The following is a 91626-nucleotide window of genomic DNA, read 5'->3' as shown; positions in this document are numbered from 1 at the left end:
ATGAGTCATCCCTTGGACTTAGAGTCCACTAAAGGGTCGTTGGAGACCACAACGTTGATAGGTGAGGTGTGGAAGCGCGGTGACGTGTTAAGCTAACTCATACTAATTGCCCGAGAGGCTTAACCATACAACGCCCAAGATGTTTTGCGCGAGAAGTGCATAAAGAAAGAATACAGTGTGCGAACAATCAGCTTGCTAAGTAATGGCAACGGTTTTTATCAAATCCTATCCTGGATTTGACCCGCAAGCGGGCCGCACTAAAGTGCGTTAAAAACTGTTCCCGACAGTTTTTTGCCTGGTGGCAATAGCGCTGTGGAACCACCTGAACCCATTCCGAACTCAGAAGTGAAACGCAGCTGCGACGATGGTAGTGTGGCATTCGCCATGCGAGAGTAGTTCACCGCCAGGCTCCCAATTCAAGCAAAGCCCGACTCGAAAGAGCCGGGCTTTTTGCTTTTTATCTACCTAAAAAGCTGTCCCAATCTTTCCATACCGGCTGCAAGCCTTGCTGTGTTAAAGCTCGGGCAACCTGTTGTGGTGAGCGGTTGTCGTCAATGCTGAATTGTTCGAGGTTTTCTGGTTCAACGCTGTAACCGCCCGGCTGGGTTTTTGAGCCAGCGCTGACACTGGTGACAGCCAATGGTACTACGTGCTGGCGAAACTCAGCCGACTCGCGCGTTGACAGGCTGATCTCCAGCTCTGGCGCAAACAGCCGAAAGGCGCAAATCAACTGGATTAACTCTTTATCACTGATTGGATTGCTTACCTCGTTACCGCCACTGCAAGGGCGTATTCTGGGTACAGACAAGCTAAAGCGGCACTGCCAATACTGTTTTTGTAAGTATTGCAGATGCTGCGCCAGCAAGATGGCATCGGTACGCCAATCGCTAAGCCCCAGTAAAATGCCAAGGCCAATTTTATCAATACCGGCCTGACCAACTCTGTCGGGTGCATCCAGTCGCCAGTGAATATCGCTTTTTTTGCCCTTTAAATGATACTGTTGATAGGCGGCTGCATTATAGGTTTCCTGGTATAGCATTACCGCATCTACGCCAAGACTTTTCAGCCTGGCATATTCATCAGTTCTTAGTGGCTGCACTTCTAGTTGCACACTGCTGAAGTATCGCCGGATCAATGGCAGCACATCAAAAAAGTAGTCTATACCCACTTTACGCTCATGCTCACCGGTTACCAGCAGCACCTGATCTATACCCATGGCTTTAATAGCAAGGCACTCCTGTGCTATTTCGGTAGAGTTTAAGGTGCGTCGTTTTACTTTTTGGCTGAGCGAAAAACCGCAATAGGTGCATTCGTTGGCACAAAGGTTAGATAGATATAAAGGCGCATAAAACTGTACACTGTGGCCGAACCTTTGCCGGGTAAGCTGCTGAGCTTTGCCTGCCAGCACCGGCAATAGAGGTAAAGCGGCCGGAGATAGCAGCGCCTGTAAGTCACTTAGTGCTAAACGTGTTTTATGCAGTGCTGCTTGCACCTGAGCTGTTGAAAAGTTGCGGCTTTGCAGTTGCAGTGTTTGCCAGTCTTGTTGCTGCCATTGCGTATAAAAGCTCATAGCGTCGCCAGAAAATCAGTGAGTGGGCTTGAGGGGGCCGCGTGTGAATGTGCGGCCGCTAACCCGGCGTTGTAGGCCATGTGACCGGCATTTACTGCTTGTGCAAAGGCGCCGGCCATAGCAACCGGGTTCTGGCTGCTGGCAATGGCGGTATTAACCAGCACTGCCGCAGCGCCTAGCTCCATGGCTGCGGCTGCATGCGATGGTGCGCCAAGACCGGCGTCGATAATAACCGGCACCATTGCTTGTTCGATAATAATCTCCAGCATAGCGCGGGTTTGTAAGCCCTGATTAGAGCCAATGGCGGCGCCCAGTGGCATTACCGCGGCGCAGCCGGCTTGTTCCAGCCGTTTACATAAAACAGGATCGGCGCTGCAGTAGGGCAGTACCACAAAACCTAACTTAACCAGTTGCTCTGCTGCCATTAACGTTTCGATTGGGTCCGGCATTAAATAGCGTGGATCTGGGTGGATCTCTAGTTTCAGCCAGTTTGTCTGTAGAGCATCGCGTGCCAGTTCTGCAGCAAAAATAGCTTCTTTAGCTGTTTTAGCCCCCGAAGTATTAGGTAGCAGTTGGATATTCATCTGTTGCAGTGGGCTGAGTAAATCATCCTGCTGTTGTCCCAACTGCAGGCGTTTCAGTGCCAGAGTAACCAACTGACAACCGCTGGCTTGTATCGCTTGCTGCATAATGCCGGGATGAGCAAATTTACCGCTGCCCAGCAGTAAGCGGCTACTAAAGCTTTTGTTTGCTATATGAAGCACGGTTAACCTCCGGTAACGATATGGAATAGTTGTATCTGATCATGGTTTTGCAGTTGATACTCTTGCCACAGCCGTTTAGCGATAACGCTGTTATTAACCGCTATTGCCAGGCCCTCAGTTCTTAACTGTTGCTGCTGCAACAGTTGCGCTAACGTGCTGACAGTAGCAAGTTGCAGCGAGGTGTCGTTAAGCATGATGCGCATAGTATTGCTCCACTTGATGTTTAAGCCGCAAGAATGCCTGCTCCGGTTCAGTTTGTGCAGTAATGGCCGACACAACGGCAACGCCTGCTACACCGCATTGCAATACAGCGTCTAGTCGCTGTGGATTAATACCACCAATGGCGACAGTCGGGATATCGTCACAGAATGCAGCATAGTATTTCAGGCGAGTCAGACCTTGCGGCTGTGACGGCATCTGTTTGGTTTGTGTGGCAAAAATATGCCCCAGCGCAATGTAAGAGGGCCGTAATTGATGTGCCCGCAGCAGCTCTGTATAGCTGTGCGTTGAGATGCCAATACATAAACCTGCAGCTGCTATTGCATTAAGATCTGCCTGTGCTAAATCTTCCTGCCCGAGGTGGACACCATAAGCACCGTATTTAATGGCCAGTTGCCAGTGATCATTAATAAATAGCCGTAATTTATAGTCACGGCTAAGCAGCACTGCTTCTGCTATTTGCCGTTCAATCTCGTCCGGTGAACCTTGTTTTATCCGCAGTTGAATTACATCGGGCTCAAGCGGTAGCAAACGCTTTAACCACTGCAGGCTATCAATTACCGGATAAAAGCCGACAGGTGCGCTGATGCTGGTAAAACTTAGCGTTTTATAAAGAGTATCCTGCGGCAGAATTAACTGCGGGAAATAGCAGCGTTTGGTTGGCCAGCTATGATGTTGCAGACAACCGGCACCTTTGCCCGTGGCATAACTATGCTTTAAAGCCTGTTGCAAGTAAGCCCGGGCAACGATGACGCTATCAGCAAGTTCATAGCCATAAGCGTGCACAGCTGCGATAGCACTGGACAAAACACAACCGGTGCCATGGTTATGCAATGTATTAAGCCGGGGTTGTTGCAAGCCAAAGTGTTGTGCTGTGCTGCAGTAATGGTCGGTTACCATATCTGTATCAGCTCCGTGACCGCCTTTAACCAATACGGCTTTTACACCCCAATGCAGTAATTGATCCGCCTGTTCATTGCTGTCTGCGAGAGCCAGGTCACTGAGTAGTGCCAGCTCTGGCAGATTTGGCGTGATAAGGTCAAGCAGCGGCAGTAGTTGTTGCCGCCAGATGCTTAGCATGCTCTGGCTGATAAAGTTATAACCGCTACTGCTGCTTAACACCGGATCGGCGATAACCATAAACTGATGGTCGGCTTTATGTTGTAGCAGCCAGTTAACCAGCTGAGCCAGTAATTCTGCATCAGGGATAAGCCCGATTTTAATCACTTTAGGTGGCATATCCTGCAACAGGCAGTTTAGCTGAGTAATAAACAAGGTTGTACTTACTGGCTCATAACCAACGACTTCAGTGCTGTTTTGCGCAGTTACTGCGGCAATGACACTGCAGCCATGACATTCCAGTGCAGCAAAGGTGTGCAGATCAGCCTGAATGCCGGCACCGCCACCACTATCTGAACTGGCAATCGTCCAGACGATGGGTTTAGTTGCAGCTGTTGGCTTATGCATCAGTTACGGCCTCTTCCTGCTGAATTTGCTGATTAAGCCGCATTGAACAAAACTTAGGGCCGCACATAGAGCAAAATGGCTCGGCATCGGCACCTTCATGGCTTAGTGTTTCATCGTGATAGGCTTTAGCAGTAAATGGATCCAGTGCCAGGTTGTACTGATCCTGCCAGCGAAACTCGTAGCGGGCTTTAGACAACGCATTGTCTCTTCGCTGTGCTGCAGGATGGCCTTTAGCCAGATCTGCGGCATGAGCAGCAATTTTATAGGCAATAAGGCCTTGTTTTACATCTTCTTTGTTCGGCAGGCCTAAATGCTCTTTTGGTGTGACATAACACAACATGGCACAGCCAAACCAGCCAATCATAGCTGCACCGATGCCGGAGGTAATATGATCATACCCCGGTGCAATATCTGTGGTTAGCGGGCCAAGCGTATAAAAGGGGGCTTCGTGGCAGTGTTTTAGCTGCTCAGTCATATTCTGCTGAATAAGCTGCATTGGTACATGGCCCGGGCCTTCAATCATTACTTGCACATCATAGCGCCAGGCAATTTTAGTCAGCTCGCCTAAGGTGCGTAGTTCGGCAAATTGCGCCTCATCATTGGCATCGGCAATGCTGCCCGGGCGCAGGCCGTCACCCAGTGACAATGAGATATCGTAAGCGGCACAGAGCTGACAAATTTGCTCAAAATGCTGGTACAAAAAGTTTTCCTGATTATACAGCCTGGTCCACTGCGCCATAATGGCACCACCGCGCGACACTATGCCGGTAACCCGCTTAGCCGTTAAGGCAACATAGTCTTTTAACACGCCGGCATGGATAGTAAAGTAATCGACGCCTTGTTCTGCTTGTTCTATCAGGGTGTCGTAAAACACCTGCCAGTTAAGCTGGCTGACATCGCCCTTTACTTTTTCCAGCGCCTGATAAATCGGTACTGTGCCAATCGGTACCGGGCTGTTACGTAAGATCCAATCACGGGTTTGATGAATACGCCGGCCGGTTGATAAGTCCATTACCGTATCGGCGCCCCAGCGGGTGGCCCACACCAGTTTTTCTACTTCTTCTTCAATACTGGAGCTGACCGAGGAGTTGCCGATATTGGCATTAACTTTTACTTTAAAGTTGCGGCCAATAATCATTGGCTCTGCTTCCGGGTGATTAATATTGGCCGGAATAATAGCGCGGCCAGCCGCGACTTCCTGGCGTACAAACTCTGCTGTGATTTGTTTGGGTATCGCCGCACCAAAGCTTTCGCCCTGATGGCTTCTGACACCATCGCTGGTAGCCGCCATATTTTCTCTGAGTGCAATAAAATGCATCTCCGGCGTAATAATACCGGCCCGGGCATAATGTAATTGGGTTACCGTTTTACCGGCTTTGGCCCGCAGTGGTTGGTGCTCAAACTCGGTGATCTGCTCATCCAGGGTGATATCAGCAAAGGGCGGTAGAGGTGAGGGCGCAACATCGGCACGCGCGGTAATCCAGTTAAGGCGTAACTTAGGTAAGCCTTTGAGCACATCTAATTGCTGCGCCGGGTCACCATAAGGGCCTGAGGTGTCATACACCGGCAGGCTGTGGTTAGGCTGCTCGCTGCCATCGGCCAAGCGGCTGGGGCTAAGATGAATATCCCGCACTGGTACCTGCACGCCGCTGTGTTCGCACAACAGATAACGACGGCTGGAGCCTGGGAAAGTTTCGCCCTGCAGCGCCTGAATATAAGCGCGGGCATGGGCACGTAAATCACGTTTGGATAAGGTTGGTGCAGACATAGCAAACTCCGGTTAACAAGTTGAGGTTGCTTGTCCGGAGTGGGGGCAGGTAATAACAGGTAACAAAACCGCCAGGCGGATTACTACTGTGTTATGTGCTGTATTTCCCCTTGTTTCCCTTCGCAGGTATTAGCCTGATCAGGTTCAACGGATCCCGTTTTCACGGTCTCAGCCCGCTGTAAACAGCTGGGCACTCCGACAAGATGGGGCTAAGTATTCATGTATTTCTGATGGAATTCAATAGCGATGTTTAAAAGCTTGCGCCGATAACACCCGTTGTGCTCGCCACAGCAACTCGCCCTAATGCCTACGGCAGGGCTCAGACACTCTGTGGCTGCGCAAACGGGGTTATCGGCTTCGCTATGCGCAGCATAATGGTCAGAGTTATAAACTTTGCACATAGAGATACAGCGACTTTAGAATTTTCATTTTTTGCTCATCACTGGCATGTTCATGCGCCAGATTTTCCAGCGCCAGACTAAAATCTTCCATCGTCAGGTTAGGGTTATCCACGCCATGCATCAGCTTATCGGTGCGGTAGCGCTGCCACTTCTGCTGTTCGCTATCGGTCAGGCTGGCCGGATAATTACGGGCGCGGTATAAAAACAGCAGGCTGTTCAGGCGCTCATCACTAAACACCGGTGCACTAACGGCTAATTGCTCCGGTGCTAACTGATGCAGTTGCTGCATTTTCTGCTTATCACCATCGCTGATAAAACCATTGTACAGCTGATAATCCGGGTTGGTTTCTGCCGGAAATTCATTTAACTGCTGATACAGCTCTATTGCTTTGGCTTGCGTAGCACGATGTTGGCGCAAAAAATCTAAATGTTTAAGGCATTGAGCGCGGTCGATACCAAAAGCGGCTGCGCGCTCTTCAGTCAGCGTTTTTGCCGGTGCTAACACAGGGCATTTATTCAGGTGAATAAGCTTTAAACCCAGCCGCTGCTCACCGTCCGCCAGATCGGCGGTTTTGGTGTACAGCTTTTGCTGTAAAGTCGCAATATCGTCTGCAAACAACGGTGTTGGATCGGCCTGCAGGTTATAACAAATCACCGCATTTTTATTAGTAGGGTGGAATGCCAGCGGCACTATCCAGCTAACACAACCCTGAGTGGCGGGAAACTTAGACGATACATGCACCAGTGGTGTCATACCAGCAATATCAATCAGCTCGGCCACTTTGGCTTTTTTACGCAGTTCAAATAAATAACCAAACAGCTTGGGCTGCTTTTGTTTTATCAGTTTTGCCATAGCAATGGTGGCGTATACATCGGATAACGCATCGTGAGCGTTTTCATGCGCCAGGCCGTTAGCTTTCGTCAGCTCTTCCAGCTTAAAGCTGGGGCTGCCATCCTCGCGCACAGGCCAGTTTATGCCGTCTGGTCGCAGTGCATAGCAGGCGCGCACCATATCAATAAGATCCCAGCGGCTGTTGCCGTTTTGCCATTCACGGCCATAGGGTTCGTAAAAGTTACGGTACAGGCCGTAACGGGTGACTTCATCGTCAAAACGCAGGTTATTATAGCCCAGCACGCAGGTATTGGGTGTGCTGAAACGCTGCAGAATACGCTGCATAAACTCAGTTTCGGCCAGGCCTTTTTTATTGCACAGCTGCGGGATTAAGCCGGTAATCAGCGCGGCTTGCGGATGCGGCAGGTAGTCGTTCGCCAGTTGGCAATACCAGACATCAGGCTCGCCAATAATATTCAGCTCAAGATCGGTGCGAATGCCGGCAAACTGCGCCGGGCGGTCACGTTTGGGATCGGCCCCCCAGGTTTCGTAGTCGTGGAAATAAAAAGACAAAGGTTCGGGCATAGTTCAGTACTTTAAATTGGCTTGGGATGGCAATAAAAACACCGATCATAACATCAGTGTAGGCTTATCGCGCTACTTATCGTCATCCATCAGGCTCTCCAGTGCCGAACCCGGATCTTCTTCACCACAAACAGAGCCGTCGTCAGGGCAGGCGGCTTCAGCATCCCTGTGCGATAAGGGCTTGTGTTGTTTAGGCCGGGGAGCTGGTGAACGGCTGTCAGGTTCAGTATCCTTTGGAAGCGTCATGCGGTTATTTTACCTTAACTAAAACTTATTTAAGTATAGGCAACAGCCTCAGCTATGCAATGCTGGCTTACGCTGAGATGACCGGCTTATTAGTTTTAGCTGATAACGCTTTGGTAAAATCCTGTGCCGGCCGTGGTGGCGACACCAGATAACCCTGGCCTTTATCACAGCCTGCCTGCAGCAAAAAGTTCAGCTGTTGCTGATGCTCAATGCCTTCGGCAATAACATCCAGCCCTAAGGCTTTACCCATAGCAATAATGGCGCTGGCAATTTGGCAGGCACTGATATTGCCCGGCAGATCCTTCACAAAGCTTTGATCAATTTTTAATGTATCAATTGGCAGGCGGCGCAGGTATGACAGCGAAGAATAACCGGTGCCAAAGTCGTCTATGGATAATTTAAACCCCAGTGCTTTGAGTTGGGTCAGTTGATTCAGCGTTTGCTCTGCCTGCTCAGGGATCAGACAGCTTTCGGTCAGTTCAAGTTCAATCAGCTGTGGTGCTATCGCCGCCAGTTGTACTATCCGGTGTAGCCGGGTAACAAAGTCTGTATCTGCCAGTTGTAGTGCCGAAATATTCACCGACACGGGAATGGCAAAATCTTGCCATTGCTGCAGCTGCAGGCATACCCGTTGCAACACCTGCTCGCCCAGCGCGCTAATTAAACCAAGCTTTTCTGCCAGCGGAATAAACAACACCGGCGATACCGTACCAAGCTCAGTATGCTGCCAGCGTACTAAGGCTTCAAACCCCACCAGTTGTTTCGTTGCCAGTTCAAATTTGGGCTGATAATGCACATCCAGTTGTTGCAACCGCAGTGCTTCGCGCAATGCCTGCTCCAGCTTGAGTTCATCGGCATTTTGCTGCCCGGCGCTGGCCTGATAAAAACAATACTGATTACGCCCGCCGCTTTTCGCCTGATACATGGCTACGTCGGCATGTTTTACCAGTTGCTCTGCCGTGCTGCCATCTTGCGGGTATACTGCAATGCCAATGCTGGTGGTAAGAAAAAATTCCTGGCCAAGTAAACGCACTGGTTTTTCAATTTGTGAAATTATGCGTTTAGCCAGGTGCTCTAATGTTGAACCATCGGTTACCTCGGGCAGCAAAATAGTAAATTCATCACCGCCGAGTCTGGCAACAGATTCACCTTCGCGCACAGTCGCGCTGATCCGGCTGGCGACTTCTTTCAATGCCTGATCGCCGGCCTGATGGCCCAAAGTGTCATTAATACGTTTGAATAAATCCAAATCCAGAAACAGTACGGCGAGCTTATGCTTATGCCGGTGCGCATTAGCTAAACTCAACTGCAGCCTGTCAAGAAACATGCGCCGGTTAGCCAGACCGGTTAGCTCATCGATATAAGCCAACTGGTGGATTTTTTGCTCCTGCTGTTTGCGCTCAGTAATATCGCTGAAAATAGCGGCAAACTGGCTTATTTGCTGCTCTTCATTACGAATGGCAGTGATGGTAAGCCACTGCGGGTATTGCTCACCGTTTTTACGTTTGTTCCAGATCTCGCCTTGCCAGCGCCCTTGTTGTAATAACACCTGCCACATACTGCGGTAAAAGTCAGGCTGGTGCCTGCCAGAGCTTAACAAACGCGGGCTGTTGCCAACAACATCCTGCATGCTGTAGCCGGTGATATGACAAAAGCTTGGGTTTACCGACTGAATAATACCGTCTTTGTCGGTGATCATAATGCCATCTAACGAGGCATCGATCACTTTGTGCGCCAAGCGTAAATAATCGGCGGAGGTGCGCAGTGCTACGTCGCGCGCCAGCAGCGCGGTTCTGAGCTGGTCAACATAGGCGTATTCAACATTACGCAAAATGTCGTTAAATGATAACAAGCCAATCAGCAATGTGTCGTTGTGTACTGCAATATGCCGCAGCTGGTTATCTGTCAGCAGTTTTACCGCCTGTAATAGCGTAGCCGTAGAAGCGATGCTGAGCAGCGGTGTTGTTGCCAGCTCGCCGACAGTTATACAATTGCTTTGCTGCGCCAGAAAATGGATCAGATCCTGCTCTGTAACAATGCCATTGCGGCCATCATCAAACCGTACGATGGCGGCTTCGGTATTAAGCTGTTGCATATGCTGTACTGCTAGTGCCAGCGGCATGGCAGCGTTTAATTGTAAGGGTTCAGCGGTAATGCAGGAACTGACATCACGGAACTGCAGATAAAATTCAATTTTTTGCTGTCGGACGATATCGCTCTGGGTTAGCAGGCCAATGGCGTCGCCGTGTTTATTTACTACCAGCAAGCGGCGGATGCCATACTGCAGCATAGTGCTGGCGGCACTGCTAAGCCTGTTGCTATCAGTTATGCTGCGCACAGGCGAGCTCATTACTTGTGTCAGTGGCGTATCTGCTGCTTCCGGGCTGCTGAAATCAAGTTTTCTGGCATCGGCTGCTGTCCAGATGCCACACACTTTACCGCCGGGCGCAGCGGTGATCAGAATACAGCTGATAGCATGCTGGCGCATCAGCTTTGCTGCCTCCCGCACGGTTTGTGTACTGTCACAGCAAACAGGCTTTTTCAGCAGGACAGAAGCAATGATCGGATCGTTATCCTGATCTTTGGTGTGTGAAATAACAGACATAAAGCAACCTGCACAGTATGGCGGACAAAGACGGTACTTTATCGTAATTAGCACTAAGCGGTATTGCGTCAGATCAAGCGGGTGACTTTAAGGTTAATGGCTAAGAAACAGGCTGACACAGCTGGCGTAACACCGCAAGCGAGGCAGACGTCTGATTTTTTCCGTAGGCCAGCCCCAGTTGGCGCTCAAGTTTCAGCTGGGCGATAGGGCGTAGTACTATGTCCTGGCGCTGCAGCAAGGTGTCGAAGTTTGGCACCAAAGCACAGCCAACACCTGCAGAAACCAGGCCCAGGGCATACTCAATGGTTTGAATATCGGCGCGTACATCGGCTTTGATACCGCGGCGTACCAGCTCGGGGTACAGCGTATTCCAGGCATCGCACGGAGTACGTTTGATCAGCGGTAGTTGTTCAAAATCGGCCAAATGCACTTCAGTCTGCAAACTAAGTGGCGTACCGGGAGGCATTGCCAGTAAATAGCTGTCGTGCCAGAACGGCTGAAATGCTTCACCGGCTTTTAGCAGTTGCGGGGTAATGATACGGGCATCACAGTGTTCATCAGGCTCTACTAAATGTAACTCCAGCCCCTGCACATTATTGCTGAATTCGCGTAACAGCTGGCTCATGCGTTCTACACCTAAAGCACGAATTAAACCAAGGCGGAATTTTACCCGCGCCACCGGTTGGCTGAATGACGCTTTAAGCGACTGCAACTGACTTAGCAAACGTCCGGCATGGCCATAGAGTTTTTCGCCATCTTCTGTTGGTGTTACACCTTTAGGTAACCGGACAAACAGTGTAACCCCAAGCTCTTGTTCCAGCTGGCGCAACGCGGCAGAAAGCGATGGCTGGGCCACACAGCACTGGCGGGCTGCAGCGCTGACACTGCCTTGTTCGTACACAGCAACAAAGTAGCTGAGTTGGCGGATATCCATAGTTTTAAACTATACCTGATACAGAATTATTATATTTTAACTCTATACCAAAGCAGGCTAATCTGGCCATAACAAAAATTATTTCGCTGGTTTTATTGAGGAATTTGCTATGACACGTGCACATTTTGACTGGCAGGACCCCTTTGCATTTAGCAACATGTTGACAGAAGAAGAGCGGATGATCCGCGATACAGCTCACCAGTATTGTCAGGAAAAGCTGCAGACGCGTGTGTTAATGGCCAACCGGGAAGAGCATTTTCACCGTGAAATTATGACTGAACTTGGCGCACTGGGTTTGCTTGGCGCTACCTTGCCGGAAAAATACGGCTGCTCGGCAGTTAATTATGTCTGTTATGGCCTGGTGGCCCGTGAAGTAGAGCGGGTAGACAGTGGTTATCGCAGTGCAATGAGTGTGCAATCGTCTTTGGTAATGCACCCCATTCACGAGTATGGCAGCGAAGCGCAGCGGCAAAAATACCTGCCTAAATTAGCCAGTGGTGAGTGGGTTGGCTGTTTTGGTTTAACTGAACCGGACGCAGGTTCAGATCCGGCTGGTATGCGAACCACGGCGAAAAAATCCGCTGCTGGTTATGTGTTAAATGGCAGCAAGATGTGGATCACCAATTCACCCATTGCTGATGTGTTTGTGGTATGGGCCAGACTGGACGGTGATATTCGTGGTTTTGTGCTGGAAAAAGGTATGAAAGGGTTAACAGCGCCAAAAATTGAAGGCAAGTTCTCATTACGTGCCTCAGTTACCGGCGAAATTGTGATGGATAATGTCGAGGTGCCTGAAGATGCGCTGCTGCCTAATGTCAGCGGTTTAAAAGGGCCCTTTGGCTGCTTAAATAAAGCCCGTTACGGTATAGCCTGGGGCGCGTTGGGGGCGGCAGAGTTTTGCTGGCATGCAGCCAGGCAGTATACGCTGGACCGAAATCAGTTTGGCCGGCCGCTGGCAGTAAACCAGCTTATTCAGAAAAAGCTGGCTGATATGCAAACTGAGATCAGCATTGGTCTGTTGTCGTGCTTACAGGCCGGGCGGCTGATGGATCAGAATTTACTGGCACCGGAGACGATTTCACTGATTAAACGTAATTCTTGTGGTAAAGCGCTGGATATTGCCCGTGTAGCGCGTGATATGCACGGCGGTAATGGTATTGCCGACGAGTTCCATGTAATCCGCCATGTGATGAACCTTGAAGCGGTAAACACCTATGAAGGCACCCATGATGTACATGCACTGATTTTAGGCCGGGCGCAAACCGGCTTACAGGCGTTTAGCGGCTAATAAGCCTGACATTTTACTTAAGTGGAGTCAGCCTGATGTCAGAAGCCGTGCATCCCTGGGTTTATGAATACCGTCAAAGGTTAAGTAGTGGCAAATTGCCGGTACACAGCAGCCGCCACAGCATTGAATTTGCAACCCTGTATCAGCTGTGGCACAGCCAGCTTTGCAGCCGGTTGCTGGACTTACAATCACGCTTGTTACAAGCCAAAGGCCAGAGCTTTTATACCATTGGCAGTGCCGGGCACGAAGGTAACGCTGCGGTAGCCGCAGCGTTACGTGTTACCGATCCGGCATTTTTACATTACCGCAGCGGCGCCTTTTTTATCGAACGCAGTAAGCAATTACCGGGCAGTACGCCACTGTACGATATGCTGCTGTCATTTTGCGCCAGCAGCGAGGATCCGATCTCCGGAGGTAGGCATAAGGTACTGGGTAGCCTGGCGCTGAATATTCCACCGCAAACCAGCACCATAGCATCACAGCTACCTAAAGCCGTAGGGGCTGCTTTTGCCATAGACTTAAGCCGCCGGTTGGGGTTAAACGGCCAGTGGCCACAGGATGCTATAGCGCTGTGTAGTTTTGGTGATGCTTCGGCAAACCATTCCACGGCACAAGGCGCAATTAATTCAGCCTGCTGGGCTGCTTATCAGCAAGTGCCGTTGCCGGTGCTGTTTTTGTGCGAAGACAATGGCCTGGGTATTTCTACGCCGACACCCAGCGGCTGGATAGAGCAGGATTTAGCCGACAGGCCCGCATTAAAGTACTTTGCTGCCGACAGCCGCGATTTGGCACAAACCTATGCTGTGGCTAAACGTGCCGCCGACTATGTACGTACTAAACGTAAACCTGCGGTACTACATTTATCCACTGTACGCTTGTTTGGCCACGCCGGAGCGGATGCAGAAGCTGCCTATCGTACCAAAGCACAAATTGATGCCGGATTGGAACAGGATCCTTTACTAAGCAGCAGTGCTGCACTGCTTACCAGCGGTGATATTACCTCTGAGCAATTACTGAGACAGCTGGACAGCCTGGTTGCACAAATTGCCCGGGTAGCGGCTGTTGCCAGCAGCCGGCCTAAACTGACGACAGCTGCCCAGGTTATGGCATCCATTGCGCCAGTGCGGCAGGCTTTGCCTGTACCGCCGTTGCCAGCAGCTGAATCGCGCCAGCAATTATTCGCTTTTGATCAGCATAACACCGGTAAAAAGCAGCATCTGGCCAAAATATTAAACTGGGCGCTGCATGATGTGCTGGCACAGTACTCTAATACCGTAGTGTTTGGCGAAGATGTCGGCAAAAAAGGCGGAGTTTACGGCGTAACGCAGCATTTAGTGCATGCCTTTGGCAGTAACCGGGTCATTAATACATTGCTGGATGAGCAAAGTATTCTCGGGCTGGCAATCGGCCTGGCGCAACAGGGCTTTATTGCAATTCCGGAAATTCAGTTTTTAGCTTACGTGCACAATGCTGAAGATCAGATCCGCGGCGAAGCCGCCACCTTGCCGTTTTTCTCCAATGGCCAGTATCACAATGCCATGGTGATCAGGATAGCTGGTTTGGCTTATCAGCGTGGTTTTGGCGGCCATTTTCATAATGACAACTCTTTTGCTGTATTTCGTGATATTCCCGGCGTAGTTTTACTGTGTCCGTCTAACGGCCATGATGCCGCCTTGCTGCTGCGCCAGGCGGTACAACTGGCTCATCAACAAAAGCGTCTGGTAATACTGCTCGAACCTATAGCGCTGTATATGACACGCGATTTAATCGCTGCCGGTGATGGCTTGTGGCTTAGTGATTACCCGCCGCCTGATACGCCATTGCCTGAGTTAGGTGAGCCTGCCATCTTTGGTGATGGCGAACAACTGGCTATTATCAGTTATGGTAATGGCTATTATTTAAGCCGCCAGGCAGAGCAGGCATTAAATGCCCGTGGCGTACGGTTACGCGTACTTGATTTGCGCACTCTGGTGCCGCTGCATATTGAGTTAATTATCAAAGCATTAGCGGGTTGTCGCAAGGTGTTGATAGTAGATGAGTGCCGCCGTCGGGGTTCACTCAGTGAAGAGCTGTTTACTGCGCTGCATGAGGCCAGACCGGGGTATTTTCAGCTTAGCCGTTTATGTGCACAAGACAGCTTTATCCCATTGGGTGCGGCAGCTTATACGGTATTGCCATCGGCACAGCAAATTATTGATCAGGCACTTCAGTTATTGGGCGAAACCACAGCGGAGGGGGTGCAATGAAAAAAACAGCCATAGTGGTATGCCCCGGCCGCGGCACTTATAACAAAGCCGAGCTCGGTTATATCAGCCAAAACAATAAAGCAAAAGCTTTGCTGGCGCAGTTTGACCAGATCAGATCCGGGCTGGGTTTAGCAACGGTAAGCGGGTTAGATCAGCAAGCTGCTTTTAGCCGTAGCCTGCATTTAAAAGCTGACAATGCCGCTGCACTAATTTATGCGGCAGGTATTTGTGATTACCACAGTATTAACGCTAATCATTTTGATGTGGTAGCGGTTACCGGTAATTCTATGGGATGGTATACCGCACTGGGTTGTGCCGGTGTACTGACACCAGCAAGTGGCATGCAACTGGTAACCAATATGGCGCAATTAACCGCAGATGGTGCCGGTGCACAATTTATTTACCCGGTTATCGATGATAACTGGCAACCCGATATTAGCCGCATTGCGATGGTGCAACAGCAACTGGCCATACACAGCAATGCGTTATTTATGTCTATTGTGTATGGTGGTTATGCGGTAATAGCGGGAAGCGAACCGGCCGTAAAAGCGGCGATGGCGGCACTACCGCCTTGTGATGAGCGTTTTCCGTTGTTACTGACAGGTCATGCCGCTTTTCATACCGGCTTTATGCAGGCGGCTTCGGATAAGGCTTTGTCGCTGTGGCCAGCATCGCACTTTAACCAGCCACAACTGCCATTGATTGATGGCCGCGGCCAGATCTGGCCCAGTTTCGGCAGTGATTTAGCTGCACTGCAACGTTATACGCTGCAACATCAGGTTTGCCAGATGTATCATTTCAGTAAAGCATTGCAGGTAGCAGTAAAAGAGTTTGCGCCACAGCATATTATTCTGCTGGGCCCCGGTGCCAGCTTAGGTGGTGCCGTAGCACAAAGCCTGATCGAGATAAACTGGCAGGGGCTTAGCTCAAAGCAGGATTTTATAGCCGCCCAGCAAAGTGAACACCCTTATGTGTTAAGTATGGGAATGGCTGAGCAGCGCTTATTGCTTGGCTAGTTTGCTAATAAGCGCTGGTAAGCTGATTTAATACCTCCAGTTTATGCCGGTAGCGCTGCTGATCATAACCTGAAGGAGCATTACGTGTTGCTTTTAGCATATAACTGGCTGCTTGCTGGTTGTTTTGTATGGCGTAATAGCTACGCGCTAAACCAAAGTAGGCTTCATGGTTTTTACTATCCAACGCCACAGCTTTTTCATAATGGGTAATGGCGGTGTCGTAATTGTGGTTTTTATACGCTTCGTTACCCAGCATCAGGTGGTAATAAGGGTTAGTACGCCGTTTAAGTAAAACACGTTTTTCCAGTGGTTCGGCTTTGGCAATCTCACCACGTTGGCGGTACAAATAGGCCAGGTTAGCCAGCGTGTTGGTGGAGCCCGGATCCAGCATTAAACTTTGCTGGTAACTGCGCTCGGCCAGATCGTGCATGTCGTTGGTACGATACAACACCCCAAGGTTTGACCAGCTTGGCGCAAAATAAGCGTCTGCTTCTATGGCGGCCTGATAATAACGATAGGCCTGAGCATCATTACCTTCGGCATAAGCCACAGCGGCTTTATTATTGTAAAACATTGCAACAATGCGATTGACACTAATAGCATGCTCCGGAAATTGTTGCTTCAGGCTGTATGGATCAAAATCAACCACAATGTCTTTTGCCAGTAACACAAAACCCGGCGCTCCTCTGAGAGCTCTGCCGTGGTGCAATCGCAGGTTAACGTGGCCATTAAGCCAGGTCTGGCTGAGTTCGCTGGTCCAGTATTCGGGGATCTGCACGTCCTGAAATACCGCTGTCATGCCCAGCTCTTTTGCCATACTGTAGGTCAGTATCGACAAACTTAAGCAGTTAGCCCGCCCGGCGGCAATGGTTTCACTGGCGGTTTTAGTGGCGGCATTGTCATAAAGTAAGCCGTCATGAGCATAAGATAAAATCAATTTCAGCACGCTGGTTGTGCGCTCTTCCATCGACTGAGTGGAGTTAATCAGCCGCGATAGTTCAAAGCGGGTTTGCTGCGGCAAAGCAAATATTTGCTCAGCTGTTTCAGGTTCTGTTACTTCGCCTTTAAGTTGGGGCGCCACCAGCAGTTGTTCTGGCGGAAACAACATGACAGGCGCAGTTGACTGACAGCCACTTAGCAGCGCAGCTATTACAATTGGGTATATAAATAGCGGTAACTTCATAAACCACCCAGCCAGATTACCTCCTGGTAAATATAGTTCAGGCGGGAAAAAATACTGCAGATGCTTTGTAACAAAGTACGACGACAACAGGCATGAAAGCTTTACATATAGTTGCTCCGTTGCCGGATATACAGTACAAAGGTGCGATAACACACTCTGCGGGGAAAGTCCGAACAATGAAACAACTATTGCTTGTCTTACTAATGCTAGGTTCTGCCGGAGCCATGGCATCAAAAGCGCCTATAGGCATAGTGATCCATGGTGGTGCCGGTACCATAAACCGTGACAGCATGACGCCGGCACAGGAGCAAGCCTACCATGCCATGTTAACCCACGCGGTAAACCAGGGTTATGCTGTGCTGGAGCGGGGTGGTTCAAGTTTAGATGCGGTAACGGCAGCAGTAACGGTATTAGAAGATTCACCATTGTTTAATGCCGGTAAAGGTGCGGTTTATACCTTTGATGAAAACCACGAGTTAGATGCCTCTATTATGAATGGCCGGGATCGCAGCGCAGGGGCTGTTGCCGGTGTCACGAATGTGAAAAACCCGATATTGCTGGCGCGGGCGGTAATGGAAAAATCAAACCACGTCATGTTGTCTGGCAAAGGTGCCGAGCAATTTGCCAAACAGCAGAAACTGGAACTGGTAGATAACAGCTATTTTAATACACAATTTCGCTATGAGGCGTTAAAACGGGCAAAACAGGCTATAGCGCCACAGCCGCATCAGGCGGCAGTAGCTTATGATCCAGCCTGGAAAATGGGTACCGTAGGAGCGGTTGCAATAGACCGCAAAGGTAATTTAGCCGCAGCAACTTCAACCGGTGGTATGACTGCAAAGCGTTATGGCCGTATTGGTGATGCGCCTGTTATTGGGGCCGGTAACTTTGCCGACAATAAAAGCTGCGCTGTATCAGCCACCGGCCACGGCGAGTTTTTTATTCGCTACCAGGTTGCCAGTGATATTTGTGCCAGAGTGAAATACCAGAAAAAAACGGCCGCAGCGGCGGCAAAAGAAGTCATGGCTGAACTGAAAGCAGTTGGCGGAGATGGCGGCGTTATCGTAGTCGATAGCAAAGGGCAATTAAGCTGGACCTTTAATACTGAAGGGATGTACCGTGCACTTAAAGCTGAAGGCGGGCAGGTAATCAGCGAAATCTTCGCTGGTAAAAGCTGATTTTGCAGCAAAGCGGCTAAATTCGGCTAACCTTAACAAGAGCCTGATGCTCAGCAATACAGTGCAGGGGGAAGCATGGATTTACTAAAAGTGGCAGATTATATGAACCGGTACCCGGTTACGTTTACTGCTGATATGCCGGTAGAGATGGCCGTAGCCCGTTTAATTAAAGGCCGGCAAACCGGTGGTCCCGTTATTGATGAACAGCGTAAGATAGTCGGTTTTGTTTCAGAGCAGGATTGCCTGCAGCGCATGCTGATGTCTACTTATCATGATCAGCAGGCGTCAAGAGTGGCTGATGTGATGAACCCTGCTGTGTTAACGGTAAAAGGCTATGACGGGATTATTGATTTAGCGCAGATCATGTTAAAAGCTAAACCTAAGTTGTACCCGGTGGTAGACGATGATGGCTATTTACTTGGTATTATTACCCGCTCAGATGTACTGGGAGCCATCGATAAAGAACTGCATTCGCATTATGGTAATGTTGGATAGCGTTAAGCGCTGGATTTTTACCTGCGGCTCTTGGTAGCATGGCGCCCTCTGTTAACGAGGGCGTTGTTTTGTCTGAAGCTGTTATCTCTGTGTCTGAACTTATTTCCCGTATTCCCGCTTGTCTGCTAAAAGACCAGTTTCGTCTGCGCCGGCGTTTGCATAACTGCAAAAACCTGGCTGAAGAGGCAAAAATATCGCAGTTGCAGCGTATAGCCGCGGATATTACCCGTTCGCAAGTGCAGCGCGCAGCCAGGTTGGCTGCGTTGCCCAAGGTAAGTTACCCGCCACAACTGCCGGTATCGGAAAAAAAAGACGACATCAAAGCCGCTATTGCCGCTAATCAGGTCGTCATTATTGCCGGTGAAACCGGCTCGGGCAAAACCACGCAAATTCCGAAAATCTGCCTGGAATTAGGCCGTGGCGTAGCCGGTATGATAGGCCACACCCAGCCACGGCGTTTAGCTGCACGCAGTGTTTGTGATCGTATTGCTGAGGAGTTGCAGTGCCAGGTGGGTAGCCAGGTAGGTTATAAAATCCGTTTTGGCGATAACACCAGCGACAATACCTTTATTAAGCTGATGACCGACGGTATTTTACTGGCTGAAATCCAGCAAGACCGCTTTTTAAATCAGTACGACACCTTAATTATTGACGAAGCGCACGAGCGCAGTCTGAATATCGACTTTTTACTCGGCTATTTAAAACAACTGCTGCCGAAACGGCCGGACTTAAAGCTGATTATCACGTCAGCAACCATTGATCCACAGCGTTTTTCCAGGCACTTTTTTAATGCACCGGTCATTGAAGTGTCTGGCCGTACTTTTCCGGTAGAAACCCGCTACCGGCCGGTAACTGAACAGGACGACAAAGACGCCGACCAACTACAGGGCATTTTTGATGCCGTAGAAGAGCTATATCGTGAGCCGCCAGGCGATATTCTGATTTTTTTAAATGGTGAGCGTGAAATCCGCGATACTGCCGACGCGCTGGAAAAACTCAAACTGCCGCATACCGAAGTGCTGCCGCTGTATGCCAGATTAAGCGCGGCCGAGCAAAACCGTATTTTCCAAAGCCACGCCGGAAGACGCATCGTACTGGCTACTAATGTAGCTGAAACTTCACTGACAGTGCCAGGCATTCGCTATGTGATAGATCCCGGTACTGCACGCCTGTCGCGCTACAGCTATCGCTCCAAAGTACAACAATTGCCGATAGAAGCTATCAGCCAGGCCAGTGCCAACCAGCGTAAAGGCCGTTGTGGCCGGGTAGCCGCCGGTATTTGTATCCGGCTGTACAGTGAGGACGACTTTAACGGCCGCCCCGAGTTTACCGATCCGGAAATACTGCGCACTAATCTGGCATCCGTTATTATGCAAATGCTGGCGCTGGGCCTTGGCGATATTGAAGCCTTTCCGTTTTTGCAAAAACCGGACAGCCGCTTTGTTAACGACGGTATAAAACTGCTGGAAGAGCTGGGCGCCATTGCGTTAAATCGCAATAAGCAGGGCTTGCAACTAACAGAGCTGGGTAAAAAGTTATCACGTTTGCCAATAGATCCACGCCTGGCGCGCATGGTGTTGTTTGGCGCCGATAACGGCGCATTAACTGAGTTGCTGGTACTTTCAGCCGCGCTGTCTATTCAGGACCCGCGCGAGCGGCCATTGGACAAACAGCAAAAAGCCGATCAGTGCCATGCCCGTTTTGCCGATCCGGATTCCGACTTTGCCGCCTGGCTTAAGCTGTGGCAATACCTGCAGGAACAACAAGAGCAGTTAAGCAATAACCAGTTCCGCCGTCTGTGCCGGCAGGAGTTTTTAAATTACCTGCGGGTAAGGGAATGGCAGGATCTTACCGGGCAGCTTACCCAGCTTATGCAGGAGCAAGGCTATCAGTTAAACCAGCAAACTGCCGGTTATCAGGCTATTCACCAGGCGGTATTAAGTGGCTTGCTGGGGCAGGTTGGCTTTAAAGATTCAGAAGCCGATTACTTAGGCCCGCGGCAAACGCGGTTTTATGTGTTTCCGGGCAGCCATTTATTTAAACGCAAACCCAAATGGGTGGCAGCAGCTGAGTGGGTAGAAACCAGTAAGCTGTATGCCCGCACGCTGGCTAAAATTGAACCGGAATGGATAGAGCCGTTAGCGCAACATTTGGTGACGCGCAGTTACAGCGAACCACACTGGGAAAAGAAGCGCGGTGCGGTTATCGCTTACGAGCAAGTCAGTTTATACGGTTTGGTTATTGTGCCCAAACGCGCTGTGCTGTACAGCAAAATTGACCCGGCAGTGTGCCATACGCTGTTTGTACGCGAAGCGCTGGTGAACCAGGAACTGGGTACTAACGACAGTTTTTTACAGCACAACCAGCGCTTAATTGACGATGTGACTGCGCTGGAAGAGAAATCACGCCGGCGCGATATTCTGGTTGATGAAGACACCCTGGCAGCGTTTTATACCGAGCGTGTACCACAGTGGGCGAATAACCGGATAGATTTTACCAAATGGTGGAAGAAAAAGCGCAGTGAAGATGCCGCCTTTCTCAATTTTGATCCCGACAGCCTGCTTAACCGCGATGCCAGTGATATTACCGCCGATAAATTCCCCGAAACCTGGCGTCAGGGCAATTTAACCTTACCGCTGGAATACCACTTTGCCCCCGGCGAGCAGGACGACGGTGTCAGCGTTATTATTCCGTTGGCGCTGCTAAACCAGTTAGATGATAACGGCTTTGACTGGTTGATCCCGGCGCTGCGTCACGAGTTGCTGGTGGCATTAATTAAATCACTGCCCAAGCAATACCGGCGTAATTTTGTACCGGCGCCCAACTATGCCGATGCATTAATGCAAACGCTGAACCCGGATGAAGGCAAGTTACTTGACGTTATTACTTCGCGCTTAAAGCGGATGTCCGGCGTCACCATTCCGGAAGATGCCTGGGATTTAACCAGCCTGCCGCCGCATTTAAAAATGAATTTTAAAGTGGTAGATGAAAAAGGCACAACATTACGCCAGAGCCGCTCGCTGAGTCTGCTAAAGCAAGGCTTGCAGGGCGAAGTGCAGCAAAGCTTGAGCCAGGTTGCCGAGCAAGGGATAGAGCAGGAGCAATTAACACAGTGGAGCTTTGGCCAGCTGCCACGCGAATACGTTAAATTGCAGGCTGGCTATGAAATTAAAGCCTTTCCGGCCTTAGTGGACCAGCGTGATTCTGTGGCAATAAAGTTACTGGATAATCCGCAACAGGCTCTGGAAACAACTAAGCAGGGGTTGCGGCGCTTATTGCTGCTGAATATTCCGTCACCGGTAAAATACCTGCAGGAGTCGTTGCCAAATAAAGCTAAGCTGGGGTTGTACTTTAACCCGTTTGGGCGGGTATTAGAGCTGATAGATGATTGTATCGCTGCCGGTGTCGATGCTTTTATTGATAATGAGACATTGCCGCAAAATGAAGCGCAATTTATTGCATTAAAAGAAAAAGTGCGCGCAGAGCTGGGCGACAGCGTGGTGAGCATAGCACTTAAAGTAGAACAAATCTTAACCCTGTGCCATGACATACAAAAGCGTTTAAAAGGTAAAGTCGATTTAGCGCATGTACAGTCGCAGGGCGATATTAAGCAGCAACTGAATGAGCTGATTTTTAAAGGCTTTGTCAGTAGCCACGGCGCCGCGCGGTTGGATGATATAGTGCGTTACTTACAAGCTATGCAAAAACGGTTGGAAAAACTGCCGGTTGATCCACAGCGTGACCGTTTATTGATGCACGAGTATCAAAAAGCCTTTGATAGCTATAACAGTCTGTTAGGTAAATTTGCCGGTAGTAAAATATTACCCGGGCCGGTGCAGGCAATTTACTGGATGCTGCAAGAGCTGAAAGTGTCTTTACATGCGCAACAGTTGGGCACGCCTTATCCGGTATCGGTGAAAAGAGTACTGCATGCAGTGAACGAAGTTAAGCTGTAACAACGCCGATATGTTAACGCCTACTTTACACCGGCGATGGAAAGTTCTATAACTAACCCTGACGTAGTTAGGGGAGGTATTATGCTGACAAAAGGCGACAACCGGCATTATTTCAGGATGATGGTCAATGCTGACGTAAAACTGATGATTAATGACCCTGAAACCGGGCGGGTGATAGATGGCATTTGCCGTGATTTAAGTGCATCAGGCATGTCAATTGAAGTGGATGAGCCGCTGGAAATGGGTACTCTGATCCGGGTACGGCTTGATTCTGCCAATGCCAGCATACCGCCGCTGGATGCCAGTGCAAAAGTGATGCGTTGCAGCCAGGAAAGTGAAGATATTTATCAGTTAGGTTTAGCTTTTATGGAGCTAAATTAAACTAAGCCCTAATGCAAAAAAGCAGCTAAAGCTGCTTTTTTACTGGCCAAGTCAAACACAGTTTTTACTGTTGGTTAAAACGCACAGTAAAACTAACCGGTACTAAGGGGCTAATGCTTTGAAGCCCGGCTAACTGTTGTAGTTTGCCTACGCCGGCAGCTAATTTGAAACTGTGAGTGTTTAGCATCAGCGGTGCTTCTGTTACCGCTTGCAGGGTATTAGCACTGAGTCTGGTAATACGCAGATTGGCATTCAGCGCCGCTGTCTCTGTGGCTATGGTGACGTTAAGTGGCAGTTCCAGCAATATACTGTCGCGAACTGCCAGGTTGGCTAGCGCATCTTGTTTTAACTCTGCAGATACCGTGATGGCTGCAAATTGCTCAGCCTGCAGTACATATTGCCATATCCGCTCGTTGCGGATTGGGATCAGCGTCTCCAGGCTGTTCACCGGAATACTGATATTAACCATGCTGCCATCCCAGTTGCCGCTTAACTGCTTAAAATGATGAGTTTCAGCGACTATTTCATTTTTTACCGACACGAAATGCAGGCTGGATTGGCTGTTATCTAACTGCCAGTTAGCAGCAGAAACCAGGCTGCTGCTAAATACTAAGGCAAGGGTGAATAGTTTCACGTTGTTTCTCCAATGATGACAATTTTATGTCAGCATACCGCAAAGCTATGCTGTTGCCCAAGTGCTAATGTCAGTAGATTTTACACACTAAGCCTTTGAGGTAACTGCCTTCCGGGTAAAAGCTGGCTATTGGATGGTCGCTATCCTGGCTGAGCTTCTCAATAAACAAACAGTCTCGTTTGGCATCAAGTGCGGCATCGGCAACAATTTTCTGAAACAGGCTGTCTTCCATCAGGCCAGAGCAGGAGAATGTCAGCAACAAGCCGCCCGGTTTGACAATTTGCATCGCCACCATATTAATATCTTTATAACCGCGGCAGGCACCGATTAACTGCGCTTTGCTTTCGGCAAATTTGGGCGGGTCCAGGATCACCATATCAAACTGCTTACCTTGCTCACGGTACTGGCGCAGCAGCTTAAATACGTCAAATTTAACATTATCAATTTTTGCCAGATCAAGCTGATTCAGTTCCGCATTCTTTAATGCGGTATTAAGTGCCAGTTCGGATAAATCGGCATTAGTGACCGCCACAGCCCCCCCTTGCAACGCAGCTACACCAAAGGTGCCGGTATAGCTAAAACAGTTCAGTACGGTTTTATCTTTGGCATACCGTTTAGCTGCAGCACGGCTGGCACGTTGGTCCAGATAAAAGCCGGTTTTATGGCCCTGCATCACATCAACCAGCAGTGACATGCCGTGCTCTTTAATAATCACTTCGCCATGCTCACGTGGTAAATGCAGCCAGCCGGTAACCGGTTTTAAGCCTTCTTTTTTGCGTACATCGACATCTGAGCGCTCGTAAATACTATGCTCAGGAAACAGTGCTATTAAAGCCTGCACTATAGCATCGCGCCAGGCATCAGCACCGGCAGATAACAGCTGACACACCAGTATGGTGTCGTATTTATCGATGGTAATACCAGGCAAACCGTCGGATTCTGCTGCTACAACCCTTAAACCCGTGGTGCGGCTAAGATCAAACAGCTCTGTACGTAACTGCCAGGCCCGGGCAATACGGCGCTGAAAAAATGTGGCATCTATTTGCTCTTGCTGGTTAAAGCTCCACACCCGGGCCCGTATTTGTGACTCGGCAGAGTAAGCGGCATAGCCCAGCCATTCACCTTTGCTGCTGACAACCTCAATTGTCTGGCCATTGGCCGGAGCACCGCTGACACTTTTTACCGCTTTGGAGAATATCCACGGGTGTAGCCGTTTTAATGACTTCTCCCGGGTTTCCTGCAGAGTTAACCGGGGTAATACAGATGAGACTGAAGGCTTATTCATGGGCATTTACACACTGTGCTAGACTAAAGGCCGCATTGTAGAGAAGCGCTGCCCAAAGCTAAAGCACAATTTAAGCTAAAGCAGCCAATTTGCTAAGGAGTCAGTTTTGGTCAGCATCCCCGCCACTATGCAGGTTATTGCCGTAGAAAACGCCGGTAAAGACAGCACATTATGTATCGAACAGCGTGCAGTGCCACAACCGTCAGCAGAGCAACTGCTGGTTAAGGTGGCGGCTGCGGGGATCAACCGGGCAGACTTAATGCAGCGTCGTGGCCTGTATCCGCCACCAGAGGGCGAAAGCGACATTCTGGGGCTGGAAGTGGCCGGGGTGGTCGTTGCTGCCGGGCCACTGCATAAAAGCTGGTTGGGTAAAGCCGTGTTTGGTTTGGTGCCGGGTGGAGGTTATGCTGAATATGCACTGCTACATGCCGGGCATGCCATGGCTGTGCCTGCTGGCTACAGCATGGCAGAAGCTGCCGCAACGGCAGAGGTATTCTTAACGGCTTATCAGTTACTGTGCAGCATTGGTAACCTGCAAGCTAATCAGCGGGTGCTTATTCACGCCGGTGCCAGCGGGGTGGGGACGGCAGCCATACAACTGGCAAAAGCCATTGGCGCAAAAGTGGCGGTTACGGCCAGCAGCGCTGATAAGTTGGCCGCATGTACTGCGTTGGGCGCCGATCTGGCAATAAACTATAAAACAACTGCTTTTGAGCAGGAGTTGGCCAGCCACTGGCCGCAAGGCGTGGATCTGGTGCTGGACCCGGTAGCGGGCGGGTACATCAGCCGTGAGATCCCGTTACTGGCAATGGATGGCAAAATAGTGCTGTATGCCATGATGGGCGGGCATGACATACCACAACTGAATTTAGCACCTTTGTTTAAACGCCGCGGTCAACTGATATGTTCTACCTTGCGTAATCGCAGCAACCGGTATAAAACTAATCTTACTCAGGCGTTTAGTCAGACTTATGCTACCATGCTGGCGCAGCGCCAGATACAGCCGGTGCTGCAACAACAGTTTGACTGGCGCCAGGCACAAATTGCACATCAGCTAATGTCCAGTAATGCCACCATTGGCAAGCTTGTGTTAACATTCTGATTTGTTGAAAACCTATAGCTGCCCGCACACTGTTTTGTGTCAGCCGGGCAGTGCGCATATTGTAACAAGGACGCCGTACCAGAATGACTTTAGGTTCCATCGGAAAATCAACTTACAGTAAGTTGGTGTCAACGCTAATTAACCGTATTTGTGATACTACGGCAGTAGCCGACTCCATGTACGAGCAGGCGGCACAGTATTTTCAGCAGGCAGTAGCGCAGCAGGCAGAAAAAACTGAACTGGAACAACAGGTTTTTTTATTTGAAAACCGGCAGAAGCAGGTAAGCAAGCGCGATCTGGCGTTAGTTGAGCGCAATTTGCAACAAGCGCAAAATGAAAGACAAACCTTTCAGCAGGCGCGCAATGATGAAGCCAGTGCCCGTATGACGGCACTTAAAAAAATCTGTCTGGACATTTTGGAGTTATGCCAGGGCGAATCGCAGGAAGACACTCATATGAACAGTGCCAAACTACTTGGTACTATTCAGCTGTTGTCGCCTACCGAAGGCAAGCATGTTGCCGCCAGCAATCAAAAAAGTAAGCATTTATATAAGGCTATTTTGTCACTGCGTTTGCTGGATAAACTACTGGCCGATGGCGAGCTGAACAACGCTTATGTGCAGCAGCGTTACAGAGCCAGCAAAGGCTTAAAAGCCGGCAAAGATGAGTATGATCCGTTTCGCGATGATGTACAGATCCCATTGTTAATGGCGGCACTGCTGCAGGATATTGGCAACTGTCACCCTGAAGCTCAGCTGATATTAAAAGGCGCAGATGGTAAAGCTGATGAGTTTCGCGTGCTTGAGAATGACGAGCGGCTGGCGTTGCTGCAAATTAGTTATCGCGAAAGCCTGAAATATGTTACCCAGGGCCTTGGGCTGGATAAGTACAGCGGTAATTCCAGAGAAGAGCGCGACCAGTTTATTAAACTTGAAGGTGAGCGGCAGAATTTTGTGCTGATGTTGCTGAAAAACGCCATCAAGCCGGAGCACGGTATTGGCAATGTGCTTAAAATTCCGCAAATTTATACCTCGGTTGTATTATCGACCAAAAGCAGCTTTGCCTATGAAACTTTACCTAAAGTGGCTCTGGTGCTGGAAAAGGGCGTAGAGAAGGGGGTATACAGCAAGGTTGCGGTAGATGCGCTGTTAAGTATTACCGGTATTTTCCCGCAGGGCTTTGGCATCACTTATATTCCGAAAGACTCTGATCGACAGGATCTGGACCGTTACGAATATGCCATCGTTACCGGGCTTTACCCGGCCGATATCCGCCAACCGATCTGCCGTATGGTAACCCGTAACCTTACTTATAACGTGTCTGCTCAAGGCTGTATCGTTAGTGTAGAAAACAACCTGTACTACCCGCAAGCACGAAAAAAGCTGGAGCGGATCAGCGAAGAGCGCCTGCTGGAAATTCTGAGTAAACTGGTATCAAATTTTGAAGAGCGCAAAAATATGCCGCTGTTGCCCAAATTCTGGCGCCCGGATGAGTACTTCTCTTATGTGAAAAACCAGAATCTGTGGAATAAAGTGGTTATGCACAGTAACTAGCACAGTAACGGACCCGGCAACAAAACCGTCATCAGACGGTTTTGTTTTGCCCGGCATCAGCCGGGGTATCGTCAGCTGGCTCAAAATGATCGTCAGCCTGCTGCTCTTGTTCAATATCTTCATCATAGCCAGCAGGTACTTGCTGATAAGCCGCGATAAAGTCTTCGTCGCGCATTTGCGCCACTACTACTTCTTCGTCAACACGCGGATCAAGCGCGGCCGCCAGCGGTGATGATACTAAATCACCTGAGCCCATTTTAAACTGGGCATTTTGTTGCTCGTCCATCATGCGCTTAACCATTTTTTGCGTATAGTTTACCCGGATCAGTCGTAAAAACAGTGTCAGGGCACAGCAACTGATAAAGGCGTACAGCATGGCCGGACCAAGCAGCTGCATTAACGCCGATGCCAGCAAGGGGCCAAAACAGGCTCCCAAACCAAAGGTCAGTAATACTGTGGCAGATAGTGCCACCCGATCATTTTGTTCTACATTCTGGTTGGCAAAAGCAGAAGCAATAGGGTAAAGCGTAAAGGCCAGCACACCGTAGCAAAAGGTTGCTACCAACAACAGCCAGCCACTTAATGGCAACAGCGCAATCAGCAAGGTAAGAATAGTCAGTACGGCGGCATTAAAGCGCAAGATGCGGCTGCGTGGCACCCGGTCAGAAATTTTGCCCATAGGCCACTGGGCTAACAAACCGGCTAAGATGGTTACCGACATAAACAAGGTAACCTGTTCAGTGCTCATGCCTTTAGCGGCAGCATAAGCGGGCGCCAGGCCATAAAAAGCACCGGCCATCATGCCGGCGACACTGACTGCCGTCAGAGATTGCGGTACCAGCTTCCAAAACGCCAGAATTTTCAGTGGTGCCGGTTGCAGCGGCGCCGGGTGAATACGTTTGGTTAGCGCTATAGGTACTATACACAGCGAGTAACACATGCTGATAATAAGCAGAGGCGCAATACCCAGCTCAGGAAACTGGCTAAGCATTAACTGGCCGCCAATCATGCCAAGATAAGAGGTGATCATATAAAAGGCGAACACGGTGCCACGCTGCGAGCTTTCTGTTTGTTCGTTCAGCCAGCTTTCCAGCACCATATACTGGCACATCATGCCCATACCAACGATAACCCGCATTATCAGCCAGATTTCCAGCTGGCTTATCAGCACATGGCTCATCGCACAAGCGCTGACAATAGCCGCGCTGGCGACAAAAGCGCGGATATGGCCAACCTGCGCAATAACCTTATGGCCAAGCTTAGAGCCCAGCACCAAACCAAGGTAATAGCAGGACATTAAGGCGCCAATCCAGATAGAATCGACCTGCTGCTGTGCCAGCGACAACCCCAGGTAAGTTGATAACGAACCCTGGGCCACCAGCATCAGCAAAGTGGTAAGAAACAAAGCGCTAAAACTGCGGTAAGGGTGTTTACTGGTCATCCGTTGCCTTAAAAAAATACAGGCAGCCCAAAGCTGCCTGAAACAGTTACTTCACACGCATACCGGGCTGGGCACCGTCATCCGGCGACAGAATAAACAAGTCGCTGCCGCCGGGGCCTGCGGCTAACACCATGCCTTCGGATAAACCAAAACGCATTTTACGTGGAGCCAGGTTTGCTACCATCACCGTTAAGCGCCCTTCAAGCTGCTCAGGGCTGTAGGCCGATTTAATACCGGCAAACACCTGACGTACTTCGCCGCCGCCAATATCCAGTTGCAGTTGCACCAGTTTGTCGGCACCCTCAACGGCGCTGGCTTTAATGATTTTGGCTACGCGCAAATCAATTTTGGCAAAATCATCAATGCTGATGGTTTCGCTTATCGGCTCGCGCTCTGTGCTTACGGCTTTTTCTGTTTTAACCGCAGCTTTAACCGGTGTTGCCGCTTGCACTTGCAGGTTTTCTTTTGAGGCTTCCAGCATGGCGGTAACTTTTACCGGATCAACCCGCTGCATCAGCGCTTTAAACGGGTTGATAGCATGATTAGTTAATGGCTGCTGATAATTCTGCCAGTTCAGTTCGCTGTTTAAGAAGGCTTCGGTTTCTGCGGCCATTAACGGCAACACCGGTTTTAAATAATGCATTAATACGCGAAACAGGTTAATGCCCATAGAGCAAACGTCATGCGCTTCCTGCTGTTTGGCATCATCTTTTACCAGCACCCAGGGCGCTTTGGCGTCAATGTATTGGTTGGCTTTATCGGCCAGCGCCATAATGTCGCGGATAGCGCGGGCAAACTCACGTTTTTCAAAGCTGTCGGCGATGCTTTCACCCATAGCGGTAAATTCTGCCAGCAGTGCTGGTTCAGCCACCGTAGCTGATAGTTTGCCGTCGTAGCGCTTGGTAATAAAACCAGCACAACGGCTGGCAATATTCACCACCTTACCGACTAAATCAGCATTAACCTTCTGGCTGAAATCATCCAGGTTTAAATCCAGATCAATAATGCTGCTGCTAAGCTTAGATGCAAAGTAATAACGCAGATATTCCGGGTTTAAATGATCCAGATAAGTGCGGGCTTTAATAAAAGTACCGCGCGACTTGGACATTTTGGCGCCGTTTACGGTAACAAAACCGTGGGCAAAAATGGCATTAGGTTTGCGCATACCGGCGCCATGGAGCATGGCCGGCCAGAACAGGCTGTGAAAATAAATAATATCTTTGCCGATAAAGTGATACACCTCGGCGTTGGAATCCAGCTGCCAGAAGCTGTCAAAGTTGATGCCGGTTTTATCACACAAATTTTTAAAGCTGGCCAGATAGCCTATAGGCGCATCTAACCAGACATAAAAGAATTTGCCCGGTGCGCCTGGTATTTCAAAACCAAAGTAGGGCGCATCGCGGCTGATATCCCACATTTGCAGGCCATCTTTAAACCATTCCTGCAGTTTATTGGCCATTTCATCCTGCAAACTGCCGCTGCGTGTCCAGTCTTGCAGCATCTGGCTAAAAGCGGGTAAATCAAAGAAATAGTGCTCAGAGTCTTTTAACACCGGGGTGGCACCGGATACCACAGAGCGGGCATTTTTAACTTCGGTCGGGCTGTAGGTGGCGCCGCAGACATCGCAGCTGTCGCCGTTTTGGTCCAGCGCACCGCATTTGGGGCAATCGCCTTTAACAAAACGGTCGGGCAAAAACATTTGCTTTTCCGGGTCAAACAGCTGACTGATAGTTTTACGCTTAATGTAGCCGCCGGCATTGAGCTTATTGTAAATCTTGCTGGCAAACTCGCGATTTTCTTCGCTGTGCGTCGAGTGATAATTGTCAAAGCCAATGCCGAAACCGGCAAAGTCAGCCTGGTGTTCAATATTAGTTTTGGCAATCATTTGCTCGGGCGTAATGCCTTGCTCCTGCGCTTTGAGCATAATAGGGGTGCCATGCGCGTCGTCGGCGCAAACGTAATAGCATTCATGGCCGCGGGCTTTTTGAAAGCGGGCCCAGATATCGGTTTGAATATATTCCAGTAAGTGGCCTAAATGGATAGGGCCGTTGGCGTAGGGTAAAGCGCTGGTTACAAGTATTTTGCGTGTCGACATTAAGCGGTGCTCTTTTGCATAAATAACTGAAAAAATTTCACTAAATGATACACTAGCCGCCATCGATCCGCACCCGCCAAGGTGCGGTTCTGCTAAAAAAACGCGTTAAAGCCTGAATTTGGAACTTGCTGATGTTTAACTGGTTTAAATCTGCCAAAACCGATGCTTTGCCTGAAGCCGCACAGCAGCTGCTGCAACACTGGCAATTGCCCGATAGCGGCGCGCCCTTGGCACTGCTGCTCGATAACGTAAGCCTGCAAAAAAACAATCTGCGTGTCAGCCTGAAGCTGCCATTGTTATCCATAGCACAGCCGTTGCAGCAGGCGCTGCTTGATGCCGGTTTTAGCTATCAGTTAACACTGGATTACCGGTTGACAACAGCGCCGGTGTTTAAACAGATTAAGCAGATTATTCTTATTGCTTCGGGTAAAGGCGGGGTGGGTAAATCTACCACTGCGGTTAATCTGGCGGCTGCGCTGGCGCTGGAAGGTGCTAAGGTTGGCTTGCTGGATGCGGACATTTATGGCCCGTCAATTCCTGTAATGCTGGGGCTTAGCGGTGAGAAAATCAGCTCGCCGGATAATAAATTAATGCAGCCCAAGTTTGCCCACGGCGTGTATTTGCAGTCTATCGGTTTTCTGGTTGATCCACAGCAGGCATCAGTCTGGCGTGGCCCTATGGCCAGCCAGGCGTTGTTGCAATTGCTGAACGAAACGCTGTGGCCAGAGCTGGATTATTTAATTGTTGATATGCCACCGGGTACCGGTGATATTCAGCTGACCATGGCACAAAAGCTGCCGGTAACCGGTGCTGTAGTGGTAACCACACCGCAGGACGTGGCGCTGTCGGATGCAGAAAAAGCCATCAGTATGTTTCGCCAGGTGAATATTCCGCTAGCGGGCCTGATTGAAAATATGAGTTTTTACCAGTGCAGCCACTGTGGCAGCACAGATGATATTTTTGGCACTGAAGGCGGTATCTTATTAGCAGAGCGTTATCAGGTACCGGTGCTGGGCCAGTTACCGCTGCAAAAACAGATCCGCGAGCAGGCCGATGCCGGGGTGCCCATAGTGTTAAAACAGCAGCCTGTGGCGCAAATTTACCGTACAATCGGCCGGCAATTAATGCTGGCATTGCATTGGCAGGCTGCAGCGCAAGCGGCTGGCCAACCTGAAATAATAATAACGGACGATTAAAATGAGACTGTGTGACCGCGATATAGAACGCTATTTAGCTGAAGGTAAAATTAGCATTACTCCGTTGCCTGATGCCGACATGATAAGTGGTGTGAGTGTTGATATACGTTTGGGCAATAAATTTCGTGTATTTGTCGCCCATACGGCTGCTTATATTGATTTAAGCGGCCCGCGCGCCGAGGTAGATAAGGCGCTTAACAGTGTAATGAGTGACGAAATTTACATCGCAGACGGTGACAAGTTTATTTTGCACCCTGGTGAACTGGCCCTGGCGATGACACTGGAGTCGGTCACTTTGCCGGATGATATTGTGGGCTGGTTGGACGGGCGCTCGTCTTTAGCGCGGTTGGGGTTAATGGTGCATGTTACTGCACACCGTATTGACCCGGGTTGGTCTGGCAATATTGTGCTGGAGTTTTATAACAGTGGTAAGTTACCACTGGCGCTTAGGCCACAGATGAAAATTGGTGCGCTGAATTTTGAACTGATGACAGGCCCGGCCGAGCGGCCTTATAACAAGCGGCTGGATGCGAAATATCAGCAGCAAACCGGCGCTGTCGCCAGCCGTATTGGCCACGACGATAAAAGTTGAGCTGCATAATAAAGTAAAAAGCCCACGCATAAGCGTGGGCCAAAAGCTATAAAGCAAAAATGAAGCCGGGTGATTATGCAATAAAGCTGCATAGCTTGGCAATGTCGGTGGCTGAAAAATCCGCATTAAGCTATTGGTAACATCAGGCTGCCTGGTAACATTAGGCCATGTGGTAAATAGTGCGGCGCTGCATTATGCTAAATTAATTTTTGTTTCAGGGAGCGACGGCTGTGGCTGATAACACTACACAACATAAATGGCGTTTTTTCCGCTCAGGCGGTTTTGATCAGGTTGCGCTGGAAACTGCAGCCGACTTACAACACTTAAGCGAGCTTGATCCTAAACTCTGGACAGTGCTGAGCTGCCCAACCTCCGGTCTGGAAATTAACAGCCGTACTCTGGCGTTATTAGACCTAGACGGTGACGGCCAGATACGGGTGCCGGAAATACAGGCTGCAGTCAGCTGGAGTTGCCAGCGCCTTACTGATGCGCAGTTGATGTTTCAACCGCCAGGTGTGCCACTGGATGCAATTTCTGACGCTGATGAAACCGGTGCTGCCATTAAACTTGCCGCTTCGCGGGTGCTGGAATATACCGGTAAAACCGCCGCTGACAGTTTGCAGGTAGACGACTTTGCCGATAAATCCCGTTTATTTTCAGCGGATCATTTTAACGGTGACGGCGTTGTGATGGCAGAGCTTACCGCTGACGATGATGTAAAACAGCTGATCACTGACATTGTCAGTGTGTTAGGCGGTGTGGCTGATCGCAGTGGCGGTATGGGTACTGACACGGAGATGTTAAACAGTTTTATGGCGCAGGCGCAGGCCATAGTTGATTGGCATAAAGCCGGGGCCGCAGAGTCGGACGATTTGCATCCGCTGGGTAATGACACCGCTGCGGCAGTAGCAGTATTTGACAGCGTACAGGCAAAAGTGGATGACTTTTTTGTCCGTTGTCAGTTAGCCGCGTTTGACAGCCGGGCCGCCCAAACACTAAACCCTGAAGCTGCCGTATATGCAGTGCTGGCAAACCGGGCGATAGGCCAGAGCGATGATGACATCGCGGCTTTACCACTGGCCGAAGTGGGTGCAGGCCGGGCTTTGCCATTAGGGCAGGGTATTAACCCGGCCTGGGCGGAAAAAATTAAGCAGTTATCTCAGCTTGTTATTAAGCCTTTGCTGGGTAACACCCAGGACAGTTTAAGTTTGGCTGATTGGTCAGCTATTTCGGCCAAACTGGCTGCATGGCGTGCCTGGCAGGCTGCCAAGCCCGATTCAGCCTTACATCAGCTTGCGCCCGAACGTTTAACTACCATTGTTACCACTGATGTCGCAGCTCGGTTGCAGCAGCTTATCGCCCTAGATTTGGTTGAAAAAACCTTTGCCGATAATGTCGATACAGTTGAGCGTCTGGTGCATTATCAGAGCAATCTGGTTACCTTGCTACGAAACTATGTATCGTTAAGTGATTTTTATCAGGGCGAAAATAAAGCTATTTTTCAGGCCGGAACCCTGTATCTGGATCAACGCAGTTGCGAACTGGTGTTATATGTAGCAGATATGGCCCGCCATGCCAGTATGGCGCCGTTCAGTGGCTGTTATCTGGTGTATTGTACCTGTACACGCCAGGGCGAGGCGGCGGTAAATATTGTTGCTGCGCTTACCGGCGGTGATGTCGATGAGCTGATGGTGCCGGGGCGCAACGGTATATTTTACGATCGCAATGGCCGCGACTGGAAAGCCAGCGTAATAAAAGTGGTGGCACAGCCCGTGAGTATCCGCCAGGCCTTCTGGTCACCCTATAAACGGGTCGCCGCTTTTATTGAAGCGCAATTGCAAAAGTTTGCCGCTTCACGTGATAAAGATATTGAAACCAAAACTACCAGTGGTGTAGCCGATGCCGCCGCAGCACCGGCAGCGGCAACATCTGGTTTTGACATCGCTAAATTTGCCGGTATTTTTGCGGCTATTGGTCTGGCATTGGGAGCTTTGGGCACCATGCTGGCGGCTGTGGTTGCCGGTTTGTTTTCGCTGCAGTGGTGGCAGGTGCCGTTAGTACTGTTTGGCGTGATGTTGCTGATTTCATGCCCTTCCATGCTAATGGCTTTTATGACATTACGGCGGCGTAATCTTGGGCCTTTGCTGGATGCCAATGGCTGGGCGGTTAATACCAGAGCAAAAATTAATGTACCTTTTGGTGCTGCGTTAACCGGTTTGGCTAAGTTGCCTAAAGGCGCCAAACGCTCATTAAAAGATCCCTACGCCGAGAAAAAACAACCCTGGGGCTTAATACTGCTGGTGCTGCTGGTAATTGCCGCTGCAATTGGGTATTGGTTGTACTGGTAAGTGCAGTGGCCAGGAATTAAAGATATACAGCAGTAATAACTGATAAACAGGATAGTGAAGGTGAACTCAGGCAGTATTATTCGGTTATTTTCGCTGGCCGCTATTTGGGGCGCGTCTTTCCTGTTTATGCGTATTGCGGTGCCGGAACTTGGCCCGGCCTGGCTGATGTTTGGCCGGCTGCTGCTGGCGGCGTTATTTCTGGCCTTGGTTGCCGTTGCGTTTAAACGCAGTTTGCCAATACGCGGCTATGCCGGCCATTTTATGGTACTGAGCTTTTTTAATACCGCTTTACCGTTTTTGCTGTTTGCCTATGCGGCACAAACACTAACCGCATCTTTACTGGCGGTACTTAATGCTACTGCACCGTTGTGGGGTGCATTAATTGGCTGGTTGTTTTTTCGCCAGAACATGTCATTAAAAATTGCCGGCGGCTTACTGCTGGGGATTAGTGGTGTGACCATACTGGTAGGTTTTGATGCCACAGCAAGTAGCGATGCCTTACCGGCTATAGCTGCAGCAGCAGGGGCGGCCTGTTGTTATGGTATTGCCACCTGGTATACCCGGCTGGCTAAACCGGTACCGGCGTTTACCAATGCACATGGCAATATGTGGGGGGCCTGCCTGTGGTTATTGCCATTACTCTGGTTTATACCTTTGCCGGTGGCTGAACCGGCCATTCAGAGCCTGTATGCTGTGCTGGCGCTTGGGGTAGTTTGTACCGGTGTGGCCTATATGCTGTATTTTCGTCTGGTGCAGGATTTGGGGGCCACACCCACGCTAACCGTTACCTTTTTAATTCCGGTATTTGGTGTGCTGTGGGGACACCTGTTTTTAGATGAAACTGTCGGCTGGCATACCCTCGCCGGTGCTGCCATTGTTATTATCGGAACCATGCTGGTAACCGGTTTTAGCCTGAATTCATTACGCGCTGCAACAGCGTCTGTTAAGGAGTAAATATGAAACTATATGGTTCACAAACCTCACCTTATGTGCGGCGCATTCGCTTATTGCTGGCTACTACCGCACACGAATTTATTAACCTGAATATTTTTACCGGAGAAGGGCGACAAACACTGGCAGCCATTAACCCGGCACTGCGTATTCCAATGCTGGACGATGCCGGCCAGGTTATTTTTGATTCTGGTGTGATCTACCGTTATCTGGCAGCCAAGCTGGGCATAGCGCCGCTTAGCTGGTATCAGGAAAACCAGCTGACAGTAATTAATGCAGTAAATGATTCTTTAGTGATGCTGCTGCAATGCAGCCGCAGCGGTTTTGACACCAATGACGATAAGCTGTTTTTTAATTTACAGCGTGAGCGGGTAGCCACCTCTTTGTATGTGCTGGAACAACAGGCAGCAAATAACGAGTTTGCCAATTGGGATTACGTTGCCATGGCGTTGTACAGCCTGGTGGACTGGACCTTGTTCCGTGAACTGCTGGAGTTTGACTATTATCCGGCACTACAGGCCTTTGTTGCGCAAAACAAAACGCAACCGATGATTAAAGACAGCGACCCACGCCTGGGATAAACAGGCGCAGGCCTTTATTACTGTGCTGCTTTTAGCAGCACAGGCTCAATTAATACACTCTGCTCAGCGTCGGATAGCCAGATCTGGCCTTCGCTAATATTGCACTGCAGGTTCATATTGCGGTTTACCAGTTTCGCCATGGCTTTTACGGCTTCTTCGTTAATTTCCAGCACCGCAAGGTTTTGATAACGCTCCAGAGCCTGCTGAATGTTTTTCCACCACACCGGTACGCTACGCCCGCCATAGCAAAACAATTGCACCTGTTTTGCCCGTCCGGCAGCTTTACGCAGCCATTTTTCATCGCTTTGGCCAAACTCGACCCACAAATTAATCTCGCCACTGAGGGTTTTGTCCCATAACTCAGGTTCATCGTCTTCTGCGCTTAAACCTTTGGTAAAGGCCAGTGTATCGCTGGCATTGATGGCAAAGGCTAGCAGGCGCACCATCATACGCTCGTCATTTTCTGACGGGTGTTGCGCCAGTGTCAGGCTGTGGTTCTGATAATAATGCCGGTCCATATCAGCAATTTGCAGCTGAACCTTAAATACAGTGGCTTTTAGTGCCATAAAGCAAACCCGTAATCAATCTAAAGGCGGCGAGTGTAACGCGAACCACTGCTTTGCTCAATTTAACTGTTTGCTGCGGTTGCATCTGCCACGGCCGGAAAAACTGCGCTATGCTGTGGCCAATAACCGCTAACCAATTGAGTTCAATAAAAAGTGTCTGAATTTGATATAGATATGGTGCAAAACTTTTTAATCGCCTTGATGTTGGGGGCTTTGGTTGGTATTGAGCGGGAAAAACACCGCCGCGACGAACATCCCGGTAGTTTTGGCGGCTTACGCACCTATATTTTGTTTGCTCAGGCAGGCGCAGTATCGGCCTGGTTATCCTTGCATCTGCAATCGCCGTGGTTATTTGTTATTACGGTACTGGTGGTGGCCCTGGCAGTACTCACTGCCTACATACTGGAAAACCGCCATAATCCGACGGCGTTAGGCTTAACCAGTGAAATCAGCGCGATTACCGTGTGTTTACTCGGTGGCGCAGTGATGTTTGGTTATGCCGAGCTTGCCGTGATGCTGGGTATACTGACATCGGCCATTCTTACCTTTAAACGGCCGCTGCACACTATGGTCAGTAAAATCGACAATGAAGATTTATACGCCGGAGTCAAGCTGCTGATCGCCAGTTTTATTGTACTGCCATTATTACCGAATGAACCGGTAGACCCCTGGCAGGCACTTAACCCTTACCGGCTCTGGTTGCTGGTAATACTGATTTCCTCAATGTCGCTGCTGGGGTATGTTGCCGTGCGCTGGCTTGGAGCTGCCCATGGCGCCGTAGTTACCGGCATCAGTGGTGGCCTGGCATCGTCTACTGCCGTTACCTTAAGTTTTGCCCGTAGCAGCAAATTTGAACCTGATCCTCTGGCTGCCGATACTCAGGCCTGCGGGGTATTGCTGGCCTGGCTGGTAATGTTTATCCGTGTGCTGGTAACAGTAAGTATTGTGCATAAACCTTTGCTGGCGCATTTGTGGCTGCCGTTTAGTGTTATGGCGGCAGCTACTGCCACTATGGCGGCCATTTACTACCAGCTTGGCCGCAGGCGTTATCAGGCACCACAGCAAAGTACCGTTAAGGTTAGTAACCCGTTTAGCCTGATTGCAGCAATGAAGTTTGGTGCACTGTTTGCGGTTATTTTGCTGCTGGTAAAGCTTACCGAGCAATATGCTGCCAGCGAAGGTATGTATTTGCTGGCCGCCGTAGCTGGTTTAACCGATGTGGATGCCATAACCTTGTCAATGGCAGACTATGCCCGGCGTATACCAGAAGGCATAGCACTGGCGGCAGGTGCAGTTACTGTAGCGGCATTGAGTAATACGGTTGTTAAATGCGCCCTGGTATATATATTGGGCGGCAGGGCACTGGCGAATAAGTTGTTAGCTGCCACGCTGCTAATACTGGCATTGGGGTTGGCCGTGTTGTTTTTTGTTTAAAGCGGGGCTTTCGTTTGAGCGTTGCGGCACAAGCTTCAGGCTGGATTAAGCCAGGGCCTGTTCAGATGGCGCAATAACATACATTACGGAGATACTATGATTAAGCGAACCAGCATTGCCAGCTTAGCACTGCTTAGTGTGTTTATTGCGCCTGTAATGGCTGCAACAGTGCTGACAGATGCTAACCTGGACCAGTTTGAAGCCATGCTGCCAAAATTACAGCAGTTAGAGCAAAGGCCACAAAACAAGCAGTTTAAGTTGCAGCAACACTGCGACTGGCCGCGCCACTACCGTGAGCTTAGCGCACAGGAAAAGGATTCCGCTTATCAGACACAAATTGAACAACTGGCGAAAGAGCACGGCTTTACGCCGGTGCAATTTGTTGAGTTAAGTGCCAAAGTAACCTGGCCAGTGCTGGACACTGTGCAGCCAGCGCTGGAGGTATCACGCCAGGCGTTGATGTTTTTACCGGCAGCGCAACGGCAAAAAACCGAAAAAAGCATTCAGCAGGGCCAGCAGTATTACCAAACGTTAACCGGCTGTTTAACCGCAGATGATAAAACCGCACTGGCAAAACACCATGATCGCATTATGCAAATGGCCAAACGCCTTGGCGGTGTAGAGCAAATCTTGCCAGCCGGCATGGTGCAGTAAATTAATCTGTGAAGGCCTGCACTAACTGATGTACGGCCTTAAGTTGCATCCCTTCTCTGGTAGCGTAATCAGCTCCGGTATAGCCCCACCAATCCCAACAAGCGTTAGGGTTAAACGGGTTTATACTGCTGGCAGTGGTTTGCGGGTATAACACCACAATATTATTGCTGTCGGCATAATTATTCAGCCCGCTGCCTGTTACATAGGCCTCGCCTACGCTGGCGGCATTTTGTTTACAACCATGAAAACTAACATGTAACCGGCAGCTTTCGCCGTTGGTGCAGCTTTGGGGTACATACAAATAACCGGTTTCAGCCAGGGTATCTTTGGCTGCAGGGGCCAGCTGATGCTGGTTAATTGTGATTAACCGGCCATCGCTGCTGGCTGTTTTAGCCTTAACGCTGCCCAGTAAGTGTTTAAGCAACTCGCCTGCAGCGTCATAATTACAGCTGGCCAGAAAAGGCGGCTCAGATAGATCGCAATTACCCAAAGCGGTATTGTCTGTCGGGAAGGTATGGCTAAAGGCTTTATCTGTTATCAGCGCAATATTGTCATTATTTACCCATTTCAGGTACTGTTGGTGAAGTAAGGCGGCCAGGCCGGGGTATACTGTGGTGTCTTTGCTGCCGTGAAAAATCCATACTTTGTCATCTTTAACTGCTGTAACCGGCGCCAGCTTGCCCGTGGCGCGCTGCGCGGTTAAATACTGGTTTATTGCACTCATATCCGGCGAGCTGCTGGCTTTATTAAAACAATGTTCCAGCGCCAGGCCTAAACTGTTTTGCGCACAATATACCGGGCCACCGGCCAGCATCGCTACACCGCTAACCTGTTCTGCAAACGCTAAGTGGTACTGGCCAGCCATATAAGCGCCGCTGGATAAGCCAGACAAGGTAATTTGCTCAGCCAGCTGCAATTTGGGCAATGTCAGCTCTGCTGTCAGCGGTAATGCAAAAACAGATAACAGCGTAAAACTAACCAACTTAAGTTTGGGCATAACGGCTCCGGCAATAACAGGATGATGTACTACTGAATGTTGCATAAACGTGGCCCTGCAACAATAAGGCTTTAGTACAGAATTAAAGTTAAAGCCTTATTGCCAAACAGTGGTGTTAATGCAGGTTAATTACCTTAGCCACCCCACGTGAGCGCGGATCGGCAGCTGCTGTTACTTTGCCATCTACCACCTGAATTGCCTGAATATCACCAAGGTTCCAGCCTTGAGTTACCAACTTATAACCTTTGGCTTTTAGCTCATTCTGTACTGCTGTACTAAGCGGGGAGTAAGGCTCCATGGTGATCTGATCTTTGGGCAGTAACTGATGATGAAAACGCGGTGCAGCCACAGCTTCAGCCAGCGGTAACCGGTAGTCATATAAATTCGTCATTACCTGAAAAATAGAGGTGAAAATGGTTGAACCGCCCGGTGTGCCGATCACCAACCCGACTTTACCATCTTTTATCAGCAGGCTGGGGGTCATTGACGACAGCATACGTTTGCCCGGTGCTATGGCATTGGCATCACTGCCAACTACGCCAAAGGCATTGGGAACGCCGGCCTTGGCAGAAAAGTCGTCCATTTCGTTATTCAGTAAAAAACCGGCACCTTCTACTACTACACCGCTGCCAAAATCCAGATTCAGAGTATAGGTGTTAGACACAGCATTACCGTCTTTATCCAGCACAGAAAAGTGCGTGGTATGGTAGCCCTCCAGCCCCGGTTTTACCGCTGCGGTGGCAGATATTGCTGCAGGGTTTATTTCAGCTGCGCGTTTATCCAAATATGCACTGTCAAGCAGTTGCTGCTGCGGTACTGTAGTGAAATCAGGATCGCCCAGATAATCGGCGCGATCAGCAAATACGCGTTTTTCTATCTCAGCAATTAAATGCACATACTGGCTGCTATTAAGCGCAACATTAGTAAAGTCGGCACTGCGCCGCTGTTTTAACGCCAGCAACTGGCTAAGCGCAATACCACCAGAGCTTGGTGGTGCTGCAGTTACCAACTGGTAATCGCGCCAGGGGGTGATTACCGGCTCGCGCCAACCGGCTTTATATGCCGCTAAATCATCAAGAGTGATAAGGCCGCCACCGCGTTGCATTTGCGCTACCAGCAATTTAGCCGTTTCACCCTGGTAAAAGTCGGCCGGGCCATGCTCAGCGATACGTTTTAGTGTGCTGGCCAGCTCGCTCTGAATAAAATTTTCGTTGGGCTGCATAGCGGCAAAATAGCGGGCAAAATTGGTTTTGCCTTCCAGTTGGCTAAGTAAATCGGCACGGTACTGATACTGGTTTTCTGCTACAGTAAAACCATTTTGGGCATAGTAAATAGCCGGTTGTATCAGCTCTGCCCAGGGCAGGCTGCCAAACCGCTGATGTGCCTGCCATAACCCCATTACTGTGCCCGGCACGCCACTGGCTTTATGGCCAATTAAGCTTAAGTTTTCAATAACCTGTTTTTCTTCATCCAGATACATATCGCGATGGGCTGCTGCAGGGGCGGTTTCGCGGTAATCCAGAAAATAAGCTTTACCGTCAACCCACAGTGTCATAAAACCACCGCCGCCAATATTGCCCGCCTCGGGGTAGGTTACTGCCAGTGTAAAAGCAGTTGCTACTGCAGCATCAACCGCATTGCCGCCTCTTTTTAGTATTTGCTCTGCCACTGCGGCACCGTACTGATCCGGCGAAGCCACGGCTGCCTGACCTTTAAGGCAAGCCTGTACCGCGGGTGAAAGTACAGCCAGGCTGAATAATAAATAAAAGCTAACGCGATACAAAAACTGCATAACAAGCCACTCCGGTAATTACCAGGTATCAGTTCTAACGTGGTTATTTGTTAATTACAAGATGTGACAGCTTATAAAGCACAGGCTATGCTGATAAAGTAAAAAAAGCTTTGACTCTGGCAGTGAAATTAACTGCTAAATCAGGAACATCGAAGTAAATAAAAAAGGATACATCATGGGATTTTGGAAAACCGTAGGCGGGCGTTTGTTAAGCATTCCTTTACTGGCATTGCTTGGTTTTATGGTGCTTGGTGCAGTGGCATTAAATGCCTTGCAGCACAGCCTGACAGAGGGCAGAGAAAACAGAGTAGTGGCGGTAATTGACAGTGCCCTTAGTCTGGTAAAACATTATCAGACACTGGAGCAAAGCGGCAGCCTGAGCAAAGAACAGGCACAACAACAGGCCATGGCTGCCATTAAGGTCATACGTTACGATGGTACTGAATACATCTGGATTAACGACACCGGCCGGCCCATTCCCAAAATGATTATGCACCCGACGGTGCCTGCTTTAGACGGCACCGTGCTCGACAGACCTAATTTTAACTACGCTACCTTAATGCGCAGCCGCGATGGCAAAGAGCAGCAAACCTTAAATAATGCCAATCTGTTTGTCAGCTTTGTTGATGTAATAGGCCGCTACGGTAATGGTTTTGTTGAATACCAATGGCCAAAACCATTAAAAGGCGGCGGGGTAACCGAAGAGCGTTATACCAAGCTGTCTTATGTAGCAAAAGACGATAACTGGGGCTGGGTGCTCGGCTCGGGTATTTATATCGATGATGTAAAAGCGGCATTCTGGGCCGTTGCAATGCAAATCGGTGCGGTGGTGTTGATTGTTATCTTATTAACAGCGGGAGTGTCGTTATTTATCCGCAGTTGGCTACTAAGCACGCTCGGTGGTGAAGTGGCCGACACCAAGCTATTGGTGCAGCAGGTTGCAGCCGGTGATTTTTCTGTGCAGTTTGCGCTGCGAAGTGGTGACAACGACAGTTTGCTGGCGGCGCTTGGCATTTTGGTTAACCAACTGCGTAGTATTATCAGCCAGCAAATATCAATGGCCGAACAATTGTCGATGCAATCTGAAGCTTTAGATGACAGCAGCCAGCAAACGCAGCAGATTTTGCAAAATGTTATGGATCAAACCGCGCAGGTTGCTACCGCCGTAAACGAGATGACCGCCACCTGTGAAGATATGGCCCGCAGCGCCACTACTGCCGCCAAAGCCGCCCGGGATGCCGACACCGAAACACAAAACGGGGTAACCTCAGTAGGCCAAACTATTACCGCTATTGATGCGTTAAAGCTGAAGTTAGAGCAGGTATCTGAGGTTATTGCGCAGTTATCCAAGCGCGGTGAAGAAGTTGGGGCCGTAACCGATGTTATTGGTGCCATTGCCGAGCAAACTAATTTACTGGCATTAAACGCGGCCATTGAAGCTGCCCGCGCCGGTGAAATGGGCCGTGGTTTTGCCGTGGTAGCCGATGAAGTACGCACCCTGGCCAGCCGCTCGCAAGCCTCTACGCAGGATATCAACAAACGTATTCAGGGTATTCAGCAAGACTCTGCCAACGCTGTGCAATCTATGGCGCAAAGCAAAGCCGAAACCGAGCAAACCATAACCTGTTCGCAGCAAGCCAGTGAGGCGCTAAAACGTATAAATACCGCTGTATCCAGCATTACCGACGTTAACGATCAACTGGCCAGCGCTACCGAAGAGCTGGCCATGGTGTCGGGCACCATCAATGAAAATATGGAAAATATCGCCACGGCGGTGGAAAGCACCACAGCAAAATCGACTGAGCTGTCTGTAGCTAGCCAGCAACTGCGGAAAATGGCCAGTGATATGAAAAAATCGCTGAGTGGGTTTAAACTCTAAACCAATATAGGTAAGTGGAAAACAACAAAGCCCCGCAAAAGCGGGGCTTTGTTTTGAGGAATTTAATGGTCGGTACGAGAGGATTTGAACCTCCGACCCCTGACACCCCATGACAGTGCGCTACCAAGCTGCGCTACGTACCGACGTACGGCGTATCATAATGATTCCCCGCCAGAATGCAATGCTGTATCGCCTGACTGCAGCAATTTTCGCCAGTTTAACAATAGCCTGCTAAGCAATTAAGTAACCATTCAGTCTTTGCTGCTATTAGTTAGGTTGCACTAACGGAGGGCAAATTAATGAAACAGACAATACTGACAAGTGCGGTACTGGCATCGTTGTCGTTCCTGGCCGCTTGTGGTGGTAGTTCTTCTGATGAATTACAACCACAGATGACCCGCTTTAGTTTGGCAATAAGCGATGCACCGGTAAATGGCGCTAAAGTCGTTATGCTGTGTTTTAGCGAAATTGAGTTAACTGGCAATGGCGTGGGTAATCAGAGCTTTACCGTGGGGGATGACGACGCGGCAGCAGAGGCGAATGATGAATGCCGTGATGCGCAGGGGACAATTATTCCTAATACGCGCGGGGTAGATTTACTGCTGCTGGATGGCGCTAAGTCTGAAGCATTGCTGACCGATGCTGATATTGAAGCCGGCAATTATGGCCAGTTGCGGCTGGAAATTGCCCCCGGCAGCTATGTTGAACTGGAAGATGGCATGCGTGAACCGTTACAGGTGCCGTCAAATGAATTAAAGCTGGGCAGTTTAACACTGGTTGAAGGCGGCAACGCTAATTACACGCTGGAGTTCGATTTACGTAAGGCGCTGATTAACCCGCCGGGGCAAAATGGCTATTTACTTAAACCAACCGGCTTGCGCCTGGTTAATAACACTGAGGTTGGCCATTTAACCGGCCAGGTAGCAGAAGGGCTGCTGATCAATAATAATTGCACGGTTGCCCCGGCTGATGCCTCTGTGCCGGTAGCTGCGGTGTATTTGTACCAGGGGGCTGACCGGCCGCTGGATGAGTTAGCAGATAACGGCGGCGATAATACCTATCAGCCTTATGCCAGCACCAACGTATATTTTGATGGTGTAAGCGAGTACCACTACAGTATAGGCTTTATTCTGGCTGATAACTATACCGTAGCGCTAAGCTGTGACGTAGACGACAACCCGGAAGCGGCCGACGATATCAGCTTTTTACAGGCAAAAAATGTGGTGGTAAGCCCTACAGCAACACCGGTTGAAGTGGACTTTATGGATTAAACAACCCATCAGCTTATTGAATGGCCGCTATTACTGCGGCCAGCTATCAAGTTTTACGCTTTTTTGTTAGTATAGCCGTCTTTACGTCTTCTGGTGTGTCGCTGTGCTGTGGATCCCTTTTACCTTGCTGGCTGCATTTATGCAGGCCTGGCGCAATGCGTTTCAAAAACAACTTAGCAAAGATGTTAGCGTAGCCGGTGTTACCCTGGCGCGTTTTATCTGGGCTTCGCCTTTAGCGGCAATTTATTTATACCTGTTATATCAGTGGCAACCGGTGGCTATGCCGGTATTTAGCGGCCATTTTGCCGGTTTTATTGTTGCCGCTTCTCTGGCACAAATACTGGCCACCGCACTGATGGTAAAACTATTTAAGTTAAGAAATTACGCCATAGGTGCCGGCCTGGCAAAAAGTGAAGCCGTGTTGGCGGCGGTGCTGGGCGTTGTGTTCTTTAGTGAGTCGTTAACCTTACTCGGCTGGTTTGGCGTTGTTTTAGGGGGTTGTGCGGTATTTTTACTCAGTGGTGCCAGTTTGCGCCAGTTATCCGTACCGGTGCTGTTGCTGGGCCTTGGCAGCGGTTTAGCGTTTGCACTGACATCCTTATGGGTGCGCCAGGCCAGTTTAGTGCTGGGCTTGCCATTTCCATATGGTGCAGCCTGGGTATTGCTGCTGGTTATTATGCTGCAAACGCTGTTATTGCTGCTGTGGTTAACGGTAAAAGACCGGCCCACGTTAACGGCTTTGTGGCAGCGGCCTAAACTTACCTTGCTGATCAGCCTGTGCAGCTGTGTTGGCTCTGTTGGCTGGTTTACCGCTATGAGCCTGGAATCGGTGGCATTGGTAAAAACACTGGGGCAGGTTGAAGTGCTGTTTATGTTGCTGATTTCTGCTTTTGTATTTAAAGAAAAACTGCAAAAAGCCGATCACTGGGGGCTGGCGTTGATTGTGCTGGCAGCTATTGCGGTAATGTGGGCCTGAGGCAAGCGCCTCAGGCTGTTGCTTTTATTAAGGCTGGGTTAGTGCCCATTGCGTTAGCAGTTGTACGCCGTAGCCAGTTGCGCCTTCAGGGGTTATTCCGCTATTGCTGTTAGCCAGAGCATTACCGGCAATATCAATATGTGCGAAGGGCGTGTTACCAACAAACTGCTGCAAAAACAGTGCTGCGGTTGAGGCCCCGGCACTACGGCCACCGTTGCGCAGATCTGCAATACGGCTTTTTAGCTCTGGTAACATGTCGTCACTAAGCGGCAGGCGCCACAGTTTCTCGTTTACCTGCTGGCCGGCCTGCTGTAGTTGCATCACCAGATTATCGTTATTGCTAAATACACCGGCATAGTAGGCGCCCAGTGCGGTTACTTTAGCGCCTGTCAGGGTGGCAATATCTACCATAGCGCGTGGTTTGTAGTGCTTTTCGGCGTACCAGAGCGCATCAGCCATTACCATACGGCCTTCAGCATCGGTGTTAATTATTTCAACACTGATACCTGCTGCCGTATTAACCACATCTCCCGGCAGGTAGGCGCGGTCAGAAATCATATTTTCTGCCAGTGCCATTACAGCCACCACATTTACCGCGGCTTTTTGCTCGGCTAACGCAGCAATAGTGCCAAGTGCCGCTGCTGCACCAGCCATATCGCTGGTCATACGGATAATAGAATCTGCCTGGGTTTTCAGGTTATAACCGCCGGTGTCAAAGGTAATGCCTTTACCAATAATTGCCAGAGGAGCCTGCTGGCTGCCTTGCCAGTGGGCAATAACCAACCGTGGCGGGCGGGCACTACCGCGGCCAACGGCTAAAATGGCGCCCATATTGTTTTTTTGCAGCGCGTTCTCATCAAAAACAGTAACTTTTACGCCCAGTTTTTTCAGCTCACTGGCTTTATCGGCAAAATTGGCTGGTGACAGCCCCATAGCAGGCTCGTTAGTGAGATCCCGCGCCAGAATGACGCCATTGGCAATGGCGCTTAACTGGGCATGACGCCGCTGAGCTTCACTGGCATTGGCTACTACAAAGTTTAGTTGCTGGCCTTTAGTATCAGCTTTGCCACCAGTTGGTTTGGCTTTGTAGCGGTTAAATGTGTAAGCACTTAGCGTTGCACCAAAAGCCAATTGGGCTGCCAGCTCAGTATCAGCCAGGCTGCTGTTAATCTGGCTGGCATCTATAACAATATTTTTTGCCGCAGATTTAGCCAGAAAGCGGGCAAGATCTGCCCCGATGATAGCTGCAGTATTTGCTGTGTGTTCTGCTGCGTTACCAACACCTAAAAGCACAACACGCTTATAGTTGCTGTAAGGCGCTGCCGGTGCAAGCCACTGCAGGTTCTGGCCGGCTTTGCCGCTGAAATTTTCGCTGTCAGCCAGTTGCTTTAGCGACTCCTGTTGCTGGGGGGCATTGCTGGCACTAAGCAGTACTAATGTATCGGCATCGGTATTGGCTTGCCCGGTAAAGCGGATATCAAAGGCGGTAGCGTAGGTGGTAAAACTTAGCAGCATTAACGCTGTTATCATTATTTTGTGCATCTGGAGCAGTCCCTATGTTGTTTTTTTGTATTGTCTGTATAAATTTACCTGTTGCAATGCTTATGCGATAAGGCAACAGGGGGTTATGCCGACTGTGTTGAAAAACAATTGGCTTTCGCTACTGGTGAATTTTGATTAACTCAGTAAAATAGTTCGCTCTTTGAGCCTCATACGTAGTGATCCCAGTGTCAGACCAAGATTTATATGCCGATATCCGGCCGTACAATGATGATGAAGTTGCTCCGGCAATAGCCCGTTTAATTGCTGATGACGAGTTTATTCAGGCTATTTTGCATTACCGTTTTCCGCATTTATCCGGCCCGTTCGGCTGGTTGTTGTCGCCTATTGTTAAATTTGCCTTAAAGCGGCGCTGGGCAAAATTAAACAGCGTGCATGCGGTGCAAAAACAGGTTGCCAATTTTATGGACCGGATGATAGACAGCACCACCAATAAAATTACCGTATCGGGTTTAGAAAACCTGACTGCAAGCCAGGCTTATCTGTTTGTGTCTAATCACCGTGATATTGCCATGGATCCGGCATTGGTAAACTGGTGCCTGCATCATAATGGCTTTGATACAGTACGTATTGCCATTGGCGATAATCTGCTGCGCAAAGCCTGCGCTACCGAGCTGATGAAGCTTAATAAAAGTTTTATTGTAAAGCGTGGTGCCAAAGGCCCGCGCGAAATGCTGAAAAATTTATCGCAGTTATCGGCTTACATTAAGCACTCACTGCAACAGCAGCAGTCGGTATGGATTGCGCAAAAAGAAGGTCGTGCCAAAGACGGTAATGATGAAACCGACCCGGCTATTCTGAAAATGTTTTATATGGAAGGCAAAAAACGCGGTGAAGATTTTGCTACTTATATGGCCGGTTTAAACATTGTACCGGTGTGTTTATCGTACGAATACGACCCTTGTGATATTAATAAAATAAACGAGTTGTGGCAAAAGCATACAGAGGGCTCATACCAAAAAGGCGAGTTTGAAGATATTGACAGCATTATCAAAGGCATAGTCGGGTACAAAGGCCGGGTGCATGTTGCTTTTGGCAAACCCCTAACCAGTGTGCCGGCAGAGCCGGAGCAACTTGCTGCGTTAATTGACCAGCAAATCTGGCAGCAATACCGCTTGTTTCCGGTAAATTACCTGGCAGCAGGTCAGCAGCATGCCTCGGTGGATGACGCTGTTATTGAACTGTGGCAGCAGCGTTTACAAGCCCTACCTGCAGCGGCTGCCCCTATGCTAAGTACGCTTTATGCCGCACCACTGATTAAGCAGCAATTACAGCAGCAAACGGAAAACTGCGCTTGAGCTATCTTGTCGGGGTAACTCTGCTATGGGCGTTTTCTTTTAGCCTGATCGGAGTTTATCTGGCAGGTCAGGTTGACGCTTACTTTGCTGTTTTGCTGCGAGTTGCGCTGGCTCTGCTGGTATTTTTGCCCTTTATGCGCCAGCTACCCTGGCAACTGGCCTGTAAATTGTCAGCTTTGGGGGCGGTGCAGTTGGGGCTGATGTATTTATTTTATTATCAGTCATTTATATTGCTAACGGTGCCGGAAGTATTAATTTTTACCATTTTTACGCCGGTATATATCACCTTACTTTACGATGCGCTGCAACGCCGGTTTCAGTATCGCTTTTTACTGGCGGCGTTGCTGGCGGTTATTGCTGCAGCGCTAATGCGCTATAAAGGCTTAACGGAGGAATACTGGCTCGGTTTTGCTGTAGTACAGGGCGCCAATCTGTGTTTTGCTATAGGGCAGGTAGGTTATAAAGTGCTGCTGGCCAGGCAGCCGGTTAAGTTGGCGCAGCATCAGCTGTTTGGCTGGTTTTATCTGGGGGCGCTTGTCGTCGTGTTACCGGCCTGGTTGTTACTGGGCTCAGCACAGTATCCGCAGCACAATACCCAATGGGCAGTGTTGCTGTGGCTGGGTTTGGTGGCATCCGGTGGTGGTTATTACTGGTGGAACAAAGGTGCGACTCTGGTAAGCAGTGGCATGCTGGCAGTAATGAACAATATGCTGATCCCGGCCGGTTTGCTGGTGAATATTTTGCTGTGGAACCGCAATGAAAATTTACTGACTCTGGCAACAGGTTCGGTGTTATTAGTACTATCCTGTATGTTGTGTAAGCCTGTACGCAGCGCAGTTAAACCCGCCGGAGTGGCAGATGGCCAGAAAAATTAGCTATACCTTTAACAAACAGCGCAAAGTGATCAACTTCAGCTATGACAAGCACCACGATATGTATGAAGCCGTGGCCGCTGCTGAAGGCATAGATTTAACCCGCTTTCTGGCGATGGAGCAGCAGGTTGCCATGACAGCCAAGCGCGGCGCAGCAGTGAAAAATTACCGGCAACAAGAGTTTGCCCGTATGGGCTTTGCTGATATCGCTTTTGTCAGAGAAGAGCAGTAGGGTATACAGCCGTGATTATAAATAGGGCGCCTGTGTTTAGGTGCTTAACTTTTAAGGCACTAAATTACAGGCAATAAAAAAGGACACCGTGGTGTCCTTTTTTTGCAAGTGCTTAAATTACAGAACTGTAACGTTAGCAGCTTGTGGGCCTTTTTGGCCTTGTTCGATTTCGAAAGCTACACGTTGGCCTTCGTTTAAGGTTTTGTAACCTTCAGTCTGGATTGCACGGAAGTGAACGAATGCGTCAGCGCCGCCGTTATCCTGAGTAATGAAACCGAAACCTTTATCAGCGTTGAACCACTTTACTACACCAGTTACTTTAGCCATGAATGACTCCTAAAAATTTAATAAAACTAATTGACGCTTAATTGCGCTTTTAGCCTGACTGTTACCTTACTTATGCGGCCAAACGTGCGTGAATCTTCAGGACATGACTTACAATGAAGCTGTGTAGCGAAGTTTTCATAAACATTTTGTTACATAGGTCTGCTTTACAGGCCGGGAATCACTATAGCAGGTCTGGTATGAATGTATATAGCAAAATGCAAATAAACCGTTGTCTGGTAATAAAAAAGCCTTAAAAAATAAAAAAAGGCCGCAAAAGCAGCCTTTATCTCAGTTGTTTATTTATTGAGCATTAAGCATTTAACGCAACTTTAGGCTCAACAAAGCTGAAGCCTAACGCTTCTGCAACACTTTGGTTAGTTACATGGCCGTGTATCACGTTTAAACCATTCATTAAATGCTGGTCATCCAGCAGTGCCTGCTTATAACCTTTATTAGCTAAACGGATAATAAACGGCAGGGTAGCGTTGTTCAGTGCAAAGGTAGAGGTGCGTGGCACCGCGCCAGGCATGTTAGCTACACAGTAGTGCACAACGTCGTCCACGATGTAGGTAGGTTCAGCATGGGTAGTTGGCTTAGAGGTTTCCACACAACCGCCCTGATCGATAGCAACATCAACAATGGCTGAGCCTGGCTTCATCCGCCTGATATGATCTTTGGTAACCAGCTTAGGTGCTGCAGCGCCAGGTACCAGCACACCACCAATTACTAAGTCAGCTGCCAGTACTTCCTGCTCCAGCGCGTCAGCAGTAGAGTAAATCGCTTTTACTGCACCGTTAAACTGGGCATTAATACGGCGCAGTACATCAACACTGCGATCCAGTACGGTAACGTCAGCACCTAAACCCAGTGCCATTTGTGCAGCGTTAGTACCAACCATACCGCCACCGATCACGACAACTTTAGCTGGAGCAACGCCCGGTACACCGCCTAATAGCATACCGCGGCCACCACATGATTTTTCCAGTGCACGGGCTCCGGCCTGAATTGACATCCGGCCGGCCACTTCAGACATTGGTGCTAACAGCGGTAAACCGCCACGGTTATCAGTAACAGTTTCATAGGCAATGCAAATTGCTTTAGATTTGATCAAATCCTGCGTTTGCGGTAAATCCGGTGCCAGGTGCAGATAAGTAAACAGGATTTGGCCTTCACGCAGCATAGCGCGTTCAACCGCCTGAGGTTCTTTTACCTTAACAATCATGTCTGCTTTGGCAAAAATTTCTGCTGCGGTGCCCATTACTGTAGCACCGGCGGCGGTGTAATCGTCGTCGGTAAAGCCGATGCCCATACCAGCGTTGGTTTCTATCAGCACGCTGTGCTTGTTATTTACCAGTTCACGCACGCTGGCCGGTGTCATGCCTACGCGGTATTCATGGTTTTTAATTTCTTTTGGTACGCCAATGATCATAATGTTATGCCTTTTTCTGAGGTAAATGTTGGCTGAGGTAAAATTTGTGCGCAGTATACTGCTAATTTTGTAGAATTAATGCTTGTTTTATGGTGCTGCAGTAGTGCAAAATTCTGTTTAAATTAAAAAAGCAAATTTTTTAGCTGCTATGTACTCTTTAAGTAAAAGTATCAAGAAGTTAGACAGAATAGATCGCAAAATACTGCTGGAGTTACAACGTGACGGCCGTTTAGCTAATGTAGAACTGGCACGCAGGGTAGGGCTAAGCCCGACGCCCTGCCTGGAGCGGGTACGTAAGCTGGAGGCTGAGGGTGTGATTTTAGGCTACAGTGCACAGATTGACCCGCATAAAGTTGGCGCTGCCTTACTGGTGTTTGTCGAAATTACCTTAAGTAAAACCTCACCGGAAGATTTTGATGAGTTCAGCAAAGCTGTGCAAAAACTGGAAGAAATTCAGGAATGTCATCTGGTATCCGGTAGCTTCGATTTTTTGCTGAAAACCCGGGTAGCAAATATGGCCGCCTACCGGGAACTGTTGGGAGAAACCCTGCTCAGACTACCCAGTGTGCGTGAAAGCCGCACTTATGTGGTGATGGAAGAGGTGAAGCAAAGCACTTTTGTTGCAATAAGTGCGATAAGCAGCTAATTAGCAGTTCAGCCGTGCTTCACGGATGCACTTTTACAGTGTCTCTGGTATCTTAGCCTGCAGTACTACACTCTGGTGCGCTTGAACAAAAAACGATGATAAAAAGGTAGGGCCTTTCATTTGCAAAACCGAGCTTATTTTCCGCTAAACGGTGTACAGCGCTTGCTGGAAGTCGGATTAATTGTGTTTTCCGGCTTTGCCTTATTTCTGTTACTGGCACTGTTGTCTTTTGACCCGGCCGATCCCAGCTGGTCGCAAACCGGTTACCAAACCAGCATTCATAACTATGCCGGGCCAATAGGTGCCTGGCTGGCTGATTTATTGTTATTCAGTTTTGGCTGGATTGCTTATCTGATCCCGTTTTTGGTGGCACTTGCCGGTTATTTGTTGTTTAAGCGTTTTCACGACGTAATGAGTTTGGATTATCTGATCCTGGGCCTGCGCCTGATTGGCCTGGTATTAACACTGCTCACGGCAACTGCAATAAGCAGTATGAATTTTAATGATATTTTTTACTTTTCTTCCGGTGGTGTTATCGGTGATGTTGTCAGTGGCGCTTTGCTGCCGTACTTTAATTTTATCGGTACTGTTTTACTGTTGCTGTGTGGTTTTGCTACCGGCTTAACTCTGATGACAGGGATCTCCTGGCTGACAGTTGCCGATGCGCTGGGCGCAGCCTGTTATAGCGCCGTGCAGTTTGCGATCTCTGTACCACAGCGCCTGCGTGAACGCAGTAAAGACGACTATGACCCTTTTGCTGCAGAACAGGAGCAGGACGAGTTTGACGACGAACCTGTAGTCATAGCTGAAAAGCCGCGCAAGACACCACAGCTGAGTAAGCCGGTGGCAGATACTTTGCCGATCACGCCGTTAAATGCCAAAACCGAAGCCAAGGCGTTTTACAGTGTCGATACGCTGGCTGATGAGGAATTGTCATTTAGTGCGATTGATGAACCGGACGCTGCGCGCTGGAGCGATACGCTGCAACAACTTGATTTACCGCCAGACTCTGAAATTGAAACCATCCTGACTGAAATTGCAGATGAAGAAGATGACAGTGAAGAAGTATCTCACCTGATGGAAGAGCTGCCGTCACTGGCATTGCTGGACCGGCCAGACAAAGCCGCCAACCCGATTGATCCGGCTGATTTAGAGCGGGTGTCACGTTTGGTAGAGGCGAAGCTGCTTGATTTTAATGTTGACGCTAAAGTGGTCGGCGTGCACCCGGGCCCTGTGGTAACCCGCTTTGAGCTGGATTTAGCTCCCGGCGTTAAAGTGAGTAAAATTACTGGCCTTGCTAAAGATTTGGCGCGCTCGTTATCTGCCATCAGCGTGCGGGTAGTGGAGGTTATTCCGGGGAAATCTTATATTGGTTTAGAGCTGCCAAACCAGCACCGCGAAATCGTGCGTTTATCTGAAGTTATTGGTGATGAGATATTTGAAAGCTCTAAATCCCCGCTGACAATGGTATTGGGTAAAGATATTGCCGGTAAGTCGGTAGTGGCTGATCTGGCGAAAATGCCGCACCTGCTGGTGGCCGGTACGACCGGTTCGGGTAAATCGGTTGGCGTCAACGTGATGATTTGTAGTCTGTTGTATAAATCGACGCCGGATGACGTGCGTTTTTTAATGATCGACCCGAAAATGCTGGAATTATCTATTTACGAAGGTATTCCACACCTGCTGACCGAAGTGGTTACCGACATGAAAGATGCCGCTAATGGCTTACGCTGGTGTGTCGGCGAGATGGAGCGGCGTTATAAATTAATGTCGGCGCTGGGGGTACGTAACCTTAAAGGCTATAACGCCAAAGTAAAAGAAGCCATTGCAGAGGGCGCGCCATTAAAAGATCCGCTGTGGCGCCCGTCAGATAATATGCGCACTGAAGCGCCATTATTAGAGAAATTACCGTCTATTGTTGTAGTTATCGACGAATTTGCCGACATGATGATGATTGTCGGTAAAAAAGTAGAAGAGCTGATTGCCCGTATTGCGCAAAAAGCCCGGGCGGCAGGTATCCATCTGATCTTAGCTACCCAGCGGCCGTCGGTAGACGTTATCACCGGTTTAATTAAAGCTAATATTCCTACCCGGATAGCCTTTCAGGTGTCATCAAAAATTGACTCCCGTACTATTCTGGATCAGCAAGGCGCAGAAAGCTTACTGGGGCAGGGTGATATGTTGTATTTACCGCCAGGCTCCGGTGTACCAAACCGGGTGCATGGTGCTTTTGTCGATGACCACGAAGTTCATGCTGTGGTTGCCGACTGGAAAAAACGCGGTAAGCCAAACTATATTGCCGAAATTTTAAGTGGTGAAACCACTGAAGAGAATCTGCTGCCAGGCGAAACCCTGGAAGGTGAGGATGGCGAAGCCGATCCGCTGTATGATCAGGCTGTGGCCTTTGTTACTGAAAGCCGCCGTGCTTCTGTGTCCGGTGTGCAGCGTAAGTTTCGTATAGGATATAACCGTGCCGCCCGTTTGGTTGAACAAATGGAGCACAGCGGTATTGTCAGTGGCCCTGGCCACAATGGTAATCGTGAAGTGATGGCTCCACCGCCACCAAAAGGATATTAAATGCTACGTAGTTTGCTAGCGGTTGTTGTGTTGTGTAGTTCTGTTTCTGCCGTGGCGCAAAATGCCGAGCAGACGCTACAACGTAAACTGGCCAGTATTAAAAGTTTTTCTGCCAGTTTTGAGCAGCAAGTGTTTGACGCACAAAAGCAGTTGTTGCAACAGGGCAAAGGCGAGCTGATGATCAGGCAGCCGGCGCTGTTTCGCTTTGAAACCACAGAGCCCGAGCCAAACCTGTTTATTGGCGATGGCCAAAGCCTGTGGTTTTATAATGAAGCGCTGGAGCAGTTAACCATTTATGACGCCGCCAGCGAGGTAAACCGCACGCCGTTTGTGTTACTCACGTCTACTAAACCTGAGCTTTGGGCCCGGTATAACGTAGAGCAACAAGGCGAGCAGTTTGTTATCCGCTCAAAAGAGGCCGATAGCCCGGTAAAACAATTAACCCTGAGCTTCTCCGGTGCGGCATTATCTAACATGCAGGTATTGGATATGAACCAGCAAACCAGTGAATTTAACTTCACTTTAATGCAGCTGAATATTGAGCTGGATAAAGGTTTGTTCCGGTTTACCCCGCCAGAGCATACTGATATTGACGATCAGCGTCAGCGATAGCAACCTAAAGATAATTTTGTGAACTCATTACCACTTGATTTTGCTGATGATTTTCGCCCGCTGGCTGCCAGAATGCGGCCGCAAACGCTGGCTGAATATGCAGGACAGCAGCATTTAATTGGCGAAGGCACCGCACTTAAAAAGGCGATTGAAGCCGGCCGGGTGTTTTCACTCATTTTGTGGGGCCCACCGGGTACCGGTAAAACCACTTTGGCAGAAGTTATAGCCCGGCACGCCGATGCGGCTATCAGTAAATTGTCGGCAGTAACCTGTGGTATTAAAGAAATTCGTGAGGCGATTGCGCAGGCACAGCAACGCCAGCAGCAGTATCAGCAACGCACCTTGCTGTTTGTTGACGAGGTACACCGTTTTAATAAAAGCCAACAAGATGCCTTTTTACCTTTTATTGAAGACGGCACCATTATTTTTATTGGCGCCACTACTGAAAACCCGTCTTTTGCCCTGAATAACGCTATTTTATCCCGTGCCCGGGTGTGTGTGCTTAAACCGCTAAGCGATACTGATTTGCAGCAGGTGCTGGCACAGGCCCTGACAGATAAAGAGCGTGGCTTGGGCCTTGAAGCCGTGCATCTGGCTGCCGATGCTGAGCAGTTGCTGCTGCAACTGGCAGACGGTGACGCACGCAAATTGCTTAACCTGCTGGAGCAAGCCGCAGAGCTTACCGGGGCTGATAGCAACGGCAAAATGATAAGCTTTGAGACGCTGAAAAATCTGGTACCCAAACAGTTACCAGGCTTTGATAATCAGGGTGATCTGTTTTATGACCTGATCTCCGCCTTTCATAAATCAGTGCGCGGCTCGGATCCGGATGCAGCCTTGTATTGGTATTGCCGTATTCTGGCTGGCGGTGGCGATCCGCTGTATGTTGCCAGGCGCTTGCTGGCTATTGCCAGTGAAGATATTGGTAACGCCGATCCGCGGGCGTTAACACTGGCGCTTAATGCCTGGGATACCTTTGAACGGGTAGGCCCTGCCGAAGGTGAACGGGCTATAGCTCAGGCTGCAGTTTATCTGGCACTGGCGCCAAAAAGTAACGCCGTGTATAGCGCTTTTAATCAGCTTAAGCAACTGGTGGCAGAACAACCGGCTTTTGAGGTGCCGCTGCATTTGCGCAATGCGCCAACAAAATTAATGAAGCAGCTGGGTTTTGGCGAAGGTTACCGTTATGCACATGATGAAGCCGGAGCTTATGCTGCTGGCGAGCGCTATTTGCCTACGGAGCTTGCCGGGCAGAGATTCTATCAGCCAACAGAGCGTGGCATGGAAAAACAACTGGCAGAAAAGCTGCGTTATTTAAAGCAGCTTGATGCCGACAGCCCACGTAAAAGAGATAAATAATGCTGACCTATCTGGCGATAGCTATTGGCGGCGCTGTTGGAGCATGTTTACGCTTCGGTATTAACGAACTGGCGGTGAATGTTTTAGGCAAGTCATTCCCTTTTGGCACTTTGCTGGTTAATATTCTTGGCTCTTTTGTGCTGGGTTGGTTATTTGCACTGTTCAGTAGTGGTGTACTGGCGGTATCACCCTGGCGGGCACTGATAGCTATTGGCCTTATTGGTGCTTTTACCACGTTTTCTACCTTTTCGCTGGATACCGTCTTGCTGATGCAGCAAGGCGACTGGCTAAAAGCAATCGTCAACGTATTATTAAATGTGTTGTTGTGTTTAACGCTTGCCTGGTTAGGGCTTAAACTGGGTTCAATGAAGTAATTACTATGCTAGATGCGAAATTTTTACGTACCGAATTAACTGAAACGGCCAACCGTCTGGCCCAGCGTGGCTTTGTACTGGATGTGGCGCGTTTAACTGCGCTGGAAGAGCAGCGCCGCACTTTACAGGTAGACACGCAGGAGCTGCAAAACCTGCGTAATACCAAATCTAAAGCGATAGGCCAGGCGAAAAGCCGTGGTGAAGATATTACGCCACTGTTAGCAGAAGTTGACGGCCTGGGCGCTCAGCTTGATGCAGCCAAACAGCAACTGGACGCAGTGCTCAGTGAAGTAGAGCAAATTGCCCTGACGATCCCTAACTTACCGGATGCTTCAGTGCCGGCCGGTAAAGATGAAACACAAAACGTAGAAGTACGTCGTTTCGGCCAGCCACGCCAGTTCGAATTTACTATTCAGGATCATGTGGCGCTGGGTGAAGCGTTGGATAAAGGGCTGGACTTTGAAAGTGCAGTAAAAGTAGCCGGCTCACGGTTTGTGGTGATGCGCGGCCAGGTAGCCCGGCTGCACCGTGCATTAACCCAGTTTATGCTGGATTTACATACTAACGAGCATGGCTACACTGAACTTTATGTACCCTATCTGGTGAATCATGCCAGCTTATACGGCACCGGGCAGTTACCCAAGTTTGGCGCCGATTTATTTCACACCCAGCCCGCCACCGAAGAAGGACAGGGTATGGCGCTGATCCCAACGGCCGAGGTGCCGGTAACGAACTTAGCCCGTGACACTATTTTTGATGCCAGCGAATTGCCGGTGAAATACACCGCCCATACGCCATGTTTCAGAAGTGAAGCAGGTTCATACGGGCGTGACACCCGTGGTTTAATCCGCCAGCATCAGTTTGACAAAGTAGAACTGGTGCAACTGGTGCAACCTGAGCACTCAATGCAGGCGCTGGAAGAGTTAACCGGCCATGCTGAAAAAGTGTTGCAGCTGTTAGGTTTACCATACCGCGTAATGCTGTTATGTACCGGTGATATGGGTTTTGGTTCAAGCAAAACCTATGATCTGGAAGTATGGCTACCAGCACAGAATACTTACCGTGAAATTTCGTCCTGCAGCAATATGGGCGATTTCCAGGCCCGGCGTATGCAGGCCCGTTACCGCAGCGCTGAGATGAAAAAACCAGAGCTTATTCATACGTTAAATGGCTCTGCTCTGGCGGTAGGCCGTACTCTGGTCGCTATTCTGGAAAACTACCAGCAGGCAGATGGCTCTGTTGTAGTGCCTGAAGTGCTACGGCCTTATATGGGTGGCTTGCAGCAATTAGGCTGATAAGCTGCTGGTTGTCTTATGCTCCGTCCCAAGCTATAACGGATGGAGCTTTAAAAGGATAGGCAAATGGCGCCCAAACCGCGTAAAAGTATAAAATACAGTAATCCGGCCCTGATGCGGGCTATTTACTGGGCTATTATCATCGGTATTGTTGCCGTGTTTGTCCTTATTACTCTGGAAGCTATAGTGGGTATTGTCAGCGATGCTGCTTAAGCGTTAAAGGCATTTTGCCGGTTTAGGTAACCCCGCTATGCGGGTTGCCTGCTTGGCAGGGCCCTGAGGGAATAGCATAAACAGGTATTTACTGTTACCTTTATCCGGGCCGAGCTGCTGCGCCATGGCTTTTACCAGAACACGGATCGCCGGAGAGGTATTAAACTCCAGATAAAACTGCCGCACAAAATGCACTACTTCCCAGTGCGCATTAGTCAGGGCGATATTTTCCAGCCGGGCAAATTCTTCTGCTACTTGCTTATTCCACAGTTGCATATTTGCCAGATAACCATGTTTGTCCAGCGCCAGCGGCGTATCATTTACGATTAATTCTGCCATAACACATTCTGCTCTGCGCTAATACTCAGTTCTACCCAACGCCGGGCGCTGATAACGGTTACTGCGGTTACCGGTGTGATTTGCCTTATCTGGATATCTACATCCAGCGCGTAAAGCTGAGCCGGCCAGTTAAGGTCGCGGCGTAAACACAAATAGACCGCATCCTGGCGCAGTAAAATAATATCCTGAGCCTGGCATATAAGGCTCAGCTCACTCAGGCTCACTGACGGACTGATAACGCTGATTAATTTCATTAGCTGCTGATAACCTGATGTTGGCGGGCGAACAATTCTGCAATGCCGTTGGCGTCGAGCACTGTAACGTCAATACTTAAATCTGCTGCATTAATGCCACGTTGCTTAAGAGCCTGCTGGCATACGCATACCTGCTCAATATCGTACAGGTCAAACAGCTTAAAACTACGCGGATAGGCTTTAAGCTTAAAATCTGTATGGTCCTGTGTGGGCAGTAACTGATACACCGCGTCAGCACTGAATAGCACACTGATACTGTGCTCCACGGCAGCCATTGCCAATATCATATCCAGTGCCTCACGGCCTTTACCGTCATTAAAGGGGCTGCTGCGCTGTAATAGCAAAATATTACGCATTAAAATTGTACCAGTTTATCAATATTGCTTTGGCGCATGGCAAATTCGGCCAGGCCAGCGCTGGTATAACCGTCTCTGGCCATCAGCCTGTCACTTACCACACCACGCTTTTCTGCTGCGGTGACACAAAACAGTAAAGCAATATTATGTTGCTGACAAAACTGTGCCAGTTCTGCACTTAAATCAGGTTCATCAGCTGGCAAATCGATATGTTGTGCCGCACTGCAGACGGCATCCTGATATAAAAATATATGGTCGATACAGTGGCCATGATTAACCGCTGTTTTAGCAAATAGCAGCGCACTGGCCAGGCTTTGGCTGGCAAAGCTATCACTGGTAAGCAGCAATCCAAAGCGCGTCATAGCGGCTCCTGAAAAATAAAAATGCCCCGACTGGCGGGGCATTTTAGCGAATAACCTGATTAAGGCAAAGCGCTGTGCTTAATCATCACCACCAAAAATACCCAACAGCTGCAGCAGGTGGACGAAAATGTTAAATACATTCAGGTACAAGCTTACCGTTGCGCGGATATAGTTGGTTTCACCACCATTAATAATACGGCTGGTGTCAAACAGAATAAGGGCGGACATAATCAGGATAATAGCTGCGCTGATTGTCAGGCTTAATGCCGGAATGGCCAGGAAAATGTTTGCCAGCGCTGCAACCAGCACGACAATAAGGCCAACCATTAAAAAACCACCCATAAAAGAGAAGTCTTTGCGTGTTGTTAAAGCATAAGCTGACAGGCTGAAGAAAATCAGCGCGGTACCACCTAATGCCTGCATAATTAATGCAGTACCATTTGGTAAACCGGCATAATGATTAAGCATCGGCCCTAAGGATGCACCCATCGCAGCAGTAAAAGCAAACACCCAAAAAATGCCACTGGCCGAATCTGCCTTTTTATTTACCACAAACAGCATAATAAAGCCGGCAACAAAACATACCAGCGACATCATCGGCGACATATCCAATGCCATGGCAACGCCTGCGGCTACCGCACTGAATGCTAATGTCATCGCCAGCAAAAAGTAGGTATTGCGCAGTACTTTATTTATCTCGACACTACGTCCGGCAGTGCTGAGAGTAGAAGTTTCTCTGTATGACATAATTATGTTCTCCTGATACAAAGGTTTATCAACGTATTTGATGACATCATACCCAGTTAGTTCCCGCCAGACCAGTACCTGTACGGACAAATTGATAATAGCGTTAATTTTTTTGCATTTAGTGCTTTCTTTTGCCGTTCTAACTGATTAATATACGCGTCGCCGGAGGGATGGCAGAGCGGTTTAATGCACCGGTCTTGAAAACCGGCGTGGGTTAATAGCCCACCGAGAGTTCGAATCTCTCTCCCTCCGCCACTAAAACCACCTTTGCCGGTGGTTTTTTTGTTTTTGTACAATTAAGTCGGACCTGGCGCAGCGTTTTTCTCAGATTAATTGTCCAATAAATGACTTTGTTGATGCTTTACTAAGCAAACGGCTGAAAATAGCAAAAAAGCCCTTTACAAAGTTGCGGCCAGTTTCTAATATGCGCCCTGTAACGCGGAGGGATGGCAGAGCGGTTTAATGCACCGGTCTTGAAAACCGGCGTGGGTTAATAGCCCACCGAGAGTTCGAATCTCTCTCCCTCCGCCACTTTCCTGTTGTTCTCTGTTATCAATTACCTGCATATAAATCATCTGAAATCATATAGTTTTGTTTCATATGGTTAACCTTTCTGGCACACTAGGCTGCAACAGTATAAAACAGCACTTATTACTTTAATTTGTTTAGCAAAATGGCCGATGCTCGGCTATGCTAGACAGCTAGAATAATTCTAATATCCAGTAATCCGGAGAGCGAAATTGATTAACGTTCTGTTAGTTGATGATCATGAGCTTGTTCGTACTGGGATCAGTCGCATACTAATGGATGAGCGCGGTATCAAAGTGATTGGCGAGGCTGGCTCTGGCGAAGAAGCATTACAATTTTGCCGTCAACACGAACCCGATGTGGTGTTGATGGATATGAATATGCCCGGTATGGGCGGTATGACTGCGACCAAACGTATTTTACATTACTGCCCGGACATTAAAGTGCTGGCGTTGTCGGTATCCTGCGAAGAGCCGGTGCCGACTAAAGTAATGCAGTTGGGAGCGGCAGGGTTTATTTCAAAAAATTCACCGCCGCGTGAAATGGTGTCTGCAATACGCAAAGTGTATTCCGGTGCCCGGCATATTTCTGATGAAGTGGCACAGAAAATGGCCATGAGCAAAGTAAATAATCACAGCCAGAACCCGTTTGATGATTTATCAGATCGTGAGCTGCAAATCATGATGATGATTACGCAGGGACAAAAGGTGAATGATATTGCCGACCAACTGAATGTCAGTGCTAAAACGGTGAACTCATATCGTTACCGGATGTTTGAAAAGCTGGCAATCAGTGGTGATGTAGAGCTAACACATATGGCATTGCGTCATGGCATGATCGACATCGCAAAAGCCTGATGTTTGACGCTAAAACTTTTTTAAAACAGGTACCTCATCAGCCCGGCGTTTATCGTATGCTAAACGCCACGGAGCAGGTTATTTATGTTGGTAAAGCCAAAGATTTACGCGCCAGGCTTAGCAGTTATTTTCGCGCTAATGTAGACAGTATTAAAACCCGTTCTCTGGTTAGCCAGATAGAACAGGTGGAATATACCCTGACGCATAGCGAAACCGAAGCGCTGATCCTGGAAAACAACCTTATTAAGCAGTTTCTACCACGCTACAACGTATTACTGCGGGATGATAAATCTTACCCATATATTTTAATCAGCGATCATAAGCACCCGCGTATCAGTTCGCACCGGGGGCCACGTAAAAGTGCCGGCCAGTATTTTGGCCCTTACCCCAATGCCGGGGCAGTGTGGCAAAGCCTGAAAAGCCTGCAAAAAATTTTTCCCATCCGCCAGTGTGAAGATGGCTTTTACCGTGCCAGAACACGGCCTTGCCTGCAGTACCAACTGAAACTTTGCTCTGCTCCCTGTGTTGGAAAGATTTCTGATGAGGAATACCAGCAGCAGGTACGGCTGGCCAGTTTATTCCTGCAGGGCAAAGACCAGCAGGTTATTGATAACCTGGTACAACGGATGACGCAGGCCAGTGAAGCCCTGCAGTTTGAACAGGCTGCTCAGCTACGTGATAAGATTATTGCGTTGCGAAAAGTGCAGGAGCAGCAAAGCGTAAGCGGCGAGCATGATGAAATGGATATTATTGGCTTTGCTTATTCGCATGGTGTTGCCGCAGTGCACGTATTGTTTGTCCGGCAGCAAAAGGTGCTGGGCAGCAAAGCGTATTTTCCTAAAGTGCCGGCGGATACTGAAGAAAGCGAAATTCTCAGCGCTTTTTTACTGCAGTTTTATCTCGATGGTTATGGTACCCAGCAAATGCCGCGGGAAATTGTTATTGCCAAACCATTGCCGGAGGCCGACGCAGTGGCTGCTGCTATCAGCGAAATTGCCGGGCGTAAAGTACGTATTACTTATGCTCAGCGCGGCGAGAAAGCACAGTATCTTAGTCTGGCACAAAAAAATGCTCAGCTCTCTTGCGACAACAAGCAGTCACTTAGCCAGAAGATGGCGTTACGTTATCAACAATTACAACAGTTATTGCAGTTAGAGCAGCCGATCACGCGGATGGAATGTTTTGATATCAGCCATACGATGGGGCAGGCTACCATAGCCTCCTGTGTAGTGTTTGATGGGCAGGGGCCATATAAAGCAGAGTACCGCCGTTATAATGTTACCGGTATTACCGGTGGTGATGACTACGCCGCGATGCAGTTCGCGCTGGACAAGCGGTATACTAAGCTGCAGGATGCAGAAAAAATACCGGATATTATTTTTATCGATGGTGGGCAGGGGCAGTTAAATACCGCTATTGCACAGTTTGCTAACTGGCCGCATGCCAAAATACCGTTACTGGTTGGCGTGGCCAAAGGTACCAGCCGCAAGCCTGGTCTTGAAACCCTTATTCTGGCACAAAGCGGGCGCAGCATTAATTTGCCGGCCGATGCACCGGCTTTGCACCTTATTCAGCAAATTCGTGATGAGGCACACCGTTTTGCTATCACCGGACACCGTAATAAACGTGGCAAAGCATTAATTAAAAGCCCGCTGGAGCAGGTTAAAGGTATAGGTGAAAAACGGCGTCAGGCGTTATTGCAATATCTTGGTGGTTTACAGGGGGTGATGCGCGCTTCTGTTACCGAGCTTAGCTCAGTGCCGGGAATATCAAAGGTACAGGCAGAAAAGATTTACCATGCCTGTCATAACAAGTAGCATAGCGGCATACATGCCGTAGAGAATATTAAGATGTGGAATATTCCCAATCTGTTAACCCTGTTCCGACTGTTTCTGATCCCGGTTTTTATCTTATGTTTTTATTCAGGTACGGAAAACGCCCGCTTCTGGGCATCGTTTGTATTTTGTCTTGCCGCCATTACCGATGCACTGGACGGTTATCTGGCCCGTAAGCTGGAGCAGTCTACGCCGTTTGGCGCTTTTCTTGATCCTGTAGCAGATAAAGTGATGGTAGCGGTAGCGTTGGTGCTGATAGCGGTAGATAGCGTGTCGCTTTGGGTAACTATACCCGCCATTATTATGATTGGCCGCGAAATTGTCATTTCGGCGTTACGCGAATGGATGGCAGAGCTTGGCAAGCGGGCGAATGTGGCGGTATCTAATTTAGGCAAGTATAAAACTATTGCCCAAATGCTGGCGTTAATTGGTTTGATCTGGCGGCCGGAGTTCTGGCTGGTGAGCTGGTTTACGCCGGTAGGTATGCTGTTATTGTATGTTGCAACGGTACTGACAATATGGTCTATGTACAGTTACCTCAAAGCTGCATGGCACGATTTGATACATTAATAACTGTTTTTGTTGCTTATTAGCACAACTCAGTCAAATTTTAATCAGTCAGTCATAAAAGCAAAAATTTATTATTGACTGGCTGAATTAAAACAGTAGAATGCGTCTCGTGTTAAGGCACATGGCCATAACGACGCGAGTATAGCTCAGCTGGTAGAGCGCGACCTTGCCAAGGTCGAGGTCACGAGTTCGAACCTCGTTACTCGCTCCAACTCTTTCAAAGAGTGAAAATTGTTTGAATGGCGGGTTGGCAGAGTGGCCATGCAGCGGATTGCAAATCCGTCCACCTCGGTTCGACTCCGGGACCCGCCTCCATCACACAGTTTTATCTGGTAAAGCCAGAACAGTGGCAAACTAAAAGTAACACAATAAAGTTGTCTGCCCGGGTGGTGAAATCGGTAGACACAAGGGATTTAAAATCCCTCGCTCGAAAGGGCGTGCCGGTTCAAGTCCGGCCCCGGGCACCATTACTCATTAAGAGTAACTAACCAGATTTTCGCGAGTATAGCTCAGCTGGTAGAGCGCGACCTTGCCAAGGTCGAGGTCACGAGTTCGAACCTCGTTACTCGCTCCAAACATAAAAAACGCAGCTCTGTAGCTGCGTTTTTTATTGTCTACATTCTTCATTGCCTGCATTCTTTATTGTTGGCATATTGCCCATCCGTCGGCCGGGTGGGGTTAAAGCTTAAAAATCAAAAATATAACGCGCCAGAAATAACACGGCTAATGTAATCAGCACGATGGCTGCCAGGTTTAGCACCAGGCCGGCTTTTACCATATCAATGATTTTCAGCTTGCCGGATGCAAATACTATGGCATTGGGCGGGGTAGCTACCGGCATCATAAAGGCACAACTTGCTGCCACTGCTGCCGGGATCACCAGCATGGCGGCTGAGGTATCCAGCGATACAGCAACCGGGCCCAGTAATGGCAGAAATGCAGCTGCGGTGGCAGTATTGCTGGTGATTTCAGTCAGAAAAATAATCACAGTGGTTACCAGCACAATCAGCAAAACCAGATTAATGCTGCCTAGCTGGCCAATTTGTGTGGCGATATAAGCAGATAAGCCTGAATTGTCGATTTGTGTTGCCAGGGTTAAACCGCCGCCAAACAACAGCAATACACCCCAGGGGAGTTTCTGGCAATCTTCCCAGTTTAATATGCGCTGACCGGTTTTTAATGACACTGGCAAGATAAACAGCAAACTGGCGGCAAAGATAGCAATTAATGTATCGTCCAGTTTAATGCCGCTGATACTGCCAAGCGGCCCGCGAAATACCCAGAAAAAAGCGGCCAGTGAAAACACCATCAGCACTAACTTTTCTGCATTATGCATAATACCCAACGCGGATAGTTTTTGCCGGTATAACGTGCGGCTGTCTACTGACGGCATCTTGTCAAGCCGGAAATGAAATTGGGTCAGCCACAACCAGCATACCAGTAACAGGCTAATTGCCAGCGGCACACCAAACAGCATCCAGTCACTGAAACTGAGTTGTAACTGATAACTGCGCTCCAGGTAGGCGGCAAGCAGGGCATTAGGCGGCGTACCAATTAAGGTGGCGATACCACCAATGCTGGCAGCATAAGCAATCGACAGCAAAACGGCTTTGGCAAAATTATCATTGTTAATACCTTGCTCTTGCTGCATGGCAATAACAGACAAACCAATCGGCAACATCATTACTGCAGTAGCGGTATTAGACATCCACATAGATAGAAACGCCGTTACCAGCATAATACCTGCGATCTGCTGGCTGGGTTTAGTACCAACCAGTAGCATGGTTAACAGTGCGATGCGTTTGTGCAGGTTCCAGCGCTCCATAGCAATTGACAGTATAAAACCGCCAAGAAACAGGAAAATTAACGGATGAGCGTAGGGCGCTGTAACATTACCGATGCTATCGAGGCTGATAAGAGGCACTATTACAATAGGCAGCAAGGCTGTAACCGGTATGGGCACCGGCTCGGTTATCCACCAGAGCGCCATCCAGCAAGTCAGGCCGGTAATCAGCCAGGCATTTGCTGACATGCCGCTAAACCAGGGCTCTGATACTAAGGTCAGTAAAAACAATAGCGGCCCGCAGAGCAACGTAATATAAAACGGCAATTTAAACTGAATGTGCATAACGATTCCTGGTTGCGTTAATTATCCAAACGGCCTTAAGCATCAAAACTGCCTTAATCATCAAAGCTATCGTTGCCCGGTGCATTGTCTGCGGTTTTGCTGGAGCTTAGCAGTTGTGCTTCGAGCATCCGTATTTCAATATCGTCCAACAAACGCCATTGCCCGGGTTTTAAGCCAGCGCCACGAATATGCATAATGCGGGTACGTTTTAATGTTTGTACTTCATAGCCAAGGTACTCACACATCCGGCGTATTTGCCGGTTTAAGCCCTGGGTCAAAATAATAGAAAAACTCTGCTTAGAGCGTTGCTGCACCACACAGGGTAGGGTTACGGTATCAAGAATAGGCACGCCACGGGCCATCTGCTGAATAAAACGCTCAGTAATCGGCTTATTCACAGTAACCACATATTCTTTTTCATGCGCATTACCGGCGCGCAGAATTTTGTTGACGATATCACCATCATTGGTCAGAAAAATAAGGCCTTCAGAAGGCTTATCCAGCCGGCCTATCGGAAAGATGCGCTCCGGGTAGCGCACGGCATCAATGATATTGCCGTGAATATGCCGCTCTGTAGTACAGGTAATGCCTACCGGTTTGTTATATGCCAGATAAACCCGTTTCGGCTTGGCTTTTAATGGTTTACCGTCAATCAGTACCTGATCTGCGTCAGTAACTTTAAGGCCAACCGGCGCTACAGCGCCATTTACAGTAACCTGACCATTTTCAATAAATTTATCGGCTTCACGCCGTGAGCAAAAGCCCGTATCACTGATAAATTTGTTTAACCTGTACAAAGTGGCATCAGACATAACGCAGAAGTGTTCCGGTAGCATTTAATAATGGCGATAGTGTAGGGGTTCAGGCTGTTTTTCGCTACACTATCGCGGTATTTCATTGTCTGGAGTTATTATGATCCCTTTATCGCGGCATCTGCCTGGTATCAGTTCACTGGCGTTTGGTTGTATGGGGTTGGGCGGCAGCTGGGACAGCAATACCACCACAACAGAACAGCAAAACCATGCTTTTTCTGCTATTGATGCGGCACTGGCCAACGGCATTAACTTTTTTGATCACGCCGATATTTATACCCGTGGTAAAGCCGAGCAGGTATTTGGCCGCTATCTGGCTGCTGCACCGGCAAAACGCGCAGAGCTGTTTATCCAAACTAAATGTGCTATCCGCTTTGCCGACGAGCAGGGGCCGGGGCGCTATGATTTTTCCAAAGACTATATTATCCGTTCTGTGGAACAGAGCTTAACGCGGCTAAATACCGATTACCTGGATCTGTTGCTATTACACCGGCCTGATCCACTAATGCAGCCAGAGCTGGTGGCGCAGGCATTCGATCAATTAGTCCAGCAGGGCAAAGTGCGCCACTTTGGCGTGTCGAATATGGGCTGGGCGCAAATGCAGTGGTTGCAGTCGGCATTGTCTCAGCCATTGCTGGTGAATCAACTGCAAATGAGCCTGGCCGACATCGACTGGCTGGAGGAAAGTGTACTAACGGGTATGCCGCAGGGCAGCAACAGGCATTTTAGTTATGGCACTGTCGAATATTGTCAGCAACGGGGTGTGCAGCTGCAAAGCTGGGGCAGCCTGGCAAAAGGCGCCTTTAGCGGGGCACAAACACAAACCGACACTGAACGTGCCACTGCAGCGTTAGTGGCTCAGTTAGCCGGGCAATATCAGTGCAGCCGCGAAGCCATTGTACTGGCCTGGCTGATGCGGCATCCGGCCGCTATTCAACCGGTAATAGGCACCGCTAACCCGCAGCGCATAGCAGCCTGTGCCGGGGCTAGCCAGGTGCATTTAAGCCGTGAGCACTGGTATCAGTTGTATATCAGTAGCCGTGGCGCACCTTTACCTTAATGTCCGTCAGAACACCCTAATAGCAGATACAAAAAAGGTCTGGCACTAAAATGCCAGACCTTTTAGCTAAGCTGCCAGATTATTCTGCTGCGGCTTTTTTATGAGTTTGCGGGTTAAGTGAAATAACCTTGGTTTTACTGATCTTGTGCCGGTAAATTTCGCGCAGGTACTTAATGGCTTTTTTCACGCTGTCGCGGCTTAAGCGGATATCATTAATTGAGACAAATTTGTCTTTATTATGAATAAGTTCGCGGTATTTTTTCTCGTACATTGGCTTAATGGCATACCAGTTAGTGTCAAGTATTTTGGCCGGGTTTTCAAATTCGTGCAGCATTTTATCCAGTGCTTCTTCGTCAAAATGTTCGGCGCGGATAAACTCAAGCATTGCATGGTCCAACTGCTCGTCAAAGCGATAGTTATCTTTGGCAAAACAGCGTTTAATAAAGGCGACAATCAGGGTTAAAAAGTCGTCGCTTAAGCAGGGGCTTTTCACAATCAGCGTTGTCAGTGAAATGTTGGCTGAAGCACCAATAACCAGTGCATAGCGTTTTAGTGTGGTGTTGGGAAACAACGCATTTAAGTGCGATTTAAGCCGGTTTAAATCCATATAAGACAGTTTATAGTCTTTCGGTAGTGACACTATAGATACCACTGACGAGCAATTTTTAAAGAAATGCAAATCTTTGAGTTCGGCAGCGTTATAGCCATTTTTTACATAGCTGGCCAATGTTTCACGGTAACGGCCGGATTCAATCGGCAGCAGGCTGATACCCTCAATGGCCTGGGTTACTTTATTAAAGTGTGGCAAATCGATAGAGCGGAAAAACAGGTCATCAATATTTAAACCGGTGCCGGTTTTTTCAAACAGTTTAAGTTTCTCTGCGTTGCTGCTATCACCTGGTATTACAGACTCAGCGTAGGCCACGGCAACGGGGCCGGCCAGGCTCATAAATAAATCATTGGCGTCAAGGCGGATAGTTTCACCGATATCGATACCGGCACGGCGGAAATAGTTTTCGTCGTAATCTGTGGTTACGGCCTGCGCGGTCAGAATATTAAAAATTTGCTGCGAGATGTACTGATTGGCATATTTCTCCATGGCATTAACGTCGATATGCTGAATGCCGCCGTCATCGGTTTCTTCGGCGTAACGCATAATATCATTGGAGATCAGCATCATGGCATTCCACGGCCGGATACGGTGCATTACGCTGGATTCGCTGCTGTCTTCGTTATCAAAGTTGTAAGAAAAATCCCACTCTTCAGCCAGGTATTTGCACAATAAGCGCCCGGCATTGATATGCAGTGCTTCAGACATTTCCACGCCATGATCAGAAATGTTCGGCAAAATACATATACCGCTGGTAAAGATTGGTTCAAATACAAAGGAATGGCCACGGTTTTCTTCGTCTTCGCCGGTCATCCGGGTGTCAAAGGTTTTACTCATGTAGGCATACTGCTGAGCTAAACCAAATTCAGATGCCATACCTGAGCCTGTACCACCGCCGGCACTGAAAATATAAAAGTATAATCTGGATTGATTAGCTTTAATGCCACAGGAGTCAATCAGGTAAGAATGAATGTATTTCCATTCGGCATTGGCAAAGCGCTGGGTGTCTTTGTTAAGAATAATTTTTGCCAGATACTGGCCAAGAATAGGGGCGTTACCGGCACCTCCGGCATGTACTTCAGACAGGTCCATAATTTTCATTTTGGTGTAATCATGCAAAAAGCCGCTTTTCTCGCCCTTATGTGAAAAGCGGATGCGGCCTTCGATGTCTTTGTCCAAATCGCCAAGCATTACCAGTGGTTCAATTAAAAACACCGGTTTTACCGCCTGTGTATTTGATAAGTTCAGGCTGCGTTTAATCCAGCGCATGGGCCGGTATTCCTGTTCACGGGTTTGCTTTTCTTCGTTGTTAAATTCGTTCAGGTAAAAATTACGCGCGTTATAAACCAGTGAGGCGACATCCAGCGCAATATTCGAGCCACAGCGGCCAAGGCCTATCAGGCATACTGATGGAAAGTTTTGCTGCTTCCTGCTGGCTATTTCGTTGTCAGGGTTAACCAGCGGAAAAACGCTGCTGCGTAGTGCATCAAGATTCGTCAGAATTTTATTCAGATCGCGCTCAGTAAAATACATATACCGATCGCTGGCGAAAGAGGGGGGCAGAGTGGGTGGTGAATTTTTTTTCGGCGTGTTTTTAACGATTACTACATCATCTTGTACGGTGCGTTCCGTATTTATTTTATTTGTCATCACACTACTTCCTGTCTCTGGCGAAGCCTTTCCGCGGTTAATTTAAACAATACCCATACCAAAGGTAGTTGTTGTTTAAAATTAATACAATGAAAAACTTAAAAACACCAGTATATAAACAGCAAATATCAGTAAATTAAAATGTAGTAGATAAAACAGCGCCTTAACACGAAATTCGGCCGGGCGCTGTCGGTTTATTGTTACATATTGGGATAGTTAGGCCCACCAGCGCCTTCGGGGGTTACCCAGGTAATATTTTGCGACGGATCTTTAATATCACAGGTTTTACAATGAATGCAGTTTTGCGCATTTATCTGAAACTGCGGCTCATTATTTTCGTTTTGTATAATCTCATATACCCCTGCCGGACAATAACGTTGCGCCGGTTCATTATACTTGGGCAGGTTAACGCTAACCGGGATCTGGCTATTAGCCAGTTTAAGGTGGCAGGGTTGTTCTTCTTCGTGGTTGGTGTTGGATAAATACACCGAAGATAACCGGTCAAAACTCAGCACATTGTCTGGTTTAGGGTAGTTGATAACCGGGGCCTCGCTGGCGAGCTTCAGTTGGGCGTAGTCATGGCTGTTATCTTTTAGGGTAAACGGAAATTTACCGCCAAACCAGTTTTGCTCCAGTGTATTAAAGGCGCCGCCCCAGAAGGTACCAAACTTATGCATTGCTGCGCTAAAGTTGCGCGAGCGGTATAACTCGTCATACAGCCAGCTGTTTTTTATGGCATCGGCAAAAGTGGTCAGATCTTGCCCGCCTTCGTCAGCACTGTTAATAGCGTTAAACAGCGTTTCAGCGGCCAGCATGCCGGATTTCATTGCCGTGTGGTTGCCTTTAATTTTAGCGCCGTTAAGGGTGCCGGCGTCACACCCAATCAGCAGGCCGCCGTTAAAGCTCATTTTGGGCAGGCTGTTCAGGCCACCTTTGGCAATAGCACGGGCACCATAACTAACGCGTTTGCCGTTACTAAGGTACTGGCTGATCACCGGGTGCTGTTTATAGCGCTGAAATTCTTCAAACGGATTTAAATGCGGGTTGCTGTAGCTAAGGTCAACAATTAAGCCAACCACAATTTGCTGGTTTTCCGCATGATATAAGTAGCCACCACCGGCAGTATCAGTGGTTAACGGCCAGCCGGCAGAATGCACTACCAAACCGGCGTGATGTTTGGCCGCAGGGATATCCCAGATTTCTTTAAAACCAATGGCATAATGCTGCGGTGATTTACCTTCATCCAGTTTAAAGTGCTTAATCAGCTGCTTACCCAAATGGCCGCGGCAGCCTTCTGCAAACACGGTGTACTTTGCACGTAGCTCCATACCGGGCACATAACTGTCTTTGGGCTTGCCGTGTTTATCCAGCCCCATATCACCAATAACAATGCCTTTTACCACGTTGTTTTCAATCAGTACTTCGCTGGCAGCAAAGCCGGGAAAAATTTCCACACCCAGTTGCTCGGCCTGCTGTGCCAGCCAGCGGCAAAGGTTAGCCACCGATACAATATAGTTGCCACTGTTATGCATGGTTTTCGGCACCGCAAAGCCCGGTAGTTTTGTTGCGCTTTTGGCATTTTTCAGCAGGTAAATATCATCATGGGTCACAGGCACGGTTACCGGCGCACCTTGTTGTTGCCAGTCGGGTAATAGTTCATTTAGCGCCCGGGGCTCGAACACCGCGCCAGATAAAATATGCGCACCTACTTCAGAGCCTTTTTCAACTAAACAAACGCTGAGTTCTTTTGCTGCCGCTTTGGCTTGCTGCATCAAACGGATAGCAGCAGACAGCCCGGCCGGGCCACCACCTACTATAACTACATCGAATTCCATTGATTCTCTTTCCACAGCCCTGGCCTCTTGGAGTTTATTATTTACAGCTTACACTGCTTTTATCATGCTGTTTAGGGTATTGCAGGTTGACGTTAACGTCAACAGTAAGTAGATTGTGGCAAACCAAAGCGTGCTAGCTTTACCTTAACGTAAACCTGTGGCAAAACTGCTTGTCTGTTGCAGGAAAAGAATGGGGAATATATGAAAATACTGGTGCCGGTGAAACGGGTAATAGATTACAACGTAAAAGTACGGGTAAAGGCTGACCAATCAGGTGTTGATCTGGCTAACGTGAAAATGGCGTTAAACCCCTTTTGTGAAATTGCGGTAGAAGAAGCGGTACGGCTGAAAGAAGCCGGTAACGCAACAGAAATTGTGGTTGTGTCTATTGGCACCAGCACGGTGCAAGAGCAACTGCGTACTGCGTTGGCATTAGGCGCAGATCGTGCGCTGCACATTGAAACAGATCAAAACCTGGATTCATTACAGGTGGCAAAGCTGCTGGCCAAAGTGGTAGCAGATGAACAGCCTGGCCTGGTTATTTTAGGCAAGCAGGCGATTGATTCCGACAACAACCAAACCGGCCAGATGCTGGCAGCATTAACTGGTATGGGGCAGGGTACTTTTGCTTCTAAAGTACAACTGGCTGATGGCAAAGTGCAGGTTACCCGTGAAATAGACGGCGGCTTACAAACGGTAGAGCTGCCGCTGCCGGCAGTAGTATCGACAGACTTACGCTTAAACGAGCCGCGCTATGCTTCGCTGCCTAATATTATGAAGGCAAAGAAAAAGCCGCTGGATGTTAAAGCCGCCGACAGCTTCGGTGTAAGTTTAAACTCTAATGTCACGCTGCTAAAAGTGGTACCACCGGCAACCCGGCAGGGCGGTATCAAGGTGGAATCAGTAGCAGAGCTGGTAGATAAGTTAAAGCATGAAGCGAAGGTGATCTGATGGCTATTTTAATTATTGCAGAGCATAACAACCAAAGCCTGAAGAGCGAAACCCTTAAAGTGGTGCAGGCTGCCACCGCTATTGGTGGTGACATTACCGTGTTGGTAGCCGGTTTTAACAGTACAGCAGCGGCAACCGAAGCGGCGGCAATTGCTGGCGTAACAAAGGTACTGCATGCGGATAACGCTGCCTACGAGCATCAACTGGCAGAAAATATTGCTGCTTTGGTCACTGAGCTGGGTAAAGGCTACAGCCATATTCTGGCGGCAGCGACCACCACCGGCAAAAACTTCCTGCCACGCGTAGCGGCTATGTTGGATGTAGCACAAATTTCTGATGTCATTGCCATTGAAAGCGCTGATACCTTTGTCAGGCCAATTTATGCCGGCAATGCCATTGCTACAGTAAAATCTGCTGATGCCATTAAAGTGCTTACCGTGCGCCCGGCTGCATTTGGTGAAGCGAAAACCGGCAACAACGCCCCGGTTGAAACCTTAACGGCGGTGCATGATGCCGGTATCTCACGCTTTGTAACCCAGGAGCTGACAAAATCTGAGCGCCCTGAGTTAACAGCCGCCCGGGTGGTGATCTCTGGTGGCCGTGGTATGCAAAATGGCGAAAACTTTGCGTTACTCAATGGCATTGCCGATAAGTTAGGTGCTGCCATTGGTGCCTCGCGCGCAGCGGTAGATGCGGGCTTTGTACCAAACGATATGCAGGTTGGCCAAACCGGTAAAATTGTAGCGCCAGAGCTGTATATAGCAGTGGGTATTTCCGGTGCTATTCAACACCTTGCCGGTATGAAAGACTCTAAAGTTATCGTAGCAATTAACAAAGATGCCGAAGCGCCAATCTTCCAAATTGCCGATTACGGCCTGGTAGCCGACTTATTTACCGTGCTGCCAGAGCTCGAACAGCAACTCTGAACCTAGCAAGTATGCGATAAAGCCAGCATCTTGCTGGCTTTTTGCATTTTAGCCCTTGTTGATTGCAACTAAACCCCCTTAAGATAATTGCCTGTATATTGTGAAGGACGCCATTATGCCTGCTGTGATCCGTCATGCTGAACCCGCTGACATTGACGCTATTAAAGCTATTTATGATCAACCCAGTGTGTATGCTAATACGCTGCAGCTGCCTTATCAGCCGGTGGCAAACTGGCAAAGGTTATATACCGCCGGTGCCGGTTTTTATAATCTGGTGGCCGAGGTAGAAGGTAAAGTAATAGGTCAGCTCGGGTTACAGGTATGCCAAAACCCACGCCGCCGCCATGTAGCCGAGCTTGGTATGGGCGTGTCGGAAGAATATCAGGGGCAGGGTATTGGCTCGGCGCTATTACGCTCAGCGTTAGAAATGGCCGACAACTGGCTGAATATCCGCCGTATGGAGCTTACTGTTTACACTAGCAACGAAGCAGCAATAGCGTTGTACGAACGCTTTGGTTTTGAAGTAGAGGCAGAGCTAACCGATTTTGCTTTTCAATACGGTAATTATGTCAATGCCTTATGTATGGCGCGTATCAATACCGGTTCTGTTTGAATATAAAAAAGCCAGTCGGTTTAACGGGCTGGCTGCTCTAAGCGGAGTTAAACACTCCGCCCCGCCAAAACAGCTGATATATTCTGTTTACACAGCACATATATATGTTGCGCATGCAAAATACATTCGCTAAGTTAACTGCGTACTACAGTGAGGCACCGAAATATAGCGCACGCTTGTTTTTCAATAAATTATTGCTTCCTGTGTGGTAGCATGAAGAATGAGCATGCTTAAAAATGAAATAGGAGTAAACATTGAAAAAGGTGTTTTGGCTAATTTATGCCGTTCTGAACATAGCTCTAATATTATTAAGCGTATACTATTTGATATCAAATAATGCATTTTCTATATTAAGTATATTTAGCTCTGTTTTTTCAATAATCTACCTGATTGGTTTGTTTGGTTATATTTTTGAAAAGCGAGTATGGACGGCAGTCATCTGGCGAAGATTTTTTTACTTAATTTGTTTTGGAACTGCACTTATGTTCACGGTAGGAGTCTTTTCCAGTATAGAACATGCCTTAATAGATGCGATATTCGGATCAGTTTTTTCTATCCCAATGATTTTTGCTTTATACCAGTACAGCAAGGCTGAACAAAGCTTTTGGATAAATACCGAAGAAAATACTAAAGGAAATATTATCAGTGCTTTGATGGACAAAGTTCCAGAGCTGGAAATAGAAAAGCAGGTTGGGCTGGCAAGAGCAAAAGTTCAGATTACAAAAGATTGTAATCAGTATACTGTGAAGATCACCAGGGTGACTGCAGATGAGCAGGAGTCATTCAAAAATACGTTCTCGCACCCTGGGCAGTTAGCAATTTTTATTGAGCAATATACATTTATTAAAGTCGCTGATTTTGAGAGTAAGTATGCATAACACGCGTCACAGTCTGCGACTGCTTCAGCTGGACCTCAATTGCCGTGGGGTTCGGCCTGTACTATGAGCGTTAACGAGAGATAGTTATTCATGAACAGATTAAATGCGTTGTTGTCGATTGCTGTAATTAACACCATATATGTGCTAATGGCCTTCGGAACTTATTACGTACACCGAAATATTGGAGATAATGGATTTTGGTTTACATTGATAATTGCTGTCTTTGGGGTGTTGTGCGGATGGATGATCGGTGTTTTATCATCGCCAGTAGATGCTAGTGAGTCAAAAGCTTTCACAAAGTATGCTGCAGTTATATCGGCGTTTTTATCTGGTTACCTGTTCACAAAGATCGATAGTGTAATTGTAGAATTTAGCCAGAATCTACTCTCTAACCCTGTTTACGGGCTGAGAGCAGTAATATATACATCATGCCTGATTTCAGGCTTGCTAATTATGTACATATTGCGCGCTTACCTGCATGGCGAAGCATCAGCTAATAAGGAAGTTCAGCCAACGCATAATACACGCTGATGATTTCGGCATTATTTTCTCGGAGGGAATGTTGAAAGTATTCATCGACCATAATATTTGGGATGAATTGTTCGCGCGAAAATTAGATTTAGAGTGTTTTTTCCCTACTGAGCAATTCACATTTTATGTTACCAAACATGGAAAGTATGAAGTACAGCAGACTCCGGAGAGTTGTATGGAGTTGAAGGAGTATATAAACCGCTACTTAGATTCTTTGGTAAAAGTAGATGCAATGTTTGGTTTTCATAATTCGAATTTACCACCAGATCAACAACGCTCAGGCGGATTTGGAATAGGTAGATTTAGCAATAAGACTAATGAGCTGTTTCGAAAAAATCTAAATCAAAAATTTGGAACTAGTCAAAAGCGCAAATCTACGCAAATTTTTTATAAGCAGGAAGCTGATATAGAACTAGCTGTTAGATCGTTGATATACCCTGTGCTGACACTGGATATCAAGCCTGGCCCTCTAAAAGAGGCGCAAGAACAAGGGGGCAAAGTAATACTACTCGAGCGTCAGTTTATAAAGCCACTGTCGAACAGTGATTTTGTGAGTTATATAAAGTCTAGATTGAATGAAGTGCAGACATAAAAGTAAACAGGTCAGATAAAAATTACGTCCTTTGGGCTCGACTCGCAACCAGTTGCGGGCGTTATATGCCCGAGTTACCCATGATCAGTAGACTTTCAATTGACATGAAACGGGGTCAGGTAAAAGTTGTTGAAGCGCTATCGAAACATCAAGTAATAAACAGCAGGATTATGCTTAAACTAAAATTTATTGCGGCTGCAATCAGCATCTTGGGCTTGGCGGTTTTCGGTTTTTTCGCAAACGAAGCCCGAAAAGAAGTGTATTACCTTTGCGGTAATTTTAGTAAAGGCACTTCTTACTCAAGTGTAATCCGGCAATTAAACACGGTTAATTTATCGGAGTACAAAGTAGAAAACTTGCCGCAGGGTAAACGTGTTATTCACAGTAGCGCACTGCATTTTCACTTGCTTAGCTGCGATATAGAATTTAGCCCGCAAGAAAAAGTTGTTGCTGTGTCATATGGTTAAACATAATAAAATCAGTTGTATACGACTATGCATTCATAGGTGAAGTGCGTAATGACAGATAGGGTTATACCAACACCGGAGAAGTTTGCGTCTTGTCCTTATGACGAGAAGATTCTCCCGTTCTATAGTGGACAGTTTGACTGCGTGTATGTACTGTTGCATCCATTTTTCAAGCCTGCAAACATTGATATTAAACGATTTAGCCCGCCAACGTGGCCCAGTAAGCGAGAAATCATTGATGGATGTCATCCTGTCAGTTGGCATGAAGTCCTCGAGTTGACAGGGCTGAAAACGCTATCAGATATAGATATCGGCCTGAGGACCAGTATTGGCGGCATAAAGAAAGAATTGGCAAACAAAACCATTTCAGACAAGCTCGCCGAGCTGAAAGATCAAAGTATCTTCCAACCAGAGGAAGGTGATCTGCCGCCGCTACTTGAAAACAGGGTATTAAATGCAGTCAAAGAGCTTGGCCATAGTTGGCTTTGGGTTGGTAACGAGTTCGGTACAGAAAGGAAACTGCATTGGATTGACGATTTGATTGCAAAAGATGAAATACCTACTCATGGTTGTGTGTTTACTCACGACCATAGCTTGCTGGTTACGACACATTGGGATAGTCACTGCTCTTTTCTGTGCTCTTCGAGGAAGGTCATTGAGAGAATACTATCCCTGGAGCCATTTGAAGGGTTTTATTGCACACGAGAAACAGAAGTGTACTGGGGAGCATATGAAATATAAAGCCAAGTACTGCGGCAGCTTTTCTGTGGCGGTTTCGGCTAATTTACAAAGCTGCGAGTGTTGGCTGCGTTATGCACTACGAAACAAATAAGGAGTATTGAAATGATTTCATTGATTGTTGGGTTGGTTATAATTGCAATAATGGGTTTTTTACCCAGTTTGATTCTCGTGTTTCTCTTTAATAAGTTCATTTATCCTGCTTATTTTATACCAAAAAAATCAGCCTTAATTGGCACGGTGATAGGTTTTTTAGTTTCTTTAGTTTTGGGCTATATTGGCTTAGGTATTTTAGGTGCGTATGTAATAATCTGCCTTATTTCATCCGCTATTACTTCATTAATGTTTTTTGCCTACAAGTACTTCAAATATAAATCAAGCTCAAATAATAATGCATAACAAGATCTTGAACTCGCCCGCAGGGGAGAGCTGGGTCAGTAACCCGGCGACGCGCTCGATATTCTCGCAGCTGTGTTTCTGTCCATTAAGTGAAAGTTATGTGTTGATGGAGTTTGAGTAATGGATATAACACTAACGCTTGTCGCTGTTTGCTGTGTTAGGCTTCAGGAAAACTATGCTGTCTGAATCGCAACAAGTTGAAACGTATAAAGTGCTTGGTTTAGTTGCCATGTACTCAGGCGGCGAGCACAAAGTCGCATGGGCAATGTCATTGCTGGTGCAAGGTGTTGATACAAAAAATCTCGCTGTGTTGGCAACGTTTATTCAGCCTCTAAATGAGTTTGAAGTGGAAGATTACTTTCGACGAGTTTTACGAGAGCTCGGTATACGTCAACCTTGCGCTGAAGAAGCGATAGAAGGTTATGCAAAAGCCTTGGCAAAAGAGGTCATTGATGGAGAGCTTGCTCCAGAAGCAGGTGCTTCCAAGATCTACCAAGCCAATGTACAAGCCGGATATCCTGAGTCGTTTGGCGAATATACAGTGTTGGACGATGAATGGTACTGCGAATGTATTAACGGGTGGTCAAAACAACAAAGACGGGAAGAGATAATTAAAGCTTGCAGGGAGACATATGCAGCACTCCGGTACCCTGATGTCTTTACAGACTAACAAATATGAACTTTCCCGTAGTCACCGGTGAAACCACTTTTCCATCAGTGTTAGTGGTATGAAAACGAGTACTGTGAGCAATAAAAAAGGCGCTGTTTAAAGCGCCTTTTTTGCATGCTGTGTATTGCGGGAGTTATTAAAACTCAGCGTTGCCTGGTGTACGCGGGAAGGCGATAACGTCGCGCACGTTACCTACACCGGTAACGTATGACACTAAACGCTCAAAACCTAAACCAAAACCGGCGTGTGGCACTGTGCCGTAGCGGCGCAGGTCGCGGTACCAGCTGTAGTCTTCTTTATCCAGGCCCATTTCTGCAAGGCGCTTATCAAACTCTTCCAGGCGCTCTTCACGCTGGCTGCCACCGATAATTTCACCAATGCCGGGTGCCAGTACGTCCATTGCCGCTACCGTTTTGCCGTCGTCATTTAAGCGCATATAAAAGGCTTTAATGTCTTTCGGGTAGTTTTGCATAATGATCGGCGCGCCGATGTGCTCTTCAGCCAGGTAGCGCTCGTGCTCAGATTGCAAATCGACACCCCATTCCACAGGGTATTCGAATTTCTTACCGCAGGTTTTTAAAATTTCGATAGCGTCGGTGTAATCCATCCGTACAAAAGATGAATCAACTAACTGCTGTAACCGGGTTACTGCTGATGGGTCGATACGCTCGGCAAAAAAGGCCATATCATCGGCGCGCTCGGTCAGTACCGCTTTACATACGTACTTCAGCATATCTTCTGCCAATTGGGCGATGTCTTTAAGCTCCGCAAAGGCTACTTCCGGTTCAATCATCCAGAATTCCGCTAAGTGGCGGCTGGTGTTGGAGTTTTCGGCACGGAAAGTAGGGCCAAAGGTGTAAATTTTTGACATGGCACAAGCATAGGTTTCGCCGTTTAACTGGCCGGATACGGTTAAGAAGGTTTCTTTACCGAAGAAATCTTTGCTGTAATCAATATTGCCTTTGTCGGTACGTGGCAGGTTTTCCAGATCCAGCGTACTGATGCGGAACATTTCACCGGCGCCTTCAGCGTCTGAGCCGGTAATAATAGGCGTGCTGATCCAGTAATAACCCTGCTCATGGAAAAAGCGGTGTACCGCCTGGGCTAAACAATGCCGCACGCGGGTAACGGCACCCATAATGTTGGTGCGGGCGCGTAGGTGGGCGTGTTCACGCAGGTATTCCATGCTGTGGCGCTTCGGTGCCATAGGGTAGGTGTCCGGGTTTTCTACCCAGCCTAATACTTCAACCGCAGCAGCTTGCAGTTCAAAAGCCTGGCCCTGGCCTTCAGAACGTGCCACAGTGCCGGTAACGGCTACAGAGCATGATGTTGTCAGGCGTTTTACTTCAGCTTCATAATTGGGTAAATCTGAAGGAGCTACGGCCTGTACCGCATCAAAACAGCTGCCATCATGAATAGCTAAAAAGGAAATACCTGCTTTTGAATCGCGGCGGGTGCGGATCCAGCCTTTAACGGTGATAGACTCACCAATGGCATAGCGACCGGCTAAAACATCTTTAATAACGGCATGCGTCATGCATCAAACTCCAGAGGGTGTAAACTTAGCAAACTGCGTAAAGCCTGTAATGATACTGAGCCAAACGCACAACACAAGTAAAAGTTATCAGGACTTTAAAATTGATCACAGAGCAGGAAAAGCCAGAAAAATATGAGCGCCGTCATGGGCCGGATATACTGTGCCGGGCTTTTGGCTGGCTGGCGATAACCGGTTGGATATTGTTTATTGCCGGTTTGGTAGTAGCGCATTATGCCAGCCCGGAGCTGGATACCGGTTTAGTGCGCTATTGGGGTATTGAGGTTCGTAGCGACTGGCACCCCAGGTTAACGGTATATTTGCAGTATTTGCTGTGGGCAGTGGCATTTTTCAGCGGTTTGAGTTTAATACTTAACCGCTTGCGTTTGCGCCGCCGCGGCGATCACCTGCATTTTAATATCATTATATTGCTGCTTAGCAGCATGGGTTTGCTGTTGTACTTATATTTGCAGGTTTGAGTTTATACTCCGGCGACCAATCGCATGGCTGCAGTAAGCTGGCTTAACTGCTCAGGGCGGATAATAAAAGGCGGCATCACGTAAATCAGGTTATTAAACGGCCGGATCCACACTCCCAGCTTAACAAACTGCTGTTGCAGGGCGCCAACATCTACCTTGTTATGCATTTCCAGCACGCCTATAGCGCCTAGTACTCGCACATCTTTTACTAACGGCGAGTGACGGCAGGCTGCCAGCTCCTGCTGTAATTGTGCTTCAATTGCGGCTACCTGCTGTTGCCAATCGCCTTTGGCAATCAGCGTTAAACTGGCACTGGCAACGGCGCAGGCCAGCGGGTTAGCCATAAAAGTGGGGCCATGCATTAAACCACCGGCCTGGCTTAAGCTAATGCCGCGTGCCACTTCATCAGTGCACAGTGTGGCCGCCAACGTAATATAACCACCGCTAAGCGCTTTACCCACACACATAATATCCGGTTGAATACCGGCATGCTCACAGGCAAATAACTTGCCGCTGCGGCCAAAGCCGGTGGCAATTTCATCGGCAATCAGCAGTACTTTATATTGATCACATAAGGCTCTGACACGGCGTAAATATTCCGGGTGGTAAAAGCGCATACCGCCGTAACCCTGTACTATAGGTTCTAAAATCAGCGCGGCAATTTCGTGGTGTTTTTCTGCCAGCAGTTGCTGCAACGGGGCGATGTCGGTGTGCAGAAACTCACCATCAAACCGGCTTTGCGGCGCCGGTAAAAAATAATGCTGTGGTAGCAAGGCGGCAAACATATCGTGCATGCCATCTACCGGATCGCACACCGCCATAGCGGCAAAGGTATCGCCATGATAACCCTTACGTAAACTTACCAGCTTTTGCTTTTGCGGTGTGTTGCTTGCCAGCCAATACTGCAGCGCCATTTTAATCGCTACTTCTACCGCGATAGAGCCGCTGTCGGCGAGAAATACCTTAGTTAAATTTGGCGGCACCATACTCAGCAGTTGTTTACATAAATCAACCGCCGGCTGATGGGTAATACCACCAAACATTACATGCGCCATTTTACTAAGCTGCGCTGTTACCGCAGCATTCAGGGCGGGGTGGTTATAACCATGTACGGCTGACCACCAGGATGCAGTGCCATCAATTAACCGCTGACCATTTTCCAGCACCAGCTCAGAGCCCTCAGCGGCCACCACCGGATACACCGGTAACGGGTTTTGCATTGAGGTATAAGGGTGCCAGATATGGCTGCGATCAAAAGCTAAATCAATGCTCATTATTTAACCTGTAGTAAAGTTTTAATTCTGGTCAGCGTTGACAACGCCAAGGTGGCGGTTAGACTAGCCGAAAACACCTTTAACCTCAATTTAAACAGGGATTTTTATGCAGGCTGTTGTCCGCCACAACTGGACCCTCGCGCAGGTCAATGCACTTTATGCGCTGCCATTTAACGATTTATTGTTTCAGGCGCAAACGGTACACCGCCAGCACTTTAAACCGAATGAAGTACAGGTAAGCACCTTATTATCGATTAAAACCGGTGCCTGCGCAGAAGACTGCAAGTATTGCCCGCAAAGCGGCCACTACAATACCGGGCTGGAGCGCGAGCGTCTGCTGGAAGTGGAGAAAGTGTTAACCCAGGCCAAAGCCGCTAAAGACAAAGGCGCCAGCCGTTTTTGTATGGGCGCCGCCTGGACTAACCCGAAACAGCGCGATATGCCGTACATTATTGAAATGGTACAGGGCGTAAAAGCCATGGGGCTGGAAACCTGTATGACATTGGGTATGTTAACCGGTGAGCAGGCGAAAACCCTGGCCGGGGCCGGGCTGGATTACTACAACCATAACCTGGATACGTCACCGGAGTTTTACGGCGAAATTATCACTACCCGTACCTATCAGGACCGCTTAGACACCTTAAGCCATGTGCGCGATGCCGGTATGAAAGTATGCTGCGGTGGTATTCTGGGCATGGGCGAAAGTGCTAACGATCGCTCAGCGCTGTTAATGCAACTGGCTAATTTGCCGGAGCACCCGGAGAGTGTACCTATTAATATGCTGGTAAAAGTAGCCGGTACACCGCTTGAGAACGTTGACGATTTAGATGCCTTTGAGTTTATCCGCACTATTGCGGTGGCGCGTATTATGTTGCCGCAAAGTCATGTGCGCTTATCGGCCGGCCGCTCACGCATGAACGAGCAAATGCAGGCGCTGTGTTTCTTTGCCGGGGCTAATTCTATTTTCTACGGCGATAAACTGCTGACTACCGATAACCCGGAAGCCGATGCCGACATGCAACTGTTTGCCAAACTGGGCATTAAACCGGAGCAGCGCCACGATGTGTCTGATGAGGCGCATGAACTGGCACTGGCCGATGCGATAAAAGAGCAGGCGAATCCGCCGCTGTTTCACGCGGCGCAGTAAGTATGCCGCAGGCTAAGCTGGCGCAGTTAAGCCAGGCGCTTGAGCTGCGCAGAGCACAACAGCTGCTGCGCAGCCCGGTAACACTTGAACACTACAACGGCCGTCAGCTGGTTGTTGCCGGAAAAAGTTACCTTAATTTTTCCGGCAATGATTATCTTGGCCTGGCCACAGCACCGCAGGTGTTGCAAGCTTTTGCTGACGGCGCGGCACAGTTTGGCGCCGGCAGCAGCGGCTCGCCATTGGTTACCGGCCAGCATGCGGTGCATCAGCAGCTTAGCGACAGCTTAGCCGATTGGCTGGGGGTAGAGCGGGTATTGCTGTTTTCCTCCGGTTTTGCCGCCAACCAGGCCATGCTGCTGACGTTAAGCAATAAAAGCGACACCCTGCTGCTGGATAAACTTAGCCATGCGTCATTAATTGATGCCGCACTACATAGCGAGGCCGGTTTTAAACGTTTTGCCCATAATGATATATCTGCCCTGCAGCTGTTAATTCAGCAATATGAACAGCCGGTGGTGGTAACAGAGGGCGTATTCAGTATGGACGGCGATAGCCCCAACTTAGCAGCCATGTTGGCGTTGTGCCACAGCTATGGCGCGCCGCTATTGCTGGATGATGCCCACGGTTTGGGCGTGCTGGGGCCTGAGGGTAAAGGCACTGCGGCAGCGCAGGGCATTGCACAGAGCGAGCTGTTTTGCACTATGGCTAACTTTGGTAAAGCATTGGGGCTTGGCGGCGCTTTTGTTGGTGGCAGTAAAACAGTGATCGATTATATCGAACAGTTTGGCCGCCATTATATTTACAGCACAGCCTTGCCACCGCCACTTTGCGCTGCCGTACTAAAAAGCATTCAGCTGTGCCGGGCTGACAGTTGGCGGCGTGACAAACTACACAGCAATATCGCTTTGTTTCGCACTCTGGCAGGAGATCTGCCTTTGCTTAATTCGCACAGTGCCATTCAGGGCCTGGTATTGGGTAGCAGCGAGCGAGCTTTAGCTGTCAGTCAGCAGTTAAAACAACAGGGCATCTGGCTTAGCGCCATTCGCCCGCCTACAGTGCCGCAGGGCAGTGCCCGTTTACGTATTACATTGAGTGCGGCGCATACGGCGGAAGATATTACATTGTTGCTGCAACAATTAAGGCAGGTGCTATGACAGCGGCTATCGCTGCACCGGAGTTTATCCGTCAGGTGGCACACAGTTTTGGTAAAGCCTGCGACAGCTATTTACCGGCGGCCCGTTTACAGCAGCAGGTTGCACTGGATGCGCTGACATTGCTGCCTGCCGACAAACAGGGGCATTTGCTTGATTTAGGCTGCGGCCCGGGCTGGATCCATCCGCGCTTTGCTGCCTATTGCCGCCATTTTACCGCGGCAGATTTAAGTGCCGGTATGCTGGCAAAAGCCGCAAGCCAGCAGTTAGCCCCGCATTTAACTACAACCTTAACTACAGCCTATGTGCAAGCCGATGCACAGCAATTGCCATTGGCAGCACACAGTGTTGATAAGCTGTTTTCCAGCTTAATGTTGCAGTGGTGCCCAAAACCGGCCGCAGTATTTGCTGAAATAGACCGCGTACTAGCGCCTGGTGGCCGGGTAGTGCTGACGACCCTGGTTGATGGCACTCTGGCAGAGCTGAAGCAGGCATTTGCCAGCCTGGATCAACAGCAACATGTAAACCGCTTTTTGCCTGCTGCTGAGGTAATTGCTGCCGCAAAACCGGTCAGCACTGTTCGCTGGCAGTTTGAACAACGTTGTTACCCGCTGTTTTATCCGGACGTTATCAGCCTGGCGCGCGAGTTAAAAGCGTTGGGTGCAAATCAGGTTGCCGGGCGGCAAAGCCGCGGTTTAACCGGCAAGGGCTACTGGCAAAATCTGGCCGCTGCTTATGACAACAATCGTACCGCCCTGGGTTTACCGGCTAGTTATCAGGTATTGATTATCAGCGGGTATAAAAATGCCAGTTAACCGCTGCTTTATTACCGCTACTGATACCGACGCCGGCAAAACTTATGTCACTAGCTTGTTATTGCAGGGCTTTAAAACGCTTGGCAGCATAGCAGTAGGCGTAAAGCCAATAGCGGCGGGGGCTGACGACCAGGGGTGTAATGGTGACGCGTTACTGCTACAGCGGCACTCTGGTATCGCGTTACCTTATAGGGTGATTAATCCAGTCTGTTATCAGGCGCCGGTGGCACCGCATCTGGCGGCTATTACTGAGCAGTTGCCGATTAACGAAGCGCAGTTAAATGCGGCCTTGGCACAGTGGCAACAATTACCGGTGCAGCAATTATTAATTGAAGGTGCAGGCGGTTGGTTATTGCCGATAAACCATCAGCGTTATCTGGCCGATTGGGTGGCCGATAGGCAGTTACCGGTGGTGCTGGTGGTAGGCATGAAACTGGGCTGTTTAAACCATGCCATGCTAACGGTACGCGAGATTGAGCGCAGTGGCTGCAAGCTGTTGGGCTGGGTAGCGAATTGTATTGACCCGGATATGGCGCTGCTGGAGCAAAATATTGCTGATTTACGCCAGCGTATCACTGCGCCTTGTTTAGGGGTTGTACCTTTTGCGCCGGCCCCTTCGCAGTATCAGCAGTTGGCAATAGAGCTGGCTACACAACTTTGCACCAACGCCGGTTACAACACCCGATAAGCTCGCCACAGCAACTCGCTACCGCTTGTGCGTCCGCTCAGACACTCTGTGTCGAGCTTATCGGGTATTCTAACCTCTGGGTTTCAGCAGTTGGTGGTTATCGCATTACTACAAAAACTCAGTTAAATCGCTGTTTTCTGCCAGGGGTGTTTTATTACCGCCAACAAACAGATAACCGCCGCCTGTACCGAGTAAGGTCAGGTTGTTGCCACTGCGTTTTAGTGCGGTACCTTCTGGCAGGGCAATAATGGGCGTGGCCGGATGCAACTGCATAAACTCCGCTAAGCGCATATCGCGGGTTTCACCGTGAAAACCCTCCGGTTTATAGTCGGTGTAATGCGGGTTTAACTGCAGCGGTAACAGGTTTAGCGCATTAAACGAAGCCGGCTCTATAATCGGCATATCGTTGGTGGTGCGAATGGTTGCGCCTGCAATGTTTGAACCGGCACTCCAGCCAATATAGGGTACACCTTCGGTTACGCGTTTCTTAATGAGCTGCACTATATCCTGTTGATATAACTGATAAAGCAGATGAAAAGTGTTGCCACCACCAACGGCAATAGCCTGCGCTTGCGTTACAGCCTGGCGCGCATCAGCAAACTGATGAATGCTGCGCACCTTAATGCCCTGTGGCGCCAGTGCCTGCTGCACGGTGGTCAGATATGCATCATAGCTAATACTGATGCCGGCGTAAGGGATAAACAGCAGTTCATCTATACCGCTTAAATGCTGCGTAAGCCACGCCATATAAGGGGCCAGATAAGCGCTGTTATTAGCGCGCGAACTGCTCAGTAGTAGTAATTGCATGGCTAACTCCTTCATGTTGCTGCCATTGTAGCCAAAAGCTCTACGGCAGACACCTTTTCTTACAAATAATCTGTGCTGATTAAATTGAAAATGGCCCCCAAGCCCATATAGTACAAAGCAGTAAAGCAACCGAGGCAAGCAGTATGAAAAGAATCGTTTTATTTTTAGCCACCAACCTGGCGGTTATTCTGGTGCTGAGCATAGTGCTCAATATCGTGTTCAGTTTCCTTGGTGTTGATCGCAGCAGTATTGGGGGTTTACTGGTATTTGCTGCAATATTTGGTTTTGGCGGCTCTTTTATATCCCTGGCGATGTCAAAGTGGATGGCAAAACGTTCTACCGGTGCGGTAGTGATTGAGCAACCCCGCAATGCTACCGAACAGTGGTTAATGAATACCGTAGCCCGCCAGGCGAAAGCTGCCGGTATTGGTATGCCGGAAGTAGCAGTGTACGACTCGCCGGAAATGAATGCTTTTGCCACCGGCATGAACCGTAATGATGCTTTAGTTGCCGTAAGTACCGGTTTGCTGCGCAATATGCGTGAAGACGAAGTAGAAGCCGTGCTGGCACACGAAGTGTCGCACATTGCCAACGGCGATATGGTTACACTGACACTGATTCAGGGCGTGGTAAACACCTTTGTTATTTTCCTCGCCCGCTTAGTGGCAGGCATGCTGAATAATAACAGCAATAATAACCAGGGCGGCGGTATCGCTTATTTTGCTACTGTTATTGTGCTGGAAATGGTATTTGGCGTACTGGCCAGTATTATCGTGATGTGGTTCTCACGCCAGCGTGAGTACCGGGCTGATGCCGGCGCGGCCAAGCTTGAAGGCGGGCCAAATAAAATGATCGCTGCACTGGAACGGTTAAAGTATAACCACGAAAGCCGCCTGGAAGGCAGCATGATGGCTTTTGGTATTGCCGGTGGTGCCGCTAAATCTGAACTGTTTTTAAGCCACCCGCCGCTGGAAAAGCGTATTGCAGCACTGCGCGGACGTTTTTAACTACATCTGTTAATAAACCAAAACGGGGCTTAAAGCCCCGTTTTGTTTATTTTACTCCTGCACTTTGCGCACAAACTCCGATTTTAAGCTCATGGCGCCAAAGCCATCTATTTTGCAGTCGATATCATGATCGCCATCCACTAAACGGATGTTTTTCACCTTAGTGCCGATTTTTACCACGGCTGATGACCCTTTCACTTTTAAATCTTTAATTACGGTAACGGTATCGCCATCTTGCAGCACATTACCTGCGCTATCACGAATTTGTTTGCTGTCTGTGGTGTCAACGGCATTGGCCGACCATTCATGGCCGCATTCCGGACAGATAAGCAGAGCGCCGTCTTCATAGGTGTAAACAGACTGACATTTAGGGCAGGCGGGTAATGTACTCATAGCAGGGTTCCTGAAACGCAAAACGCGCATTATACATCAGCGCGGCCCGCTGGTGGCACTATTGATCCGTTGAGCTATTGCGCTGTTGAGTTATTGCTCCTTTGAGCTATTGATCTTTTGAATAGTGGCAATAGCCGAACCATGCTGGCTTTGGGCACTGGTTTTGCTATGGTAAGCAAAAATAACTACACGGAGTGACTATGCAACAGGCTATGTTAAAGGCACCGAAAATAGAGGCTTTTTCACCACCACGGCGCATTTTAATGGGCCCCGGGCCTTCTGATGTACATCCGCAGGTGTTGGCAGCACAAGCCAGGCCAACAGTAGGCCATCTGGACCCACTGTTTATTGGGATGATGGATGAGTTAAAGCAGCTGCTGCAGTATGCCTTTCAAACCCAAAACGAGATGACACTGGCAGTATCTGCACCCGGCAGTGCCGGTATGGAAACCTGCTTTGTTAATTTACTGCAGCCCGGTGATACTGTAATCGTGTGCCGTAACGGCGTGTTTGGTGAGCGGATGCGCCAGAACGTTGAGCGCTGTGGTGCCACCGCCATTACCGTGGACAACGCCTGGGGCGAGCCGGTAGACCCGGCTGCGGTGGAAGCGGCTTTAAAAGCCAATCCGCAGGCCAGGTATCTGGCCTTTGTGCATGCTGAAACCTCTACCGGCGCATTGTCGGACGCGAAAACCCTGTGTGCACTGGCGCAGCAATACGGCTGTTTATCTATTGTTGATGCGGTAACCTCATTAGGTGGTGTTGAACTGCGGGTAGATGACTGGGGTATTGATGCCATTTATTCCGGCAGTCAGAAGTGTTTATCCTGTGTGCCGGGTTTATCGCCGGTGTCATTTTCGCCCAAAGCGGTTGAGCGTATTAAAGCCCGTACCAGGCCGGTACAAAGCTGGTTTTTAGACCAAAGCCTGGTAATGAGCTACTGGAGTGGTGGCGCCAAACGCAGTTATCACCACACGGCACCGGTTAACGCTCTGTATGCACTGCATGAATCGCTGCGTTTGCTGGCTGCTGAAGGGCTGGAGCAAAGCTGGCAGCGCCATGCTGATATGCACACGCTGCTAAAGCAAGGTTTAATCAATCTGGGGCTGGAGTTTGTTGTAGCAGAGCCGTACCGCCTGCCGCAGCTTAACAGTGTGTATATTCCGCAAGGTGTGGACGATGCCGCCGTGCGCAAACAGTTGCTGGCACAATATAACCTGGAAATAGGTGCCGGCCTGGGTGAGCTGGCAGGTAAAGCCTGGCGCATCGGCCTGATGGGTTATGCCGCCCGGCGCGAAAATATCGCACTGTGTATCAAAGCGTTAGAGGATGTTCTGCCGTAGTTTATTGGCTAATCATGCCTTGTGGTTATTTGGTCGTTTTTGTTTGGCGCGTTTTGCTGCTTCTGCTAAGTTGAAGCACAAATAAACATAACTAAGCCACTCAATTAAGTTAAATAGGCACGAGGCCATAATGAAACTACGTTACACCTTACTAAGCCTGGCGTTGCCGGGTTTATTGTCGTTGCCGGCATTGGCAGTACAGGGTTATTACCGCTCACCGGTACTACAGCAGGATCAACTGGTGTTTACCGCTGAGGGCGATTTATGGCAAGCCCGGCTAAACAATGAAAAAGCCCGGCGTATTACCAGCCATGCAGCAGAGGAAACACAACCTCTGCTGTCGCCTGACGGCAGCCAATTGGCTTTTGTGGCCGACTATGACGGCGCTACTGAAATTTATGTTATGCCTTTAGCCGGTGGTGTAGCCAAACGTATCAGCTATGAAAACAGCCGGGTACGTATTCAGCAATGGTTAGCTGATGGCCGTATTTTATACGCTACCGACAGCGCTGCCGGGCCGGCCAACTATTGGCTGTTGAAAACGGTTGATCCGCTCAGTTTAGCCACTGATACCTTACCACTGGCCGATGCCTCCGGCGGCACGATCGATGAGCAAAGTGGTACCGTGTTTTTTACCCGCTTTGGTCTGCAATTAACCGGTGATAATAGCAAGGTCTATCGTGGTGGCGCTATGGGCGAGTTGTGGCGCTGGACACTGGGCAGCAAAGAAGAAGCGGTACAGCTAGGTAAAGATCATCATGGCAGTATCAGCCAGCCGCTGTTTTATCAGGGCCGGGTATATTTTGTCAGTGATGCTGATGGCAACAGTAATATCTGGTCAGTTGCTGCTAACGGTAGTGATATTAAACAGCACAGTTTTCATCAGGACTGGCGCATTGGCCGGATCAGTGTGTCAGACGGGCACATAGCATATCAGTTGGGCGCTGATATACAGCTGTTGCAACTGGCAGATGGCCAAAGCCGCACCTTAGCACTTGAGATACA

At 48.9% G+C, this 91626-nt stretch carries 83 protein-coding genes, 7 tRNA genes, 2 rRNA genes, 1 pseudogene and 1 riboswitch (1 of these 94 cut by a window edge); of the genes and pseudogenes, 59 read left to right on the top strand and 34 right to left on the bottom strand.

What is annotated here, in order from left to right; translation table 11 throughout:
- Together J3B89_RS11895 and rrf are read left to right on the top strand one after the other, a co-directional pair.
- Window positions 1-127: ribosomal RNA gene (locus J3B89_RS11895) — 23S ribosomal RNA — on the top strand; the annotation flags it as partial.
- Window positions 128-294: 167 nt separating this feature from the next.
- A 5S ribosomal RNA gene (gene rrf, locus J3B89_RS11890) occupies window positions 295-409 on the top strand.
- A 48-nt stretch (window positions 410-457) separates the two neighbouring features.
- Here the strand turns inward: rrf and thiH are convergent.
- The 9 genes and pseudogenes from thiH to J3B89_RS11845 form a co-directional block, all read right to left on the bottom strand.
- Entirely contained in the window at window positions 458-1570 is a 1113-nt protein-coding gene (thiH, locus tag J3B89_RS11885; protein ID WP_215397773.1) for a 2-iminoacetate synthase ThiH, read from the bottom strand.
- Entirely contained in the window at window positions 1567-2334 is a 768-nt protein-coding gene (locus tag J3B89_RS11880) for a thiazole synthase (RefSeq protein ID WP_215397772.1), read from the bottom strand. Before J3B89_RS11880 ends, thiH begins: the two co-directional genes overlap by 4 nt.
- A 2-nt stretch (window positions 2335-2336) precedes the next feature.
- Window positions 2337-2537, bottom strand: coding sequence for a sulfur carrier protein ThiS (gene thiS, locus J3B89_RS11875; protein ID WP_215397771.1), 201 nt, complete (start codon window positions 2535-2537; stop codon window positions 2337-2339).
- Entirely contained in the window at window positions 2521-4020 is a 1500-nt protein-coding gene (gene thiE, locus J3B89_RS11870; protein WP_215397770.1) for a thiamine phosphate synthase, read from the bottom strand. The genes thiS and thiE overlap by 17 nt, the downstream gene beginning before the upstream one ends.
- 16 nt (window positions 4021-4036) lie before the next feature.
- Window positions 4037-5788 (bottom strand): annotated as a pseudogene (gene thiC / locus J3B89_RS11865) (phosphomethylpyrimidine synthase ThiC); the annotation flags it as partial.
- A 97-nt stretch (window positions 5789-5885) separates the two neighbouring features.
- Window positions 5886-5996: riboswitch (TPP riboswitch) on the bottom strand.
- Between the two features lie 176 nt (window positions 5997-6172).
- On the bottom strand, window positions 6173-7606 hold the full coding sequence (sbcB, locus tag J3B89_RS11860; protein WP_215397768.1) for an exodeoxyribonuclease I: 1434 nt from the start codon (window positions 7604-7606) through the stop codon (window positions 6173-6175).
- Between the two features lie 72 nt (window positions 7607-7678).
- The gene (locus J3B89_RS11855; RefSeq protein ID WP_215397767.1) at window positions 7679-7852 is read right to left on the bottom strand and encodes a hypothetical protein; all 174 of its coding nucleotides are present in this window, start codon (window positions 7850-7852) and stop codon (window positions 7679-7681) included.
- Window positions 7853-7919: 67 nt separating this feature from the next.
- The gene (locus J3B89_RS11850) at window positions 7920-10457 is read right to left on the bottom strand and encodes an EAL domain-containing protein (RefSeq protein ID WP_215397766.1); all 2538 of its coding nucleotides are present in this window, start codon (window positions 10455-10457) and stop codon (window positions 7920-7922) included.
- Between the two features lie 100 nt (window positions 10458-10557).
- Complete coding sequence (locus J3B89_RS11845) at window positions 10558-11391, bottom strand: LysR family transcriptional regulator (RefSeq protein ID WP_215397765.1); 834 nt, start codon at window positions 11389-11391, stop codon at window positions 10558-10560.
- Window positions 11392-11500: 109 nt separating this feature from the next.
- Between J3B89_RS11845 and J3B89_RS11840 the strand changes: the two genes are divergently transcribed.
- From J3B89_RS11840 to J3B89_RS11830, 3 genes are read left to right on the top strand one after another with little or no spacing between them, the layout of a single operon-like run.
- Complete coding sequence (locus J3B89_RS11840) at window positions 11501-12679, top strand: acyl-CoA dehydrogenase (RefSeq protein ID WP_215397764.1); 1179 nt, start codon at window positions 11501-11503, stop codon at window positions 12677-12679.
- A 35-nt stretch (window positions 12680-12714) separates the two neighbouring features.
- Window positions 12715-14925, top strand: coding sequence for a thiamine pyrophosphate-dependent enzyme (locus J3B89_RS11835; RefSeq protein WP_215397763.1), 2211 nt, complete (start codon window positions 12715-12717; stop codon window positions 14923-14925).
- Complete coding sequence (locus tag J3B89_RS11830) at window positions 14922-15941, top strand: malonyl CoA-ACP transacylase (RefSeq protein WP_215397762.1); 1020 nt, start codon at window positions 14922-14924, stop codon at window positions 15939-15941. Before J3B89_RS11835 ends, J3B89_RS11830 begins: the two co-directional genes overlap by 4 nt.
- Before the next feature lie 4 nt (window positions 15942-15945).
- Here J3B89_RS11830 and J3B89_RS11825 read toward each other — a convergent pair whose 3' ends face one another.
- Complete coding sequence (locus tag J3B89_RS11825; RefSeq protein WP_215397761.1) at window positions 15946-17124, bottom strand: tetratricopeptide repeat protein; 1179 nt, start codon at window positions 17122-17124, stop codon at window positions 15946-15948.
- A 176-nt stretch (window positions 17125-17300) separates the two neighbouring features.
- On the opposite strand from J3B89_RS11825, the gene J3B89_RS11820 reads away from it, so the two are divergent.
- The 4 genes from J3B89_RS11820 (at window position 17301) to J3B89_RS11805 (ending at window position 23134) form a co-directional block, all read left to right on the top strand.
- A complete protein-coding gene (locus tag J3B89_RS11820) occupies window positions 17301-18302 on the top strand; it encodes an isoaspartyl peptidase/L-asparaginase family protein (protein ID WP_215397760.1) in 1002 nt (333 codons plus the stop codon).
- A gap of 75 nt (window positions 18303-18377) precedes the next feature.
- A complete protein-coding gene (locus J3B89_RS11815) occupies window positions 18378-18797 on the top strand; it encodes a CBS domain-containing protein (protein ID WP_215397759.1) in 420 nt (139 codons plus the stop codon).
- A gap of 38 nt (window positions 18798-18835) precedes the next feature.
- Window positions 18836-22753: an ATP-dependent RNA helicase HrpA gene (gene hrpA / locus J3B89_RS11810; protein ID WP_215397758.1), complete on the top strand. Its 3918-nt coding sequence runs from the start codon at window positions 18836-18838 to the stop codon at window positions 22751-22753.
- Window positions 22754-22834: 81 nt separating this feature from the next.
- Window positions 22835-23134 carry a PilZ domain-containing protein gene (locus tag J3B89_RS11805; RefSeq protein WP_068238154.1) on the top strand — a complete coding sequence of 100 codons (300 nt, stop codon included), beginning with the start codon at window positions 22835-22837 and terminating at the stop codon, window positions 23132-23134.
- A 64-nt stretch (window positions 23135-23198) separates the two neighbouring features.
- On the opposite strand, the gene J3B89_RS11800 is transcribed toward J3B89_RS11805, so the two are convergent.
- Together J3B89_RS11800 and J3B89_RS11795 are read right to left on the bottom strand one after the other, a co-directional pair.
- Window positions 23199-23768, bottom strand: coding sequence for a YceI family protein (locus tag J3B89_RS11800; protein ID WP_215397757.1), 570 nt, complete (start codon window positions 23766-23768; stop codon window positions 23199-23201).
- Between the two features lie 70 nt (window positions 23769-23838).
- Window positions 23839-25053: a class I SAM-dependent rRNA methyltransferase gene (locus J3B89_RS11795; RefSeq protein ID WP_215397756.1), complete on the bottom strand. Its 1215-nt coding sequence runs from the start codon at window positions 25051-25053 to the stop codon at window positions 23839-23841.
- Window positions 25054-25159: 106 nt separating this feature from the next.
- Between J3B89_RS11795 and J3B89_RS11790 the strand changes: the two genes are divergently transcribed.
- Window positions 25160-26155 (top strand): NAD(P)H-quinone oxidoreductase, encoded by a 996-nt coding sequence (locus J3B89_RS11790; RefSeq protein WP_215397755.1) that lies wholly within the window; start codon window positions 25160-25162, stop codon window positions 26153-26155.
- Between the two features lie 83 nt (window positions 26156-26238).
- Window positions 26239-27708 carry a hypothetical protein gene (locus J3B89_RS11785; protein ID WP_215397754.1) on the top strand — a complete coding sequence of 490 codons (1470 nt, stop codon included), beginning with the start codon at window positions 26239-26241 and terminating at the stop codon, window positions 27706-27708.
- 31 nt (window positions 27709-27739) lie between these two features.
- Here the strand turns inward: J3B89_RS11785 and J3B89_RS11780 are convergent, their stop codons facing one another.
- Window positions 27740-29149 carry an MFS transporter gene (locus J3B89_RS11780; RefSeq protein ID WP_251372360.1) on the bottom strand — a complete coding sequence of 470 codons (1410 nt, stop codon included), beginning with the start codon at window positions 29147-29149 and terminating at the stop codon, window positions 27740-27742.
- Window positions 29150-29195: 46 nt separating this feature from the next.
- Complete coding sequence (gene metG, locus J3B89_RS11775) at window positions 29196-31244, bottom strand: methionine--tRNA ligase (protein ID WP_215397753.1); 2049 nt, start codon at window positions 31242-31244, stop codon at window positions 29196-29198.
- Window positions 31245-31375: 131 nt separating this feature from the next.
- On the opposite strand from metG, the gene apbC reads away from it, so the two are divergent.
- The 5 genes from apbC to J3B89_RS11750 all read left to right on the top strand — a co-directional run bounded on the left by apbC (window position 31376) and on the right by J3B89_RS11750 (window position 36912).
- Window positions 31376-32440: an iron-sulfur cluster carrier protein ApbC gene (gene apbC, locus J3B89_RS11770; protein WP_215397752.1), complete on the top strand. Its 1065-nt coding sequence runs from the start codon at window positions 31376-31378 to the stop codon at window positions 32438-32440.
- A gap of 1 nt (window position 32441) precedes the next feature.
- The gene (gene dcd / locus J3B89_RS11765; RefSeq protein WP_215397751.1) at window positions 32442-33032 is read left to right on the top strand and encodes a dCTP deaminase; all 591 of its coding nucleotides are present in this window, start codon (window positions 32442-32444) and stop codon (window positions 33030-33032) included.
- 230 nt (window positions 33033-33262) lie between these two features.
- Window positions 33263-35380 carry a hypothetical protein gene (locus J3B89_RS11760; RefSeq protein WP_215397750.1) on the top strand — a complete coding sequence of 706 codons (2118 nt, stop codon included), beginning with the start codon at window positions 33263-33265 and terminating at the stop codon, window positions 35378-35380.
- A 60-nt stretch (window positions 35381-35440) separates the two neighbouring features.
- Window positions 35441-36334: a DMT family transporter gene (locus J3B89_RS11755; protein ID WP_215397749.1), complete on the top strand. Its 894-nt coding sequence runs from the start codon at window positions 35441-35443 to the stop codon at window positions 36332-36334.
- 2 nt (window positions 36335-36336) lie between these two features.
- Window positions 36337-36912, top strand: a complete 576-nt coding sequence (locus tag J3B89_RS11750) for a glutathione S-transferase family protein (RefSeq protein ID WP_215397748.1) — start codon at window positions 36337-36339, stop codon at window positions 36910-36912.
- Window positions 36913-36929: 17 nt separating this feature from the next.
- Here the strand turns inward: J3B89_RS11750 and J3B89_RS11745 are convergent, their stop codons facing one another.
- Window positions 36930-37478: a YaeQ family protein gene (locus tag J3B89_RS11745; RefSeq protein WP_215397747.1), complete on the bottom strand. Its 549-nt coding sequence runs from the start codon at window positions 37476-37478 to the stop codon at window positions 36930-36932.
- A gap of 153 nt (window positions 37479-37631) precedes the next feature.
- On the opposite strand from J3B89_RS11745, the gene J3B89_RS11740 reads away from it, so the two are divergent.
- Both J3B89_RS11740 and J3B89_RS11735 read left to right on the top strand, forming a co-directional pair.
- Complete coding sequence (locus tag J3B89_RS11740; RefSeq protein WP_215397746.1) at window positions 37632-38912, top strand: MgtC/SapB family protein; 1281 nt, start codon at window positions 37632-37634, stop codon at window positions 38910-38912.
- A gap of 96 nt (window positions 38913-39008) precedes the next feature.
- Window positions 39009-39566, top strand: coding sequence for a hypothetical protein (locus J3B89_RS11735; RefSeq protein ID WP_215397745.1), 558 nt, complete (start codon window positions 39009-39011; stop codon window positions 39564-39566).
- A 1-nt stretch (window position 39567) separates the two neighbouring features.
- On the opposite strand, the gene J3B89_RS11730 is transcribed toward J3B89_RS11735, so the two are convergent.
- Both J3B89_RS11730 and ggt read right to left on the bottom strand, forming a co-directional pair.
- On the bottom strand, window positions 39568-40608 hold the full coding sequence (locus J3B89_RS11730) for an extracellular catalytic domain type 2 short-chain-length polyhydroxyalkanoate depolymerase (protein ID WP_251372357.1): 1041 nt from the start codon (window positions 40606-40608) through the stop codon (window positions 39568-39570).
- A gap of 70 nt (window positions 40609-40678) precedes the next feature.
- The gene (gene ggt / locus J3B89_RS11725; protein ID WP_215397744.1) at window positions 40679-42355 is read right to left on the bottom strand and encodes a gamma-glutamyltransferase; all 1677 of its coding nucleotides are present in this window, start codon (window positions 42353-42355) and stop codon (window positions 40679-40681) included.
- A gap of 175 nt (window positions 42356-42530) precedes the next feature.
- Here ggt and J3B89_RS11720 point away from each other — a divergent pair, with 175 nt between their 5' ends.
- Window positions 42531-44234, top strand: coding sequence for a methyl-accepting chemotaxis protein (locus J3B89_RS11720; protein WP_215397743.1), 1704 nt, complete (start codon window positions 42531-42533; stop codon window positions 44232-44234).
- A gap of 66 nt (window positions 44235-44300) precedes the next feature.
- Here the strand turns inward: J3B89_RS11720 and J3B89_RS11715 are convergent.
- Window positions 44301-44377: transfer RNA gene (locus J3B89_RS11715), tRNA-Pro, on the bottom strand.
- Between the two features lie 156 nt (window positions 44378-44533).
- Here J3B89_RS11715 and J3B89_RS11710 point away from each other — a divergent pair.
- Window positions 44534-45505, top strand: coding sequence for a DUF4382 domain-containing protein (locus J3B89_RS11710; protein ID WP_215397742.1), 972 nt, complete (start codon window positions 44534-44536; stop codon window positions 45503-45505).
- 103 nt (window positions 45506-45608) lie between these two features.
- Entirely contained in the window at window positions 45609-46481 is an 873-nt protein-coding gene (locus tag J3B89_RS11705; protein WP_215397741.1) for an EamA family transporter, read from the top strand.
- A gap of 27 nt (window positions 46482-46508) precedes the next feature.
- Here the strand turns inward: J3B89_RS11705 and J3B89_RS11700 are convergent, their stop codons facing one another.
- Window positions 46509-48023 (bottom strand): leucyl aminopeptidase, encoded by a 1515-nt coding sequence (locus tag J3B89_RS11700; protein WP_215397740.1) that lies wholly within the window; start codon window positions 48021-48023, stop codon window positions 46509-46511.
- A 185-nt stretch (window positions 48024-48208) separates the two neighbouring features.
- Here J3B89_RS11700 and J3B89_RS11695 point away from each other — a divergent pair, with 185 nt between their 5' ends.
- The 3 genes from J3B89_RS11695 to J3B89_RS11685 are packed head-to-tail and all read left to right on the top strand — an operon-like array spanning window position 48209 to window position 50443.
- Window positions 48209-49339 (top strand): lysophospholipid acyltransferase family protein, encoded by a 1131-nt coding sequence (locus J3B89_RS11695; protein ID WP_349814215.1) that lies wholly within the window; start codon window positions 48209-48211, stop codon window positions 49337-49339.
- The gene (locus tag J3B89_RS11690) at window positions 49336-50214 is read left to right on the top strand and encodes an EamA/DMT transporter family protein (protein WP_215397739.1); all 879 of its coding nucleotides are present in this window, start codon (window positions 49336-49338) and stop codon (window positions 50212-50214) included. The genes J3B89_RS11695 and J3B89_RS11690 overlap by 4 nt, the downstream gene beginning before the upstream one ends.
- Entirely contained in the window at window positions 50198-50443 is a 246-nt protein-coding gene (locus tag J3B89_RS11685; RefSeq protein WP_215397738.1) for a DUF2960 domain-containing protein, read from the top strand. Before J3B89_RS11690 ends, J3B89_RS11685 begins: the two co-directional genes overlap by 17 nt.
- Window positions 50444-50560: 117 nt before the next feature.
- Here J3B89_RS11685 and cspE read toward each other — a convergent pair whose 3' ends face one another.
- On the bottom strand, window positions 50561-50770 hold the full coding sequence (gene cspE, locus J3B89_RS11680) for a transcription antiterminator/RNA stability regulator CspE (protein WP_027670166.1): 210 nt from the start codon (window positions 50768-50770) through the stop codon (window positions 50561-50563).
- A gap of 310 nt (window positions 50771-51080) precedes the next feature.
- Window positions 51081-52199, bottom strand: coding sequence for an alanine dehydrogenase (gene ald / locus J3B89_RS11675; protein WP_215397737.1), 1119 nt, complete (start codon window positions 52197-52199; stop codon window positions 51081-51083).
- A gap of 148 nt (window positions 52200-52347) precedes the next feature.
- Between ald and lrp the strand changes: the two genes are divergently transcribed.
- From lrp to J3B89_RS11640, 7 genes are all read left to right on the top strand, one after another.
- Complete coding sequence (lrp, locus tag J3B89_RS11670) at window positions 52348-52845, top strand: leucine-responsive transcriptional regulator Lrp (protein WP_215397736.1); 498 nt, start codon at window positions 52348-52350, stop codon at window positions 52843-52845.
- A gap of 120 nt (window positions 52846-52965) precedes the next feature.
- On the top strand, window positions 52966-55422 hold the full coding sequence (locus J3B89_RS11665; RefSeq protein ID WP_215397735.1) for a DNA translocase FtsK: 2457 nt from the start codon (window positions 52966-52968) through the stop codon (window positions 55420-55422).
- A complete protein-coding gene (gene lolA, locus J3B89_RS11660; RefSeq protein WP_215397734.1) occupies window positions 55423-56034 on the top strand; it encodes an outer membrane lipoprotein periplasmic chaperone LolA in 612 nt (203 codons plus the stop codon).
- An 18-nt stretch (window positions 56035-56052) separates the two neighbouring features.
- Window positions 56053-57393, top strand: a complete 1341-nt coding sequence (locus J3B89_RS11655; protein ID WP_215397733.1) for a replication-associated recombination protein A — start codon at window positions 56053-56055, stop codon at window positions 57391-57393.
- The gene (crcB, locus tag J3B89_RS11650; RefSeq protein WP_215397732.1) at window positions 57393-57767 is read left to right on the top strand and encodes a fluoride efflux transporter CrcB; all 375 of its coding nucleotides are present in this window, start codon (window positions 57393-57395) and stop codon (window positions 57765-57767) included. Before J3B89_RS11655 ends, crcB begins: the two co-directional genes overlap by 1 nt.
- Before the next feature lie 5 nt (window positions 57768-57772).
- Window positions 57773-59062 (top strand): serine--tRNA ligase, encoded by a 1290-nt coding sequence (gene serS, locus J3B89_RS11645; protein WP_215397731.1) that lies wholly within the window; start codon window positions 57773-57775, stop codon window positions 59060-59062.
- Between the two features lie 66 nt (window positions 59063-59128).
- On the top strand, window positions 59129-59275 hold the full coding sequence (locus J3B89_RS11640; protein WP_215397730.1) for a hypothetical protein: 147 nt from the start codon (window positions 59129-59131) through the stop codon (window positions 59273-59275).
- A 3-nt stretch (window positions 59276-59278) separates the two neighbouring features.
- Here J3B89_RS11640 and J3B89_RS11635 read toward each other — a convergent pair whose 3' ends face one another.
- The 5 genes from J3B89_RS11635 to J3B89_RS11615 form a co-directional block, all read right to left on the bottom strand.
- On the bottom strand, window positions 59279-59614 hold the full coding sequence (locus J3B89_RS11635; RefSeq protein ID WP_215397729.1) for a TusE/DsrC/DsvC family sulfur relay protein: 336 nt from the start codon (window positions 59612-59614) through the stop codon (window positions 59279-59281).
- Window positions 59602-59868, bottom strand: a complete 267-nt coding sequence (locus tag J3B89_RS11630) for a DsrH/TusB family sulfur metabolism protein (RefSeq protein ID WP_215397728.1) — start codon at window positions 59866-59868, stop codon at window positions 59602-59604. The genes J3B89_RS11635 and J3B89_RS11630 overlap by 13 nt, the downstream gene beginning before the upstream one ends.
- Window positions 59868-60224 (bottom strand): sulfurtransferase complex subunit TusC, encoded by a 357-nt coding sequence (gene tusC, locus J3B89_RS11625; RefSeq protein ID WP_215397727.1) that lies wholly within the window; start codon window positions 60222-60224, stop codon window positions 59868-59870. Before tusC ends, J3B89_RS11630 begins: the two co-directional genes overlap by 1 nt.
- Window positions 60224-60586 (bottom strand): sulfurtransferase complex subunit TusD, encoded by a 363-nt coding sequence (tusD, locus tag J3B89_RS11620; RefSeq protein ID WP_215397726.1) that lies wholly within the window; start codon window positions 60584-60586, stop codon window positions 60224-60226. The genes tusC and tusD overlap by 1 nt, the downstream gene beginning before the upstream one ends.
- A 78-nt stretch (window positions 60587-60664) precedes the next feature.
- Window positions 60665-61333 carry a Bax inhibitor-1/YccA family protein gene (locus tag J3B89_RS11615; RefSeq protein WP_215397725.1) on the bottom strand — a complete coding sequence of 223 codons (669 nt, stop codon included), beginning with the start codon at window positions 61331-61333 and terminating at the stop codon, window positions 60665-60667.
- A 164-nt stretch (window positions 61334-61497) separates the two neighbouring features.
- On the opposite strand from J3B89_RS11615, the gene J3B89_RS11610 reads away from it, so the two are divergent.
- The 9 genes from J3B89_RS11610 (at window position 61498) to J3B89_RS11570 (ending at window position 65697) form a co-directional block, all read left to right on the top strand.
- Window positions 61498-61588 (top strand) — tRNA-Ser (locus tag J3B89_RS11610).
- A 185-nt stretch (window positions 61589-61773) separates the two neighbouring features.
- Window positions 61774-61864 (top strand) — tRNA-Ser (locus tag J3B89_RS11605).
- Between the two features lie 209 nt (window positions 61865-62073).
- Window positions 62074-62718, top strand: coding sequence for a UvrY/SirA/GacA family response regulator transcription factor (gene uvrY, locus J3B89_RS11600; RefSeq protein ID WP_215397724.1), 645 nt, complete (start codon window positions 62074-62076; stop codon window positions 62716-62718).
- Entirely contained in the window at window positions 62718-64535 is a 1818-nt protein-coding gene (gene uvrC / locus J3B89_RS11595; protein WP_215397723.1) for an excinuclease ABC subunit UvrC, read from the top strand. Before uvrY ends, uvrC begins: the two co-directional genes overlap by 1 nt.
- 33 nt (window positions 64536-64568) lie before the next feature.
- A complete protein-coding gene (gene pgsA, locus J3B89_RS11590) occupies window positions 64569-65123 on the top strand; it encodes a CDP-diacylglycerol--glycerol-3-phosphate 3-phosphatidyltransferase (protein WP_215397722.1) in 555 nt (184 codons plus the stop codon).
- 135 nt (window positions 65124-65258) lie between these two features.
- A tRNA-Gly gene (locus J3B89_RS11585) sits at window positions 65259-65334 on the top strand.
- Between the two features lie 30 nt (window positions 65335-65364).
- Window positions 65365-65438 (top strand) — tRNA-Cys (locus tag J3B89_RS11580).
- Window positions 65439-65503: 65 nt separating this feature from the next.
- Window positions 65504-65590: transfer RNA gene (locus J3B89_RS11575), tRNA-Leu, on the top strand.
- 31 nt (window positions 65591-65621) lie between these two features.
- A tRNA-Gly gene (locus J3B89_RS11570) sits at window positions 65622-65697 on the top strand.
- Between the two features lie 111 nt (window positions 65698-65808).
- Here J3B89_RS11570 and J3B89_RS11565 read toward each other — a convergent pair.
- Both J3B89_RS11565 and J3B89_RS11560 read right to left on the bottom strand, forming a co-directional pair.
- Window positions 65809-67251, bottom strand: coding sequence for an SLC13 family permease (locus tag J3B89_RS11565; RefSeq protein WP_215397721.1), 1443 nt, complete (start codon window positions 67249-67251; stop codon window positions 65809-65811).
- Between the two features lie 53 nt (window positions 67252-67304).
- A complete protein-coding gene (locus J3B89_RS11560) occupies window positions 67305-68063 on the bottom strand; it encodes a pseudouridine synthase (RefSeq protein ID WP_215397720.1) in 759 nt (252 codons plus the stop codon).
- A 100-nt stretch (window positions 68064-68163) separates the two neighbouring features.
- On the opposite strand from J3B89_RS11560, the gene J3B89_RS11555 reads away from it, so the two are divergent.
- Window positions 68164-69123: an aldo/keto reductase gene (locus tag J3B89_RS11555; protein ID WP_215397719.1), complete on the top strand. Its 960-nt coding sequence runs from the start codon at window positions 68164-68166 to the stop codon at window positions 69121-69123.
- Between the two features lie 79 nt (window positions 69124-69202).
- On the opposite strand, the gene J3B89_RS11550 is transcribed toward J3B89_RS11555, so the two are convergent.
- Together J3B89_RS11550 and J3B89_RS11545 are read right to left on the bottom strand one after the other, a co-directional pair.
- Window positions 69203-71266 carry a hypothetical protein gene (locus J3B89_RS11550; RefSeq protein WP_251372378.1) on the bottom strand — a complete coding sequence of 688 codons (2064 nt, stop codon included), beginning with the start codon at window positions 71264-71266 and terminating at the stop codon, window positions 69203-69205.
- Window positions 71267-71583: 317 nt separating this feature from the next.
- Window positions 71584-73218 (bottom strand): electron transfer flavoprotein-ubiquinone oxidoreductase, encoded by a 1635-nt coding sequence (locus J3B89_RS11545; protein ID WP_215397717.1) that lies wholly within the window; start codon window positions 73216-73218, stop codon window positions 71584-71586.
- 201 nt (window positions 73219-73419) lie between these two features.
- Between J3B89_RS11545 and J3B89_RS11540 the strand changes: the two genes are divergently transcribed.
- The 10 genes from J3B89_RS11540 to J3B89_RS11495 all read left to right on the top strand — a co-directional run bounded on the left by J3B89_RS11540 (window position 73420) and on the right by J3B89_RS11495 (window position 79983).
- A complete protein-coding gene (locus J3B89_RS11540; protein WP_215397716.1) occupies window positions 73420-74169 on the top strand; it encodes an electron transfer flavoprotein subunit beta/FixA family protein in 750 nt (249 codons plus the stop codon).
- On the top strand, window positions 74169-75095 hold the full coding sequence (locus tag J3B89_RS11535) for an electron transfer flavoprotein subunit alpha/FixB family protein (protein ID WP_215397715.1): 927 nt from the start codon (window positions 74169-74171) through the stop codon (window positions 75093-75095). Before J3B89_RS11540 ends, J3B89_RS11535 begins: the two co-directional genes overlap by 1 nt.
- A gap of 115 nt (window positions 75096-75210) precedes the next feature.
- On the top strand, window positions 75211-75708 hold the full coding sequence (locus J3B89_RS11530) for a GNAT family N-acetyltransferase (protein WP_215397714.1): 498 nt from the start codon (window positions 75211-75213) through the stop codon (window positions 75706-75708).
- Between the two features lie 254 nt (window positions 75709-75962).
- The gene (locus J3B89_RS11525; RefSeq protein WP_215397713.1) at window positions 75963-76586 is read left to right on the top strand and encodes a hypothetical protein; all 624 of its coding nucleotides are present in this window, start codon (window positions 75963-75965) and stop codon (window positions 76584-76586) included.
- Between the two features lie 90 nt (window positions 76587-76676).
- Window positions 76677-77117 carry a hypothetical protein gene (locus J3B89_RS11520; protein WP_215397712.1) on the top strand — a complete coding sequence of 147 codons (441 nt, stop codon included), beginning with the start codon at window positions 76677-76679 and terminating at the stop codon, window positions 77115-77117.
- A 175-nt stretch (window positions 77118-77292) separates the two neighbouring features.
- Entirely contained in the window at window positions 77293-77709 is a 417-nt protein-coding gene (locus J3B89_RS11515) for a hypothetical protein (RefSeq protein WP_215397711.1), read from the top strand.
- Window positions 77710-77789: 80 nt separating this feature from the next.
- The gene (locus J3B89_RS11510; protein WP_215397710.1) at window positions 77790-78176 is read left to right on the top strand and encodes a hypothetical protein; all 387 of its coding nucleotides are present in this window, start codon (window positions 77790-77792) and stop codon (window positions 78174-78176) included.
- Window positions 78177-78227: 51 nt separating this feature from the next.
- On the top strand, window positions 78228-78917 hold the full coding sequence (locus J3B89_RS11505; protein ID WP_215397709.1) for a DUF2711 family protein: 690 nt from the start codon (window positions 78228-78230) through the stop codon (window positions 78915-78917).
- Between the two features lie 102 nt (window positions 78918-79019).
- Window positions 79020-79313, top strand: a complete 294-nt coding sequence (locus J3B89_RS11500) for a hypothetical protein (protein ID WP_215397708.1) — start codon at window positions 79020-79022, stop codon at window positions 79311-79313.
- Window positions 79314-79488: 175 nt separating this feature from the next.
- The gene (locus J3B89_RS11495; RefSeq protein ID WP_215397707.1) at window positions 79489-79983 is read left to right on the top strand and encodes a hypothetical protein; all 495 of its coding nucleotides are present in this window, start codon (window positions 79489-79491) and stop codon (window positions 79981-79983) included.
- A gap of 136 nt (window positions 79984-80119) precedes the next feature.
- On the opposite strand, the gene asnS is transcribed toward J3B89_RS11495, so the two are convergent.
- Window positions 80120-81520 (bottom strand): asparagine--tRNA ligase, encoded by a 1401-nt coding sequence (gene asnS / locus J3B89_RS11490; RefSeq protein WP_215397706.1) that lies wholly within the window; start codon window positions 81518-81520, stop codon window positions 80120-80122.
- Between the two features lie 101 nt (window positions 81521-81621).
- Between asnS and J3B89_RS11485 the strand changes: the two genes are divergently transcribed.
- On the top strand, window positions 81622-81996 hold the full coding sequence (locus J3B89_RS11485; protein ID WP_215397705.1) for a hypothetical protein: 375 nt from the start codon (window positions 81622-81624) through the stop codon (window positions 81994-81996).
- A gap of 2 nt (window positions 81997-81998) precedes the next feature.
- Here the strand turns inward: J3B89_RS11485 and bioA are convergent, their stop codons facing one another.
- Window positions 81999-83270: an adenosylmethionine--8-amino-7-oxononanoate transaminase gene (gene bioA / locus J3B89_RS11480; protein WP_215397704.1), complete on the bottom strand. Its 1272-nt coding sequence runs from the start codon at window positions 83268-83270 to the stop codon at window positions 81999-82001.
- Between the two features lie 106 nt (window positions 83271-83376).
- On the opposite strand from bioA, the gene bioB reads away from it, so the two are divergent.
- From bioB to bioD, 4 genes are read left to right on the top strand one after another with little or no spacing between them, the layout of a single operon-like run.
- A complete protein-coding gene (bioB, locus tag J3B89_RS11475; protein WP_215397703.1) occupies window positions 83377-84417 on the top strand; it encodes a biotin synthase BioB in 1041 nt (346 codons plus the stop codon).
- 2 nt (window positions 84418-84419) lie between these two features.
- Window positions 84420-85571 (top strand): aminotransferase class I/II-fold pyridoxal phosphate-dependent enzyme, encoded by a 1152-nt coding sequence (locus tag J3B89_RS11470; protein ID WP_215397702.1) that lies wholly within the window; start codon window positions 84420-84422, stop codon window positions 85569-85571.
- Complete coding sequence (locus J3B89_RS11465; protein ID WP_215397701.1) at window positions 85568-86383, top strand: methyltransferase domain-containing protein; 816 nt, start codon at window positions 85568-85570, stop codon at window positions 86381-86383. Before J3B89_RS11470 ends, J3B89_RS11465 begins: the two co-directional genes overlap by 4 nt.
- Window positions 86373-87071, top strand: a complete 699-nt coding sequence (bioD, locus tag J3B89_RS11460) for a dethiobiotin synthase (protein ID WP_215397700.1) — start codon at window positions 86373-86375, stop codon at window positions 87069-87071. The genes J3B89_RS11465 and bioD overlap by 11 nt, the downstream gene beginning before the upstream one ends.
- 108 nt (window positions 87072-87179) lie before the next feature.
- Here bioD and pepE read toward each other — a convergent pair whose 3' ends face one another.
- Window positions 87180-87878, bottom strand: coding sequence for a dipeptidase PepE (gene pepE, locus J3B89_RS11455; RefSeq protein ID WP_215397699.1), 699 nt, complete (start codon window positions 87876-87878; stop codon window positions 87180-87182).
- Between the two features lie 143 nt (window positions 87879-88021).
- Between pepE and htpX the strand changes: the two genes are divergently transcribed.
- Window positions 88022-88885: a protease HtpX gene (gene htpX / locus J3B89_RS11450; RefSeq protein ID WP_215397698.1), complete on the top strand. Its 864-nt coding sequence runs from the start codon at window positions 88022-88024 to the stop codon at window positions 88883-88885.
- Between the two features lie 51 nt (window positions 88886-88936).
- On the opposite strand, the gene J3B89_RS11445 is transcribed toward htpX, so the two are convergent.
- Window positions 88937-89278, bottom strand: a complete 342-nt coding sequence (locus J3B89_RS11445; protein ID WP_215397697.1) for a zinc ribbon domain-containing protein YjdM — start codon at window positions 89276-89278, stop codon at window positions 88937-88939.
- Between the two features lie 263 nt (window positions 89279-89541).
- Here J3B89_RS11445 and J3B89_RS11440 point away from each other — a divergent pair, with 263 nt between their 5' ends.
- Both J3B89_RS11440 and J3B89_RS11435 read left to right on the top strand, forming a co-directional pair.
- A complete protein-coding gene (locus J3B89_RS11440; RefSeq protein ID WP_251372377.1) occupies window positions 89542-90621 on the top strand; it encodes a pyridoxal-phosphate-dependent aminotransferase family protein in 1080 nt (359 codons plus the stop codon).
- A 130-nt stretch (window positions 90622-90751) separates the two neighbouring features.
- On the top strand, window positions 90752-91626 hold the 5' portion of the coding sequence (locus J3B89_RS11435; protein ID WP_215397696.1) for a S41 family peptidase. The gene runs 2404 nt beyond the window's last position; only the first 875 of its 3279 coding nucleotides appear in the window; the start codon lies at window positions 90752-90754; the stop codon falls past the right edge of the window.

Origin of the sequence: Rheinheimera oceanensis (assembly GCF_018831085.1) — a bacterium.
GTDB lineage: Bacteria > Pseudomonadota > Gammaproteobacteria > Enterobacterales > Alteromonadaceae > Alishewanella > Alishewanella oceanensis.
This window is presented reverse-complemented; position numbering and strand designations above follow the sequence as displayed.

What these genes read in the sequence shown, in the direction of transcription:
- lrp (WP_215397736.1), top strand. Translation starts at nt 52,348, where the DNA reads ATGTACTCTTTAAGTAAAAGTATCAAGAAGTTAGACAGAATAGATCGC.
- sbcB (WP_215397768.1), bottom strand. Translation starts at nt 7,606, where the DNA reads ATGCCCGAACCTTTGTCTTTTTATTTCCACGACTACGAAACCTGGGGG.
- J3B89_RS11615 (WP_215397725.1), bottom strand. Translation starts at nt 61,333, where the DNA reads ATGTCATACAGAGAAACTTCTACTCTCAGCACTGCCGGACGTAGTGTC.
- J3B89_RS11495 (WP_215397707.1), top strand. Translation starts at nt 79,489, where the DNA reads ATGCTGTCTGAATCGCAACAAGTTGAAACGTATAAAGTGCTTGGTTTA.
- asnS (WP_215397706.1), bottom strand. Translation starts at nt 81,520, where the DNA reads ATGACGCATGCCGTTATTAAAGATGTTTTAGCCGGTCGCTATGCCATT.
- apbC (WP_215397752.1), top strand. Translation starts at nt 31,376, where the DNA reads ATGTTTAACTGGTTTAAATCTGCCAAAACCGATGCTTTGCCTGAAGCC.
- uvrC (WP_215397723.1), top strand. Translation starts at nt 62,718, where the DNA reads ATGTTTGACGCTAAAACTTTTTTAAAACAGGTACCTCATCAGCCCGGC.
- J3B89_RS11720 (WP_215397743.1), top strand. Translation starts at nt 42,531, where the DNA reads ATGGGATTTTGGAAAACCGTAGGCGGGCGTTTGTTAAGCATTCCTTTA.
- lolA (WP_215397734.1), top strand. Translation starts at nt 55,423, where the DNA reads ATGCTACGTAGTTTGCTAGCGGTTGTTGTGTTGTGTAGTTCTGTTTCT.
- J3B89_RS11555 (WP_215397719.1), top strand. Translation starts at nt 68,164, where the DNA reads ATGATCCCTTTATCGCGGCATCTGCCTGGTATCAGTTCACTGGCGTTT.
- J3B89_RS11700 (WP_215397740.1), bottom strand. Translation starts at nt 48,023, where the DNA reads ATGCACAAAATAATGATAACAGCGTTAATGCTGCTAAGTTTTACCACC.
- J3B89_RS11750 (WP_215397748.1), top strand. Translation starts at nt 36,337, where the DNA reads ATGAAACTATATGGTTCACAAACCTCACCTTATGTGCGGCGCATTCGC.
- J3B89_RS11820 (WP_215397760.1), top strand. Translation starts at nt 17,301, where the DNA reads ATGAAACAACTATTGCTTGTCTTACTAATGCTAGGTTCTGCCGGAGCC.
- htpX (WP_215397698.1), top strand. Translation starts at nt 88,022, where the DNA reads ATGAAAAGAATCGTTTTATTTTTAGCCACCAACCTGGCGGTTATTCTG.
- tusC (WP_215397727.1), bottom strand. Translation starts at nt 60,224, where the DNA reads ATGCGTAATATTTTGCTATTACAGCGCAGCAGCCCCTTTAATGACGGT.
- J3B89_RS11825 (WP_215397761.1), bottom strand. Translation starts at nt 17,124, where the DNA reads ATGAAGTTACCGCTATTTATATACCCAATTGTAATAGCTGCGCTGCTA.
- J3B89_RS11500 (WP_215397708.1), top strand. Translation starts at nt 79,020, where the DNA reads ATGATTTCATTGATTGTTGGGTTGGTTATAATTGCAATAATGGGTTTT.
- J3B89_RS11530 (WP_215397714.1), top strand. Translation starts at nt 75,211, where the DNA reads ATGCCTGCTGTGATCCGTCATGCTGAACCCGCTGACATTGACGCTATT.
- ald (WP_215397737.1), bottom strand. Translation starts at nt 52,199, where the DNA reads ATGATCATTGGCGTACCAAAAGAAATTAAAAACCATGAATACCGCGTA.
- J3B89_RS11805 (WP_068238154.1), top strand. Translation starts at nt 22,835, where the DNA reads ATGCTGACAAAAGGCGACAACCGGCATTATTTCAGGATGATGGTCAAT.
- J3B89_RS11685 (WP_215397738.1), top strand. Translation starts at nt 50,198, where the DNA reads ATGGCCAGAAAAATTAGCTATACCTTTAACAAACAGCGCAAAGTGATC.
- J3B89_RS11550 (WP_251372378.1), bottom strand. Translation starts at nt 71,266, where the DNA reads ATGTATTTTACTGAGCGCGATCTGAATAAAATTCTGACGAATCTTGAT.
- J3B89_RS11850 (WP_215397766.1), bottom strand. Translation starts at nt 10,457, where the DNA reads ATGTCTGTTATTTCACACACCAAAGATCAGGATAACGATCCGATCATT.
- J3B89_RS11845 (WP_215397765.1), bottom strand. Translation starts at nt 11,391, where the DNA reads ATGGATATCCGCCAACTCAGCTACTTTGTTGCTGTGTACGAACAAGGC.
- cspE (WP_027670166.1), bottom strand. Translation starts at nt 50,770, where the DNA reads ATGGCTAAAGTAACTGGTGTAGTAAAGTGGTTCAACGCTGATAAAGGT.
- crcB (WP_215397732.1), top strand. Translation starts at nt 57,393, where the DNA reads ATGCTGACCTATCTGGCGATAGCTATTGGCGGCGCTGTTGGAGCATGT.
- pepE (WP_215397699.1), bottom strand. Translation starts at nt 87,878, where the DNA reads ATGCAATTACTACTACTGAGCAGTTCGCGCGCTAATAACAGCGCTTAT.
- J3B89_RS11785 (WP_215397754.1), top strand. Translation starts at nt 26,239, where the DNA reads ATGACTTTAGGTTCCATCGGAAAATCAACTTACAGTAAGTTGGTGTCA.
- J3B89_RS11835 (WP_215397763.1), top strand. Translation starts at nt 12,715, where the DNA reads ATGTCAGAAGCCGTGCATCCCTGGGTTTATGAATACCGTCAAAGGTTA.
- J3B89_RS11470 (WP_215397702.1), top strand. Translation starts at nt 84,420, where the DNA reads ATGCCGCAGGCTAAGCTGGCGCAGTTAAGCCAGGCGCTTGAGCTGCGC.
- J3B89_RS11815 (WP_215397759.1), top strand. Translation starts at nt 18,378, where the DNA reads ATGGATTTACTAAAAGTGGCAGATTATATGAACCGGTACCCGGTTACG.
- dcd (WP_215397751.1), top strand. Translation starts at nt 32,442, where the DNA reads ATGAGACTGTGTGACCGCGATATAGAACGCTATTTAGCTGAAGGTAAA.
- J3B89_RS11505 (WP_215397709.1), top strand. Translation starts at nt 78,228, where the DNA reads ATGACAGATAGGGTTATACCAACACCGGAGAAGTTTGCGTCTTGTCCT.
- bioA (WP_215397704.1), bottom strand. Translation starts at nt 83,270, where the DNA reads ATGAGCATTGATTTAGCTTTTGATCGCAGCCATATCTGGCACCCTTAT.
- J3B89_RS11515 (WP_215397711.1), top strand. Translation starts at nt 77,293, where the DNA reads ATGGAGTTGAAGGAGTATATAAACCGCTACTTAGATTCTTTGGTAAAA.
- serS (WP_215397731.1), top strand. Translation starts at nt 57,773, where the DNA reads ATGCTAGATGCGAAATTTTTACGTACCGAATTAACTGAAACGGCCAAC.
- J3B89_RS11440 (WP_251372377.1), top strand. Translation starts at nt 89,542, where the DNA reads ATGGGCCCCGGGCCTTCTGATGTACATCCGCAGGTGTTGGCAGCACAA.
- J3B89_RS11520 (WP_215397712.1), top strand. Translation starts at nt 76,677, where the DNA reads ATGAACAGATTAAATGCGTTGTTGTCGATTGCTGTAATTAACACCATA.
- thiH (WP_215397773.1), bottom strand. Translation starts at nt 1,570, where the DNA reads ATGAGCTTTTATACGCAATGGCAGCAACAAGACTGGCAAACACTGCAA.
- ggt (WP_215397744.1), bottom strand. Translation starts at nt 42,355, where the DNA reads ATGCAGTTTTTGTATCGCGTTAGCTTTTATTTATTATTCAGCCTGGCT.
- thiS (WP_215397771.1), bottom strand. Translation starts at nt 2,537, where the DNA reads ATGCGCATCATGCTTAACGACACCTCGCTGCAACTTGCTACTGTCAGC.
- J3B89_RS11830 (WP_215397762.1), top strand. Translation starts at nt 14,922, where the DNA reads ATGAAAAAAACAGCCATAGTGGTATGCCCCGGCCGCGGCACTTATAAC.
- J3B89_RS11635 (WP_215397729.1), bottom strand. Translation starts at nt 59,614, where the DNA reads ATGGCAGAATTAATCGTAAATGATACGCCGCTGGCGCTGGACAAACAT.
- J3B89_RS11510 (WP_215397710.1), top strand. Translation starts at nt 77,790, where the DNA reads ATGATCAGTAGACTTTCAATTGACATGAAACGGGGTCAGGTAAAAGTT.
- J3B89_RS11540 (WP_215397716.1), top strand. Translation starts at nt 73,420, where the DNA reads ATGAAAATACTGGTGCCGGTGAAACGGGTAATAGATTACAACGTAAAA.
- tusD (WP_215397726.1), bottom strand. Translation starts at nt 60,586, where the DNA reads ATGACGCGCTTTGGATTGCTGCTTACCAGTGATAGCTTTGCCAGCCAA.
- J3B89_RS11730 (WP_251372357.1), bottom strand. Translation starts at nt 40,608, where the DNA reads ATGCAACATTCAGTAGTACATCATCCTGTTATTGCCGGAGCCGTTATG.
- J3B89_RS11630 (WP_215397728.1), bottom strand. Translation starts at nt 59,868, where the DNA reads ATGAAATTAATCAGCGTTATCAGTCCGTCAGTGAGCCTGAGTGAGCTG.
- J3B89_RS11465 (WP_215397701.1), top strand. Translation starts at nt 85,568, where the DNA reads ATGACAGCGGCTATCGCTGCACCGGAGTTTATCCGTCAGGTGGCACAC.
- metG (WP_215397753.1), bottom strand. Translation starts at nt 31,244, where the DNA reads ATGTCGACACGCAAAATACTTGTAACCAGCGCTTTACCCTACGCCAAC.
- J3B89_RS11735 (WP_215397745.1), top strand. Translation starts at nt 39,009, where the DNA reads ATGATTAAGCGAACCAGCATTGCCAGCTTAGCACTGCTTAGTGTGTTT.
- J3B89_RS11780 (WP_251372360.1), bottom strand. Translation starts at nt 29,149, where the DNA reads ATGACCAGTAAACACCCTTACCGCAGTTTTAGCGCTTTGTTTCTTACC.
- J3B89_RS11855 (WP_215397767.1), bottom strand. Translation starts at nt 7,852, where the DNA reads ATGACGCTTCCAAAGGATACTGAACCTGACAGCCGTTCACCAGCTCCC.
- J3B89_RS11565 (WP_215397721.1), bottom strand. Translation starts at nt 67,251, where the DNA reads ATGCACATTCAGTTTAAATTGCCGTTTTATATTACGTTGCTCTGCGGG.
- J3B89_RS11745 (WP_215397747.1), bottom strand. Translation starts at nt 37,478, where the DNA reads ATGGCACTAAAAGCCACTGTATTTAAGGTTCAGCTGCAAATTGCTGAT.
- hrpA (WP_215397758.1), top strand. Translation starts at nt 18,836, where the DNA reads ATGGCGCCCTCTGTTAACGAGGGCGTTGTTTTGTCTGAAGCTGTTATC.
- J3B89_RS11545 (WP_215397717.1), bottom strand. Translation starts at nt 73,218, where the DNA reads ATGGAATTCGATGTAGTTATAGTAGGTGGTGGCCCGGCCGGGCTGTCT.
- J3B89_RS11710 (WP_215397742.1), top strand. Translation starts at nt 44,534, where the DNA reads ATGAAACAGACAATACTGACAAGTGCGGTACTGGCATCGTTGTCGTTC.
- thiE (WP_215397770.1), bottom strand. Translation starts at nt 4,020, where the DNA reads ATGCATAAGCCAACAGCTGCAACTAAACCCATCGTCTGGACGATTGCC.
- J3B89_RS11445 (WP_215397697.1), bottom strand. Translation starts at nt 89,278, where the DNA reads ATGAGTACATTACCCGCCTGCCCTAAATGTCAGTCTGTTTACACCTAT.
- pgsA (WP_215397722.1), top strand. Translation starts at nt 64,569, where the DNA reads ATGTGGAATATTCCCAATCTGTTAACCCTGTTCCGACTGTTTCTGATC.
- J3B89_RS11640 (WP_215397730.1), top strand. Translation starts at nt 59,129, where the DNA reads ATGGCGCCCAAACCGCGTAAAAGTATAAAATACAGTAATCCGGCCCTG.
- bioB (WP_215397703.1), top strand. Translation starts at nt 83,377, where the DNA reads ATGCAGGCTGTTGTCCGCCACAACTGGACCCTCGCGCAGGTCAATGCA.
- J3B89_RS11840 (WP_215397764.1), top strand. Translation starts at nt 11,501, where the DNA reads ATGACACGTGCACATTTTGACTGGCAGGACCCCTTTGCATTTAGCAAC.
- bioD (WP_215397700.1), top strand. Translation starts at nt 86,373, where the DNA reads ATGCCAGTTAACCGCTGCTTTATTACCGCTACTGATACCGACGCCGGC.
- J3B89_RS11795 (WP_215397756.1), bottom strand. Translation starts at nt 25,053, where the DNA reads ATGAATAAGCCTTCAGTCTCATCTGTATTACCCCGGTTAACTCTGCAG.
- J3B89_RS11535 (WP_215397715.1), top strand. Translation starts at nt 74,169, where the DNA reads ATGGCTATTTTAATTATTGCAGAGCATAACAACCAAAGCCTGAAGAGC.
- J3B89_RS11560 (WP_215397720.1), bottom strand. Translation starts at nt 68,063, where the DNA reads ATGTCTGATGCCACTTTGTACAGGTTAAACAAATTTATCAGTGATACG.